This is a genomic window from Kitasatospora xanthocidica (assembly GCF_014656195.1).
GTDB lineage: Bacteria > Actinomycetota > Actinomycetes > Streptomycetales > Streptomycetaceae > Kitasatospora > Kitasatospora xanthocidica.
Genome location: NZ_BNBY01000005.1, coordinates 365,000 through 464,664, shown reverse-complemented (window position 1 = coordinate 464,664; position 99,665 = coordinate 365,000). Strand labels below are relative to the sequence as shown.

Genomic DNA, 99,665 nt, shown 5'->3' with positions numbered 1-99,665 from the left:
CGCCAAGAGCGCCCTCATCACCCTCGTCGAACACGCCCTCCTCGCCCGACTCCGCTGAACCCGAGCGAAGAGACCCGACAGACCGGGGACGAGCACACGTGAGGCCCACGGACCTTCCGGTCCATGGGCCTCACGTCCCGCTGCCCCGCTCCGGCTACTCGGTCGGGTCCAGCCCGGCCCGGATCAGGCCGTAGGTGTACGCGTCCTCCAGTGCCAGCCAGGAGGCGGCGACCACGTTGTCGGCGACGCCGACGGTGGACCAGGTGGCCGTGCCGTCGGTGGACTCGATCAGCACCCGGGTCTTGGAGCCGGTGCCGTGCTGGCCCTCCAGGATGCGGACCTTGTAGTCCACCAGCTCGAAGGTGGCCAGCGGCGGGTAGATGCCCTCCAGCGCGGTGCGCAGCGCCTGGTCCAGCGCGTTGACCGGGCCGTTGCCCTCGCCCACCGCGATCCGGCGCTCGCCCTTGGCCCGGAGCTTGACGGTCGCCTCGTTGCCGGAGATCCCGTTCGGGCCCTGCTCGCTGATGGTCCGCCAGGACTCCAGGGTGTAGAAGCGGTCCCGGCTGCCGCGCACCTCGTCGCGCAGCAGCAGCTCGAAGGAGGCGTCGGCGGACTCGTAGGTGTAGCCGAGGTTCTCCTGCTCCTTCACCTTGGCCACCACCCGGCCGGCCAGGTCCCGGTCGGTGGAGAGGTCGTAGCCGAGCTCCTTGCCCTTGAGCTCGACGGAGGCGCGGCCGGCCATGTCGGAGACCAGCATCCGCATGGTGTTGCCGACCCGCTCGGGGTCGATGTGCTGGTACAGGTCCGGGTCGACCTTGATGGCGGAGGCGTGCAGGCCCGCCTTGTGGGCGAAGGCCGAGTAGCCGACGTAGGGCTGGTGGGTGGAGGGGGTCAGGTTGACCAGCTCGGCGATCGCGTGCGAGATCCGGGTCATCTCGGCCAGCCGGCCGGCGGGCAGCACCCGGCGGTCGTACTTGATCTCCAGCGCGCCGACCACCGGGAACAGGTTGGCGTTGCCGACCCGCTCGCCGTAGCCGTTGGCGGTGCACTGGACGTGGGTGGCCCCGGCGTCCACCGCGGCCAGGGTGTTGGCGACCGCGCAGCCGGTGTCGTCCTGGGCGTGGATGCCGAGCCGGGCGCCCGTGCTCGCCAGGACCTCGGCGACGGTCTCCCGGACGCCGGCCGGCAGCATCCCGCCGTTGGTGTCGCAGAGCACCACCACGTCCGCCCCGGCCTCGTGCGCGGTGCGGACCACCGCCAGGGCGTACTCGCGGTTCGCCCGGTACCCGTCGAAGAAGTGCTCGCAGTCGATGAAGACCCGGCGGCCCTGGGCGCGCAGGAACTCGACGCTGTCCCGGATCATCTCCAGGTTCTCGTCCAGCGTGGTGCGCAGCGCCAGCTCCACGTGCCGGTCGTGCGCCTTGGCGACCAGGGTGACGACCGGGGCGCCGGAGCTGACCAGCGCGGCCAGCTGCGGGTCGTCCGCGGCCCGGCCGCCGGCCCGGCGGGTGGCGCCGAAGGCGACCAGCTGCGCGTTCGCCAGCTCCAGTTCGGCGGCGGCGCGGGCGAAGAACTCGGTGTCCCGCGGGTTGGCCCCGGGCCAGCCGCCCTCGATGAAGCCGACCCCGAACTCGTCCAGGTGCCGGGCGATGGCCAGCTTGTCCGCCACCGTCAGGTTGATGCCCTCCCGCTGGGCGCCGTCGCGCAGCGTGGTGTCGAACACGTGGAAACTGTCGTCGGTGCGGCTGACCTCGGTCATGACCCCTGGTTCTCCGTTCGGGGAGGTTCGTACTGCTCTGGCCGGTTTTCTCGTCCCGGCTCCACTGTCCAGGATCTCGCGCGCCGCTCCGGTGTCCCGAGCCCCTTGTGGGGGCCGTCGGCCGGTCCGGAGGTCGTGCTCGTCGGGGGCTGTGCCCGAAAGCAAAAAGACCCCTCGCGGGTGCGAGAGGTCTGCGCGCGGGTCTGGACGTCGTGGTCGCTCCGCGTCGGGTCCTGCGGAAGCGGTCACTGCGGACCGGCGCGCCTGCTGCCGATAATCAGCGAAAGCGAGGACACGCTGGCAGTCTGGCACAGCCGCCGGGATCCGGCCCGCCCGTCTCGCGATGCGGAACAGGGCAGGCCGGCGGCGGTCCTTCGGTCCGAATATCAGACGATCTTGTGCAGCCAGTTGTGGGTGTCGGGGGTCTGGCCGCCCTGGATCGACAGCAGCGCCTTGCGCAGCTCCATGGTGATCGGGCCGGGCTCGCCGGTGCCGACGGTCCAGTCGGCGGCGGCGGACTTGACCGAGCCGACCGGGGTGATGACGGCGGCGGTGCCGCAGGCGAAGACCTCGGTGAGGGTGCCGTCGGCGTTGGCCTGCTGCCACTCGTCGGTGGAGATCTTCCGCTCCTCGACGGCGTAGCCGAGGTCGGTGGCGAGCTGGAGCAGCGAGTCACGGGTGATGCCGGGCAGCAGGGCGCCGGACAGCTCCGGGGTGACGATCTTCGCGTCGGCGCCCTCGCCGAAGACGAAGTACAGGTTCATGCCGCCCATCTCCTCGACCCACCGGTGCTCGGCGGCGTCGAGCCAGACGACCTGGTCGCAGCCCTTCTCGGCGGCCTGGGCCTGGGCGACCAGCGAGGCGGCGTAGTTGCCGGCGCACTTGGCGGCGCCGGTGCCACCGGGAGCGGCCCGGACGTACTCCTTGGACAGCCAGACCGAGACCGGCTTGATGCCGCCCTGGAAGTAGGCGCCGGCCGGCGAGGCGATGATCATGAACAGGTAGGAGTTGGCGGGGCGGACCCCCAGGCCGACCTCGGTGGCGAACATGAACGGACGCAGGTAGAGGCTCTGCTCCGGCTCGTTCGGGACCCACTCCTGCTCCTGCTGGACCAGCAGCTCCACGGCCTCGACGAAGGTCTCGACCGGCAGCTCCGGCATCGCCAGGCGGCGGGCCGAGGCCTGGAAGCGGGCGGCGTTGGCCTCCGGGCGGAAGGTGGCGATGGAGCCGTCGGCCTGGCGGTAGGCCTTCAGGCCCTCGAAGATCGCCTGGCCGTAGTGCAGGGTCATGTTCGCCGGGTCGATCTCCAGCGGCGCGTACGGCGCCAGCTGGGCGTCGTGCCAGCCCACGCCCTCGGTCCAGCGGATGGTGACCATGTGGTCGGTGAAGATACGACCGAAGCCCGGGTTGGTCAGCCGGGCCTGGCGCTCCGCTGCGGGCAGCGGGTGCGCGGAGGGCTTGAGGTCGAACGTGATGGGCGCCGGGGTGGGCGTGCTCATGGCTGTTTCCTTCACCGTGGGGTTGGTCCGGGCCGCCACCGTCGAATGAACGTTTCGGCGATCGAACGCCGAAACGAACGCACGACGGCACGGCCCACTGTCGATACTCGCATCCAGAGGGCCGTGCCGAACAGCCGCCGGCTCCTTTGAGAGCTGCAAGCTGCGGTTATGCGGTCCGGCCCACCTGGCCGGAAACCTTGTCGCGATCCGGCCGACCGGCCGGATCCCGTTCTCGGATCCGGCCGACGGGCCGGACCTCCGCTCGGATCCGGCCCGCTACCCGGATACTCGGCCGGCGAGCGCGTCGCCGACCTGGGAGGTGCTGCGGGTGCCGGAGCGCTCGGCCAGGTCCGCCGCGACGGCGGCCTCGACCCGGGCGGCCTCGGCGGCGAAGCCCAGGTGCTCCAGCAGCATCGCGACCGACAGCACGGTGGCGGTCGGGTCGGCCTTGCCCTGGCCGGCGATGTCCGGTGCCGAGCCGTGGACCGGCTCGAACATGGACGGGAACTCGCCACCCGGGTTGATGTTGCCGCTCGCGGCCAGGCCGATCCCGCCGGTGACGGCGGCGGCCAGGTCGGTCAGGATGTCGCCGAAGAGGTTGTCGGTGACGATGACGTCGAAGCGCTCGGGCTGGGTGACGAAGAAGATCGTCGCCGCGTCGACGTGCAGGTAGTCGGTGGTGACCTCGGGGAACTCCCGGCCGACCTCGGCGAAGATCCGGGTCCACAGGTGCCCGGCGTGCACCAGCACGTTGTTCTTGTGCACCAGGGTGAGCTTCTTGCGCGGCCGCGCCTGGGCCCGCCGGTAGGCGTCGCGCACCACGCGCTCGATGCCGTACGCGGTGTTCAGGCTGACCTCGGTGGCCACCTCCTGCGGCGTCCCGGTGCGCAGCGTGCCGCCGTTGCCGACGTACGGGCCCTCGGTGCCCTCGCGGACGACCACGAAGTCGATCTCCGGCTGGCCGGCCAGCGGGGACTCCACCCCGGGGAACAGGCGCCCCGGACGCAGGTTGATGTGGTGGTCGAAGGCGAAGCGCAGCTTGAGCAGCAGCCCGCGCTCCAGCACCCCCGACGGCACGCTCGGGTCGCCGATGGCACCCAGCAGGATCGCGTCGTGCGACTTCAGCTCCGCCAGCACGTCGTCCGGCAGCGTCTCCCCCGTCCGGTGGTAGCGCCGGGCCCCGAGGTCGTACTCGGTGGTCTCCAGCTTCACGTCGGCGGGAAGCACGGCGCCCAGGACCTTGAGGCCTTCGGCCACCACTTCCTGGCCGATGCCGTCACCGGGAACAACTGCGAGACGAATGGTGCGAGACATGCTCGGACCCTACTCCGCCGTCCCAGGGGCTGACACCTCACGTCCACCATCCGGACAGCTCCTTACACGTCCGGGTGATGGCGCCGCCCGTCCCGACGGTGCGTCACCCCTTCGAAGGAGCGCGTGCGTCGGATCCCGCGCGGGGGGCGCGCTTAGGGTGGCGAGGTGCGGGGTCACTGGTGGAACGGGGCGTGTCGGTGAGGAGCGAGCGGCGACGGGAGGGGCTGGTCTGCGGGGGCGCGGCGGCGCTGGCCACGGGCGGGTACGCGCTGGCGGCGGGGCTGCGCGGACGGTGGCCGGCCGGGGCGGACGCGGTCGCGGTGCCCTACCACGCCCACCTGTGGGACCTGCTGCACGGGGACACCGCCGGGGACCTGCTGTTCAACTGGAACAGCGGGTACGGCGTCCCGTTCCTGGCGGACTTCTTCGCCTACCTGATGAACCCGTTCTCCTGGTTCGCCGCCCTCCTCCCCCGCGACCGCGGCGAACTCGCCGTCCTCCTGGTCACCCTCGCCACCATCGGCCTCGGCACCGCCCTGATGGCCCGCCTGCTCGGCCGGCTGCACGCCGGCCCGGGCCCGCTGCGGGCGCTCGCCGCCGTCGGGTACGGGCTGTGCGCCTGGGTGCTGGACGTCGGCGGGGCCGCGCCGATGTGGCTCTGGGGCCTGGTCTCGCTGCCGCTGCTCGGCCTCGCCACCGACTGGTGCCTGCACGAGCGGCGCTGGGTGGCCGGCACCCTGTGCGTCACCCTGGCCTGGGCCGGCAACCTGTACACCGCCGCCCTGGCCACCCTGGCGGCCGCGCTGCTGTTCGCCGTCCGGCTGCTCGCCTCCCCGATGCCGCAGCGCCGACGGGTCCGGGCCACCGGCCGGGCGGTCACCATGGTCACCGCCGGGGTGCTGCTCGCCGCCCCGGTGCTGTTCGTCGCGGTCCGGGCCGCCCGGGGCGCCCAGCCCGAGTCCCCGGTGCAGCCGCTCGGCCCGTCCGGCCTCGGCGGCCACCTCGCCCAGCTGCTGCCCGCCGCCCACGGCGGACGGGCGCTGCCGGACGTGGCGATCGGCGTGCTCGGGCTGCTGCTGGTCTGCGGGCTGCCGTTCAACCGGCGGGTGCGGCCGCGGGAGCGGGCGGCCTGGTGCGCGGCACTGGTGCTGGTGGTGCTCGGCTTCCTCTGGACCCCGACCGTCCTGGTCTGGCACGGCCTGGCGATCCCGGCCGGCGGGCCGTACCGGGTGGCCTTCGTGCTGAGCGGGCTGCTGGTGCTGGCCGGCTGGGTGTCGCTGTCGCACCGGCCGGACCCGCTCACCCTGCTGGGCGGCGTCGGCGCGGTCGCGGTGATCGCCGGCCTGGCGGCGGGCCGGCACTCGGTCCGCCCCGCCACCTGGGTGCTGCTGGGCGCCGGCGGCGCCGTCCTGCTCACCGCCCTCTGGGTGCTGGACCGTCGGCACCCGGACCGCCGGGCGAACGCGGTGGCCACCTGGGTGATCGGCGGCACGGTGCTCGGCAACGCCGTCTGGTCCGGGTACGCGGCGCTCGGCGCGACGCCCCCCGACGGGCTCTCCCCGGCCGCCGTACGGGCCGGGCACACGGCCGTCCGGACGGCCGACGACTGGCCGCGGGGCCGCAGCGACCCCGGCCCGCACGCCTTCACCACCAACGACCCGCTGCTGCTCGGCGGTCAGGGCGGCGGCTACTTCAGCGGCTACCTGCCGACCGTCGCCGCCCTGCTGCTGCACGACCTCGGCGCGGGCTGGACGGCCGGCGGGCGGCAGACCGCGAGCGTCACCGACCCGGTCGGGCAGGCGCTGTTCGCCGTCCGCGCCCACCTGGACGACGGCCCGCCGCCGTACGGGCTCGCCCAGGGCCGGGCCGCCGCACCACCGCTGGTCACCGTGCTGCCGCCGGGCGCCCGGACGGAGACCTCCTCGGTCTGGTCCCGCCAGGAGTCGCTGCTCGGCAGCCAGGTGTACGACGCCCCGCTGCCCGTCCCGGCCGGCGGACCGGCGCCCATCCTGCACGGCACCAGCGGCTGGTCGGTGCCGCCCGGCGACGAGGGCACCGTGTTCACCGCCGCCTGCACGCCCGGGTCGACGGCCTACTTCCACGGCGTCTGGTACCGGGGCACGGTCAGCGGCCTCGGCACCGGCTACCGCAGCGACGGCGAGCAGCCCACCACGGCCGTGGCGATCCACCGGCTGGGGACCGTCCCGGCGGACGGGGTGGTCCGGGTGACGCTGCGCTCCGACACCGTCAGCCAGGTCCCCGCCCGCCCGATCGGCTGCCTGCGGACCGACGCCCTGGACGCCGCCGTCGCCCGGCTCACCGCCACCGGCGCCACCCGGGTGGAGGCCGGCGGGCACACCGTCGCGGCCACCCTCCCGGCGGGCTCCACCGGCACCGCGCTGCTCTCCGTCCCCGCCGCGGAGGGCTGGACCTGTGCCGTCGACGGCGGCCGGTCCGCGGCGCCCACCCCGGTGCTGGGCATGATCGGCGTCCCCCTCGGCCCCGGCGCCTCCCGGATCTCCTGCTCCTTCCGCCCGCCCGGCCTCACCGAGGGCCTCACCGTCACCGCCGCCACCGCCGCCGTCCTCGCCCTGGTCACCGCCGCCGGCCACCTCACCCGCCGCCGCGCCCGACAGCGAACCGCCTGACGGAACGCCTAGGGCGGCCCGCCGACGATCGGTGGGCCGCCCCGGAGGTACGGGTGTCGGGTCAGGGCAGGGTGAGCACCTGGGCCCGGCGGCCGTCGGCGTTGAGGTGGTGCAGCAGCAGGAGCCTGCCGCCGGTGCCGGCCGTGCGGCGCACGTCGAGGACGGTGCCGGGGCCGAGGGGGGCCAGCACGGCCGGGGGGCCGTCGAGGCCGGCCCGGGCGGCGAGCGCGGGGTGCAGGACGTCCAGCGGGACGTCCGGGCGGGTGCCGCGCAGGCCGATGGCGGAGTAGGCCTCGGCCACCTCCGGGGTGCCGGCGGTCGCGGCGCCGGTCCAGACGCCGTAGCGGACGGTGCTGTGGCCGGGGCCGACGCCGGGCAGGGCGCTCAGCTTGACGGGCAGCAGGAGCACGTCGCTGTCCAGCAGCGCGGTGTCGGTGTCGCCCCAGCGGGCGTTGAGCGGCTGGACGTCGAGTTCGGCGCCGGTCCGGGCGTCGAGGGCCCGGGAGACCAGGACGTCGCTGCCGCGCAGCCGGTCGGCCTTGAGGATGACGTCGGTGCTGCCGTCCCCGTCGGTGTCCAGCACGGCCCGGACGCCGTACAGCCCGACCGGGGTGACCGCGGGGGCCCACAACTGCACGCCCACGTAGAGCAGTTCGGAGTCGACGGCGGCGCCGGCCGCGCGCAGGTTCGCGGACCGTTCGCCGGGGTGCTCGACGCAGACGTCCTGCGCGGCGCCGGCCTCCTCCCCCGCGTCCTCGGGCCGGATGCCCGCGCCCGGCCCGACGGCGGCGCCGCTGCCGGGCGGGCAGTCGGCCCAGCGGGCCGCCTCGCCGCCGAGGGCGAGGGCGGTGACCAGCCCGGGCGCCGCGCCGGGGGCGGCGCCGCCGCCGACCGTGACGAGGCTGCCGCCCCGCGGGGCACGGACGGCGGCCGTCGCCGCGAGGTCGCTGGTGGGCCGCGGGGCGGCGAGCACCGGGACCCGCAGCCGCGGCAGGGCGTCGTCGGCGACCGGCGTCAGCAGCACCCGGCCGGAGAGCTCTCCCCGGTAGCTGCGCGGGTGTCCGGCCTGGACGGTGGCGATGGTCGGGTCGGGCGCGCGGCCCAGCTCCCCGGGGACGGACAGCGTCACCCGCACCCGGGCGGTGCCGCCGGCCGGGACGTCGACCCGGTCCGGCGTCACCTCGAACGAGGCGCCGGGCAGTTCGGTGGCCGCCGCGTAGCCGGTGCGGTAGCTCACCGGGGCGTCCGAGTGGTTGCGGACCTCGATCTCCCGGCCGAGCGCGGTCGGCCCGCCGACCTCGACCGGCCCGAAGGAGACCCCGACGCCGCCCTCCTCGGCGCCCTGGCCCGCCGCGTAGGCGACGACGGGGGTGCGGACCGCCTGGTCGACCCGGACCCGCCCGGCGCCGGTGCGCTCGGGCCCGTAGACCGGTCCGCTGTGGTCGTCGCCGAGGTAGGTGTCCGTGGTGGTGTTCATCAGCGCGGCCTTGAGCTGCTCGACCGGCCAGTCCGGGTGCGCGGCGCGGACCAGCGCGGCGAGCCCGGCCACGTGCGGGGTGGCCATGGAGGTGCCGTTCTCGCGCTGGCCGCCGGTGCCGCTGCCGACCAGGGCGGACCAGATGGTCTCGCCGGGGGCCGCCAGGTCGGGCTTGAGCACGCCGGGCACGCCGGTGCCGCGCGAGGTGAAGTCGGTCAGGGTGTCGGCCCGGGCCGGCTGGTTCTGCGCGACGGAGCCGTGCAGCGGGTTGCCGGGGGCGGCGAGCCGGACCCTGGTCGGCCCGGCGGCCGCGGACTGCCGCAGGCGCTCGCCGTCGGCGCGGGCCAGCAGGGCGACGGGCACCCGGTCGTTGCCGGCGATCTCGGCGAGGTGGTCGCTGTCGGCGGCGTAGACCGCGCCGATCGCGCCCGCGTCGGCGACGTGGTCGGCGCGCGGGCCGGAGTTGCAGGGCCGGTCGGCGTCACTGGTCTTCCAGGCGAGCAGCGCGACCTTCCCGGCCAGCCGCTGCCGGTCGGCCTCGCCGAAGGCCGCGCAGCCGTCCGACTGGTCGGCGGGCAGGGCGAGTTCGCCGCTGACCTCGGCGGTGGCCCAGCCCTGGTAGCGCTCGCTCCAGTGCGCCGGGACGACCCCGGCCAGGGCGGCCGGTTCGAGCACGGTGATGCCGTCCACGTCGGCGTGCCCGTGGACGGAGGCGGCGACGGTGATCGCCCGGGCGGCGGTGCCGGGGCTGCCGCCGATACCGTACACGTCGCCCTCGTTGCCGGCGGCCGCGACCACGACGGTGCCCAGCGCGGCGAGCCGGTCGACGGCCAGCGCGTCGGTGTCGTCGGTGCTGCCGAAGCGGCTGCCGAGCGAGAGGTTGACGACGTCCAGCCGGTCGGCCAGGTCTCCGTCGCCGTCGGGGTCGGCGGCCAGGTCGAGGGCCTGGGCGAGCCGGTCGGTGGAGCCGTCGCAGCCGAACACCCGGATCGCGTACAGCTGGGCACCGGGGGCGGCGCCGGGGCCGATCCTGAACCCGGCCGGGTCCAGTCCGGGCCCGTACGGACCGGTGTACGGGCGGCCGTCGGCGGTGACGCCGTACCCGGCCGCGGTGCCGGCGACGTGGGTGCCGTGCCCGTTGCGGTCGCAGTCGAGCGGGTTGTCGCTGGGGTGCGGCACCGGCTGGTGGCGCGGGGAGGACGGGTCGGGGTCGTAGTCGTCGCCGACCAGGTCCTTGCCGCCGATCACCTTGGCGGTGGGGAACAGCGCGGCCGGCGCGGGCTTGCCGCGCTCGACCGAGCGGAACGCCTCCTCGGTGCCGGGGCCGCCGAAGTCGGCGTGGGTGTAGTCGATGCCGCTGTCGATGATGCCGATCCGCACGCCCTGCCCGGTGTTGCCGGCGGGCGCCGGGTCACCGGCCCAGACCTGCGGGGCGCCGGTCAGCGGGACGGAGTAGGCGTTGTCGCGCCGCTTGACGACGATCGGGTGGACGGCCCGGACGCCGGGCAGCGCCCGCAGCGCGGACAGCCGGCCGGCGGGCGCGCTGACCGCGAGGCCGGTGAGCAGGGTGCGGGTGCGGTAGAGCTCCCGGGTGTCGGGCGCCGCCCGGTGGACGGCGTCGGCGAGCCGGTCGAGCGCGTCTCCGGCCCGGGCCCGCTGGGCGGCCCCGGCCCGCGCGGACTCCCGGCGGACGGCCTCCGGGGAGCGCCGCTCGCGCCGGGCCCCGTCGGCGGCGCGCCGCCAGGCGGGGCCGGCCGCCTCGGTGGCGAGTTCGAGCAGGACGGAGGTGGTTCGGCCGCCCCGCGACGATCCCGCGCCGGGTGGTCCGGTCGGCGGTGGGCCGGCGGACGCCGGGGTCGCGGCGAGCAGGGCGCTGCTGGGAACGAACGCAGCGGCCAGCAGCGTCAGGGTGAGACCGATCCGGGCGAGCGGACGGCGGACAGGTGGCAGTCGCACGAGGGACCCTCTCCCCGGCAAGGGGGGATGATCCGCACACCGAGGAGGTCGCTGACACCCGCCCGCGCGGACGTCGATCACCCTTCCGGGGGCCCCAAATTAGGATGATCTCGCCACCGAGCACGAGCAACTTCGCTCGGACAGCCGCAAGTTGCACTCTACGGAGTGACGCGCCGTCAGCCCGCACGGCCTATTCGGACGACAATCGCGAGAACAGGACCGCTCAGTGGTGGCCGGTCACGCCACCGTTGTCCCGGCGGTCCAGCGAGCGCTGCAGGGCGGCGGCCGCGAAGGGGTTCCGCTCGGCGGCCCGACGGCGGCGCGGGGCGCGGACGGAGGTGGCGGCGGGGGCGGGGGTGGCGTGGCGGTCGGCGGTGGGAGACATACCGGGCTCCTTGGAAGCGGCGCGCTCGACGGCGCGGCATGGAACGGGAGAGGAGCACGCGAGGCAGGGGTCACCCGCCTGTGATGGCGCACGCGCACACGGGCCGCGCGCCCTGGCTACAGGGGCGGCACACCGTATGGCCCTTCCACGGTACGACCCCGCCCCGGCCGTGTCTGCACGAATACTTGGATTTCCTAGTATCTGAGACGGGAGTCACCCGGGAGAACGCAGCAGGGCCCGGACCACCGTTCGAACGGTGGTCCGGGCCCTGCCCGGGGCGAAGCACTCGCGCTGGGATCAGCCCAGGTCGACCGAGCGCGCGAAGCGGGCGCCGATCTCGGCGGCGATCACCGTCAGGACGTCCTGCGGGATCTGGCTGTCCACGGTGATGGAGGCCAGCGCGCCGCCGCCCTCGCGGGCGACCTGCATGCCGGCGATGTTGATGCCCGCGTCGCCGAGGTGGCGGCCGAGCACGCCGACCACGCCGGGGCGGTCCTCGTACTTGAAGAAGGCCATGTGGTCGGTGAGCGCCACGTCCACGTCGAAGGCGTCCACGCCGACGATCTTCTGGGTCTGCTTGGGGCCCGCCAGCGTGCCGGAGATGGCGATCTCCTCGCCGTCCGCGAGAGTGCCGCGCACGGTGATCACGTTGCGGTGCTCGGGGCTCTCGCTGGAGGTGGTCAGCCGGACCTCGACGCCGCGCTCCTGGGCGAACAGCGGGGCGTTGACGTAGGACACCGTCTCCGCCACGACGTCCTCGAACACGCCCTTCAGGGCCGACAGTTCGAGCACCTTCACGTCGTGCTGGGTGATCTCGCCGCGGACCTCGACGTCCAGTCGGACGGCCACCTCGCCGGCCAGCGCGGTGAAGATCCGGCCGAGCTTCTCGGCGAGCGGCAGGCCCGGGCGGACGTCCTCGGCGATCACGCCGCCCTGGACGTTCACGGCGTCCGGCACCAGCTCGCCGGCGAGCGCGAGGCGCACCGACCTGGCGACCGCGATGCCGGCCTTCTCCTGCGCCTCGTCGGTGGAGGCGCCCAGGTGCGGGGTGGCGACCACGTTGTCGAAGCCGAACAGCGGGGAGTCGGTGCACGGCTCCTTGGCGTACACGTCCAGGCCGGCGCCGGCCACCCGGCCCTCGCGCAGCGCGCTGGCGAGCGCCTCCTCGTCCACGATGCCGCCGCGGGCGGCGTTGACGATGCGTACGGTCGGCTTGACCTTGTGCAGCGCCTCGTCGCCGATCAGGCCGATGGTCTCGGGGGTCTTGGGGAGGTGGACGGTGATGAAGTCCGAGACCTCCAGCAGCTCCTCCAGGGTGACCAGCTTGACGCCCATCTGCGCGGCGCGGGCGGCCTGGATGTAGGGGTCGTACGCGACGATCTTCATCCCGAACGCGGACATCCGCTGGGCGACCAGGACGCCGATCCGGCCGAGGCCGACGACGCCGAGGGTCTTCTCGCTCAGCTCGACGCCGGTGTACTTGTTGCGCTTCCACTCGCCCTGCTTGAGCGCGGCGTTGGCCGGCGCGATGTTGCGGGCGACGGAGATCAGCAGGCCGCAGGCGAGTTCGGCGGCGGTGACGATGTTGGAGGTCGGCGCGTTGACGACCATCACGCCGGCCTTGGTGGCGGCGGCGACGTCCACGTTGTCCAGGCCGACGCCGGCCCGGGCGACCACCTTGAGCTTGCGGGCGACGGCCAGCGCCTCGGCGTCGACCTTGGTGGCGGAGCGGATCAGGATCGCGTCCACGTCGGCGATCGCGGTGAGCAGCTCGGTGCGGTCGGCGCCGTTGCAGTGGCGGATCTCGAAATCGGGGCCGAGGGCGTCCACGGTGGCGGGCGACAGCTCTTCGGCGATCAGAACGACGGCGGTCTTGGATGTCACAGTGCTCACGACAGTGTGTCCTTAACTCTGCTCTGCGGTTCCCCCGGCACGTAGGTGGCGTGGAAGGACGGGGGAAGGTGGCATGCCGCGTAGGTAGACGCACGACGCTGTGGGCCTGACGCGCACTCGGAGTGTATCGACGGGCTGGGTAGCAAGCTGCTCCCGTCCGGCGAAATCACCCGGACGAGAGCAGCCGACTTGTACAAGGGCGTTACAAAATCAAGCCTGCCGGAAGCGGGCGGTCGGGGAAGGCTCAGGCCTTCTCGTTGACCCAGCTCATCAGCGAGCGCAGCTTCTTGCCGGTGGTCTCCAGCAGGTGGTCCTCGTCGGCCTTCTTGTACTCGTTGTACTTGGGCAGGCCGGCCTTGTACTCGGCGATCCAGGTGTTGGCGAAGGTGCCGTCCTGGATCTCCTCGAGGACCTTCTTCATCTCGGCCTTGGTGTCGGCGGTGATGATCCGCGGGCCGGTGACGTAGTCGCCCCACTCGGCGGTCTCGGAGACCGACCAGCGCATCTTCTCCAGGCCGCCCTCGTACATCAGGTCGACGATCAGCTTCAGCTCGTGCAGGCACTCGAAGTAGGCGATCTCCGGCTGGTAGCCGGCCTCGACCAGGGTCTCGAACCCGGCCTTCACCAGGGCGGCGGTGCCACCGCAGAGGACGGCCTGCTCACCGAACAGGTCGGTCTCGGTCTCCTCGGTGAAGGTGGTCTTGATGACGCCGGCCTTGGTGGCGCCCAGGCCCTTGGCGTACGACAGCGCCAGGGCGAAGGCGTTGCCCGAGGCGTCCTGCTCGACGGCGACGATCGCCGGGACGCCGCGGCCCTCCTCGTACTGGCGGCGGACCAGGTGGCCCGGGCCCTTCGGGGCGACCATGCAGACGTCGACGTCCGCCGGGGGCTTGATGAAGCCGAAGCGGATGTTCAGGCCGTGGCCGAAGAACAGGGCGTCGCCGGCCTTCAGGTGCGGGGCGATGTCCGCCTCGTAGACGTCGGCCTGGATCGGGTCCGGGACCAGGATCATGATGACGTCGGCCTCGGCCGCGGCCTCGGCCGGGGTGACGACGCGCAGGCCGGCCTCCTCCGCCTTGGCACGGGACTTCGAGTCCGGCTTCAGGCCGACCCGGACGTCGGCGCCGGAGTCGCGCAGGGACAGCGCGTGGGCGTGGCCCTGGCTGCCGTAGCCGATGACCGCGACCTTGCGGCCCTGGATGATGGACAGGTCGGCGTCGTCTTCGTAGAACAGCTCGGCCACGGGGGCACATCTCCTTGCGTGATGGTTGCCGGGGTTCCTACGGTAGGCGCACCCGGCGGGGTCGGGGTCTTTGCTCTCAGAAGGTGAGACGGTCACCGTCTCGCACTGTTCACGCGCTGCGGTCGAGGGCGCGCAGCGAGCGGTCCGTGATCGAACGGGCGCCGCGGCCGATGGCGACCAGGCCGGACTGGACCAACTCCTTGATGCCGTAAGGCTCCAGCATCCGGAGCATGGCCTCCAGCTTGTCCGAGCTGCCGGTGGCCTCGATGGTCACCGCCTCGGGCGACACGTCGACGGTCTTGGCACGGAACAGCTGGACGATCTCGACGATCTGCGACCGGGTCTCGTTGTCGGCGCGGACCTTCACCAGGACCAGTTCCCGCTGGATCGCAGCGGCCTGGTCGAGCTCGACGATCTTTATCACGTTCACGAGCTTGTTGAGCTGCTTGGTGACCTGTTCCAGCGGGAGGTCCTCGACGTTGACCACGATCGTCATCCGGGAGACGTCCGGGTGCTCGGTCGGGCCGACGGCGAGGGAGTCGATGTTGAAGCCCCGACGGGAGAACAGCGAGGCGATGCGGGCGAGCACGCCGGGCTTGTTCTCGACCAGGACGGAGAGGGTGTGCTTGGACATGTGGTTCCTCAGTCGTTCTGGGTAGAGGTCGGGATCAGTCGGAGTCGTCGCCGAAGTCGGGGCGGACGCCCTTGGCGAACTGGATCTCGTCGTTGCTGGTGCCGGCCGCGACCATCGGCCAGACCATGGCGTCCTGGTGGACGATGAAGTCGATGACGACCGGGCGGTCGTCGATCTCCATCGCCTGCCGGATGACGTCGTCGAGGTCCTCGGGGCGCTCGCAGCGCAGGCCCACGCAGCCCATCGCCTCGGACAGCAGGACGAAGTCCGGGATCCGGGTGCCCTGGGCCGGCGGCTCGATGCCGTCGTGGCCCGGGCCGGCGTGCAGCACGGTGTTGGAGTAGCGCTGGTTGTAGAAGAGCGTCTGCCACTGCCGGACCATGCCCAGCGAGCCGTTGTTGATGACCGCGACCTTGATCGGGATGCCGTTCAGGGCGCAGGTGACCAGTTCCTGGTTGGTCATCTGGAAACAGCCGTCGCCGTCGATGGCCCAGACCTGGGCCTCCGGGCGGCCGGCCTTGGCGCCCATCGCCGCGGGGACGGCGTAGCCCATGGTCCCGGCGCCGCCGGAGTTGAGCCAGGTGCCCGGCTTCTCGAACCGGATGAACTGCGAGCTCCACATCTGGTGCTGGCCCACGCCCGCGGCGTAGATCGCCTCGGGGCCGACCAGCTGCCCGATCCGCTCGATGACCTGCTGCGGCGAGAGCTCGTCACCCGGGGCCGGCTCGTAGCCGATCGGGTAGGTCTTCTTCCACTCGTCGAGCTTCTCCCACCACTCGGTGTAGTCGCCCTTGTGGCCGGCGTCGAACTCCGCCTGGACGGCGACGATCAGGTCGGCGAGCACCTCGCGGGCGTCACCGACGATCGGGACGTCCGCCGGGCGGTTCTTGCCGATCTCGGCCGGGTCGATGTCGGCGTGGACGATCTTGGCGTACGGGGCGAAGCCGTCCAGCTTGCCGGTGACGCGGTCGTCGAAGCGGGCGCCGAGGGTGAACAGCAGGTCGGACTTCTGCAGGGCGGTGACGGCGGGGACGGAGCCGTGCATGCCGGGCATGCCCAGGTGCTGCGGGTGGCTGTCCGGGAAGGCGCCGAGCGCCATCAGGGTGGTGACCACCGGGGCGCCGGTCAGCTCGGCGAGGATCCGCAGCTCGGCGGTGGCCCGGGCCTTGATCACGCCGCCGCCGACGTACAGCACCGGGCGCTTCGCGCCGACCAGCATCTTCGCGGCCTCGCGGATCTGCTTGGCGTGCGGCTTGGTGACCGGGCGGTAGCCGGGCAGCGCGGCCTCGACCGGCCAGCGGAAGGTGGTGGTCGCCTGCAGCGCGTCCTTGGCGATGTCGACCAGGACCGGGCCGGGGCGGCCGGTGGCGGCGATGTGGAACGCCTCGGCGATCACCCGGGGGATCTCGGCCGGGTCGGTGACCAGGTAGTTGTGCTTGGTGATCGGCATCGTGATGCCGCAGATGTCCGCCTCCTGGAAGGCGTCGGTGCCGATCGCCTTGGAGGAGACCTGGCCGGTGATCGCGACGATCGGCACGGAGTCCATGTAGGCGTCGGCGATCGGGGTGACCAGGTTGGTCGCGCCCGGGCCGGAGGTGGCCATGCAGACGCCGACCTTGCCGGTGGCCTGCGCGTACCCGGTGGCGGCGTGGCCGGCGCCCTGCTCGTGCCGGACCAGGATGTGGCGCACCTTGGCGGAGTCCATCAGCGGGTCGTACGCGGGAAGGATGGCCCCGCCCGGAATGCCGAAGACGGTGTCCGCGCCCACGGCCTCCAGCGAGCGGATGAGCGACTGGGCGCCGGTCATGGTCTCGACGACGTGCTGGGGAGCGGGAGCGTTGGCGGCCGGGTTGTCCCCGCGGCGGGGGGATGCGGCGTGCTCGGTCATCTGCCTGTCTCTTCTCGGTTCTTGCCGACCCGGCTGCGGGCCCCTGCTGCGAGGGTGGGGTCCCGGTCCGGGTCGATCGCCGGCTCTGCCTCAATCGTCCCGCTCATTCCGACGAGTCGGACGTTTTCGGGCGGTCGAAGCCAGGGGTCTTGCGGGATGGAACAGCGTCAGTGCAACAAAAAACCCCTCGTGCCCAAGGGCATGCGAGGGGTGGCGCGTCGGTCTGTCACGAGCAGGGCGTGCGAGCCCTGTCAGCCGACGCGCCCGCCAAGTACGAGAATTCGGGTGCGCATGGCAACGACCTTCCTCCCGTCCAGGGTGGCGTGTCAAGCAGGTGGGATGACCGTCTCGCCATGCGGACCCCCTCCCGGACCAGCGGCGGCACGGTGTTCGGGCAGGTCAGAGCCACCGTGGTGATGTACGACACGTCCCGGCGCGGCGTCCGGGCGGCCACTCGTCCGGGTGTCCGCGGCGAGGTACGGCCGCCGGCCGGGGGGCGGGCCGAGCGGCTTCGGCAGCGGGTAACCGCGGCGGGCCAGCGCGCGGCGCAGCCGGGGCTCGTCCAGCGGCGGGGCGAAGGCCGAACCCTGGGCCTGCCCGCAGCAGAGCTCCTGCAGCACGGCGACCTGGCGGGGCAGGTCCACCCCCTCGGCGGCGGTGGCCATCCCGAGGTCGCGGCCGAGCCGCAGGGCGTGCCCGGCGAGCGTGCGGGCCAGCGGGGACTCCCCCAGGTCCCGGACCAGCGTCCGGTCCAGCTTCAGACCGTCCAGGGGCAGCCGGGCGAGGGCGCCGAGCGAACCGCCGCCGGCGCCGTAGCCGGCCAGCCAGGTGGAGACGCCGAGCCGGCGCAGCGCGGCCAGCCGGCGGCCGAGCTCGTCGGCGAGCGAGTCCGGCCCCATCCGGGCCACCTCGATCACCAGTTGGCCGGCCGGCAGCCCGCTGTCGCGCAGCACGGCGGCCACCGTCTCGTACAGGCCGGGCGAGCAGAGCCGCTCGGCGCTGAACCGGACGGCCACCGGGACGGGCTCCGGCCCGGGGTGGCCCCGGCCGAGCCGGCCCCGGCGGGCGACGGCCGCGACGACCGTCTCGCGGACCAGCCAGCGGGCGAACCGGGTGGCCGCGTCGCCGTGCTCGGCGGAGCGCAGGAACTCGGCCGGGGTGAGCAGCAGCCCGCCCGCCGAGCGCCAGCGGGCCTGCGCCTCGACACCGGTCACGGCGCCGGTGGCCAGGTCCACCAGGGGCTGGTGGAGCAGGGTGAAGCCGCCCTCCCGGACGGCGAGTCTCAGCCGTTCCTCCAGCTCGGTGCGGCGCTCCAGGTCGGCCCGCATCGCGGGGCTGTAGAGCACCACCCGGCCCTTGCCCTCGGACTTGGCCCGGTACATCGCCAGGTCGGCGTTGCGCATCAGTTCGTCGGCGGCGGCCCTGGGGTCGGCGGCGGGGCCGCGTTCGGGGGTGCCGAAGGCGATGCCGATGCTGGCGGCGACACCGAGTTCGGCGCCGCCGATCCAGTACGGCTCGGAGAGCGCCACCCGCAGCCGCTCGGCCAGCTCCTGGACCTGCAGGCGGCCGAGCGGGCCGCACACCAGCGCGGCGAACTCGTCGCCGCCGAAGCGGGCGACGGTGTCCCCGCAGCGGACGGCGCCCTGCAGCCGGCGGGCGGCCTGCACCAGCAGCTCGTCGCCGACCTGGTGCCCGGCCGAGTCGTTGACCGCCTTGAAGCCGTCCAGGTCGAGGAAGAGCACGGCGATCCCGGCGCCCGTCCCGCCCTGCTGGCCGCGGGCGCCGAGGGCGGCCCGCAGCCGCTGGGTGAACAGCGCCCGGTTGGGCAGGTCGGTGAGCGGGTCGTGGAACGCGTTGTGCTGCAACTGGGCCTGGAGCATGACGCGTTCGGTGACGTCCCGGCTGTTGAGCAGCAGCCCGTCGCGGTGCCGGCTCACCGTGGACTCCACGTGCAGCCACTCGCCGCCGCCGGAGCTGATCCGGCACTCCACCCGGGCCGAGGGCTCGACGGCGCCGCGGACCCGGTGGGCGGTGAGCCGGACCCGGGCGAGGTAGCGGCGGACCTCGGAGAGCACCCGGCCCACGTCCTCGGGGTGGACCAGGTCCAGCAGGTTGCCGCCGACCAGCTCCTCCGGGTCCCGCCCGTACACGCCGAGCGCGGCCGGGGAGACGTAGGAGAGCACGCCGTTCGCGCCGGCGATCATGATGACGTCGCTGGACCCCTGCACCAGGGAACGGAAGTGCGCCTCCTTGTGGGCGAGCTCCTGGGCCAGCGAGAGGTTGTCGAGCAGCATCACGCCCTGCCTCAGGATCAGTGCCAGCCCGACGGTGCACGCGGCCGCGGCCACCACGCGGTCCAGCTCGCGCCCGCCGAGGGCGTTGTAGAGGATGCCGGCGGTACAGACCGCGGCGGCCGCGTACGGGGTGAGCGCGCTGAAGGTGGTGGCCACCCGGCGGCGCGGCAGACCGCCGGCCGAGGGGTGCTCGCGCAGCGGGCGGCGCCAGCGCCGCGACCACGGCGCCCAGGCGAGCAACAGGCTGCCGGAGAACCAGCCGGCGTCCAGCAGTGAGCCGGAGTGGTAGCTGCTGCGCAGTTCCGGGGAGGTGAACAGGGCGTCGCACACCACGGTGACGGCGAGCGCCACCATCGCGGTGTGCACCGCCGCCCGGTTGCCGTCCCGGCCGCCGAAGCGCAGCCCGACCACCAGGCTGACCAGCAGGATGTCCAGCACCGGGTAGGCCAGGTTGAGGGCCAGCCGCAGCGGGGAACCGCTCTCCCCGGCCGCGATCCGGCCGAGCGCCAGGCTCCAGCTGAGGGTGAACAGCGAGCCCGCGATCAGCCAGCCGTCGAGCAGCAGGCAGAGCCAGCCGGCCGCGGAGCGCGGGCGCTGGGCGAGCACCATGAGGCCGGTGATGGCGAGCGGGGCGAACAGCAGGAAGGCGTACACGGCGAGCGAGTCCTGCGGCCGCTGGACGCGCAGCACCAGCTCGTACCAGCCCCAGGTGCCGTTGCCGAAGGCGACGGTGAGCGAGGAGAGGCCGAACAGCAGCCAGGCCGGGCGGGCGTGGCCGCCGACCGTGCAGCCGTACACCAGGCAGGACAGCGCGGCCGCGAGGGCCGCCGCCGCCAGGCCGAAGTCACCCATGAAGATGGACAGTTGGCCGGATCCCCAGCCGGTGGCGGCGCCCATGGCGTAGGCCAGGCAGAGCGCGCCCAGGACCAGTCCGGGCAGCGTGCGGCTCTCCCGGAGCCGGCGCAGCGGGCCGCGGCGGACGGGCGGCGCGGGCATGTCGACGGCGGACGTGTCGGCGGGCGGTGCGCCCGGGCGTCCGGCTCCGGGCAACACCGTATCGGTGGAGCTCACTCGGCCTCTCCCCCTCCGGCCCGGGGCCTCGCGCCCCGGCCACGGGCCACCGGCCGCGCACCTCTCGGCCGTACGCGGCGGCCTGGCGCCCCGTCAGGACGGCGGCCCAGGGGGTGGGCGGCCTGCGGGCCGCCGCACCGCACCGATGCTCCCGCAATCGACCCTACACCAATTCCGTCACTCAATGACACGCACACTCAACTTAGAGTAATGGCGGGAGGGTGGGCGAATGTCCCGGATTCCGACGGATCGGCCCGGTTGGCGGCGGCGCGCGGGCGGGGGCACACGCGGCGCGCACGGGAGCACGCGGCAGCGCCCCGCCGCGGGGCCCGTCCTCGGACTCCCGGCGGCGGGGCCCGGTCTCAACGGCCCGGTCTCAGCGGCCCGGCGCGACCTGGTCCTCCGGGAACAGCCGCAGCCGGTGCGCCAGCGCGGCCGCCTCGCCCCGGCCGCCGACCGCGAGCTTGCCCAGGATGTTGGAGACGTGCACGCTCGCGGTCTTCGGAGAGATGTACAGCTCCTCGGCGATCTGCCGGTTGGTCCAGCCGCGCGCGAGCAACCGGAGCACGTCCCGCTCACGGGGGGTGAGGTTGAAGGAGTCGGCGGCGGTCGTGGCCGGCGTCGGCTCCGCCCCCGGGCGCTCGGCGGGGGCGAGGTTCAGCCCGGCTCGCTCGGCGAGGCCGGTGATCTGCCCCGTCAGCACCCGGTCCCCCCGTACGGTCGCCAGTTCGGCCGCCTCGCGCAGCAGTTCGGCCCCGGCCTCGCGCCGCCCGTCCCGGACCTCGGCCTCGCCGGCCCGCAGCAGGGCGAGCACCAGCGGGTGCGGCAGGCCGGTCGGGCGCAGCGCCTCGACCGCCGTGGCCCACTGCGCGGCGGTGTCGGCGCCCTCGGCACGGGCCAGTTCGGCCTCCAGCAGCCGGGCCCAGCCGTGGTGCAGCGGCGCCCGGGGCCGCAGCCCGTCGGCCGCCCTCCGGATCGCGGCCAGCGCCCCGGCCCGGCCCGCCTCGGCCTCCGGCAGGCCCCTGGTGTCCGCCTCCACCCCGGCGGCCTCGGCCAGCAGCGGGTAGACGTCGGACTCGTGGCCGAGCCGCCCCTCCCCCGCCAGCGCGGCGAGCAGTTCGGCCCGGGCCTCCAGCGGCCGGCCGCCGAGGGCGGCGAGCCGCACGGCCAGCCGGCTGATCGGCAGGCTGTGCTGGACCTGGCCGACCCGGTTGGCCGCCCTGGCCTGCGCCAGCATGGTCGCCGCGGTGGGCAGGTCGCCCTGCAGCAGGGCGAGTTCGCCGCGCATCCGGTCCAGGAACTCGGCGTGGGTGCCGCTCAGACTGGTCAGCTCGCAGGCGGCGAGCACCTCGGCGGCCTCCGTCGCCCGCCCGAGGTCGGTCAGCGCCTCGACCAGGTTGCCGGTCAGGATGGTGCCGACGTTGCGCAGCAGGCCGTTGCCGTCCGCGAACTCCAGGCCCTCGCGGGCCAGCCGGACGGCCTCCTCGGCCCGGCCCAGCCCGCGCTGCATGCTGGACAGGTTGTTGAGGCCGCGCAGCAGCAGATCCGGCACGCCCAGCCGGCGGGCCCGCTCGACCGCCCCGGCGAGCTCGGCGAGCCCGCCCTCGGCGTCACCGTGCAGGTCGTAGCGCAGGCCGCCGAGGGTCATCCGGGCGTGCACCTCGACCGAGTGCGCGCCGACCTCCACGGCGATCCGGATCGCCCGCTCGGCGAGTTCGAGGTGCTCCGGCCCGGGCTGCTTGAGCATCGCCGAGCCGGCCCCGAGCGCGAGCACCTCGGCCTGCACGGCGGACGGCGGCAGCTGCTCCACCAGCCGCAGCGCGTGGCCGATCTCCGCCTCGTCGCCGGAGCGGCGCAGGCTGCCCAGCATCCGGGCCCGGTTGATCCTGAACCAGGCCGCGCGCACCGGGTGCACCGTCTCGTCGACCAGCCGCAGCCCGCGCTTGGCCAGGCTCAGGCCGCGCTCGCGGTCGCCGCTGCGCCGGGCCGCGACCACCGCCTCGGCCAGTACGTCCTCCAGCTGGATCCGGTCGCACTCCTCGTCGGCGGCGCTGTGGTCGCAGGAGCCGGGCGGGTAGGTCTCGGCCCAGTCGTACGGGCGCAGGGTGTGCGCCAGCACGTCCTCGGAGACCAGGTCCCACAGCTCCAGGGCCCGTTCCAGCATGCCCAGCTGCTCGGCGAAGGCGTTGCGCCGACGGGCCGCGCGGGCGGCGTCCAGGGCGGTCGGCAGGGCGCGGGCCGGGTCGTGCGCGTGGTACCAGTAGTTGGCCAGCCGGGCCGGCAGCGCGTCGGAGGAGACCAGCTGCGGCTGGGCCTCCACGGCGAGCGCGAACTTGCGGTTGATCCGGTGGCGTTCGCCGGGCAGCAGGTCGTCCGAGACCGCCTCGCGGACCAGCGCGTGCCGGAACCGGTAGCCCTCGCCCTCGCTGTCCGGGCGCAGGATGTTGGCGCCGACGGCCGACCGCAGCGCCTCGATCAGCGCCTCCTCGTCGTCGTCCAGGACGGCGGCCAGCAGGGCGTGTTCGACGTGCGAGCCGCCCTCGGCGGCGATCCGCACCACCCGCTGGGCCTCCTCGTCCAGGCCCTCGACCCGCACCAGCAGGATGTCCCGCAGCGAGTCGGTCAGCCCGGCGCCGCAGCCGTCCTCGAAGGCGGTGGCCAGTTCCTCGACGAAGAAGGGGTTGCCCTCCGAGCGGCGGTGGATCCGGTCCACCAGCTGGCGGTCGGGGGTGGCGGTGCCGAGGATGCCGGCCAGCTGGGCGGCCACCTCGCGGCGGACGAACCGCTCCAGCTCCAGGCGCTGGACGGTGCGCAGCCGTTCGAGCTCGGCGAGGAAGGGGCGCAGCGGGTGCCGGCGGTGCAGGTCGTCGCTGCGGTAGGTGGCGACCAGCAGGACCCGGGAGCGGTGCAGGGTGCGCACCAGGAAGGCGAGCAGCTCGCGGGTGGAGCGGTCGGACCAGTGCAGGTCCTCGACGGCGAGGACGAGGGTACGCTCCGCGCCGAGCCGTTCGAACAGCCTCGCGGTGTGCTCGAACAGCCGGGCCCGGCCGTACTCGTCGTTCGGTTCGCCGTCCGCCTCGCCGAACTCGGAGAGCAGTCGGGCGAGGTGGCCCTCGCTGCCGGCCGCTGCGGTCTCGAACTCGGTGCCCAGCGAGCGGTGCAGCCGGCGCAGCGCGGCGGCCAGCGGCGCGTACGGCAGGCCCTCGGCGCCGACCTCCAGACAGCCCCCGAGCGTGGTGACCGCGCCCCGGTCGGCGGCGCGCTGCAGGAACTCCTCCAGCAGCCGGGTCTTGCCGACGCCGGCCTCGCCGCCGATCAGTACGGCCTGCGGGCTGCCGGTGCCCGCCCGGCGCAGCGCGTCGGTCAGTTCGGTGATCTCGCTGCCACGGCCGACGAAGACGGGGCTGACCGATATCTGCTGCATGGAGGCGAGCATGCCATAGCCGGTGGGGACCGGCCGAGAGGATATCTCCCCCGGCGAACGCCCGGAGGGGGAGACGCTCACACGCAGCGTCTCCCCCTCCGGAACTCCGTCGGCACCGTCCTGGTGCCGTGCCGTCAGCATTCGGGCCGACGAACGGGGCGCCGCGAGAAGCGGGCGGCCACCGGGCGCTGCCGCAGCCGGCGGGCCTCCTTGGCCTCGCGCACCAGGCGCTCGTGCTCGGCCTGGGCCACGAGCTCGTGGGCCTGTTGCTGGAAGGTCTGGTACTCGATCATCTTCGGTTCCCCCTGCGGGTCTTCACTGCGTTTCGCTGACAGGTAAGAGCTTCCTCTCCCAGTGGGGGGTGCGGCATCGGGAGCGTGCCCGATCTTCCGGGGCCCGGATGCCTTAGATCGGGGCCCGGGAAAGGTTTAAGGCCCGGCCTCACCCCATTACGGAGGTGAGACCGGGCCTTAGGCCTTACTTAGAGGGACTTAGACGCCTTAGATGCCTTAGGAAGACAGGCCTAGCGGCCTAGGCGCCCCCGATCGGGAGCCCGCTCAGCCGGAGACGCCCAGCTTTTCGAAGATCAGGTCCTTCACGCGGGCGGCGTCCGCCTGGCCGCGGGTGGCCTTCATGACCGCGCCGACCAGCGCGCCCACGGCCTGGACCTTGCCGTCACGGATCTTGGCGGCGATCGCCTCGTTCTCAGCGATGGCCTTGTCCACCGCCTCGCCCAGCGCGGAGTCGTCCGAGACCACGGCCAGGCCGCGCTTCTCGACGATCTCGTCCGGCTCGCCCTCGCCGGCCAGCACGCCCTCGATGACCTGGCGGGCCAGCTTGTCGTTCAGCTTGCCCTCGGCGACCAGCGCGGCGACCCGGGCGACCTGCACCGGGGTGATCGGCTGCTCGCTCAGCTCGGTGCCGGTCTCGTTGGCGCGACGGGCCAGCTCGCCCAGCCACCACTTGCGGGCCTGGTCGGCCGGGGCACCGGCCGCGATGGTCTCCTGGATCAGCTCCACCGCACCGGCGTTCAGGACGGACTGCATGTCCTTGTCGGTGAGGCCCCACTCGGCCTGCAGCCGGGCGCGGCGCACCCGCGGCAGCTCGGGCAGGGCGGCGCGCAGCTCCTCGACCCACGCGCGGGCGGGGGCCACCGGCACCAGGTCCGGCTCGGGGAAGTAGCGGTAGTCCTCGGCGTTGTCCTTGATCCGGCCCGAGGTCGTGGTGCCGTTGTCCTCGTGGAAGTGGCGGGTCTCCTGGACGATGGTGCCGCCGTCGGTCAGCACCGTGGCGTGCCGCTGGATCTCGTACCGGGCGGCCCGCTCGACGCTGCGCAGCGAGTTGACGTTCTTGGTCTCCGAGCGGGTGCCGAAGGTCTCGGTGCCGTTCGGGCGCAGCGACAGGTTGACGTCGCAGCGCATCTGGCCCTTGTCCATCCGGGCCTCGGAGACGCCGAGCGAGCGGATGACCTCGCGCAGCTCGGCCACGTACGCCTTGGCGACCTCGGGGGCGCGCTCGCCGGCGCCCTCGATCGGCTTGGTGACGATCTCGATCAGCGGGATGCCGGCCCGGTTGTAGTCCAGCAGCGAGTGGGTGGCGCCGTGGATGCGGCCGGTCGCGCCACCGACGTGGCTGGACTTGCCGGTGTCCTCCTCCATGTGGGCGCGCTCGATCTCCACGCGGAAGGTCGAGCCGTCCTCCAGCTGCACGTCGAGGTAGCCGTTGAAGGCGATCGGCTCGTCGTACTGCGAGGTCTGGAAGTTCTTGGGCATGTCCGGGTAGAAGTAGTTCTTCCGCGCGAACCGGCACCACTCGGCGATGTCGCAGTTCAGCGCCAGGCCGATCTTGACGGCCGACTCCACGCCGATCGCGTTGACCACCGGCAGCGAGCCCGGCAGGCCCAGGCAGGTCGGGCAGGTCTGGCTGTTCGGCTCGGCACCCAGCTCGGTCGAGCAGCCGCAGAACATCTTGGTCTTGGTACCGAGCTCGACGTGGACCTCAAGGCCCATCACCGGGTCGTACGACGCCAGAGCGTCCTCGTAGGAGACCAGGGTCATGACGCTCACAGCGTCCCTTCTCAACTAAAGACTCGGGAGGTACGGGCCCGGCCGCCGCTCACGCGGGGCCGGGCCTGGGCACTCGGCTCGGCTCAGCCCAGCAGCACGTCGTCGGAGCCCAGCCGGCGCAGCTCGCGCACCAGCAGGGCGGTGCCGGTGACCAGCGCGGCCGCGCCGACCAGGGCGTTGACCAGCTTGAGGGTGTCGCTCTCCTCGCGGGCCTTGCGGACGTCCTTGACCACGGAGATCGCGCCGAAGGCGCTGGTGCCGATGGACAGCCACAGACCGGGCTTGGAGTGCTTGAAGCCCTTCAGCGAAGCGGACTGGGACTTCGCCTTCTCGATCTTGCTCACAGTGCCGGTGCCTCCTCCAGCAGGGTGTGCCCCCACTTGTCGTTGAGTGCGGCCTCGACGGCGCCGCCCACGCGGTACAGGCGGTCGTCCGCCATCGCGGGCGCGATGATCTGCAGGCCGACCGGGAGATTGTCCTCCGGAGCGAGGCCGACCGGCAGCGACATGGCCGCGTTGCCCGCCAGGTTCGACGGGATCGTGCACAGGTCGGCCAGGTACATCGCCATCGGGTCGTCGGCGCGCTCGCCGATCGGGAAGGCGGTGGTCGGCGTGGTCGGCGAGACCAGCACGTCCACGCCGGCGAAGGCGGTGTCGAAGTCCCGCGAGATGAGCGTGCGGACCTTCTGGGCCGAGCCGTAGTAGGCGTCGTAGTAGCCCGAGGACAGGGCGTAGGTGCCCAGGATGATGCGGCGCTTGACCTCGTCGCCGAAGCCGGCCTCGCGGGTCAGCGCGGTGACCTCCTCGGCCGAGCGGGTGCCGTCGTCGCCGACCCGCAGGCCGTAGCGCATCGCGTCGAAGCGGGCCAGGTTGGAGGAGCACTCGCTGGGCGCGATCAGGTAGTACGCCGGCAGCGCCAGGGTGAACGACGGGCAGGAGACCTCGACGACCTCGGCGCCCAGCTCGCGCAGCAGCTCCACCGACTCGTCGAAGCGCTGCATCACGCCGGCCTGGTAGCCCTCGCCGGCGAACTCCTTGACCACGCCGATCCGCATGCCGCGGACGTCGCGCATCCGCGCGGCCTCGACCACGGCCGGGACCGGCGCGTCGATCGAGGTGGAGTCCAGCGGGTCGTGCCCGGCGATGGCCTCGTGCAGCAGCGCCGCGTCCAGCACGGTGCGGGCGCACGGGCCGCCCTGGTCCAGGCTGCTGGAGAAGGCGACCAGGCCGTAGCGGGACACCGAGCCGTAGGTCGGCTTGACGCCGACGGTGCCGGTGACGGCGCCCGGCTGGCGGATCGAGCCGCCGGTGTCGGTGCCGATCGCCAGCGGGGCCTCGAAGGCGGCCAGCGCGGCGGCCGAACCGCCGCCGGAGCCGCCGGGGATGCGGGTGAGGTCCCACGGGTTGCCGGTCGGGCCGTAGGCGGAGTTCTCGGTGGAGGAGCCCATCGCGAACTCGTCCATGTTGGTCTTGCCCAGGATGACGACGCCGGCGTCCTTGAGACGGGTCGTCAGCGTGGCGTCGTAGGGCGGGATCCAGCCCTCGAGCATCTTGGAGCCGCAGGTGGTCGGGACGCCCTTGGTGGTGAAGACGTCCTTCAGCGCGAGCGGGACGCCGGCCAGCGGGCCCAGCTCCTCGCCCTTGGCGCGCTTCTCGTCGACGGCCCTGGCCGCGGCCAGCGCGCCGTCGGTGTCGACGTGCAGGAAGGCGTTGACCTTCTTGTCGACGGCGTCGATGCGGTCCAGGTGCGCCTGTGCGACCTCGACGGCCGACACCTCACCCTTGGCGATGGCGCCCGCGGTCTCCGCGGCGGTGTACTTGATCAGCTCGGTCATCTCGGTCAGTCCTCCCCGAGGATCTGCGGCACACGGAAACGCTGCTCCTCGGCGGCGGGGGCGCCGGACAGCGCCTGCTCCGGGGTGAGCGAGGGCCGCACCTCGTCCGCGCGCATGACGTTGGTCAGCGGCAGCGGGTGGGAGGTCGGCGGGACGTCCTGTCCGGCGACCTCGGAAACGCGGGCGACCGCGCCGATGATCACGTCGAGCTGCTCGGCGAAGTGGTCCAGCTCTTCGGGCTTCAGCTCAAGACGCGACAGCCGGGCGAGGTGGGCGACCTCCTCGCGCGTGATGCCAGGCATGCAGCGATCCTCAGGGTGAGTTCTGGTGAGACCCGGCGGTGCCTTGCGAGCGGTGCCGGGCCCGGGCAGGAGCAGCCTGGTTCGGCGCTCCGTCCTCATGGTCTTTGGACCCCATCCTATGGGGCCCGGCCCGGCCACCGGCCAACGAGTGAGCCGAGGTGCCCGTCACTGCCGGAGCGGGGTGTCCGTCCCGGTGTCCCCCGGATGCCCCCGGGTGTTCCCGGCGGCCCCGCCGCCGGGTGCCTCACTGCGGGCGGGAGGGGGCCCAACTCTGCGGCCCCGGCGCCTTGATCTCCAGCTGCGCGGCCTGCACCGCCTGGACCACGGGCGGCAGCACGGGGGGCAGGACCGGCGGCAGGACGGGCGGGAGCGTCGGCGGCAGCACCGGCGGGCCGGCCGGCTGGACCACCGGCTTGCCCCCCTGGACCGGCTGGAGGCCGGCCCGCCACCGGGGCGGCGCGCCCAGCCGCTCCACCGGCGGGGCGCCGGTGCGGTGCACCCGCAACCAGGCGGTGGCCTGCTCGGCCGGCAGCGCCGCCGACACCAGCCAGCCCTGGACGGCGTCCACGCCCATGCAGTGCAGCCGCTCCCAGGTCTCGTCGTCCTCGACGCCCTCGGCGACCACGGTCAGGCCCAGCGAGTGGGCGAGCTCCACCGAGCAGCGGACCACCGCCGCGTCGTGGTCGTCGGCGACCATCCGGGAGACGAAGGAGCGGTCGATCTTCAGCTCGCCGACCGGCAGGCTGCGCAGCCGCACCAGCGAGGAGTGTCCGGTGCCGAAGTCGTCCAGGGACATCCCGACGCCGTAGCCGCGCAGCTCCGCGAGGGTGTCGGCGGCCCGCCGGGAGTCGTCCAGCAGCAGCCGCTCGGTGATCTCCAGCTGGAGCGCGTGGGCCGGCACCTGGTGGCGCACGAGATGGCCGGCGACGCGCTGGGCGAAGCCGGGGTTGAGCACGTCCCGCGGCGAGACGTTGACCGCGACCTGCACCTGGAGGCCCTGGTCGCGCCAGTACGCGAGCTGGCCGACCGCCGCCTCCAGCACGTAGTCGGTGAGCCGGGGCATCAGCCCGCTGGACTCGGCGAGCCCGACGAACTCGTCCGGGGAGACCCGGCCCTGGCCGGGGCGGTCCCAGCGCAGCAGCGCCTCCAGGCCGACCACCCGGCCGTCGAAGGCCACCTTCGGCTGGTAGTGCAGCTGCACCTCGCCGGTCTCCAGGGCCCGCCGCAGGTCGCCGAGCAGCCCGATCCGGTACGGGGTGTCGGCGTCCTGGGTCTCGTCGTACTGGGCGACGCCGTGGCAGCCGCGCTGGGCGTGGCCCATCGCGACGTCGGCCCGGCGCAGCAGGGACTCGGCGTCCTGGGCGTGCTGCGGGTAGACGCAGACGCCGCCGGTGGCCTCCAGGACGAGCAGCAGCCCGTCCAGCCGGATCGGGGCGGCGAGTTCGGTGATCAGCGCCTTGGCGACCCGTTCCAGGCTGTCCGGGCAGTTGATGCCGGGCAGCAGGACGGCGAACTCGTCGCCGCCCATCCGGGCCACCATCGGGCGGCCGCGCCGGTAGTGCCGGGGCAGCCCGGCGAAGACGTCGTCGATGGACTCCCGGGTGGGGCTGCCGGCCGGGCCGCCGGAGCGCAGCGCGCGGTGCAGCCGGCGGGCGATGTGAACCAGCAGCCGGTCACCAGCCGTATGACCTAGTGTGTCGTTGAGTGATCGGAATCGATCGAGGTCAAGCAGGATGAGACCGACGCTGTAGCCCTGGTCGCACTCGGCGATCGCCTCCTGGGCGGCCAGCAGCAGGGCCTGACGGTTGGGCAGGTCCGTCAGCGGGTCGGTCAGCTGGTCGCGGGCGCGGTCCCGGGCGATCCGCCAGGCCGCCACCAGCACGGCCAGGGGCACCGCGAACAGCGGCAGCAGCTCGGGTTCGTACCGGTAGACCAGGACGGCCAGCGGGATGAGCGGCGCGGCTCCGGCCAGCAGCACGCCGAGCAGCAGGACCGCACCCGCCACCCCCTGCGGCGGGCGTGTGGGCGCACCGCCGGTCGTACGATCCATAAGCCCTGTCCTCCGTCGGGCCCGCCCCGTCAGGCCGCCTTACGGTGAGGCACCGTGCCGGTACCGACAGCTGCCGGGCATGGAGCGACCCCGAGGAGCACCGGCTCAGCCGGTGCCCCCACCCCTGCTGACACTCTGTTGCGCTCCAGGGTATGCCGGGGTCGACCCGGTGGGCAGACTTTCGGACAACCGGAAACGCGCCACCGCGCCCGGGTGTCGCACAGTGACACAATGCCCGCTTTCACCGTACGGCACCCGGTGACGCTGCATCAGGACGATAACAACCCGGTTCCGGCCACCCGCCGCTCGGGGCGGCCCCGGATCAGCCCTCGGCGGGCTCCTCCCGCGGCGGCGCGGCCTCCTCCGGCTCCGGAAGTCCCAGGTGGGCGCGGGCGGCGGCCGGCCCGTCGGCCAGCAGGACGGCGAAGCCCGCGTCGTCCAGGACCGGCAGTCCGAGCTGAACTGCCTTGTCGTACTTGGACCCTGGGTTGTCACCGGCGACCACGAAATGGGTCTTCTTCGAAACCGAACCGGTCACCTTCGCTCCGCGCGAGGTCAGCGCCTCCTTGGCACCGTCCCGGGTGTGGCCGGCCAGCGTGCCCGTCACCACCACGGTCAGACCCTCCAGCGGGCGCTCCGCCTCCTCCTCGTCCGCGAACTCCTCGGTGAAGCGGACACCGGCGGCACGCCACTTCTCCAGGATGTCGCGGTGCCACTGCTCCTGGTACCACTCCACCACCGACCGGGCGATGATCGGACCGACGCCCTCCACCGCGGCCAGCTCCTCCTCGGTGGCCGAGAAGATCCGGTCCAGGTCACGGAACTCCCGGGCCAGCTCCTGCGCCGCGACCGGGCCCACGTGCCGGATCGAGAGACCGTTGAGGAACCGCCACAGCGGACGGTCCTTCACCTTCTCCAGGTTCTCCAGCAGGACTCCGGCGGTCTTCTTGGGCTCGCCCTTCTGGTTGGCGAAGAAGGTGGCCTTCTTCTCCTTGCCGGTGCGGTCGTCCAGCTTCGGCATGCCGGTCTTCTGGTCCCGCACCAGCACCTCGATCGGCAGCAGCTGCTCCATCGTCAGCCCGAAGATGTCGCCCTCGTCCTTCACCGGCGCCTCGGCCGGCTCCAGCGGCTGGGTCAGCGCCGTCGCCGCGACGTAGCCCAGGCCCTCCACGTCCAGCGAGGACCGGCCGCCCAGGAAGGCGATCCGCTCCCGGATCTGGGCCGGGCAGAACTGCGCGTTGGGGCAGCGCAGATCGATGTCGCCCTCGGCCATCGGACGCAGCTCCGCCCCGCACTCGTGGCAGTGCGAGGGCATCACGAACGCCCGCTCGGTGCCGTCGCGCAGGTCCTCCACCGGGCCGAGGATCTCCGGGATGACGTCACCGGCCTTGCGCAGCACGATCGTGTCGCCGAGCAGCACGCCCTTCGCCTTGACGACGTCCTGGTTGTGCAGCGTCGCGTACTGCACCATCGAGCCGGCCACCTTCACCGGCTCGGCCAGCACCGCGTACGGGGTGGCCCGGCCGGTGCGGCCGATGCCGACCTTGATCTCGGCGAGCTTGCCGGTGACCTCCTCCGGCGGGTACTTCCAGGCGATCGCCCAGCGCGGGGACTTGGAGGTGGCGCCGAGCCGGCCCTGCAGGGCGATCTCGTCCACCTTGACGACCACGCCGTCGATCTCGTGCTCGACCGAGTGCCGCTGCTCGCCGAACTTCCCGATGAACGCCCGCACCTCGTCGAGGGTCTTCACCACCCGGTTGTGCCGGGCCGTCGGCAGCCCCCACCCGCGCAGCAGCTCGTAGGCGTGCGACTGGTTGTCGATGTCGAAGCCGACCCGGGCGCCGATGCCGTGCACCACCATGTGCAGCGGGCGCGAGGCGGTCACGTGCGGGTCCTTCTGGCGCAGCGAACCGGCCGCCGCGTTGCGGGGGTTCATGAACAGCCGGATCAGCGCCCGGGGCCGCTTGCCCTCCTTGGCGCGCTCCTCGTTCTCCGCGCGGCGGCGCTCGTTCTCCGCCACGAACGAGGCGTTGAGCGCCTCGAAGGCCTCGGTCGGGAAGTAGACCTCGCCGCGGATCTCCACCAGCTCGGGGACGTCCTCCCCCTTGAGCTGGTGCGGGATCTCCTTGATGGTGCGCACGTTGGCGGTGATGTCCTCGCCCACCCGGCCGTCGCCGCGCGTCGCCGCCTGCACCAACTGGCCGTTCTCGTAGGTGAGGTTGACGGCCAGGCCGTCCACCTTGAGCTCGCACAGGTAGTGGTAGTCGATGCCGTGCAGCTCGCCGGCGACCCGCTCGGCCCAGGCGGCGAGCTCCTCGTCGTCCATCGCGTTGTCGAGGCTGAGGAGGCGCTCGCGGTGCTCGACCTCGGCGAACAGCCCGGTGGCGGCGCCGCCGACCCGCTGCGTCGGGGAGTCGGGGGTGACCAGGACGGGGTGCTCGGCCTCGATCGCCTCCAGCTCGCGCATCAGGGCGTCGAACTCGGAGTCGCTGACGACCGGTGCGTCCTGCTCGTAGTACCGGACGCGGTGGTCGGTGATCTCCTGCGCCAGCTCCGCGTGCCGCCGGCGCACCTCCGCCGGGACGTCCTCCCAGCCCTCGACAGCCGTCACCGCAAGCCCTCCTACGTTCTCATTCCGGGTTGTCCACCAGGCTCTGCGCCGCCCGCGCCGCGAGCGACAGCGCCCCGCGCGCGTACGCCGGGGAGGCCCCGGCGAGCCCGCAGGTCGGCGTCACCAGCACGCGACGGCCCAGCAGCTCCGGGGCGAACCCGAGCCTGCGCCACAAGGTCCTGACACCCTGGACACTACCGGCCGGGTCCGACACCGCCTGGTCAGTGGAGGGGACGACACCAGCGAGGATCGCCGTGCCCGCCTCCACCGCCTCGCCCAGGTCGTCGTCCGAACGGTCGGTGAGGAGCGAGAAGTCCAGCGAGATGCCGGCCACCCCGGCCCGGCGCAGCAGCGGGATCGGCACGTCCGGCGCGCAGCTGTGCACCACGACGGGGGCGTCCAGGCCGCGGATCACCTCCCGCAGCACCTCCTCGGCGACCTGCCGGTCGACGGAGCGCAGCCGCTGGAAGCCGCTCGCGGTCTTCACCGAGCCGGCCAGCACGGCGGGCAGCGAGGGCTCGTCCAGCTGGAGGACTACCTCGGCGCCGGGGATCCGCTTGCGGACCTCGGCCAGGTGGCGGCGCAGGCCCTCGGTGAGCGAGCCGGCGATGTCCCGGCAGGCGCCGTGATCGGCGAGCGCCTTCTCGCCGTGCCGCAGTTCGACGCTCGCCGCCAGCGTCCACGGGCCGACGGCCTGGACCTTGAGCGCGCCCCGGTAGCCCTGGGTGAACTCCTCCAGGGCGTCCAGGTCCTCGCCGAGCCAGGAGTGGGCCCGCCGGGTGTCCCGGCCGGGGCGGTCGGTGAACCGCCAGCCGCTGGGCTCGGTCTGCGCGAACAGCTCGACCAGGAAGCCGGCGCCGCGGCCGATCATGTCGGCGCCCGGGCCGCGGGCCGGCAGCTCCGGCAGGAACGGCAGCTGCTCCAGCGCCCCGGTGGCGGTCCTGGCCGCCTCCCGGGCGTCGGTACCGGGCAGCGAGCCGACGCCGGTGGCGGCGCCGCGCAGGTCGGGGAAGGGGTGTGGAGTGCTCACCCGCCCGAGCCTAGTGCGCGGCGCCGGTGACCGGTTCCAGCGGCCCGGGTCAGGCAGCTCGGGTCAGCGGCCCGGACGGACGGTGATCTCGGTGATCTCCGCGTCCCGGGAGGCGTCCAGGGCGGCCAGCACCGCCTTGGCGACGGACTCCGGCTCGATCCAGCGGCCGGCGTCGTACTCCTTGCCCTCCTGCTGGTGCACCTTCACCTGCATCGCGGTCGCGGTGCGGCCCGGGTAGACCGAGGTGACCCGGACGCCGCCGGCGTGCTCCTCCTGGCGCAGCGAGTCGGCCAGCGCCTTCAGGCCGTGCTTGCTCGCCGCGTACGCCGACCACTCGGCGTGGGCGTTCAGGCCGGCGCCGGAGTTGACGAAGACCACGTGGCCCTTGGCCAGGCGGAGCGAGGGCAGCAGCAGCCGGGTCAGCTCCGCGGGGGCGACCAGGTTGACGTTCAGCGTCTCCTGCCAGGCCTTCACCGGCAGGTCCCCGACCGTACCCAGCTCGACCACCCCCGCCACGTGCAGCAGCGAGTCCAGCTCGCCGGGCAGCGCCTGGTGGCCGAAGGCCCAGGACAGCTTCGCCGGGTCGCCCAGGTCGCCGACGAGGGTGCGGGCACCGGGGAAACGTTCCCGCAGCTCGGCGGCGCGACGGGCGTCACGGGCCAGCAGCCAGAGGTCGTCCCCGCGCTCGGCGAGCTTCCCGGCCAGGACGGCGCCGATGCCGGAGCCGGCGCCGGTGATCAGATGTGCAGCCATGGGTCCGATCCTCTCAGGCCTTGAGCTGCGCGAACACCTCGGCGGGCGTGTCGGCGAAGGTGACCAGCTCGGTCAGCGGCCGCGGCAGGAAGCCCTCGGCGTCCATCCGCTCCAGCTGGGTCCGCAGGCCCGAGTAGAAGCCCTCGGTGTCCAGGAGGACCACCGGCTTCTCGAACATCCCGTGCTTCTTGAGCTCCAGCACCTCGGTGACCTCGTCCAGCGTGCCCAGCCCGCCCACCAGCACGACGATCGCGTCCGCGCGGGCCGCCAGCTCCGCCTTCCGCTCGGCCAGGTCGGCGGTCATCACCAGCTCGTCCGCGCCGACGTAGCCCTTGTGCTTCAGCATCTCGACCATCACGCCGACCAGCCGGCCGCCGGCCGCCTTCACCTCGTCGGCCAGCAGCCCCATCAGCCCGGCGTTCGACCCGCCCCAGACCAGGGTGTGCCCGCCCTCCCCGAGGAGCCGGGCGAACTCCGCGGCGGGGGCGGAGTAGCGGTCGTCGAGCGAGTACGCGGAGCAGAAGACAGTGATGTTCATAGTGCCCCCTGGTCTATCACGCCGCCCCGGACGAGCCCACCGGCATTACCCCCGGCCACCGCTGCCCGGCCACCGGGGATCAGTCCTTGTACGGAAGGAGCTTCGACAGGCTCAGCGTGAAGCCGAAGGGCTCCGGGATGCCGATCGCGTCGCCGAACTTCCGGTCGCTGCGGACGTGGTACCGGTCGTGGTCCGGCTCGGAGAACAGCGTCACCGTCTGCTGGCGCGGGTCCACGATCAGATAGAGCGGAATGCGCATCACGGCGTAGTCGTGCAGCTTGTCCATCCAGTCGTTGCCCGGATTGGACGGCGAGACGATCTCCACGGCGATCAGGGCTTCCGCGGCGGGAGCCTTGTTCCCCGCCGCCGAGAGCACCTCCACCGGCAGGTACGTCAGGTCCGGCTCGCGGCCCTTGGAGACGTCCGGGCTGACGATCTCGCTCCGCTCGCTGGGGAGGTAGCCGTCGGGGGCGTGCCGCTCGAACTGCCGGCGCACCTGGGCCACGTTGAGCTGATGGATGTTGGACGGCGACGCCTGCATGATCAGCGTGTCTCCGGACCATTCGATCCGGACGCCTTCCGGGGCGATCCGCTCCAGTTCCTCGATGAAGTCGCGGTGCTGCTCGTAGAAGGTCATGCCGTCCTCTCCGGAGGGTGTGCCTCGGGCATCGCTCTTCCGTCCACTATGACGCAACCCGGGTGAATGCCCGGCGGTAGGAGCGGGGTGGGACTCCGCGGCGGCGGACGAACTGTTCGCGCAGGACGGCCGCGCTGCCGTAGCCGACCCGGCGGGCGACCTCCTCGACCGGCAGGTCCGTCGTCTCCAGGAGCTCCTCGGCGCCGCTCAGCCGCAGCTCCCGCAGCCAGGCGTGCGGGGTGGTGCCGGTGGCCGCGGCGAAGCGGCGGGCGAAGGAGCGCTTGCTCATCATCGCCCGCCGGGCCAACTCCGCGACCGGCAGCGGCTCGTGGAGGTGCCCGCGGGCCCAGGCCAGCACCTCGGCCAGCCGCTCGTCCTCGCCGTCCTCGGGGACGGGCGCGGCCAGGTACTGGGCCTGGCCGCCGTCGCGGTGGGACGGCAGCACCATGTCCCGGGCGATGTGGTTGGCCAGGGCCGTCCCGTGCTCCCGCCTGATCAGGTGCAGGCAGAGGTCGAAGCCCGCGGCGGCGCCCGCGCCCGTGGTGATCCGCCCCTCGTCCAGGTAGAGCGCGTCGGGCTCGACCACGACCTCCGGGTACGTCCGGGCCAGCAGCTCGGCGAACCGCCAGTGCGTGGTGGCCCGGCGGCCGTCGAGCAGTCCGGCGGCGGCCAGCGCGAACGCGCCGACGCAGTGCGCCGCCACCAGCGCGCCCCGCCCGTGCGCGGCCGACAGCGCCTCCAGCACGGCGGGCGGGGGCGGCGTACGGAACCCGGCCCCCGGCAGGGCGAGCACCAGGTCGGCGGCGGCCAGCCGGTCCAGGCCGTGCTCGACCGCGATCGGTATGCCGAGGTCGGTCGGGACGCTGCCCGTCCGGTCCGTGCAGAGGGCGAAGTCGAAGCCCGGCGCGGCCTGCCCGTGCGGGCCGAACACCTCGGCGACGATGCCGACGGCCAACATGCCGACGCCGGGCGGGACGTAGGCGGCGACGGTGGTGAAGGGAGCCATCCGTGGATGGTGGCACATTTCCTGCGATCAGTGGCATCCGTGCCACTCGTCGGCGATCGGTCCAGCCGACAGGATCGAACCATGAACGACGCACCCCTCGGCCGCAGCGCCGAGTACCAGGTCCTGACCACCGGCTACGTCGGCTCCACCGGCCCCGGAGTCGCCGCCACCGTCTCCTACATCGCGGACGCCGGACGCCATGTGATCTTCGACCCCGGCATGGTCGCCGGCCACGACGACATCCTCGGCCCGCTCGCCGAGTTGGGCCTCGGCCCCGACGACATCACCGACGTCGTCCTCAGCCACCACCACCCCGACAACACGATGAACGTCGGCCTCTTCGGCAAGGCCCGGGTCCACGACCACAAGGTCGAGTACCAGGGCCACCACTGGACCAACCGCGACGCCGAGGGCTACGAACTCACCCCCTCGCTGAAGCTGATCCGCACCCCCGGCCACAGCCACGAGGACATCACCCTGCTCGCCGGGACGGAGTCGGGCGTCGTCGCCTTCGCCGGCGACCTGTGGTGGCACCGGCACGGCCCCGCCGACGACCCGGTCGCCCCCGACCGCGAGGTCCTGCGCGCCTCCCGCCGCCGGGTCCTGGCGGCGGCGGACGTCATCGTCCCCGGCCACGGCGCCCCGTTCACGGCCGAGGACAACCCGCCGCTCTGAAGCCGTCAGACCGTGACGGCCGGGCGCTCGGTCGTCGCGATGGTCGCGGAGCCGACGACGCGGGTGCCGTCGTAGAGCACGACGGCCTGACCGGGGGCGATGCCGCGGACCGGGGTGTCGAGCTGCACCCGGAGCTCGCCGTCGACCACCGAGGCGGTCACCGGGACCTCCTCGCCGTGGGCGCGGAGCTGGGCGGTGTAGCGGCCGTCGGCCAGGGGCTCGGTGCCGCACCAGCGGGGGCGGATGGCGGTGAGCCCGGTGACGTCGAGGCCCTCGACCGGGCCGACGGTCACGGTGTTGTTGACCGGGGAGATGTCCAGCACGTAGCGCGGCTTGCCGTCGGCGGCCGGGCGGCCGATCCGCAGGCCCTTGCGCTGGCCGATGGTGAAGCCGTACGCACCGTCGTGCTCGCCGAGCTTGGTGCCGTCGACGTCGAGGATGTCGCCGGTCGCGGTGCCGAGGTGCTTGGCGAGGAAGCCCTGGGTGTCGCCGTCCGCGATGAAGCAGATGTCGTGGCTGTCGGGCTTCTTCGCCACGGCCAGGCCCCGGCGCTCGGCCTCCTCGCGGATGGCTTCCTTGGTGGTGTCGCCGAGCGGGAAGAGGGAGTGGGCGAGCTGGTCGGCGTCGAGCACGCCCAGCACGTACGACTGGTCCTTGGCCGCGTCGACGGCCCGGTGCAGTTCGCGCGCGCCGTCCGGCAGGTCGACGATCCGGGCGTAGTGGCCGGTGCAGACGGCGTCGAAGCCGAGGGCGATCGCCTTGTCGAGCAGCGCGGCGAACTTGATCTTCTCGTTGCAGCGCAGGCAGGGGTTCGGGGTCCGCCCGGCGGCGTACTCGGCGACGAAGTCGTCGATGACGTCCTCGCGGAACCGCTCCGCCAGGTCCCAGACGTAGAACGGGATGCCGATCACGTCGGCGGCCCGCCAGGCGTCCCGGGAGTCCTCGATGGTGCAGCAGCCGCGGGCGCCGGTGCGGAAGGACTGCGGGTTGGCGGAGAGCGCCAGGTGGACGCCGGTCACCTCGTGGCCCGCTTCGACGGCGCGGGCGGCGGCGACGGCGGAGTCGACTCCGCCGGACATCGCCGCGAGCACGCGCAGTCGGCCGGTGGACGGTGTGGTCGGGGCACCCGGGAAGTCAGTCATGGTGACTACAAGAGTACGGGGCCGCCGGACATGCCCGGGCGGGGAAAACCTACCGCCGCACCGACGCCAGCCCGGCGTTGCGCGCCCGCTGGACGACCGGCCCGATGGCCTCGGCGAGCGCGGTGACGTCCTCCCGCACCGAGGTGTGCCCGAGCGAGAACCGCAGCGACGCGCGCGCCAGCAGCGGGTCGACGCCCATGGCGAGCAGCACGTGGCTGGGCTGCGGCACCCCGGCGGTGCAGGCCGAGCCGGTCGAGCACTCGATGCCGGCCGCGTCGAGCAGCATCAGCAGCGCGTCACCCTCGCAGCCGGGGAAGGAGAAGTGGGCGTTGGCGGGGAGCCGGCCTCCGGGCTTGGGGTCGCCGTTGAGCACGGCGTCGGGCACGGCGGCCAGCACCGCCGAGACCAGGGAGTCCCGCAGCGCGCCGAGCACCACCGCGTGCTCCTCGCGGTGGGCCACGGCCACCGCCGCGGCGGCCGCGAAGCCGGCGGCGCCGGGGGCGTCCAGGGTGCCGGAGCGCACGTCGCGTTCCTGGCCGCCGCCGTGGAGCAGCGGTACGGGCGTGGCGCCGCGGGAGAGCAGCAGGGCGCCGATGCCGAACGGGCCGCCGATCTTGTGGCCGGTGACGGTGAGCGCGGTGAGCCCGGACTCGGCGAAGGAGACCGGGAGCTGACCGAGCGCCTGCACCGCGTCGGCGTGCATCGGGATGCCGTACTCGGCGGCGACGGCGGCGAGTTCGCGCACCGGCTGGACGGTGCCGACCTCGTTGTTGGCCCACATCACGGTGACCAGGGCGACCGACGAGGGGTCGCGCTCGACGGCCGCGCGCAGCGCCTCGGGGTGCACCCGCCCGTACTCGTCCACCGGCAGGTACTCGACGGTGGCGCCCTCGTGCTCGGAGAGCCAGTGCACCGCGTCCAGGACGGCGTGGTGTTCGACGGGGCTGCTCAGCACCCGGGTGCGGGCCGGGTCGGCGTCGCGGCGGGCCCAGTAGAGGCCCTTGACCGCGAGGTTGTCGGACTCGGTGCCGCCGCCGGTGAACACGATCTCGCTGGGGCGGGCGCCGAGCGATTCGGCGAGCGACTCGCGGGACTCCTCGACCACCCGGCGGGCCCGGCGGCCGGCCGCGTGCAGGGCCGAGGCATTGCCGACCACCCCCAGGTGCGCCGTCATCGCGGCGATCGCCTCGGGCAGCATCGGCGTGGTCGCCGCATGGTCCAGGTATGGCATAACCATCCGATTGTAGAGGGCTTCCGGGCGCCGCACCCCGGGCCTGCGCATCGTTCCGGCCATCGCCCGGCCGGTGACACCGCGGCAGCACTGGTCTGTACCAATGCCGGACGGCGGTGTCCGGACCGATTTGTACCACTGTGCCGTCCAGCGGTTAGCCTGGCGGACGTTTCTCAGCCGGATCCACGGGGGCGTCATGTCGCAGTCGGTCGACCGCGCGCTGACCCTGCTCGACGCGCTCGGTGAGGCCCCGCTCTCGCTGGAGCAGGCCGCGAGCAGCCTCGGGGTGCACAAGTCCACCGCGCTGAGGCTGCTGCGCACCCTGGAGGAGCACGGCTTCGCCCGGCGCCAGCCCGACCTGCGCTACCGCCTCGGCGGCCGGGTGCTCTCGCTGGCCCACCGCGCGCTGGAGGACTTCGACGTCCGGCAGGTCGCCGCGCCGTACCTGGCCGCGCTCAACGCCCGCTGCGGCTACACCGTGCGCCTCGCCGTGCTGCACGACGGCGAGGTGCTCTACCTGGACGAGGTGGCCGGACCGTCGGCCGCCGAGCCGTCCCGGATCGGGCGCCGCGCCCCGGTGACGGGTACGGCGGTCGGCCGGGTGCTGCTCGCCGGGCTGCCCGCGGACGGCGCCGAGGAGCCCGAGCTGGCGGCGGTGCGCCGCCGGGGCTGGGCGGCCGAGTCGGCCGAGCACCGGGAGCCGGTGACCTGCGTGGCCGCACCGGTCGAGGGCAGCGGCGGACGGACGGTCGCGGCCTGCGCGCTGAGCGCCCCGGCCGGCGAGGTGCCGCCGGCCGAGCTGGCCCGGATGGTCCCGGAGCTGCTCTGCACGGCCGAGGCGATCTCGCTGGCGTACGGCGGCTCGCCTACTCCTCGCTGGTGCGAGAACCGTTGCGGTGCCAGGCCCGCGGGGCGCGCCAGCCGTACTTCAGGGCGAGCATCCGCAGGCCGAAGGCGGTGAGCGCGGCGGCGGTGCCGGTCAGGCCGGTGAGCCGGTCGGTGCCGATCAGCAGCGCGACCAGGGCGGCGCCGACCAGCGCCGGGACGGCGTAGATCTCCCGGTCCCAGCGCAGCAGCGAGGGGATCTCCCCGGCCAGGATGTCGCGGATCACGCCGCCGCCGGCCGCCGTCACCATGCCGAGCGCGATCGCGGCGACCGCGCCGAGCCCGTAGTCGTGCGCCTTGGCGGTGCCGGTGACGCAGAACAGCCCGAGCCCGAGGGCGTCCAGGGTCTGCACGGCGCGGTTGATCCGCTCGACCTCGGGGTGCAGGAAGAACACCACCAGGGCGGCGGCGAGCGGGGTCACGAAGTAGCCGAGGTTGGTGAAGGCGGCGACCGGGGTCGCCCCGATCACCAGGTCGCGCATCACCCCGCCGCCGAGGGCCGTGACCTCGGCCAGCACACAGATCCCGAAGATGTCCATGTTCTTGCGGACGGCGAGCAGGCCCCCGGAGAGGGCGAAGACGAAGATGCCGACGAGGTCCAGCGACTGCTGCACGTCGGAGGGGAAGATCTGCGAGGTCACCACACAACTATGACCTGTGCGGAACCCTCCCCTCCGCCTGCGGCCTCAGGCCTCCGACGTACCGGGCGCGTCCTCCGGCCCGTTCTCCGGCCCGTTCTCCGGGAAGTGACACGCCACCTGGTGCCCGGTCTTCAGCGCCACCAGCGGCGGCTCCTGGGTGGAGCAGACGTCCTGCGCCTTCCAGCAGCGGGTGCGGAAGCGGCAGCCGCTGGGCGGGTTGATCGGGGAGGGGACGTCGCCGGTGAGCAGGATCCGCTCGCGCCCGGCGCGCTGCCGGCGGCGCGGGTCGGGGACCGGCACGGCGGACATCAGCGCGTTGGTGTACGGGTGCATCGGGCTGCGGTAGAGCGAGTCCCGGTCGGCGATCTCCACGACCTTGCCGAGGTACATCACGGCGACCCGGTCCGAGACGTGCCGGACCACCGAGAGGTCGTGCGCGATGATCAGATAGGTCAGGCCGAGCTCCTTCTGGAGGTCGTCCAGCAGGTTGACCACCTGCGCCTGGATCGAGACGTCCAGGGCCGAGACCGGCTCGTCCGCGACGATCATCTTCGGCTTCAGGGCGAGCGCCCGGGCGATGCCGATGCGCTGGCGCTGGCCGCCGGAGAACTCGTGCGGGTAGCGGTTGTAGTGCTCGGGGCTGAGGCCGCACAGCTCCAGCAGCTCCTGGACGGCCTTCTTGAGCCCGCCCGCCGGGATCGCGTTCTGCAGCTTGAACGGCGCGCCGACGATGGTGCCGACGGTGTGCCGGGGGTTCAGCGAGGAGTACGGGTCCTGGAAGATCATCTGGATGTCGCGGCGCAGCGGCCGCATCGCCCCGGCGCTCAGGTGGGTGATGTCGGTGCCCTCGAACTCGATCTTCCCGCCGGTCGGCTCGTCGAGCCGGGTGACGAGCCGACCCATGGTCGACTTGCCGCAGCCGGACTCGCCGACGACGCCGAGCGTCTCGCCCGCGTTGACGGTGAAGTCGATGCCGTCGACGGCCCGGACCGCGCCGGTCTGGCGCCGCATCAGTCCGCCGCGGATCGGGAAGTGCCGGGTCAGGCCCGTCACCTTCAGCAGCGGCTCGCGGTCGGGGGCGGGGGCCGGCGACGGGATCGGCGCCGTCTGGGTGTCCGTCATCGGTTCTCTCCAGAAAGGTGGTACGAGGCCGGGCTCACAGCCGGGGCGCGATCTCTTCGGCGAAGATGCGGTGCCGCTCGTCGGCCGGCAGGTGGCAGGCCGCGAAGTGCCCGGGCGCGGCCTCGGCCAGCACCGGGAGCTCGCCGGTGGAGCGCCCGTCGGTCAGGGCGGCGTACGGGCAGCGCGGGTGGAAGGCGCAGCCCGTCGGCACGTTGATCAGGCTGGGCGGGGTGCCCTTGACCGGGACGAGCCGGTCCTGCAGCTCCCGGTCCAGGCGCGGCATCGAGCCCAGCAGGCCCCAGGTGTAGGGGTGTTCGGGCGCGTCGAAGAGGGTCTCGGCCGGCCCGCGCTCGACGCACTTGCCGCCGTACATGACCAGGATGTCGTCGGCCAGTTCGGCGACGACCCCGAGGTCGTGGGTGATGATGATGACGGCGGAGCCGAACTCGTCCTGGAGGTCGCGGATGAGGTCCAGGATCTGCGCCTGGACGGTGACGTCCAGGGCGGTGGTGGGCTCGTCGGCGATCAGCAGCGAGGGGTCGTTGACCAGGGCCATGGCGATCATCGCGCGCTGGCGCATGCCGCCGGAGAACTGGTGCGGGTAGTCGTCCACCCGGCGGTCCGGCTGCGGGATGCCGACCCGGTCGAGCATCTCGATCGCGCGGGTCCTGGCCTGCTTCTTGTTGGCCTCGGGGTGGTGCACCCGGTAGGCCTCGACGATCTGCTGCCCCACCGTGTAGTAGGGGTGCATCGCGGTCAGCGGGTCCTGGAAGATCATCGCCATCTGGCGGCCGCGCAGCTGGCGCACCCGGTCCGGGCCGGCGGTGATCAGGTCCTCGCCGTCGAGCCGGATCTCGCCGCTGATCCGGGCCCGCTTGGAGCGGTGCAGGCCCATGATGCCCAGCGAGGTGACGGACTTGCCGGAGCCGGACTCACCGACGATGCCGAGGGTGCGGCCCTTGTGCAGGTCGAAGCTGACCCCGTCGACCGAGCGGACCAGGCCGTCGTCGGTGTCGAAGTGGATCCGCAGGTCGCGCACGGACAGGAACGGGTCGCTGGACGGTGCCGATCCGGGAGCGGCGGCTGCCGTGGTCTTCTGGAGCTCGGTCACGAGAGCCTCACCCGGGGGTCGACGAGGGCGTACAGGAGGTCGACCACGAGGTTGCAGGCGACGATGAAGAAGGCGGCCAGCAGGGTGACGCCGAGGATCTTGGGCAGGTCGTTGTCGGAGATCGCCTGGACGGCGAACTGGCCGACGCCCTGGAGCGAGAACACCTGCTCGGTGATCAGCGCACCGCCGAGCAGCAGCCCGAGGTCCATGCCGAAGATGGTGACGATCGGGGTGAGCGCGGCGCGCAGTCCGTGCCGGGTGACGACCTTGCGCTCGACCAGGCCCTTGGCCCGGGCGGTGCGGATGTAGTCCTCGCTCATGGTCTCCAGCATCCCGGCGCGGGTGAGCCGGGCGTAGAGCGCGGAGTAGAGGAAGGCCAGCGAGATCCAGGGGAGGATCAGGTTGCGGGCCCACATCAGCGGGTTGTCGGTGAAGTCGACGTACTGCAGGTTGTCCAGGATCGGCCACTCGTAGCTGAACAGCGTGAGCAGCAGCGCACCGGTGAAGAAGACCGGCAGCGACACGCCGGCGAGGGCGACGCCCATGGAGATCCGGTCGAAGATCGACCGCGGCTTGAGGGCGGAGACGACGCCGGTGGCGACGCCGGAGACCAGCCACAGCACGGCCGCACCGGCGGCGAGCGAGACGGTGATCGGGATCCGCTTGGACAGCTCGGGCCAGACCTCCAGGTGGTTCTTGAAGGAGTAGCCGAAGCAGGGCACGTGGCAGGTGGCCGGTTCCGGCCCGAACTTGTACTCGGCGCCGCTGACCAGCCCCTTGAGGAAGTTCCAGTACTGGGCGTACAGCGGCTGGTCGAGGCCGAGGTTCTGCTTGACCGCCGCGATCGCCTCCGGGGAGGGGTTCTTCCCGATGTACTGGGCGGCCAGTTGGTCGGCCGTCTCGCCGGCGAAGCGCGGGAGCAGGAAGAAGATCGCGAAGGTGACCGCGCTGACGACCAGCAGCAGAATCACCGCAGCGAAGATCCTGCGGATGATGTAGGCAAACACAGTTGGGCGGCTCCGGCGGCCCGCCGCCGTCCGGGATCCTCCGGACGGCGGCGGGCGCCGCTGCCTTCACCTGCCTTCAGGGATGCGGAGCCAGGCTCTTACTTGGCGGAGCCGATGTTCAGGTAGTCGTACTCGCCCGAGAACGCCGGGGTGGAGGCCAGGTTGGTGGCGCTGTCCGGGCGGTACAGGAAGACCTTGAAGTAGGTCAGCGGGACGATGACGGCCTGCTCCATGACCTTCTTGTCGATGTCGCCGTAGATCTTCTCGCGGGCGGCCTTGTCCGGGTTGACGGCCGCGTCGTCGATCAGCTTGTTGACGGACGGGTCGTTCAGCTGGGACAGGTTGCTGTTGCCGGAGGCCTTGATCGCGCGGCCGTCGACGACCTGCTGCAGGAAGCCGTAGCCGGTCGGCCAGTCCGCGCCCCACTGCATCATCATCAGACCGATGTTGTGGTCCTGGGTGAACTGCGGCGCGCCGGCGCTGTCGGTCAGGTACTTGCCCTGCGGGTACTGCTGGATCTCGGCGTTGATGCCGACCTTCTTCAGCGCGGCCTGGATCGAGGTGGCGGCGGCGACCTCGGTGGCGCGCTCGGTGCGGGCCGACAGGACGGTGTTGATGCCGTCCTTGCCGCAGGCCTTCAGGGCGTCCTTGGCCTTGGCCTCGTCACCCTTGTTGTCCTTGGTCTCGTACAGGTTGAAGTCCTGGTGGCCCGGGATGTCCGGCGGGAGCACCGTGTTGGCGATCTGGCCGCGGATCGGGCCGCCCTCGGCGGTCTGCACCGAGACCTTGTCGATCGCGAACTGGACGGCCTTGCGGCACTCGACGTTGTCGAACGGCGCGACCTTGGAGTTGATCGCCAGGTAGACCAGACGGCCGCCGTAGGCGTTGTCGGTCTTGGCCTTCAGCTTCGGGTTCTGCAGGATCTGCGCCTGGGTCTGCGGGTCGACACCGCCACCCACCAGGTCGACCTGGGCGTTGCCGGCCAGCAGGTCCTTGTCGATGGTGGCCTGGTCGATGTTCATCTTGAGCTGGATCTTGTCCGGCAGCTGCTTCCGGATCGGGTCCGTGCTCTTGTCCCAGTTGGTGTTCGGGACCAGGGTGGCCTGCTTGCCGTCCTCGTAGGACTCGAACTTGAAGGAGCCCGAGGACACGATGTGCTTGACGTAGTCGGCACCGGTGTCCTTGGCCTGCGGGACCGGCGCGGTCTGCGGGGCGCTCACCAGGTAGTCGAAGTCCGCGAACGGGTGCTGCAGGTGGAAGACGATCGTGGTGTCGTCGGGGGTCTCGATCGACTTCAGATCACCTTCCTTGTCCTTGTACGGGCCCGCGTACGGCGTCGGGTTGTCCACCAGCAGGTCGTGGAAGTAGGTCGGGCCGTTGGAGTTCACGTCCGGCGCGAAGTTGGAGCGCTCGACGGCGTACTTGACGTCCTTCGAGGTGATCGGCGTGCCGTCGTCGTACTTCAGGCCCTTGCGGAGCTTGTACGTCCAGCTCAGACCGTCCGCGCTCGGCTGGCCCATCGACTCGGCGAGGTCGGGGACGAGCTTGTTGCCGTCCTCGCCGGCGGCCGGGTTGAAGGTGGTCAGCGGCCGGGCGTACAGGCGCGAGAAGTTGTAGATGTACGCGTAGTACGTGTTGCCCGGGTCGAGCGAGTCCGGGGTGCCCTTCATCTCGAAGGTGACCGTCCCGCCCTTCTTGTCCGAGGCGTTGACGATGTTCTTGGTGGCCGCGTCGGCACCGGCGCCCGCGGCGGAGGACGAGGAGGAGTCGCCGCTCTTCGACGAGCTGGAGCAACCGGTGACGACCAGGACCGCGGCGGCGGCCATTGCGGTCAGGGCGACGGTACGGGACCTACGCATGGGTGAGATCAACCCCTTGAGGATGTGGAGGAGGGAGGGTCTGACGCGGCGTCAGTTGCTCTTGGGATCGAGGGCGTCGCGCAGCCCGTCGCCGAGCAGGTTGAAGGCGAGCACGGTGATGAAGATCGCCAGACCGGGGACGACCATGTACTGGGGGTCCACCTGGTAGTACCGGATCGCGTCCTGGAGCATTCCGCCCCAGGAGGCCTGGGGCGGCTGGATGCCGACACCGAGGAAGCTCAGCCCGGCCTCGAAGAGGATGTTGGTCGGGATCAGCAGGGTCGAGTAGACCAGGATCGGACCGACCAGGTTGGGCAGCAGCTCCTTGAACAGGATGAACGGGCCGCGGGCGCCGAGGCTGCGGGCCGCGTGGACGAACTCCCGCTCACGCAGCGAGAGCGTCTGGCCGCGCACGATCCGGCCCATGTAGGGCCAGTTGAAGAAGCCGATCACGAAGATCAGCACCATCATGTGCAGCGGCAGGCCGTGCAGGCCGAACGCGCCGCCCTGCAGCGAGGTCGAGATCGCGATCGCGAACAGCAGCAGCGGGAAGGCGAGGAAGACGTCCATGACGCGGCTGATCAGCGTGTCCACCCAGCCGCCGTAGTAGCCGGCCATGATGCCGAGCACGGTGCCGATGGTGTTGGACAGCAGGGTCGCGCCGAAGGCGACCAGCAGGGAGACCCAGGAGCCCTCGATGACGCGGGTGAGCAGGTCACGGCCCTGCAGGGGGTCGACGCCGAGCGGGTGGTCCAGGCTCATGCCGCCCCAGTCGCCGAGCGGCAGACCGCCCAGGTTGGCGTCCAGGAGGTCCTGGTGGAGGGCGTCCGGGTCGAGTCCGAACAGCGACTCGATCGGCTTGGCCAGAACGGCGAGGAGGATCAGGAGGATCACCACGACGCCGCCGGCGACGGCGGCCTTGTCCCGCTTGAAGCGGGTCCAGGCGATTTGACCGAGGGAGCGGCCCTCGATCTTCTTGGCCGGGCCGTCGGGGGCTGCTGCCTCCGGTTCGTTCCCGGCGGTGGTCACGGATGCGGTCATGGTCAGTTGGTCCCCTCGCCGACGGTGGCCGGCCCACGGGTGCCGGTCGCCGGCTTCGGCGCTGCGGCTGCGGACGTGCGAAAGGTGCTAGCTGGAGCGGGTGTTCGCGGCAGTGCGTCGTGCACAGGCACTGCCGCCACGCGGGATGGGCTTCGCGTGGACGAGCAGGTCGGCGTACGCGCTCACCTTTGTGGGGCTCCGAATGCGCGGTGCGTTGCGCAGAACTCTCTGCCATGCGACTTGGCTTACGCCAGACCTGACAACCGACAGATGCCCAACTGTGATCTGCTGGCATGCACGTCGCCGATCTGCGGCATATCCCTCTTCACACGCCTGTAACAAGCATGTCAAGATGCGCTGATACCGGAATCGGAAATTCGTCCGGAAAGCATCGAAGCCGACGTGACGGGTGGTCAAGTCGGCTTCGCGGCGGTATTCCCGGCCGGGCGGTTCGGCGATCAGCGCCCGGGGTAGCCCGGCCACGGCTGCTGGGGCTGCTGCTGCCAGCCCGGCGCGGGCGGCTGGGTCCCGTAGCCGTACCCCGGCATCGGCTGCCCGGGCATCGACTGCCCCGGGTACGCCGGCGGCGGCACCGGCGGGTACGGACCGGTCGCCGGACGTCCGGCCTCCCGGTCGAAGAACGGCCGCGCGTTGGCGCGCATCCACAGCGCCACCGGGTCGTACTCGTCCGACATCGCCACCGTGGACACCGCCAGCCCCTCCGGGGCCACCGCGATCGCCCGCTGCATCAGCGCGCGCACCGCCTCCACCGCCGGCGGAGAGCTCTCGTACAGGTCCAGGCCGATCGCCAGGTACGGCTCCCCCACCGCCGGCTGCACCCAGGCCCGGCGCAGCGCCCGGACCGCGCGCACCTCGCCGGCCTGGCGCTCCAGCAGCGCGAAGAACTGCTGGGCGTTGAGCTGCGGCTCGCTCAGCTTCAGCGGCCCGGCCGGCAGCCGGTCCAGGCCCGCCGCGATCCGCCGCAGGTCCGCCCAGGGCACGCCGACGCCGCCGCCGGGCGCGTGCGGGTTGAGCCACAGGCCCCAGCGGGTGCGGTACAGCGAAGCGGCGATCTCCCGGCCCGAGATGACCTCGTGCGCCCGCGCCCAGCCGGAGGAGGCCAGCTGCTCGGGCGAGGTGACGGCCGGCGCGTAGCCGTGGCCGCTGATCTCCATGTTCCCGTACTGGGCGTCCGGGCTGCCCGGTGTACCGTGCCAGAGCAGCATCCAGACCCGGCCGTCCGCCAGCGCGTGCAGCAGCCGCTCGTACGCGTCCCAGCGCTCCGGCGCGACCTCGCGCAGGACCTGCTCCAACGCGCCCGGATCCGTGCCCGGGCGCCCGGCAGGTGCCTGGCCCCAGGGCCCCGGCACCCCTCCCGCTCCCGTTCCCGCACTCATGCGCCCACCTCGCCGCGCCTCTTTCCTCGAACCCGCCGGCCCGTCGGCCGTCTGCACGCACCCTATGGCGCGGCACCGGCCACCGCCACGGCGACGTGCCTACGAACGAACCCCGCTCACGCCCGCGTGTAGAAAGGCATGACCCGGGTGAGCAGCCACTCGACCACCGGGTCCTCGGCGAGGTCGAGCAGTACGAGGTGGACGCCGCCCGGCAGCGGCGCGGTTCCCAGCGCCCGGCCGAGCGCGTCGTTCACCGCGGCCGGGTCGGCCGGGGCCGCCGGATCCAGCTGGACGCCCACGAACATCACCGTCGGCTCGCCCTCGATGCTGGCCAGCGCCCTGCGGGCGGTCAGCACCCCGGGCAGGGCGTGGAGTTCGGCCCGGCAGGCGGCCAGGAAGTGCTCCGGGTCCTCGCCCGGCACCGGCTCCCGCAGCGCGACCCGGCCGCCGGTCGGCGCCGCCGGGTCCTCGACGCCCTCCAGGCGCTCCTCGCGCGGACCGCGGCGCAGCTCGGCCACGCCCTGCGGCGGCACCGGGATGCCCACCGCCGCCTCCGGGTTCACCGCGATGCCCACGCCCAGCGGCAGCCCGCGGGCGAACTCCCAGACCGGCGCGATCGCGAAGGCCATCCCCGGCGCCTGCTGCAGGAACACCTCCTGCGAGGAGAACACCGGCACGTACGGGTCGCCGGCCAGCTCGATGACCGGCAGGTCCAGCGACTGCCCCTGCGGGTCGGCCCCGGCGGGCAGCGGCACCCACACCTGGCTGCGGGCCAGCACCTCGATCACCCGCGGCGTCGCGCCCGGGTCGCCCAGGGCGGCGGTCAGCACCTGCTCCAGCTCGTTGGCCGGCCAGGAGCCGCCCGCCGGTGCCGACTCCGGACCGCCCCATCCCTGCTGCTGCTCCACCGGGTACCCCATGCGCCGCCGATCCGCCCTCTGCCGGTCGGCCGCCCTCTGCGCCGACGCGCAGCAGTCTAGGGGTTCGGCACCGTCTCCCCAGGGCTGATGTTCGGTACCCGTGCGGTAGGACCGGGCCGCCTCCGCCGTACGACCGGGCCGCCTCCGCCGTGTGACCGGGTCCCCTCTCCCTTCCTCGCCCGGGACGTGCCATGATGTGCGCGTCCGACGGCATGCGCCGCGGGCCCCACAACTCCATACCGGCCGCTCGAACCCGCGCGGGAGAGCCCGGAGTGCCGCGTTCGCGGCACAGCCGGCGCCGAAGGAGCAAGTCCTCCCCGGAATCTCTCAGGCCCCCCTACCGCACGGGTTAGGCACATCTGGAAAGCGGCGCACGGCCCTGTCGCGCGCCCACCCACGGTGCAAGCCGCCATGCTGTCCCCCAAGCTGGAAACAGCTGCGGGCCGGCGGGCGGTGAAGCTCTCAGGTTCGACGACAGATGGGGAGACCCACGCCGCCGCATGCCCGCGCGCAGGGTCGGTCCCCGAGCGGGTCCGGTCCGGTGCGTGCACCCCTGAGTGCCCCGACCGAGGAGTTCCTGGCCATGTCGTCCCTCCGCCTGACCGCGCTCGACGCGCTGCACCGCGCCCTCGGCGCGACCATGACCGACTTCGCCGGCTGGGACATGCCGCTGCGTTACGGCAGCGAGCGCGAGGAGCACCTCGCCGTCCGCACCAAGGCCGGTCTGTTCGACCTCTCCCACATGGGCGAGATCACCGTCACCGGCCCGCAGGCCGGCGAGATGCTGGACCACGCGCTGGTCGGCTTCGTCTCCGCGCTGGGTGTGCTGCGCGCCCGCTACACCATGATCTGCGCCGAGGACGGCGGCATCCTGGACGACCTGATCGTCTACCGCCTGCGCGAGGACGCCTTCCTGGTCGTCGCCAACGCCTCCAACGCCCAGCTGGTCCTCGACGAGCTGATCGCCCGTGCCAAGGGCTTCGACGCCGTCGTCACCGACGACCGCGACACCTACGCGCTGATCGCCGTCCAGGGCCCGGAGTCCACCGCGATCCTGGCCGACACCACCGACGCCGACCTGCCCGGCCTCAAGTACTACGCGGTCCTCCCGGCCCAGGTGGCCGGCCGCGAGGTGCTGCTGGCCCGCACCGGCTACACGGGCGAGGACGGCTTCGAGATCTTCTGCCGCCCGGCCGACGCCGAGCCGATCTGGCAGGCCCTGACGGCCGCCGGCGAGGGCCGCGGCCTGATCCCGTGCGGCCTGTCCTGCCGCGACACGCTGCGCCTGGAGGCGGGCATGCCGCTGTACGGGCACGAGCTGTCCACCGACCTCACCCCGTTCGACGCGGGCCTGGGCCGGGTCGTCCGCTTCGACAAGACCACCAACGAGGGCGCCTTCGTCGGCCGCAAGGCGCTGGAGCAGGCCGCCGCCGCGGCCGAGACCAACCCTCCGAAGGTGCTGGTCGGCCTGGTCTCCGAGGGCAAGCGGGTGCCGCGCGCCGAGTACACCGTGGTCTCCGCGGACGGCGCCCCGATCGGCCGGATCACCTCCGGCGCGCCGTCCCCGACGCTGGGGCAGCCGATCGCGATGGCGTACGTCGACGCGGCCCACGCCGCCCCCGGCACCACCGTCGCGGTGGACGTGCGCGGCAAGCACGAGCCGGTCACGGTCGTGGCGCTGCCCTTCTACAAGCGCGCCCGCTGACACCGCCCCGCTGACGCCCGCGAACGCCCGCTTTCCCGTACCCGCACGTCGAAGCCGTCCACGTGGCGGCCCGCTTCGCCGTACCCGCTTCCCATCCTGGAGAATGACGCCATGAGCAACCCCCAGCACCTGCAGTACACCAAGGAGCACGAGTGGCTGACCGCCGCCGACGCGGACGGTGTCTCCACGATCGGCGTCACCAAGCACGCCGCCGACGCGCTCGGTGACATCGTCTACGTGCAGCTGCCGGCCGTCGGCGACACCGTGACCGCGGGCGAGACCTGCGGCGAGCTGGAGTCCACCAAGTCGGTCAGCGACCTGTACTCCCCGGTGACCGGCGAGGTCACCGAGGTCAACCAGGACGTCCTGGACGACAACGGCCTGGTCAACAGCGCCCCCTTCGAGGGCGGCTGGCTGTTCAAGGTCCGCGTGGAGTCCACCGACGAGCTGCTCAGCGCCGACGAGTACGACGCGCTCACCCACAGCAGCTGATCCGCTCGTGACCGGGCGGGCCGCGCGCGCGTCGGCCCGCCCCACCGTGGCCCCCCTTTCCTCCTCCACCGGGAAGAACACACCATGACGGTTCTCAACCAGTCCCTGCACGCCCTCGACCCGGAGATCGCCGCCGCGGTCGACGCCGAGCTGCACCGCCAGCAGACCACGCTGGAGATGATCGCCTCCGAGAACTTCGCCCCGGTGGCGGTCATGGAGGCCCAGGGCTCGGTGCTCACCAACAAGTACGCGGAGGGCTACCCCGGCCGCCGCTACTACGGTGGCTGCGAGCACGTCGACGTGGTCGAGCAGATCGCGATCGACCGCGTGAAGGCCCTGTTCGGCGCCGAGCACGCCAACGTCCAGCCGCACTCGGGCGCGCAGGCCAACGCCGCCGCGATGTTCGCGCTGATCCAGCCGGGCGACACCATCCTGGGCCTGAGCCTGGCCCACGGCGGTCACCTGACCCACGGCATGAAGATCAACTTCTCCGGCAAGCTCTACAACGTGGCCGCGTACCACGTCGACGACAAGACCGGCCAGGTCGACATGGCCGAGGTCGAGCGCCTCGCCAAGGAGCACCAGCCGAAGCTGATCATCGCCGGCTGGTCCGCCTACCCGCGCCAGCTGGACTTCGCCGAGTTCCGCCGGATCGCCGACGAGGTCGGCGCGCTGCTCATGGTGGACATGGCGCACTTCGCCGGCCTGGTGGCCGCCGGGCTGCACCCCAACCCGGTGCCCTTCGCGGACGTGGTCACCACCACCACCCACAAGACCCTGGGCGGCCCGCGCGGCGGCGTCATCCTGTCCAAGGCCGAGTGGGCCAAGAAGATCAACTCCGCGGTCTTCCCCGGCCAGCAGGGCGGCCCGCTGGAGCACGTGATCGCCGGCAAGGCGGTCGCCTTCAAGGTCGCGGCGTCGGAGGAGTTCAAGGAGCGCCAGGAGCGCACCCTGGAGGGCGCGCGCATCCTCGCCGACCGCCTGCTGCAGGCCGACGTCGCCGAGGCCGGCGCGTCCGTCCTGTCCGGCGGCACCGACGTCCACCTGGTCCTGGTCGACCTGCGCAACAGCCAGCTCGACGGCCAGCAGGCCGAGGACCGTCTGCACGAGGTCGGCATCACCGTCAACCGCAACGCCATCCCGAACGACCCGCGCCCGCCGATGGTCACCTCGGGCCTGCGCATCGGCACCCCGGCCCTGGCCACCCGCGGCTTCCGGGCCGAGGACTTCCGCGAGGTCGCCGACATCATCGCCGAGGCGCTCAAGCCCGCCTTCGACGAGACCGTCGCCACCGCGCTGAAGGCCCGCGTCACCGCCCTCGCCGAGAAGTACCCGCTGTACCCGAACCTGGCCAACCAGGACTGATCAACGGTGAGCGGGTGACCCCCGGTGACCGGCCGGCCGGCATGTGACCGGCCGGTAAGTGACCGGGCTCACCCCTCCTCCGGACAGGGCACCCCGGGGCACCCCGCACACTTGACAGTGCAGGGTGCCCCGTCCTGTGCCCGCCCCCTGCCAGCAAGTCCTTCCACGAGACCAGACAAGGACGTCCTCCGTGGCCATCAGCGTCTTCGACCTCTTCTCCATCGGCATCGGCCCGTCGAGCTCCCACACCGTGGGCCCGATGCGCGCCGCCCGGATGTTCGCCCGCCGACTGCGGACCGAAGGCCTGCTGACCCAGGTGACCGGCGTGCGCGCCGAGCTGTACGGCTCGCTGGGCGCCACCGGCCACGGCCACGGCACGCCGAAGGCCGTCCTGCTGGGCCTGGAGAACAACTCGCCCCGCACCGTCGACGTCGACCGGGCCGACCAGGACGTCGAGCGGATCACCGCCGAGAAGCGGATCAACCTGCTCGGCGAGCACGTCATCGACTTCGACCCGGATACCCAGCTGGTGCTGCACCGCCGCCGCTCGCTGCCGTACCACGCCAACGGGATGACCCTCTGGGCCTTCGCGGCGGACGGCTCCACGCTGCTGGAGAAGACCTACTACTCGGTCGGCGGCGGCTTCGTCGTCGACGAGGACGCGATCGGCGCGGACCGGGTCAAGCCGGACGACACCGTGCTGAAGTACCCCTTCCGCACCGGTGACGAGCTGCTGCGGCTCAGCCGGGAGACCGGGCTCTCCATCTCCGGCCTGATGCTGGAGAACGAGAAGGCCTGGCGCAGCGAGGAGGAGATCCGCACCGGACTGCTGGAGATCTGGTCCGTGATGCAGGAGTGCGTGCGGGCCGGCATGAGCCGCGAGGGCATCCTGCCGGGCGGTCTCAAGGTCCGCCGCCGGGCCGCCGCGGCCGCCCGCGCGCTGCGCGCCGAGGGCATCGGGCCGGCCAACGCGATGGAGTGGGTGACCCTCTACGCGATGGCGGTCAACGAGGAGAACGCCTCCGGCCGCCGGGTGGTCACCGCGCCGACCAACGGCGCGGCGGGGATCATCCCGGCCACCCTGCACTACTACCTGAACTTCATCCCGGGCGCCGACGACGACGGCATCGTCCGCTTCCTGCTCGCGGCCGGCGCCATCGGCATGCTGTTCAAGGAGAACGCCTCCATCTCCGGCGCCGAGGTCGGCTGCCAGGGCGAGGTCGGCTCCGCCTGCTCGATGGCCGCGGGCGGCCTCGCCGAGGTCCTCGGCGGCACCCCCGAGCAGGTCGAGAACGCCGCCGAGATCGGCATCGAGCACAACCTCGGCCTCACCTGCGACCCGGTCGGCGGCCTGGTCCAGATCCCCTGCATCGAGCGCAACGGCATGGCGTCGGTCAAGGCCGTCACCGCGGCCCGGATGGCGCTGCGCGGCGACGGCCGGCACCACGTCTCGCTGGACAAGGCGATCAAGACGATGAAGGAGACCGGGGCCGACATGAAGATCAAGTACAAGGAGACCTCCCGCGGCGGCCTCGCCGTGAACGTCATCGAGTGCTGACCCCGCGCTGACGGCGCACGATCGGGCACCGGTCGTGCGCCGGTCCGGTGCGCCCGGGCCCCCGGGCGGAGCTCCCCTCCGCCCGGGGGCCTTCGCCATGTCGCTGCGCATTTTTACTGGCCGACGACCCGTCAGGAGGTCCATAATCTCGGCCAGTTGGTTCACGCCAGAGGGGGAGGCGGATGACCATCCGGACCGGGCCGGTGCGGCCCGACGAGCCACCCGTACCACCCGAGGGACCGCCTGCACCGCCCGAGGGACCGCCTGCGGTGCCGTCACCACCGCCGCCACCGCCACCGACCTCGCCGTACGCGACGTCCGAGGCGACCCGGCTGCTCTGCGCCGGGGTCTACCTCGACCCGGACTACCGGCGCCGCGTCATCACCGAACTGGTCGACCACGACGAGCGCTCTGTCCCGCCGTCGCTGGGCTTCGACCTCGTCACCGTCCTCGCGCACGCCCTCCGGGCCCGGACGATGGAGGTCCGCACCGGCCTGCTCCTCGCCGTGATCTGGATCGGCTTCCTCGTCACCGAGTACTGGCCGCTGATCCAGAACCCGCCGGACGGCGACTACTGGCGGAACTACGGCGAGGATCTGGCCGGCGGGTACTACAGCGGCGGCTCGTACGGCCGGGCGTCGGTGGCCGACACGGTGTTCGGCAACCTCTCCCACTTCCTGACGCCGTTCGCGGCGAACTTCGCCTTCCTGTACGCGCTGGTCAGCCTGCTGTCCTGGTACGCCAAGCCCGCCGAGGTCCGGGAGCACGCGCTGTACGCCCCGGCCACGCCCCCGCCCGCGCGGCCCAAGCCGGGCGAAGGCTCCCAGGAATCCGGCGTCCGCCGCGCCACCGGCGGGCTCCTCGCCACGGTCGCCGTGATCCTCCAAGTCCTCTACTGGGCCCTGGCGCTGCTCACCCTGAAGGACTCGGACGGGACGGGCGTGCTGTTCCCGCTGGCGCTCGCCGCGACGGTGGGCGGACACCGGCTGCTGGTCGCCCAGACCGTCCGCCGGGAGCTGACCCGCGAGGCGTTCCGGAGCCAGCCGGTCCGTCCACTCCCGGCCCGGGCGCGCTACCAGGCGCTGCATCGGGCCATCGCCGAGGAGCAGTACTCGCAGCTCGTGGTCTACGACCCGGCCGACCCCTTCCTCGGCTTCGGATTCCCGTTCAGCGTCTGGTCGTTCACCCTGGAGCTGAAGCCGCGCAAGACCGGCCCGGTGGCCCCCTCGGGCACCCTCACCGCCCGGACCGTCCTCGACCTGGTCGTCCCGCGCCTGGCCGCCCTGCGGCAGGCCGCCGCCGAGACCAGCCTGGACCGGCTGAAGGACCTGGAGATCGAGCACATCGTCTTCCTCCCGTACGGTCCGGCGCGCGCCGAGGTGGTGCGCACGCCCGAGGAGATCGGCCGGCACCTCGCCGAGGCGGTGGACGAGGGCGGCGAGCGGCGCCGGCACTTCCTGCGGGTCCGGGTCGGCGCCTGGGACGAACAGCTGGTGCTGACCGTCCAGTTGCGGGTGCACACCCAGGGGAACCTGCTGATGGTCGAGGTCGTCCCGTACGTGCTCGGACCGGTCCGCCGCGACTACGAGCTGCTCGCGGACGCGGTGGCCCAACAGGGCGCCCGGCCGGGACGTCGCGCACCGGCGATGTCCGCGTTCACCGCCGGGCCCGCCGCGCTCCGCTCACTGCTGCACCCGGGCGGCGGCCGGGTGCAGACCGTCACGGCCGAGGACGACCTGATGCCGGTGGCCGCCCGGCCCGTCCTCTCGCTGCGCGAGGCCGCCACCTCGGCGAGCGTCTCGATCTTCCAGGAGCTCGACGTCTCGCGGTACCTGAAGTCGATCGAGGAGCGGATCATCGAGGGCGTGCGGACCGCACTGGAACGGACGGGGTACGAGACCGACCGCTTCGAGCAGACCGTGGTCCAGGTGATGCAGGGCGGGATCCACATCGGCTCGATGAGCGGCGGCGCCGTCGCCACCAACGGGGGCACCGCGCAGTCGGGCACCCCGGCACCGCCGCCGTCCGGCGGCAAGTCGTCCTAAGTGCCTTGTCGGACAAGGAGTCGGAACTTTCGCATGAGCGAGGAGCAGAACGTGCGGCACGACGAGGAGAACACGCCCCCGGCCCCGGCGAGCGGCGGGGTGTCGATCGGCGCGATGACCGGCGGGGCCGTCGCCGCGGGCCCCGGCGCCCGCGCCGAGGACCGCTCCCAGCGGGCCGGGACACCCGAGCCGCTGCCGGACCTGAGCGGCCTGACGGTGCCCGCCGCCGGGCCCGGCGGGGTGTCCATCGGCGCGATGACGGGTGGAGCGGTCGCCGCCGGGGAGGACGCGACGGCCGTCGACGCCTCGGTGCGCCTCACCGCCCCGGCCCGCGAACTGCTCGCGGCGTTGGGCGCGTTGCGCGGCCAGCTGCCGATGTTCACCCGGGCCGAGGGCAACGGCGTGGCCGAGGTGGAACAGGAGCTGGACGCCGTCGGCACCGCCCTCGAACAGACCGGCACCGCCCCGCGCACCCGGCTGGAACGGCTCCGCGACCTCCTGCGGAGCTCGGCCACGGTAGTCTCCGGACTCGCCTCGGCGCTGGCGGTCGTGCAGGCGATCGAACAGTTCCTGGGCAGCTGAACGGGGATCGGGAACAACGGGGGGACGGCCATGTCGGGTACGTACTGGGACAAGAACAGCCAGCAGTGGGTGAGCCGGCCACCGGCGGGCGGCATGCCCCCGCCCCCGCCGGTGGCTCCCCCGGTCACGCCACCCCGGCCGGCCGCCCCGCCCGTCCCCCCGCCCCCTCCGGTCGCACCGCCGCTGATCACGCCGCCGCCGATCGCGCCGGGCGCGCCTCGGCCGGAGGGCCCGCCGTCCACCGGGAAGCGCCGACGGATCCTGGTCGCCGCCCTCGCCGGGGCGCTCCTCGGCGTGCTCGCGGGCGGCGGCGGGTACCTGCTGACCCGGCACGAGGACGGGGGAAAGCCGACCGGCGCGGCCACCCTGACGGGCGGGCCGACGGTGTCGGCGTCCGGTTCCCCCACCTCGCCGTCCCCCTCGTCGTCCCCCTCGGCCTCGGGGTCGCCCACCCCGACGCCGACGCCCACACCGACCCCCACCGGGCCGCACTACAACCTGACCCAGGACCCAAACGGCTTCACCCTGCTCGTCCCGGACGGCTGGCAGCGGGACACGGAGAAGGGCTCCGTGTTCTACCGGTCCCCGGACCAACGCAGCCTGATCCAGGTGTTCGCGATGGGCAACAGGTCCCCGTTCGAGGAGGCCTCCGGCACCGATGCCGCCATGGCGAGCGCGCCGGACACCTACCCGGGCTACCGTCGCATCCGCCTGGAGCGGACCGCCGACGGCAGCGCCGAGCTGGAGTACGCCTACAACAACACCAAGACCGGAACCGTCCGACAAGCGGTCGATCACGTCCTCGTCGGCCCGAACGGCACCGCCTACGCCGTCATCGTGGCCGGTCCCGAGGGCGACTGGCCCACCCCGCTCCAGGCCCTCCGGGAGGCGGAGCTGACCGGCTTCTGCTTCACCGCCCAGTGCCCGGCGGCCACCGGCTGACCCCCGTCCAACCGCTGACCACCGTCCACCCCCGCCCCGCCCCGCCCCCGTCTGCCGGCACCGGCCCGCCCCTCGGCGGCTCAGGCCGCGAACGGGCGGGCCCGCCGGGCGTCGCGCAGCGCCTGCGCCCACCAGGCGAGCTGGTCGAGCATGGTCTTGGCGGCGGCGTCGGCGGCCGGGTCGAGGGCCTTGCCGTCGGCGTCGAAGCACTGGGCGGCGCCGTGGAAGCTGACGGTGTTGCGGATCGTCGCCGCGTTCAGCTCGGCCATCACCACCCGCAGCTGCTCGACGGCCCGGAGGCCGCCGGAGAGGCCGCCGTAGGAGACGAAGGCGACCGGCTTGCCGTGCCACTGCCGGTTGTGCCAGTCGATGGCGTTCTTCAGCGGGGCCGGGAAGCTGTGGTTGTACTCGGGCGTGACGAACACGAAGGCGTCGGCGGCCTCCAGCCGGGGCGACACGGCGGCCAGCAGCGCGGCTTCGTCCGGCGGCAGTTCGCCACCGAAGGACGGGAAGGTGGTCGGCAGCGGGGTCGCCACCAGGTCGATCGGGTCGGCGGTCATGTCACCGCGGGCGTCGAGGTGGCCGAGCAGCCAGTCGGCGACGACCGGGCCGAAGCGGCCGTCGCGGGTGCTGCCGACGACGACGGCGACCTTCAGGTTCTGGTCCGTGGACATGGGGGTCCCCCTCCGGGATGTGATGGACGGCGCTGATGTGTACGGCGTATCTCTCGGATACAACGTACACATCGACGCGTACGCCGTCCACTGGCGATACGACGTACGCTCCAGATACGGCGTACACGCCGCAGTGGTACGGTGAGGAACACTCCAGTCGGAAGGAGCCCGCCCCCATGCCCGCTCAGCAGGCCCCCGCCGGGGACACCCCCGCGACCGGCGACGACAAGGCCCAGGTCTCGCTCTGGGAGCGCCTCGCCCGCCCCGCCCCCGCGCCGCGCACCACCCTGACCCCGCAGCGGATCGCCGAGGCCGCGGTCGCCATCGCCGACAGCGAGGGCCTGGACGCCGTCACCATGCGCCGCCTGGCCGGCGCGCTCGGCGTCGCCCCGATGGCCGCCTACCGGTACGTCTCCGGCAAGGACGAACTCATCGAGCTGATGGTCGACTTCGCGTACGGCCGGCTGCCGCTGGACGAACCGGCCGAGGGCTGGCGGGACGCCATGCGCTCGCTGGCCGTCCACCTGCGGGCGATGACCCTGGCCCACCCGTGGACGGTCCTGGCGGCCACCCCGTTCTCCCTCAGCCCCAACCAACTCGCCGTCCCCGAGCGGGCGTTCGCCGTCCTCGCCGAGCACGGGCTGGACGCCGACACCACCATGGCGGTCTTCCGCACCGTCACCGGCTACGTGCACGGGTCGGTCGCCGCCGAGGTGACCCTGGAGAACCTCCGGCGCGAGCGCGGCTGGTCCGACGGGGACGAGACCAGGGCCGGCCTCGCCCCCCGGATGAGCTGGCTGATGGGCACCGGCCGCTACCCGAGCTACCAGCGCTACCTGGACGAGGCCACCCGCAAGGACGACCCCGACTGGCAGTTCGAGACCGGCCTGGACTGCGTCCTCGACGGCATCGCCGCCCACTTCGGCATCTGAGCCGCACCTAGCGCAGGAAGTCGGCCGGTCCGACTTCCTGCGCGGCCATGGCTCTACCGCCGAGCAGGCAGGGCGAGGAAGGCCAGCCCGCCCGCCAGCACCGCGAGCCCGCACCAGGAGACGGCGGGCAGCCGCTCCCCCAGCGCCGCGACACCCAGCACGGCGGCGACGGCCGGCTCGGCGAGGGTCAGCGTGGTGGCCGTCTGGGCCGAGGTGTGCCGCAGGCCGTGGCCGAACAGCCGGTACGCGAGGTAGGTAGTGACCACCGCGAGGTGCAGCGCCACGGCCGCCCCGCGCACCGAGGCCAGCCACGCCGGGTCACCGGCGAGCAGCACCGGCAGGACGATCAGCGCGGCCCCGCCGAACATCGTCCCCATCACCCCGCCCGAGGGGCGCCCGGCCGCGATCAGCCGGCCGCCGATCAGCGAGTACACGGCGTACGAGAGCCCCGAGAGCGCCGCCAGCAGCACCCCCAGCGGGTCCACCGCCGTACCGTGCCCGGCGAGTTCGGGGCCGAGCACCAGCACGGCGCAGCCGAGCACGGCCGCCGCAGTCGCCCCGGCCCACCGCCCGCTCGGCCGCCCCTGCCGGGCGAGCCACCCGAGCAGGCCGGTGAATACCGGCGCGCTGCCCAGGGCGATCACCGTCGCCACCGCGACGCCCGTACGGTGCACCGCCGGGTAGAAGGTCACCGGGTACCCGGCCACCGCGAGCGCACCGGCCGCGAGCAGCCACCGCTCGCGCGCCCCACAGCCCCGGGGCAGGGTGCGGGCGGTGCGGTCGGTGAGGAACAGCAGCAGTCCGCCGAGCACCAGCCCGGCCGCCCCGATCCCGGCCGCCGGGGCGCCGCCGGGCGCCAGCGAACTCGCCGTTCCGGTGGTGCCCCAGAGGACGGCGGCGGTCAGGATCGGCACCGCGCCGCCCCGCGAGCGGCGGCGGCGGACGGCAGGGGCGGTCGGGCGGGCAGGCGAGGACAAACGATTCGGCACAGTCGTGTACTTCCGTCGTCGAAGACCGTCAGAGGAGAGGTTCCGAGAACGGGCGCACGCCATCGGCCCACGGCGGCCTCACAACGGCCGAGCCGGGGCGAAGGGGATCAAGCCACCTGCGCGCGCCCGATCAGGCGCTGAGCGGCGGCAGCACGACGTGCCAGTACAGCTTCACGGGCCCGATGCTACCCGGGCCGGGCGGATCGCTGCGTGGGAAGTCGGCCGGGCCGACTTCCCACGCGGCCCTTCAGCCGGAGACACCGAGCGTGATCGCCCGGACGCCGGGCAGCTCCACTCCGAGGTGCAGTTCAGCGATGCCTCATCCGCCGCGAAGTCCTCGTCCGGCAGGAACCGCCGGAGAACGTCATTCAGCGCGGCACCGTTGCCCGAGGGGGCCGGACCGATCACCGCGATGCGCCGGCCACCTCGGGTGACGATGATCGTCTCACCGTGCCCCGCCGAGTCCAGCACGGCGGCGAAGCTTCTCGAAGCCTCTGTTGCGGTCATCAGCCTCATGGAATCAGATCATCTGAGGCGGGCCTCGCCGGCGAGGGGAGGTCGAGTTCGCACCAGGTGGTCTTGCCGATGTAGCCCTCGCCGCGCGGGTGGGCGCCCCAGGAGGTGGCGAGGGCGGCGACGAGTTCGAGGCCCCGGCCGGACTCGTCGTCGGGGGCGGCATGGCGGAGGGCCGGGAGCTCGGAGCTCGCATCGGAGACCTCGATGCGGAGCACGGAGCGGGTGGGGAGCAGGACGCGGACACCGATCAGCCGGTCGCGCGGGCCGCGGGCGTGACGGCAGGCGTTGGTGACGAGTTCGCTGAGCAGGATCAGGGCGGTCTCGGTGGACTCGACGGGCACGTCCCACTCGAAGGCCTGCCGCAGGAGCCGGATCCGCGCGCGGCCGGCGCTGCGGGGGAGGCAGGGGAACATCCACTCGACGGCATCGGCGGGCTGAGTGATCATCAGAGTCCTTCGCTCGTAAGGGCCGAGTTCGGCCATTTCACCCTTCAAGAGTCGGGAGCCGGACATACCCTCAGCAGTCACACCGTTGGTACAGCGTGAGACTTGACCGCTGGATGACCAGGGACGATGAGGGGGTTCGGGATGACCACGCCGAAGCAGAACCCGATGGCCTGGAAGTACTGCGGCGATCAGATCAAGCGGTGGCGTGAGCAAGCCGGAGTCACGCGCGAGCAGCTGTGCCAGGCGGCGAGCTACGACTACGAGAGCGTGCGGTCGATGGAGGCGGGGAGGCGGAAGCCGTCGTTCAAGTTGCTCACCGTCGCCGACGAGTTGTGCGACGCAAGGGGGATGCTGCTCGCGGCGACCGACTTCCTGAAGCCTGAGAAGTTCTCCTCATACTCGCGCGGCTACACGGAAGCCGAGCGCGAAGCGATCGCCTTTCATGCATACTCCGCCCTGCTCATCCCAGGCCTGCTCCAAACCGAGGAGTACGCCCGCGAGACGATCAGCAACTCCTACCCGCCACTGGACGACGAGACGGTCTCGGCAAGAGTCTCGGGTCGATTGCAGAGGCAGGAGCGACTGCGGAAATCGCCGACAGTGCTCCATGGCTTCGTGATCCACGAAGCCGCACTCCGGGCGACAGTCGGCGACACGGGTCTCATGAAGCGGCAGCTCAATCACCTGTTGGAAACTGGCGAGTTGCGCAACGTTTCGATTCAGGTCCTGCCACTCGGCCGTGCAGCCTATGCCGCTCTCAACGGCCCCATGATCTTGCTCGAAACCCCCGACCATGAACAGCTTGCCTACGTCGAAGGGCAACACACGGGGATCCTCTACTCAGACCCTGAGCGAGTGAACCTTCTGGCACAGCGCCATGGCATGATCCGCACGCAGGCCCTCAGCATTGAGGAGTCGAGAGTTTTCATCAGAAGGACGGCGGAGGAGCTATGAAGTGGTTCAAGTCCAGTTACAGCACCACTGACGGCGGCGAGTGCATCGAGGTGGCCTCCTGCGCCTCCGCCGTCCATGTCCGGGACTCCAAGGACAAGGCCGGCCCGACGCTCACCTTCTCGCCCTCCGCCTGGTCCGCCTTCATCTCCTTCGCGGCCGAAGCTCAAGCGGCAACGGTCGAGCAGCCCCTTAGTTGAACGGGTGGGTAACCACCTTCCAACCACCCTCGCACGCAGCAGATATGACTTATCGTCACGACTTCGCCACAGCCGGTTCCTCCGTGTAGCGTGCGGACCAACGAAACAACCCCCGACCGGTGCTACCAACACCGAACGGGGGTCTGACCACCCCGATCGAAAGAGACTCGATCCTGTGGCTACCCACGACTCTACCGCCATGGCCACCCCCGGGTACGGCAAGCAGTCCGCCCCAGAGCAACGTCCCCGCTCCGCGAGCGACTTCACCCACCTCCCGGCGAGGGAGGCCTATCTCGCCTCGCTCATCGACCGTCTCCCCGACGGCGCCGCCATGGACGTCAAAACGCTCGCCGTCCTGCAGCCCCACTACGGCCAGATGGCCTGCCGCACGGTGCTCAACAACCTCTCCGCCGCAGGTCACCTGCGTCGCGTCCGGGAGCGCCTCAACTCCAAGGACTGCCGCTGGGTGTTCCGTACCTACTTCTCCCGGACGCCCCGCAGTGACGCCTGGTGGAACCACTTCCTCGCCACCGGTGAGACGTCAACAGAGAACGCGCCCGATCCCCCCAAGGAGCGAACGCTCAACCGGACCTCCCCCGCCTCGGCCGCCTACGCCGCCCTCGCCGGCCTCGGCCTCGCGGACGCCCGGCTGGCCCTCTCCGCCGCCGACTGCGCCGACCTCGAACCGCTTGCCGCCGAATGGCTGGCCCGGGGCGCCACCCCCGCCCTCTTCACCGCCGCGCTCACGGCGGGCCTGCCGACACCGGTCCACAGCCCGGTGGCCCTCACCCGCCGCCGTCTGATCGACAAGCTGCCCCCGGAACGCCCCGCACCGGCCGCCCAGGCCGCCCAGCCCGTCCGCGTCCCCGAGTGCACCGACTGCCGCACCCCGTGCCGCCCCCAGGCCCTCCTCGGCGGGCTCTGCCGCGCCTGCCGCTCTCCTGGTGGCGTCAGCCGGGCCGCACCGCCCGTTCGCCACCTCTCGCCCGCGGCCGTCCGCCGCCATGCCGCTCGGGTCCGCCAAGCGATGAGCGCGGGGAGCACAGCACCGCGATCATGAATATTCACAGGCAGCAGCGTTAACCTATGCAAAATCCAAAGGTGAACTAGGTTACAAACCTTGGATTCCCAGTCGCCCGGTTTGCCCACATGCTGAGATCCGTGCGATAGTCAAGGCATCGAACTTCGGCGGGCCCGACCTGGCACTGCCGACGCCCATCGCAGCGGCACGCACCCCCTTGGCCGCCGCGATGACTTGCAGGGGCCCCCTCCGCCGGACCACGGCGCATCCGGGGGCCCTGCGTGTTTTCCGGGCCGGACGGGCCGGACGCGGGCCGGACGACCCAGCCGGCTCAGTGCCGCTCGCGCACCTTGAGCTCGAACCAGACGCCCTTGCCCCGCGGCAGCAGGTCCGCGCCCCAGCGGTCGGAGAGGTCGTCGACGATCTTCAGCCCCCGCCCGCGCTCGTTCACCGGCCTGGGCTCGGCGAGGATCATGCAGGGCAGCGCCCGGGAGGAGTCCCGGACCTCGATCCGCAGCCAGCCCGGCTTGCGGCTGACGTGCAGGCCGATGGTGCGCCCCGCCGCGTGCCGTACCGCGTTGGACACCAGCTCGCTGGTGAGTAACTCCCCGGCCTCCAGGTACTGGTGGAGGTCCCAGGACTCCAGGACGGACAGCACCAGCCGCCGGGCCACCGGGCCGGACTCCGGCCGGGACGGCAGCCGGACCTCACTCGGCGAGGACTGGTCGCACAGCCTGCCCGAATACATCTCCTCCAGCTCCTCGGAGCTGAGCCGCTCCAGCGCCGAGAGCGCCCCCTGGACGTCGATCCAGGACGCCTCGGCGACCGTGCCGGCCCCGGGAACTGATGACTGATCTGCTTCGCCCCAACCCGCCATGCGGACCATCATTGCGGAACGCAAGCAGCCGCGTACGGACAATGAGCAAACGATCTCCCCCGAGTCGGCATATGCCGGATGCAAGGAGGGGGTCGCCCCGGGCCGACCTCCGTCAAGCCCGAGTTGACCCCCGGCCGTCCTACCAGGCGCTCCACGGGAGGGTCCAGCCGCTCAGCCCGTTCGAGGGGTCGAGCTTCTCCTTCTTGATGGAGTTCTTGACGATCACGACGTCCCCGACGATCGAACTGTCGTAGAACTTGCCCATCGAGGTGCCGGCGCCGCCGCCCTCGACGTCCTTGAGGCCGACGCAGCCGTGGCTGACGTTGTCGCCGCCGAAGATGCTGTTCCTGGCCCACCAGTTGCCGTGCACGTACGTGCCCGAGGTGGTGAGCCGCATCGAGTGCGGCACCTGGAGGTCGTAGGGCGCGCCGGTCATGCCGGGCAGGGTGCTGGACTGCATCCGCACCGTGCCCTCCTTGGACATGACGGTCATGGTGCCGTTCCAGGTGGGGTGGTCGTCCGAGCCGGAGGTGATGTCGATCTCGGAGCTCTGGCCGTCCCCGCTCACGACGGTCATCTTGTGCGTGGCGGCGTCAACCGTCGAGACCTGGGATCGCCCGATCGTGAAGGGCTCGTCCCGGTCCGAGCCGCCGTAGACGCCCGGAGCGATCTCCACGCTCTTCAGCCGGTAGTGCACGTTCACCTTGGTGCCCGGCTTCCAGTAGCCCTCGGGACGGAAGTCCACCCGGCGGTCGCCGAACCAGTGGCCCTTCACCACGGTGCCGTTGTCGGTCTCGAAGGTGATGCCCTTGGCGACCGCTTCCTTGTTCTTGACGTCCTTGGTGAACTCCACCGAGACGATCATGCCGACGCCGTACGTCGCGTTGTCGTCGACGTTGTCGGAGGCCTTGGCCTGGGCCTCCGGCGTCAGCGTGGTGAAGCTGCTGTCCGCCTCGGTGACCGCGCCGTCGGCGTCCGCCGCCATCGCGCTGACCTGGTAGGCGGTGCCCACCGAGAGGCCGGCCGTCGGCGTCCAGGAGGAGCCGTCGGCGGCGATGGTGCCGGGCACCTCCTTGCCGGTCTTGTCGCTCACCTTGACGGTGGTGAGCTTGCCGCCCGTCGCCCCGACCTTGAGCGCGCTCGGCGCCACGTCCACCGCGCCGGTCTTGGGCTCGATGTTCACCACGGCCTGCGACACCTTCGGCGCCGCGCTGGTGGGCGCCGCCGCCGACTGGGAGCCGGCCGGCGGCTGGGAGGTGGCCGCGCCGGCCCCCAGGTCGGCCTTGGCCGCGCTGCCGCCGCCCCCGCCGTCACCGCCACCGCAGGCGGCCGTCAGCACCATCGCTCCGCCGACCAGGCCGGCGGCCACCACTCTGCGTATCGACCTCACGTCGATTCCCTCCCTCTGAACTCCCCGGACTCCCCGTGGACCCGCGACGGACCTGCGAAGGACCGTCTGCGGACCTGACCGGGTATACGCGCCCGGCCACCGGAAAGGTTGCGCCATACGAGGGGCTCCATGCCCCGGAAACCCGAGCGGTCCGACCCCATCGGGTGAGGATCGGACCGCTCGGAGAGAACTCACCGGAGTGCCCGGACCAGCCGGGCCGACCTCCGGACAGGGCCTACCAGCTCGCCCAGTCCACGTTCCAGCCGCCGAGCCCGTTGGAGGGCGAGACGGTCTTCTCCTTGGAGTTCACGATCTTGATCGGGTCGCCGACCATCGAGTCGTTGAAGAACTTGCCCGCCACCGAGGTGTCGCTACCGCCCTTCACGTCCTGCATCGAGATGCAGCCGTGGCTGGCGTTGCTCTTGCCGAACGGGTTCGCCCAGTAGTTGCCGTGCACGAAGGTGCCGGAGGTGGTCAGCCGCATCGCGTGCGGCACGTCCTGGATGTCGTACTCGCCGCCGAGACCGACGGTCTGCGAGTTCATCCGGGTGACCTTCTCCTTGGACATGACCACCATGGTCCCGCCCCAGGACGGCGTGGCGTCCGCGCCCAGGGTGACCGGCACGGTGGTGCTCTGGCCGCCCCGCTCGATGGTCATCTGGTGCGACTTGGCGTCCGCGGTGGCGACCTGCGAGCGGCCGATGGTGAAGGGCTCGTCCTTCTCCACGTCGCCGTAGATGCCCGGGGCGACCTCGACGTTCTTCAGCCGGTACTTGATGGTCACCTTGGTGTCCGGCGCCCAGTACTGCTCCGGGCGGAAGTCCACCCGCTTGTCGCCGAACCAGTGGCCCTTCACGACGGTGTTGTTGCTGGTCTCGAAGGTGATGCCCTTGAGGACGGCGTCCTTGTTCTTGACCGCCTTGTTGAACTCCACCGAGACGATCATGCCGACGCCGTAGGTGGCGCCGTCGCTGATGTTGTCGTTGGTGGAGATCTTCTTGTCCGGCGTCAGGGTGGTGAACGAGGTGGTGGACGCGGCCACCAGGCCCTCGGCGTCCTTGGCCTGCGCGTTCACCTTGTACGCCATGCCGACGGTGAGCGCCGCCGCGGGCTTCCAGCCGGCACCGTCCGGGGTGATCGCACCCGTGACCGGCTTGCCGTCCTTGTCGGTCACCTCGACCGTGGTGAGCTTGCCGTTGGAGACGGAGACCGCCAGTCCGGTCGGCTGGACGTCCTGGGCACCGTCCTTCGGCTCGACGGCGATCACCGCGGCCGAGGGCTTCGGCGTCCCCGAACCGCCCGAACCACCCGCGCCGCCCGCACCGCCCGCGTCCGCCGAGGCCGGCGCGCTGGCCGCGTTGCCCCCGTCGGAGCCACCGGAGCCACCGCCCTTGTCGTCGTTGCAGGCCGCGGTGAGCAGCAGTACCCCACCCATGACCAGCGCCAACGCCCCCCTGCGCCCGTAGCGGCTGGTGGTGCGTATCGCGGCTCCGGCCGTCTTACCCGTCTTCACGGTTTCTCCCCTCCCGGTATCCACTCTGTTGACGCGCTGAGTGCCCCCGGGAGTTGCACCGGGCGCCGATCTTCCGCGGCCGGGCTGTGGACGCGTCGGAGCAGGATAACTGGGCCGTTCGAGTGACTTCACAGGGGAGTCGAACGGAACCGGGTGAAGCCGGGGTGAACCGGGCGTGAAGGCCGGGCAGAGGGCCGCGGCAGGGGGCCCGCGGCCGGGGCGGCGCGCCCGCGGCTCAGCGCAGCGCGCTCCCCTGCTCAGCTCAGCGCAGCGCGCTCCCGGCCACCCACTGCTCCCAGGGCAGGTTCCAGCCGTTCAGCCCGTTCTGCGGCGGCACGAAGTCCCCGGACGAGGCCTTCACCTCCACCACGTCCCCCGGGACGGTGTGCTCGAACAGCCAGCCCGCCGGGGAGTCCTTGCTCGCCCCGCCCTTGACGTCGGCCAGGCCGACGCAGCCGTGGCTGGTGTTGGCCGTGCCGAACACCCGCGGATCCGCCCAGTAGTTGCCGTGCAGGAAGGTGCCGGAGGTGGTCAGCCGCATCGCGTGCGGGACGTCCTTGATGTCGTACTCGTCGCCCATCCCGACGGTCTGCGAGTTCATCCTGGTCTCCCGGTACTTCTCCGACACCACCATCACCCCCCGGTAGGTGGAGTGGTCGCGGCTGCCGCCGGAGACCTTGAGCACCCGGACCACCTTGCCGCCCTGCCCCGCCCGGACGGTCAGGGTGTGCGCGTCCAGGTCCACGGTGGAGACCTGCGCCCGGCCGACGGTGAAGTGCAGGTCCCGGCTCTGGGTGCCGAACTCGCCCGGCGCGCCCTGCACGTCCTTCAGCCGCAGCGCCACCGTGACCTTGGTGCCGGCCGTCCAGTACTGCTGCGGCCGGAAGTCCAGCCGCTGGTTGCCGAACCAGTGCGCGGCCACCGGCACCGGCGGGTCCGCGGCGACCTGGACGGCCCGCTCCACCGCCGCCCGGTCCGCGATCGGACGGCTGAAGCGCAGCGACACGGGCATGCCGACGCCGACCGTCGAACCGTCCTCCGGGGTGAAGAAGGCGACGAAGGTGTGCGCCCGGGCCATGGTCGAGAACGCCGAGTGCTGGGCCGCCTTCTGGCCGGCGTCGTCCTCGGCCACCGCGTCCAGGGTGAACGCCGTGCCCAGCGGCAGCGGGCCGTCGGGCGCCCACCCGGCGCCGTCCGCGGCGATCGTGCCGGGCACCTCGGTGCCCTTGGCGTCCGCCAGCCGGACCGACACCAGCCGGCCCTGCGCCGCGCTCACCCGCACCACGCCCTCCGGCTGGACGTCCTGCGCGCCGTCGGCCGGCTGCGCGGTCACCACCGCCCGGGACGGCGCCGGCGGCGCGGCCGGCGCCCCGGACCCGACCGCGTCCCCGTCCGGGGCCGCCGGGGAGCCACCGCCGGCGCACCCCGTGAGGACCGCCAGACAGCAGGCCACCGCCGCCGCGCCCCGCGCCCACACCCGTCCTCGGCGCCGCATCCCGGGGCCTCCCACTGTTCGCGTCCGACGCCCGGAACAACGACCGCCGTCGACGGGGGGACACGCGCGCCGGCCCCGGAATCCCGTCATCCACGGGCGCCCCCCTGCCCGCCATCCGCCGGTAAGCCCCCGTTCAGCGGCTTCCGATCTGCGCAATCCGGGAAAGAGGAAGTGAACGGGGTCCGGGACACCCCGTCCAGGGAGGGTGCGGCCATGGCGTCAGGGCAGGAGCTGGAAGCCGGGGTACGGCCGGGCGTCGGTCCGCGCCCCGCCGAACGAACGCGCCCCGCCGAGCACCCCGCCGAACCACCGCGGCCCGGCAGCTGGCAGCCGCTCGGCGCCCGCTTCCGCGCCGGCCAACCCGGCGACCAGGGCACCAACTTCGCGCTCTGGGCGGCCGGCGCCGAGGCCGTCGACCTGTGCCTCTTCGACGAGGACGGCCGGGAGAGCCGGCACCGGCTCACCGAGCAGGACTTCCAGGTCTGGCACGGCTTCCTCCCCGGTGTGCGCCCCGGCGCCCGCTACGGCTTCCGGGTGCACGGCCGCTGGGACCCGTGGACGGGCGCCCGCTGGAACCCCGCCAAGCTGCTGCTGGACCCGTACGCCCGCGCCGTCGACGGCTGTTACACCTCCCACGACGCGGCCTGCGCCGCCGTCCGCAACTGGCCGGAGGCGGACGTCGCCGACACCGTCCGGGACAACCGCGACTCCGCCCCCTACGTGCCCAGAGCGGTGGTCGTCCACGACGACGACGACTGGTACGACGACCACCGCCCGAAGACCCCGTGGGCCGAGACGGTGCTCTACGAGCTGCACGTGCGCGGCTTCACCATGCGCCACCCCGACGTGCCGCCCCGGCTGCGCGGCACCTACGCCGGCCTCGCCCACCCCGCCGCCCTCGCCCACCTCACCGGCCTCGGCGTGACCGCCGTCGAGCTGCTGCCGGTCCACCAGCACGCCAGCGAGGACCACCTGCAGGCCCGCGGCCTGGTCAACTACTGGGGCTACAACACGGTCGGCTACTTCGCCCCGCACGCCGGCTACTCGGCGTCCGGCTCGCGCGGCGGCCAGGTCGGCGAGTTCAAGCGGATGGTCCGCGCCCTGCACGCCGCCGGGATCGAGGTGATCCTGGACGTGGTGTTCAACCACACCGCCGAGGGCGCCGAACTGGGCCCGATGCTGTCCCTGCGCGGCATCGACAACGCCGGCTACTACCGGCTCCCGCCGAACCGGCCGCGCGGCTACGCCGACTACACCGGCTGCGGCAACACCCTGGACACCCGCCGCCCGCAGGTGATCCGGCTGATCACCGACTCGCTGCGCTACTGGGTCGCCGAGATGGGCGTGGACGGCTTCCGCTTCGACCTCGCCGCGGCGCTCGCCCGCGGCGGCGGGGCCGGCGGCGACGGCGTCGACATGGAGCACCCCTTCCTCGCGGCCGTCGCCCAGGACCCGCTGCTCAGCCGGGTGAAGCTGATCGCCGAGCCCTGGGACGTCGGCCCGGGCGGCTACCAGGTGGGCGGCTTCCCCCCGCTGTGGGCCGAGTGGAACGACAGGTACCGCGACACCGTGCGGGACTTCTGGCGCGGCGCCCGTCCGGACGTCCGCGAGCTCGGCTACCGCCTCTCCGGCTCCTCCGACCTCTACCAGCGCGGCGGCCGCCGCCCGTACGCCTCGGTCAACTACGTGACCGCGCACGACGGTTTCACCCTCCGCGACCTGGTCTCCTACGACCGCAAGCACAACGGGGCGAACGGCGAGGCCGACCGGGACGGCACCGAGGACAACCGGTCCTGGAACCACGGCGTCGAGGGCGAGACGGCGGACCCGGAGGTGAACGCCCTGCGGCTGCGCCAGCTGCGCAACCTGACGGCCACCCTGCTGCTCTCGGCCGGCGTCCCGATGCTGACGGCCGGGGACGAGCTGGGCCGCACCCAGGGCGGCAACAACAACGCCTACTGCCAGGACAACGAGATCAGCTGGCTGGACTGGTCGCTGCTGGCGGAGCCCGGCTGGCGGGAACTGTGCGAGCTGACCGCCCGGCTGGTCCGGTTGCGCCGCTCCCACCCGGTGCTGCGGCAGCGGGCGTTCTTCTCGGGGCGGGCCGCCACGCCCGGCGGCCAGCCCGACCTGGCCTGGTTCACCCCGCTGGGCAAGGAGATGACGGAGGCCGACTGGTTCGCGCCGACCTCCTGCCTCGGGATGCTGCTGTCCGGCAGCGCGATGTCCGAACGGGACGACGCCGGGCGGCCGTTGCGGGACGACAGCTTCCTGCTGCTGCTCAACGCGGGCCACCTGGCCACGTCGTTCACCCTGCCCGGCGAGCCCTGGGCCGCACCGGAGGCGCCGTACGAGACGGTGGTCGACACGGCCGCCGCGGGCACGGGCGAGCCGTTCCCGCACGGCACCGTGGTGCTGGGCGGGCGCTCGCTGCACCTGCTGCGCGCACCCGCCCCCAACCCCTGAGGGCTCGCAAGAGGCGCCCGGCGCACTCCTCCCTGCACGAACCGCTGCGCACGCCCCGCCGTTCACCTCCGCACCGCCCGTCCGGGTGGCCGGTTCTCGCCGGGCCCCGCCGACAGGGGCGAAAAACCGGATGAGAAGTGACGGCTTCTCTGCCTACCCTCACCGCGATGGCCGAGAACCGACATGACACCGACAACCCGCCCACCGACGGGACCGAAAAGACCGACGAGACCGCCGGACCCGGCGCAGCCGCCGCACCGCGCCGCTCCACGGTCCGCTCCCTGCTGCGCCTGTGGCCGTACGCGCGCGCCGTCCGCGGCCGGCTGACCGTCTCGGTGACGGCCGCCACCCTCGGCATGCTGAGCACACTCGCCGTCCCGGTGATCCTCGGCCGGATCGTGGACGGCCCGCTCGCCACCCGCGACCTGGCCGCCCTCTGGCCGCTGGTCGGCCTGCTGCTGCTGGTGGGCCTGCTGGAGGCCGGTCTGTTCTACACCCGCCGGGTGGTGCTGGCCCGCCCGCTGGCCGGGCTGGAGACGGCGATGCGCGGCGACCTCTTCGCCAAGCTGCAGCGGCTCCCGGTCTCCTTCCACGACCGGTGGGGCTCCGGCCAGCTGCTCTCCCGGGCCACCGCCGACATGTACACCATGCGGCTGTTCCTGGCCTTCCCACTGGTCTTCCTGATCGTCAACTCGGTGATGTTCCTGGCCGGCACGGCGGTGATGTTCACCCAGGACTGGCGGCTCGCGCTGATCGCCCTGGCGCCCGTCGTCCCGCTGTTCGTGCTCACCCGGAGCTTCGAGCACGGCTACTCCGGCGCCTCCCGCCGCGCCCAGGACCAGAACGGCGACCTCGCCACCGTGGTCGAGGAGTCCGTGCTCGGCATCCGGATCCTCAAGGCCTTCGGCCGCCACCGCTCGATGGCCGAGCGCTTCCGCGCCCAGTCCCACGAGCTGCGCCGCACCGAGCTGCACAAGGCCCACCTGCTCGCCAACCTGTGGGCCGTCATCGTCGGCCTGCCGGAGATCGTCCTGGCCTGCGCCCTCGCCGTCGGCGCCTACCTGGTCGCCCACGACGAGCTGAGCGCCGGCTCCCTGGTCGCCTTCCTGTCCACCGCGCTCGCGCTGCGCTGGCCGGTCGAGTCGCTCGGCTGGCTGCTCGCCTACGCCAACGAGGCCGCCACCGCCACCGACCGCTTCTTCGAGGTGCTGGACGAGCCGGACACCCCGGACCCGGGCACCGCCACCGGGCTCGCCGCCCCGGACGGCATCCGCTTCACCGGCGTCCGCTTCCGCTACCCCGACGCCCCCGCGGACAGCCCCGACCTGCTGTCCGGCATCGACCTGCACGTCCGCAGCGGCGAGACGATGGCCCTGGTCGGCGCCACCGGCAGCGGCAAGACCACGCTCACCGCGCTGCTCCCCCGGCTGTACGAGGCCACCGCCGGCACCATCACGCTGGACGGCCGGGACATCCGCGACCTGCCCCGGCAGCGGCTGCGCGAGACCGTCGCGGTCGCCTTCGAGGAGCCCACCCTGTTCTCCGCCACCGTCCGGGAGAACGTCCTGATGGGCGCCCCGGGCGCGGGCGACGAGCAGCTGCGCTCCGCCCTCGCCACCGCCCAGGCGGACTTCGTGGCGAGGCTCCCCGAGGGCCCGGACACCGAGGTCGGCGAGCAGGGCCTGAGCCTGTCCGGCGGCCAGCGCCAGCGCCTCGCCCTGGCCCGCGCGGTGGTCGGCGACCCGGCCTTCCTGGTGCTGGACGACCCGCTCTCCGCCCTGGACGTGCACACCGAGGCCCTGGTCGAACGGGCGCTGCGCGAGGTCCTCGGCACCACCACCGCCCTGGTGGTCGCCCACCGCCCCAGCACCGTGCTGCTCGCCGACCGGGTCGCGGTGCTGGCGGACGGCCGGATCGAGGCCGTCGGCACCCACCAGGAGCTGCTGCGCGACTGCCCGCACTACCGCGAACTGATGTCCGGCGAGGCCGCCCTCGCGCCCGAAGGAAGTGCAGCCCCGTGACCACCACCGCCGAACCCGCGAAGGCCGCGGACAACGGACCCGCCGAACCCGCCGTACCCGTCACCGCCGTCGGGCCCGCCGGCAGCGAGCCGCCCCCGCCGCCGGCCGACGAGGAGGACATCCCCGTCCCGCCCGGCGCGCCCCGGGCGCTGCTGCGCTCGCTGCTCGGCCCGCACCGCGCCCGGATCGCCGTCGCGATGCTGGTGATCCTGGTCCAGCAGGCCGCGATGCAGGCCGGCCCGCTGCTGGTCGCGGTCGCGATGGACCGCGCCATCCCGGCGCTGCGCGACCACGACTCCGGCCCGCTGATCGCCGTCACCGCCGGGTACCTGTTCTGCGCCCTGCTCAGCCCGGTGCTGCAGTGGGTGTTCATCAAGGTCAGTGCCCGGGTCAACCAGGACATCCTGCTGGAGCTGCGCGGCCGGATCTTCCGGCACGCCCAGCGGCTGAGCCTGGACTTCCACGAGCGCTACACCTCGGGCCGGATCATCTCCCGGGCCACCAGCGACATCGACGCGCTGCGCGAGCTGCTCTCCGAGGGCCTCCAGGAGCTGCTGACGGTCTTCCTGTCGGTCTGCTACATCTCGGTGCTGCTGCTGGTGCTGGACTGGCGGCTCGGCCTGGTCTCGCTGGTGTCCGTGGTGCCGCTGGCGCTGATCGCCCGCTCCTTCCGCAGCCGCTCGCGCCGGGTCTACCGCCGCTCCCGCACCTCGGCCGCCTCGCTGATCGTCCGGTTCACCGAGACCATGAACGGCATCCGCCCGGTGCAGGCCTTCCGCCGCGAGAAGGCCAACGACGAGGCCTTCGCCGTGGTCAACCGGCAGTCCGCCACCGCGACCGCGGACGGCCTGCTGGAGATCGCCCGCTACGTCGGCCTCTCCCGGGTCACCGCCAACCTGTGGATCACCGGCGTGGTGCTGCTCGGCGCCTACCTGGTCGTCGAGGACTCGCTGGAGCTGGGCGTGCTCACCGCCTTCACGCTCTACCTGCGCCGGCTCTACGACCCGGTCGACCAGCTGGCGATGTTCCTGAACAGCTACCAGTCGGCCGCCGCCGCCCTGGAGAAGATCGCCGGCCTGCTCGCCCACGAGCCGACGGTCGCCGAACCGGCCGAGCCCAAGGAGCTGCCGGCTCTGGGGGACACCACCGTCAAGGGCCGGGAAGTCGCCTTCGAGGGCACCCGCTTCGCCTACCGCACCGGCAAGGAGGTGCTGCCGCCCTTCGACCTGCGCATCCCGGCCGGGCAGACGGTCGCGGTGGTCGGCGCCACCGGCGCGGGCAAGTCGACGGTCGCCAAGCTGCTGGCCCGCTTCTACGACCCGACCGACGGCCGGATCCGGCTGGACGGCGTGGACCTGCGCGAGCTGGCCACCCCCGAGCTGCGCCGCGGGGTGGTGATGGTGACCCAGGAGTCCTTCCTGTTCTCCGGCACCGTCGCCGAGAACATCGCGATCGGCCGCCCCGGCGCCACCCGCGAGGAGGTCGAGCAGGCCGCCCGCGACATCGGCGCGTACGAGTTCGTCGCCGCGCTGCCGGACGGCTTCGACACCGACGTGCGCAAGCGCGGCGGCCGGATCTCCGCCGGGCAGCGCCAGCTGGTGGCCTTCGCCCGCGCCCTGCTGGCCGACCCGGCGGTGCTGATCCTGGACGAGGCGACCAGTTCCCTGGACGTCCCGGGCGAGCAGGCCGTCCAGCGGGCGATGCGCACGGTGCTGGCCGGCCGCACGGCGGTGATCATCGCGCACCGGCTCTCCACCGTGGAGATCGCCGACCGCGTCCTGGTGATGGACCAGGGCCGGATCGTGGAGGACGGCTCCCCGCAGGAGCTGATCGACGGCTCCGGCCGCTTCGCCGACCTCCACCGGGCCTGGCGGGACAGCCTGGTCTAGGTCCTGGTCCTGTTTCACCCCCCATGAATGTGCCCGGTCCGGGTGCGCCGTTACGCACCCGGGCCGGGCCTACCCGGCAGAGCCGTTCAGGTCACCGTCACCGCGAAGTCGGCGTGGTGGTCGGGCGAGGGGTTCGGGTCCTCCTGCCCGGACACGTCCAGCGTCCCGCCGGTGAGCACCTGCCCGGCGACCGCCGCCGGGTCGATCACCACGGACGGGAAGACGTAGATCGTGTTGTGGTAGCGCGGCCCCTCCGAGAAGTGGCAGGCCAGCGTCCGCGGCCCGGTCGCCGTGCAGCCGATCGGCGTGGTGCCGGTCAGCGTGGTCCGCTCCGGCACGGTGATCAGGAAGTCGACCGGGTGCCGCGAGTACGACGGGCCGTTGTTGTACACCCACAGCGGCAGCTCGATGGTGGCTCCGGGCTTGCCCTCCAGGTCACCCGGCTGCGGCACCGGCTTGCCGCCGACGATCGCGGACGAGGCCCCGACCGTGAAGTGCGCCTTGGTGTCGCCGGTGACGAGGCTGTAGGGCGTGGTGTGGCCGGACTGGTCCGGGTCACCCGCGTAGAAGGCCTGGACGTCGCCGCTGATGGTCTCGCCCGAGTAGGTGATCGGCGCGACGTACAGCGCGAGCCGCTCGACGGAGGTCGCCCCCGGCGCCAGACCGGCCGGGATCAGGTAGGAGCTGCCGGTGCCGAAGTAGGTCAGGTCGACCGGCGGGTCGGCCGACTGCACCACACCCGGCGCCGGGAAGTGCACGACCACCTGGGTGGTGTCGCCGGTCGCCGCCGGGCCGTTGTTGGTGACCCGGACCTCCAGCGTCCCGGTCTCACCCGGGACCACCGGGCCCTCCGGCGGGCAGAGTTCGACGGAGAGCGCGGCGGCCGGCGGCGGCGCCGCGAGCGGGGTGGTGGCGGCCTGGGCCGGCCACGCGACGAGGACTGCGGAGAGCGCGGCGAGGACGGCCGCGCGGACGGTTCGCATCATGACCATCACGCTCCCCCCGGGCGACACGGGCGGCAAGCGGATGACTGCCGTCCGTGGTCGACGTACGGCAGTCATCCGGCGCGGCGTCAGCGCAGCAGCCCCGCGTCCATCCCGGCCGACTCGGCCGGCAGCGCGACCAGTCCCAGCTCGGCCGGGGAGGCCAGCCGCGGGTGCGCGGGCAGCACCCGGACGGTGTAGCCGAACGGGCCGGTCCGGCACAGCTCCAGCGAGCCCTCGTAGCGGGTGCGCCCGTCCAGGTCGGGCCCGCCGACCGGCTTGAGGGCGAGCAGGCAGGCGTCCGAGATGCCGTCCGACTCGTCCACCCGGCCGGAGACGACCTGGACCTCGACGTCGTCCGGCTCCAGCGCGCCGAGCGCGACCTGCACCCGCAGCGCCAGCGAGCTGCCCAGCTCCTGGGCCTCGGCCGGGCAGTCCGCCTCGACGTGCTCGACCCGGACGGCCGGCCAGGCCTCCCGGACCTTCGCCTTCCAGCCCGCCAGCTCCCGCGCGGGTGCGTAGTGCTCGCCCGCCAGCTCCCGCTGGGCCAGCGCCGCCGGGGCGTACAGCCGTTCGACGTACTCGCGGACCATCCGCCCGGCGAGCACCTTGGGCCCGAGGGTGACCAGGGTGTGCCGGACCATGGCGATCCACTGCTGCGGCAGCCCGTCCGCGTCCCGGTCGTAGAACCGGGCGGCGACCTGGTCCTCGATCAGGTCGTAGAGCGCGGCGGACTCGATGTCGTCGCGCCGTTCGGCCTCGCCGCTGTCCGGGTCGAGCACGCCGTCGCGCTCGTCGGCGGTGGGGATCGCCCAGCCGTTGCGGCCGTCGTACCACTCGTCCCACCAGCCGTCCAGGACGGACAGGTTGAGGCAGCCGTTGAGCGCGGCCTTCATCCCGGAGGTGCCGCAGGCCTCCAGCGGGCGCAGCGGGTTGTTGAGCCAGACGTCGCAGCCCGGGTAGAGGTGCTGGGCCATCGCCATGTCGTAGTCGGGCAGGAAGACGATCCGGTGCCGGACGGCCGGGTCGTCGGCGAAGGCGACCATCTGCCGGATCAGCCGCTTGCCGCCGTCGTCGGCCGGGTGGGCCTTGCCCGCGACCACGATCTGCACCGGCCGGGTGGGGTGGAGCAGCAGGGACCGCAGCCGGTCCTGGTCGCGGAGCATCAGGGTGAGCCGCTTGTACGAGGGCACCCGGCGGGCGAAGCCGATGGTGAGCACGTCCGGGTCGAGCACCGAGGAGACCCAGCCGAGTTCGGCCTGGCCGGCCCCGCGCTGGCGCCAGGAGGCGCGCAGCCGACGGCGGGCCTCCTCCACCAGCTGGGCGCGCAGGGTGCGGCGCAGCTCCCAGACCTCGCTGTTGCCGATCGACTCCAGGCCGGTCCAGCGGGTGGCCTCGCCGGTGGTCATCGCCTCCTCGGCGCGCTCGGCGCCGATCTCGGCGGCGCCGAGCCGGACGACCGCCGGGTCGATCCAGGTGGCGGCGTGGACGCCGTTGGTGACCGAGGTGATCGGCACCTCGGCGGGGTCGAAGCCGGGCCAGAGGCCGTTGAACATCGAGCGGCTGACCTCGCCGTGCAGGGTGGAGACCCCGTTGGCGCGCTGGGCCAGCCGCAGGCCCATGGCGGCCATGTTGAACAGCTTCGGGTCCCCGCCGGGCCAGGTCTCGGCACCGAGCGCGAGCACCTGGTCGACCGGGACGCCGGGCAGCGCGGCCTCGCCGCCGAAGTGGCGGGCGACCAGCTCGCGGTCGAAGCGGTCGATGCCGGCCGGGACGGGCGTGTGGGTGGTGAAGAGCGTGCCGGCCCGGACGGACTCCAGGGCGGCGGCGAAGTCCAGGGCGGCGGTGTCCGGGTCGGCCGGGCCCGCGGCGACCAGCTCGCGGATCCGTTCGACGCCGAGGAAGCCGGCGTGGCCCTCGTTGGTGTGGAAAACCTCGGGCGCGGGGTGCCCGGTGAGCCGGCAGTAGGCGCGCACCGCCCGGACGCCGCCGATGCCTAGCAGCATCTCCTGCAGCAGCCGGTGCTCGCTGCCGCCGCCGTACAGCCGGTCGGTGACGTCGCGTTCGGCGGGCGAGTTGGCCTCGATGTCGGAGTCGAGCAGCAGCAGCGGCACCCGGCCGACCTGGGCCTTCCAGATCCGGGCGGCCAGGGTGCGTCCGCCGGGCAGCGCGAGGTCGACCCGGCAGGGGGTGCCGTCGGCCTCCCGCAGCGGGCTGACCGCGAGCTCGTCCGGGTCGAGCAGCGGGTAGCGCTCCTGCTGCCAGCCGTCCCGGTCGAGGGACTGCCGGAAGTAGCCGTGCCGGTAGAAGAGCCCGACGCCGATGACCGGGACGCCGAGGTCGCTGGCGGCCTTGAGGTGGTCGCCGGCCAGGATGCCGAGCCCGCCGGAGTACTGGGGCAGCGCGGCGGCGATGCCGTACTCGGGCGAGAAGTAGGCGACGGCGGCCGGCAGCGCGCCGGCCTCGGTCTCCTGCCGGGTCTGGTACCAGCGCGGTCCGCTCAGGTAGTCGCGCAGGTCGTCGGCGAGGTCGCCGAGTCTGCGCAGGAACCGCCGGTCGGCGGCGAGCGCGGCGAGCCGGGCGGCCGGGACCTCCCCGAGCAGCCGCACCGGGTCCTCGCCGGTCGCGGCCCAGACCTCCGGGTCCACGGACCGGAACAGGTCCCTGGTCTCGGGGTGCCAGGACCAGCGCAGGTTGAGGGCCAGCTCGTGCAACGGCTGGAGTTGTTCGGGCAGGACGGTGCGGACGGTGAATCTGCGGATTGCCTTCACGGCGTGAAGCGTAGCCTCGGCGGTCGGTCCGACAGTGCGTCATGTGGGCTATTGGGCATCCGTTCGGCCTATTGATGAGATCGCATTCGGCGCATTGGTCTGCACAGGGGGCGCGCGCGGCGCACATTTCGGGGGCCCGCGCTACCAATACGTGAACTCCGCGGTACGGATCCATTTCCGATGGCGCACCCGCTCGGGAGAAGACTCGAAACTCCTGTCGTACCGCTGCAAAAACCGCGCCGCCGGTGCGAGGATGACCGAAGGTCGTTGATGCTGTGGGGAGTGCGGCGACGGGTGGCGTCCCCCTCGAAGCAGCACGTCCGAATCCTTTTCGCGTTGGCCGTTCCCGTTCTCCTTAGCCCATTCGGCGCTCACCGCGCACCGGCGCGTGTCCTCGGGCCCGGCCCGCTCGTTCACGGGTGGACCGGACCGCCCGGGGGGCGTGCCCCCGGAGGCGTGCGCCGGGACGCGCACGGGCTCCAGGGCGTCCCGCCGCCGACTCGGCGGGCGCCGGGCAGGTTGCCGGGGACAGCGACGCGGGCAGGCTCCGGTCGCACGTCCTCCCCACCCAGCAGTCCTCCCGGTACTCCCTGGCCCGACCCCGGCCCGCGGGAGCTGCCGTCGATCTCGGGCAGGAGTTTGGCATGCACGGCGACACGCGGGACCAGTCCACACCGGTGGCCGAAACGCTCGACCCAGCGGTCGCGGAATCCGCCGGACGGATGGATTCTGACACTCGGACAGATCCGGCGATGCCCGCGCCCCGGGCGTCCGGGGCGGTCCGTGCCGGATCCTCCGAAGCCCGGCCCTCCGCGGCGCCCCGACACCCCGGGGCCGAGGAGGACGGGACCGCGGCACCCCGCGGGCGCGCCACCAGCACGCGCCGCACCACCGCCCCGGCCACCACCCCGAAGGCCGGCACCGGGGCCGACCCCGCGCCGCGCCGGACGGCCGCCGCGAAGAAGGCGGCCGCCCCGAAGGCGTCCGCCGCGAAGGGCGGCGCCGGGACCGCCACCGGTCCGTCCACCAGGCCTGCTGCCAAGACCACCAAGACCACTGCCAAGAGCACCGCCAAGACCACTGCCAAGACCGCCGCCCGCAAGACAGAGAGCGACACCGTGATCGGCCGCATCCCCGTCCTGGACGTCAGCCCGCTCGTCGACGGCGGCCGCCGCCCGGCCAAGGCCGTCGTCGGCGAGACCTTCCTGGTCACCGCGACCGTCTTCCGCGAGGGCCACGACGCCGTCAACGCCAACGTGGTGCTGCGCGACCCGCGCGGCCGCGGCGGCCCGTGGACCCCGATGCGCGAGCTCGCCGAGGGCACCGACCGCTGGGGCGCGTACGTCACCCCGACCGCGCCCGGCCGCTGGTCGTACCTGGTGGAGGCGTGGAGCGACCCGATCGCCACCTGGCGCAGGACCGCCTCGGTGAAGCTGCCCGCCGGGATCGACACCGCGCTGGTCCTGGAGGAGGGCGCCCGGCTGTTCGAGCAGGCCGCGGCCGGCGTGCCGAAGAAGGAGGGCCGCGCCGACGTGCTGGCCGCCGCCGACGCGCTGCGCGACCCGGCCATGCCGCCGCTGTCCCGGCTGGCCGCCGCCCTCGCCCCCGAGGTGCTGGAGCTGCTGACCCGGTACCCGCTGCGCGAGCTGCTCAGCGCCTCCCGCCCGCTGCCGCTGCAGGTGGACCGCGAGCGCGCGCTGTTCGGCTCCTGGTACGAGTTCTTCCCGCGCTCGGAGGGCGCCGTGGTGGACCCGGCCGGTGTCGAGCCGCCGCGCCCGGGCACCCTGCGCACCGCCGCCGAGCGGCTGCCGGCGGTCGCCGCGATGGGCTTCGACGTGGTCTACCTGCCGCCGGTCCACCCGATCGGCCGAGCCTTCCGCAAGGGCCCGGACAACACCCTGACGGCCGGTCCGCACGACGTCGGCTCGCCCTGGGCGATCGGCTCCCCCGAGGGCGGCCACGACGCGGTCCACCCCGACCTCGGCACCATCGAGGACTTCGACCACTTCGTCACCGAGGCCCGGGACCTGCACCTGGAGGTGGCGCTCGACTTCGCCCTCCAGTGCTCCCCCGACCACCCCTGGGTGAACAAGCACCCGGAATGGTTCAGCCACCGCGCGGACGGCACCATCGCCTACGCCGAGAACCCGCCGAAGAAGTACCAGGACATCTTTCCGATCAACTTCGACCAGGACATGGACGGAATCGTCAAGGAAACCATCCGGATCCTGCGCTTCTGGATGTCCCACGGCGTGCGGATCTTCCGGGTCGACAACCCGCACACCAAACCGGTGGTGTTCTGGGAGAAGGTGCTCGGCGACATCGCCCGCACCGACCCGGATGTCGTGTTCCTGGCGGAGGCCTTCACCCGCCCGGCGATGATGCACACCCTGGCGAAGATCGGTTTCCACCAGTCGTACACGTACTTCACCTGGCGCACCACCAAGCCGGAACTCACCGAGTACCTCACCGAACTCACCGGTGACACGGCCGCCTACATGCGCCCCAACTTCTTCGCCAACACCCCGGACATCCTGCACGAGTACCTCCAGCAGGGCGGCCGCGCCGCCTTCGCCGTCCGCGCCGTGCTCGCCGCCACCCTCTCCCCCAGCTACGGCGTCTACGCCGGGTACGAGCTGTACGAGAACGAGCCGGCCCACCCGGGCTCCGAGGAGTACCTGCACTCGGAGAAGTACGAGCTGCGCCCCCGCGACTGGGCCCGCACCGACACCCTCGCCCCGCTGCTGACCGTGCTGAACCGGCTGCGCCGGCGCCACCCCGCCCTGCAGCAGCTGCGCGACCTGCGCTTCCACCCCACCGACAACGACCGGGTGCTCGCCTACTCCAAGACCGCGACCACCCCCGAGGGGCTCACCGACCAGGTCATCACCGTCGTGAACCTCGACCCGCACCACGTCCAGGAGGCCACCGTCACCCTCGAGGGCGACGGCCCGTTCGCGGTGCACGACGAGCTCACCGGCGCCGTCTACACCTGGGGCCGGCACAACTACGTCCGGCTCGATCCCTCAGCCGAGCCGGCTCACCTCCTCACGGTTCGGAGGAACCCAGCGTGACAGTGAACGAGCCCGTCCCCGACACCTTCCCCGAGACCTCGAAGAAGAACCTGGACCCCGAGTGGTTCAAGCGTGCGGTGTTCTACGAGGTGCTGGTGCGGTCCTTCCAGGACAGCAACGGCGACGGGGTCGGGGACCTCAAGGGGCTCACGGCCAAGCTCGACTACCTCCAGTGGCTCGGGATCGACTGCCTCTGGCTGCCCCCGTTCTTCGCCTCGCCGCTGCGCGACGGCGGGTACGACGTGTCCGACTACACCTCGGTGCTGCCGGAGTTCGGCGACCTCGCCGACTTCATGGAGTTCACCGACGCCGCGCACGCCCGGGGCATGCGGGTGATCATCGACTTCGTCATGAACCACACCAGCGACCAGCACCCGTGGTTCCAGGCCTCCCGGGCGGACCCGGACGGGCCGTACGGCGACTTCTACATGTGGGCCGACGACGACAAGCAGTACCCGGACGCCCGGATCATCTTCGTCGACACCGAGACCTCCAACTGGACCTACGACCCCGTCCGCAAGCAGTACTACTGGCACCGCTTCTTCTCGCACCAGCCCGACCTCAACTACGACAACCCCCGGGTCCAGGACGAGATGATCGCCGGGCTGCGGTTCTGGCTCGACCTCGGCATCGACGGCTTCCGGCTGGACGCGGTGCCGTACCTCTTCGCCCGCGAGGGCACCAACTGCGAGAACCTGCCCGAGACCCACGAGTTCCTCCAGCGGGTCCGCAAGGAGATCGACGCCGACTACCCCGACACCGTGCTGCTCGCCGAGGCCAACCAGTGGCCGGAGGACGTCGTCGACTACTTCGGCGACTTCACCTCGGGCGGCGACGAGTGCCACATGGCGTTCCACTTCCCGGTGATGCCGCGGATCTTCATGGCGGTGCGCCGCGAGTCCCGCTACCCGGTCTCCGAGATCCTCGCCAAGACCCCGCAGATCCCCAACGGCTGCCAGTGGGGCATCTTCCTGCGCAACCACGACGAGCTGACCCTGGAAATGGTCACCGACGAGGAGCGCGACTACATGTACGCGGAGTACGCCAAGGACCCCCGGATGCGCGCCAACGTGGGCATCCGCCGCCGGCTCGCCCCGCTGCTGGAGAACGACCGCAACCAGATCGAGCTGTTCACCGCCCTGCTGTTCTCCCTGCCCGGCTCGCCGGTGCTCTACTACGGGGACGAGATCGGCATGGGCGACAACATCTGGCTCGGCGACCGGGACGGCGTGCGCACGCCGATGCAGTGGACCCCGGACCGCAACGCGGGTTTCTCCTCCGCCGACCCGGGCAGGCTCAGTCTGCCGCCCATCATGGACCCGGTGTACGGCTACCAGGTGACCAACGTCGAGGCGCAGCAGAGCAGTTCGAGTTCGCTGCTGCACTGGACGCGTCGCATGATCGAGATCCGCAAGCTCAATCCGGCGTTCGGCCTCGGCAGCTACACCGAACTGCCGTCCAGCAACCCCGCCGTCCTGGCCTTCGTGCGCGAGTACGAGGGGGACCTGGTCATGTGCGTGAACAACTTCTCGCGGTTCGCGCAGCCGACCGAGCTGGACCTGCGGCAGTACGGCGGGCGGTACCCGGTCGAACTGATCGGCGGGGTGCGCTTCCCGTCGATCGGCGAGTGGCCCTACCTGCTCACCCTCGCCGGACACGGCTTCTACTGGTTCCAGCTCCGGCAGCCCCCGCGCCTGAGCGGGACCAGGCGATCGAAGTAACGATCCGCCGCACGCGCCACGACAGCACCACCAGACCCTCCGGGGGCGCCAGTTGGACCACAGCGCCCCCGGAGTTCTCTGCACCACCGCGTACGGAGAACAGCCCAACGGCCACCCACACGAAGGCGTGACACCCGAGCCGTGCTCGCGTGCCGCGACCGCCGCGCCGCCGAAATCCGGAAGACTGACGGACCCGGCCACGACCCGTCGGGCCGTCCGCGCGCTTCCGGGGAAAGGGAGTCATGTCCGAAACCTCCCGTTCTCAAGCCCATGTGCAGCACGACGCCCAGGCCGGCCCCACCGTGCCGACCGGCGCGCGGGGCTCCGGGGCCCGGAGAACCGCCCTGGGGGTCAGCGAGCTCATCCAGGCGGCGCTGCCGCTGATCGCCGCGTGGCTGCCCACCCAGCGCTGGTACGCCGGGAAGGGACGGCCCATCACCGGCCTCACCCCGGTGGTCGGCACCCCGCTGCAGGTCGGCGACCCGGCCCTGCTGCACCTGCTGCTGCGGGTCGAGCACGCCACCACGGCCGGCGCCCCGCACGGCGACATCTACCAGCTGCTGCTCGGCATCCGCTCCCAGGGCCCCGGCGACATCGGACCCGGCGCGGTGCTCGGCCGGCTCAGCCAGGGCCCGTACGACGGCGCGACCCTGTACGACGCGGTGCACGACCCCGAACTCACCGGACGGCTGCTCGAACACCTGGCCACCGGCGACCGCTTCGGCTCGCTCTCCTTCCGCCGCACCCCCGGCTCCGGGCTGCCCGCCAACCTCCCCGGCCGCGCCTCCACCGCCGAGCAGTCCAACAGCTCGGTCATCTACGGCACCTCCTACATCCTCAAGCTGTTCCGCCGCATCCACCCCGGCACCAACCCCGACCTCGAACTCTCGCTCGCCCTCTCCCGGGCCGGCTCCACCCGGATCCCCCGGGTCGCCGCCTGGTTCGAGAGCCGGATGGAACGCGCCGAACCCGCCACCCTCGGCCTGCTCCAGCGCTACCTGCCGGACGCCGAGGACGGCTGGGAACTCGCTCTCGACCAGGTCGGCCGGCTCAAGGGCGACCGCTCCCCCGGCAACTTCGCCATCGAAGCGCACCGGCTCGGCCGGGCCACCGCCGAGGTGCACCGGGTACTGGCCCGCTCGATGCCGGTCGCCCGGCTCGACCGCACCCAGACCGGACGGCTCGCCACCACCATGGCCGACCGGCTGGACAGCGCCGTCGCCGCCGTCCCCGGACTGCTCCGCTTCCGGTCCGCCCTGCGCACCGCCTTCCAACAGCTCGCCGACGCCCACCCGGACGGCCTCCCGGTCCAGCGCATCCACGGCGACCTGCACCTCGGGCAGGCCATGCGGACCCCGCACGGATGGGTGCTGCTGGACTTCGAGGGCGAGCCGGCCAAATCGGTCAACGAGCGCCGGGAACCGCAGCCCGCCCTGCGCGACGTCGCCGCGATGCTCCGCTCCTTCGACTACGCGGCCGCCCACCTGCTGGCCGGCGGCCCGGTCGACCCGGAACTGGCCCACCTCGCCGCCGCCTGGGCCCAGCGCAACCGCACCGCCTTCTGCGCCGGCTACACCGCCGGAGGCGGCGCCGACCCGGCCGCCTCGCCGGAGCTGATGAGGGCACTGGAGATCGACAAGGCGGTCTACGAGGTGGTCTACGAGGCCCGGCACCGGCCGAGCTGGCTGCCGATCCCGCTGGCCGCGATCAACCGGCTCGCCCTCTCCGTCTGATCCCGCCCCGCCCCGCCCGTCCGCCCGTCCGCCACGAGTTCGCCCATCCCGCCGCAGGAGGACCACGCCGTGACGCCGCTCGACCCGACCGGCCGCCCCACCCGACCCGTCCCGGCCACCTTCCTGGCCGGGTCCTCCGCACCCCGAGCCGAACGGCCCGACCACCTGGAGGCGAGCGAGCGAGTCACCACCCCGCCCCGAGCCGAACGGCCCGAACGGCTGGAAGCGGGTGAGGAAGTCGCACCTCCCGTCACAGCCCTCCGCCTGCCCGAGGCGCCGCTGCCGCCGTCCGAGGTGGACCGGCTGGTGAGCGGGCAGCACCACGACCCGCACGGGGTGCTCGGCGCGCACCCGGTGCACGGCGGCACGGCGATCCGGGTGCTGCGCCCGTTCGCCGAGCGGGTGGTCGTCGAGACCGCCCACGGCCCGGCCGAACTCACCCACCAGCAGAGCGGGTTGTTCACCGGCCTGGTGGCCGGCGACGAACCGTCCGACTACACCCTGCTGGTGACCTACGCCGACGGCCGGCCGCTGCGCCAGCGGGACGGCTACCGCACCCCGCCCACCCTCGGCGAACTCGACCTGCACCTGATCTCCGAGGGCCGGCACGAGCAGCTGTGGCAGGCGCTCGGCTCGCACGTGCGCACCGTCGACGGCGTGGCCGGCACCGCGTTCGCCGTCTGGGCGCCGAACGCCGTCGGAGTCCGGCTGATCGGCGACTTCAACCACTGGAACGGCACCGGGCACCCGATGCGCTCGCTCGGCTCCTCCGGGATCTGGGAGCTGTTCGTCCCCGGCCTGGCCGAGGGCACCACGTACAAGTACGAGGTGCACACCCGGCAGGGCTGGGTGCTCGACAAGGCCGACCCGCTGGCCCGGGCCGCCCAGTGCCCGCCCGGCACCGCCTCGGTGGTCACCTCCTCCGACTACCGGTGGCAGGACGACGAGTGGATGGCCCGCCGGGCCCGCACCCCGCACCACCGGGCGCCGATGTCGGTCTACGAGCTGCACCTGCCCTCCTGGCGCCCCGACCTCACCACCTACCGCGCCATCGCCGAGGAACTGCCGCACTACCTCAAGGAGTTGAACTTCACCCACGTGGAGTTCATGCCGGTGATGGAGCACCCCTTCGGCGGCTCCTGGGGCTACCAGGTGTCCGGCTACTACGCCCCCACCGCCCGGCTGGGCGGCCCGGACGACTTCCGGCACCTGGTGGACACCCTGCACCGGCACGGCATCGGCGTGATCGTCGACTGGGTGCCCGCGCACTTCCCCAAGGACGACTTCGCGCTCGCCCGCTTCGACGGCGAGCCGCTGTACGAGCCCGCCGACCCGCTGCGCGCCGAGCACCCCGACTGGGGGACGCTGGAGTTCGACTACGGCCGCAAGGAGGTGCGCAACTTCCTGGTGGCCAACGCGGTCTACTGGTGCGAGGAGTTCCACATCGACGGCCTGCGGGTGGACGCCGTCGCCTCGATGCTCTACCTGGACTACTCCCGCGAGGGCGGCGCCTGGACGCCCAACCAGCACGGCGGCCGGGAGAACCTGGACGCGGCCGCCTTCCTGCAGGAGATGAACGCCACCGTCTACCGGCGCTGCCCGGGCGTGATCACCATCGCCGAGGAGTCCACCGCCTGGGACGGCGTCACCCGCCCCACCGACGCCGGCGGCCTCGGCTTCGGGCTGAAGTGGAACATGGGCTGGATGCACGACTCGCTGGTCTACATGTCCAAGGAGCCGGTGCACCGCAAGTACCACCACAACGAGATCACCTTCTCGATGGTGTACGCCTACTCCGAGAACTACGTCCTGCCGATCTCGCACGACGAGGTCGTCCACGGCAAGCAGGCCCTGGTCTCCAAGATGCCCGGCGACTGGTGGCAGCAGCGCGCCAACCACCGCGCCTACCTGGGCTTCATGTGGTCCCACCCGGGCAAGCAACTGCTCTACATGGGCCAGGAGTTCGCCCAGGGCGCGGAGTGGGACCACGAGCAGGGCCCGCAGTGGTGGGTGCTCGACGAGCAGTGGCCGGCCCACCAGGACCACCTGGGAGTGCGCCGGCTGGTCCGCGACCTCAACCGGCGCTACCTCGACACCCCGGCCCTGTGGGAGCTGGACACCACCCCGGACGGCTTCCGGTGGCTCGACGGCGGCGCGGCCGAGGACAACCTGCTCTCCTTCGTCCGCTACGCGGCCGACGGCACCCCGCTGGTCGCGGTCTGCAACTTCTCCCCGGTCGTCCGCCACGGCCGCCGGGTCGGCCTGCCCCGCCTGGCCGGCCGCGACCAGCTGTGGGAGGAACTGCTGAACACCGACGCCGAGGAGTACGGCGGCGGCGGCATCGGCAACTCGCACCCGGTCAAGGCCGACCCGGTGGAGTGGGACGGCCAGCCCCGCTCGGCCGAACTGATCCTCCCCCCGCTCGCCACCCTCTGGCTCCGCCCGGCCCGCTGAGGACCCCGAGTGCCCGCCCGCCGCCACGGGCGGGCACTCACCTGGGGGCCGTGACGGGGAACCCGAGCTCTTCCGCGGCCCTGCCGAGCTCGCGGTCGTAGGTGACGAAGTCGGTGAGTTCGGCACGGAAGGGCTCCGCGCTGGCCAGATGGAGCGCGTCCAGCGACCCCAGCCTCGGAGTGCGGTAGGCGAGGGCCCTGGCCAGCACCGCGCTGCTGAGGTCGACCCGGTAGGCACCCCGGAGCGCTTGGTCGACGTGGTACGGGACCAGCTGGTGCGAAAGGCCCGCGCGGAGCAGCGTACGGGTGATCTCCAGCCGGGCCAGCTCGCTGGTGATCAGTTCGGTGCCGTCCGGGAGTGCCTGCCTCCAGGCGCGCAGCGCGGCCGTCTCCGGCTCCGGCTTGATGAACTTGAGCAGCGCGCACGAGTCGAGGTAGATCAACGGTCGCGCTCCCGGTTCCGCTCTTCGATCAGAAGGTCCGACAGGCTGCCGACGTCCGGCAGCAGGTCGAGGGCGAGGTCGGGCATGCCCTGCTCGGCGGGCGGAGTGACCTCGCCGGCCGCGACCATGCGTTCGAGGGTGGTGTCCGGGGCCGCTTCCGGCACCAGTCTCAGCACGGGCCGCCCGCGGTCGGTCACGACGATCGTCGCGCCGGCCCGGACCCGCGCGACCGCCTTCGACGGGTTCTGGTTCAGTTCACGCAGTCCCATGGTCTCCATACCCTCCAATGTAACTACATCATGTAGGTACATCAAGGCGGAGCGTCGACGCAAATCCCGAGTCCAGGCCGTTCGTCCCTTGCCCGCCGTGGGCGGCTCTGCTCGCGGACGGGCGTTCGTGGTGCGAAGGTATGGTCGGGATGACCACCCACCGAGACGACGGGACGGAGACATCCGCGTGGCGCGCAGCGTGTACGTGACCGGGATCGACCGGGGGGACGGCCGGCAGGCGGTCGAACTCGGGGTCATGGAACTGCTCACCCGCCAGGTGGACCGGGTCGGGGTCTTCCGCCCGCTGGTGCACGCCTCGGCACCCGGGCGGCCGGGGTCGGACCACGTGGTCGAGCTGCTGCGCGGCCGCTACCGGATCGACCTGCCGAGCGCCGACCTGTACGGCCTCACCTACGAGGAGGCCGCCGCCCTGCAGGCCGCCCGGGGACAGGACGAACTGGTCTCCGTGCTGGTCGACCGGTTCCACGCGGTGGAACGGCGCTGCCAGGCGGTGCTGGTGCTCGGCACCGACTTCGCCGACACCAACATCCCGGACGAGCTCGCCTTCAACGCCCGGCTGGCCAACGAGTTCGGCGCCGCCGTGCTGCCGGTGGTCGGCGGGCACGCGGCGGACCCGGACGCCGTGACCGCGGAGGTGCGCAACGCCCACCGGGCGTACACCGACCTCGGCTGCGAGACCCTGGCGATGATCGCCAACCGGGTCGCGCCGGGCGGCAAGCAGCGGATCCAGCGCACGCTCACCGAGAAGCTGCCGATCCCCGCCTACGTCATCCCGGAGGAGCCGGCGCTGGCCGCGCCGACCGTCGCCCAGCTGGTCGAGGCGACCGGCGCCGAGGTGCTGCTCGGGGACGCGGCCGGACTGGCCCGGGACGTGCGCGGCTACGTCTTCGGCGGCGCCATGCTGCCGACCTTCCTGGACGCGCTGACCGAGGGCGCGCTGGTCGTCACCCCCGGGGACCGCGCCGACCTGGTGATCGGCTCGCTGGCCGCGCACGCCGCCGGCGCCCCGCCGATCGCCGGCATCCTGCTGACGCTCGGCCAGCACCCCGGCCCGAACGTGATGGCACTGGCCGCCCGGCTCGCCCCCGGCACCCCGGTCGCGGTCGTCCCCGAGGGCAGCTGGCCCACCGCCGCGGCCCTGACCCACCTGGAGGGCAAGCTCACCGCGGCCAGCGCCCGGAAGGCCGAGATCGCCCTCGGCCTGTTCGAACTACACGTCGACACCGTCGAGTTGACCAACCGGATCGAGGTCGGCCGGTCCGAGCGGGTGACCCCGATGATGTTCGAGCACGAGCTGCTGGAGCGCGCCCGGGCCGGCCGCCGGCACGTCGTGCTGCCCGAGGGCACCGAGGAGCGGGTGCTGCGCGCGGCCGAGATCCTGCTGCGCCGCAACATCTGCGACCTCACCCTGCTCGGCGAGCCGGACGCGGTGCGCCGCAAGGCCGCGGGCCTCGGCATCGACCTCCCGCGAGAGGACCCGGGCACCGACCGCGCCCAGGTCCGGATCGTCGACCCGGCCACCAGCCCGCTGCGCCGCCAGTTCGCCGAGCTGTACGCGCGGCTGCGGGCCCACAAGGGGATGACCGTCGAGCTGGCCCTGGACGTCGTCACCGACGTCTCGTACTTCGGCACCCTGATGGTCCAGGAGGGCATCGCGGACGGCATGGTGTCCGGCGCGGTGCACTCCACCGCGGCCACCATCCGGCCCGCCTTCGAGGTGATCAAGACCTCGCCGGGCGCCTCGATCGTCTCCTCGGTCTTCTTCATGTGCCTGGCCGACAAGGTCCTGGTGTACGGCGACTGCGCGGTCAACCCCGACCCGGACGCCCAGCAACTGGCCGACATCGCCATCCAGGCCGCCGCCACCGCCGCCCAGTTCGGGGTGGAGCCGCGGGTCGCGATGCTCTCGTACTCGACCGGCACCTCCGGCTCCGGCGCGGACGTCGACAAGGTCCGCAAGGCCACCGAGCTCGTCCGCGAGCTGCGCCCGGACATCCTGGTCGAGGGCCCGATCCAGTACGACGCGGCGGTGGACGAGCGCGTCGCGGCCACCAAGCTGCCGGGCTCGGCGGTGGCCGGGCGGGCCACCGTGCTGATCTTCCCGGACCTCAACACCGGCAACAACACCTACAAGGCCGTCCAGCGCTCGGCCGGCGCGGTCGCGGTCGGCCCGGTGCTGCAGGGGCTGCGCAAGCCCGTCAACGACCTCTCGCGCGGGGCGCTGGTACAGGACATCGTCAACACCGTCGCGATCACCGCCATCCAGTCCCAGTCCCAGTCCCAGTCCCAGGACCGCAAGGAGCTTCAGGCATGAGTGGAGGAACGCGCGTCCTGGTGCTGAACGCCGGCTCCTCGTCGGTGAAGTACCAGCTGATCGACATGCTGGACGGCGCCCGGCTGGCCTCCGGGCTGGTGGAGCGGATCGGCGAGACCGGCGGCCGGCTGGTGCACACCCCGGGGACGGGCGAGCGGCGCGAGGCGTCGCAGGGCTTCCCCGACCACTCCGCCGCGCTGAAGGCCGTCGCCGAGGAACTGGCCGCCGACGGCCTCGGGCTGGACTCCCCCGAGCTGGCCGCGATCGGCCACCGGGTGGTGCACGGCGGCCAGCGGTTCACCGAGCCGACCGTGATCACCGACGAGGTGCTGCGGGAGATCCGCCGGCTGATCCCGGTCGCCCCGCTGCACAACCCGGCCAACATCACCGGCATCGAGGTGGCCCGGGCGCTGCGCCCCGACCTCCCCCAGGTGGCCGTCTTCGACACCGCCTTCCACGCCTCGATGCCCGAGTCCGCCGCCCGGTACGCGATCGACAAGGCCGTCGCCGACGAGCACCGGGTGCGCCGCTACGGCTTCCACGGCACCTCGCACCAGTACGTCTCGCGGGCCACCGCCCGGCTGCTCGGCAAGGACCCGGCCGAGGTCAACGTGATCGTGCTGCACCTGGGCAACGGCGCCTCCGCCTCGGCGGTCGCCGGGGGCCGCTGCGTGGACACCTCGATGGGCCTGACCCCGCTGGAGGGCCTGGTCATGGGCACCCGCTCGGGCGACATCGACGCCGGCGTGGTGTTCCACCTGCACCGGGTCGGCGGGCTGTCCGTCGACGAGATCGACGACCTGCTCAACCGCCGCAGCGGCCTGCGCGGGCTGTGCGGCGAGAACGACATGCGCGAGATCATGCGGCGCGCCGACGAGGGCGACGCGGACGCCGCGCTCGCCTTCGACGCGTACGTCCACCGGCTGCGCAAGTACATCGGCGGCTACTACGCGGTGCTCGGCCGGGTGGACGCGATCGCGTTCACCGCGGGGGTCGGGGAGAACGCGGCGCCGGTGCGCGCGGCGGCCACCGCGGGGCTGGAGGAGCTGGGCATCGCCGTGGACCCGGAGCTGAACTCGGTGCGTTCCGGCGAGGCCCGGATCATCTCGCCCGCGTTCGCCCGGGTGGCGGTCGCGGTGGTGCCCACCGACGAGGAACTGGAGATCGCCCGGCAGGCCTTCGCCCTGGTGCACCGGGAGGGTGAACAGTCCGAGGACTGACACGGAATTGTCTCGCTCTTCGGGACAAATCGTCGGCGATTCCTCCCCATCCGTGCCGAATGCACCGATAACACGAACGGATAGACTGATCCATATGCGCCGAGCGAAAATTGTCTGCACCCTGGGTCCCGCGACGGACTCCTACGAACAGCTGAAGGCCATCGTCGAGGCGGGCATGAACGTCGCCCGACTGAACATGAGCCACGGCAACCACGCGGACCACGAGGAGCGGTACCGGAAGGTCCGCCAGGTCTCGGAGGACACCGGCAAGGCCATCGGCGTCCTGGCCGACCTCCAGGGTCCGAAGATCCGTCTGGCGACCTTCGCCAACGGCCCGGTGACCGTCGACAACGGCGACGAGTTCACCATCACCACCGAAGACGTCCCCGGTGACCAGTACATCTGCGGCACCACCTACAAGGGCCTGCCCGGCGACGTGAAGCCCGGCGACCCGATCCTGATCAACGACGGCGTCATCGCCCTGGAGGTCGTCAGCGTCGACGGCCCGCGGGTGAAGACCGTGGTGGTCGAGGGCGGCGTGCTCTCGAACAACAAGGGCATCAACCTGCCCGGCGCGGCCGTGAACGTGCCCGCCCTGTCCGAGAAGGACAAGGACGACCTGCGCTTCTCGCTGCGCCTGGGCGTCGACATGGTCGCCCTGTCCTTCGTCCGCAACGCGGACGACATCAAGGACGTCCACGAGGTCATGGACGAGGTCGGCATCCGCGTGCCGGTCATCGCCAAGATCGAGAAGCCGCAGGCCGTCGAGGCCATGGAGGAGATCGTCCTCGCCTTCGACGCCATCATGGTCGCCCGCGGCGACCTCGCCGTCGAGTACCCGCTGGAGCGGGTGCCGCTGGTCCAGAAGCAGCTGGTCACCCTGGCCCGCCGCAACGCCAAGCCGGTCATCGTCGCCACCCAGATGATGGAGTCGATGATCCACGCCTCGCGCCCGACCCGCGCCGAGGTCTCCGACGTCGCCAACGCCATCCTGGACGGCGCCGACGCGGTGATGCTCTCCGCCGAGTCCAGCGTCGGCAAGTACCCGATCGAGACCGTCCGCACCATGAGCCGGATCTGCGAGAAGGCCGAGGAGGAGCTGGTCTCCCAGGGCCTGCAGCCGCTCAACCCGGGCCGCAAGCCGCGCACCCAGGGCGGCTCGGTCGCCCGCGCCGCGTGCGAGCTGGGCGACTTCCTCGACGGCAAGGCGCTGGTCGCCTTCACCAAGTCCGGTGACACCGCCCGCCGGCTGTCCCGCTACCGGTCGCCGATCCCGGTGATCGCGTTCACCCCGGACAGCGCGACCCGCAACCAGCTCTCGCTGAGCTGGGGCGTCGAGGCGTACGTGACCGAGCAGGTGGCCACCACCGACGCCATGGTCGCCCAGGTCGACCGTGAGCTGCTGCGGATGGGCCGCCTCGCCGAGGGCGAGACCGTCATCGTCACCGCCGGTGTCCCGGTCGGCATCCCCGGCACCACCAACATGGTGCAGGTGCACCACCTCGGCACCCGGGGCGAGTGACCCCAGGCTCCGCAAGAACGCCCGTGGGGCGGTCCTCCGAGTCCGGAGGGCCGCCCCACGGGCGTCTCTTCCCCACGTGTCACCGTGGGGTGCGTCGGCTGCTGGTCGCTTACCCGTCGCTTACTTGCCGCTTGCTTGACGGTCGCTCACTTGCCGCTCACTTGTCGCTGTACGGCGCGTCGTCGTTGAACAGGTGCATCCCCGGGATGTGCAGGGTGCCGCCGAACTGGCCGGCCTGCTTGGCGGTGACGCCGGTCAGCTCCAGGTCCAGCGGGATCGGGATGGCACCGATCAGGTCGTACAGCCAGCGCGGCAGGGTGTCCGGAGTGAGGGTGACCTCGCCCAGGTCGATCGGGATCGGCAGGCCGAGCACCTTGGAGAGGTGGCCGGACAGCCGCTCCACGTACATGGTGACCTGGCCGTTGCGCATGGTCGAGGTGGAGCCCTTGGCGCCCTGGACGTGGAAGGTCACACCGTTGCCCTGCAGGGTCGACATGTCGAGGTTGTCGATGTCGACGCTGTCGACCACGAACTTCAGCACCCGCTTGCTGCCGGTCGGCGTCTTCACGTCGTAGACGCCGTGGAAGGCCGCGCCGTGCAGGGCCAGCCGACTGGTCACCAGCGTCCAGTTCTGCTCCGGGACGACATGCCCGGGGGCGGCCGCACCGGCGGTCAGACTCCGGGCGTCCACAGCGCAGTTGGGGTTCGCGGTGGGCGAGGCGGTGGGCGAGGCGGACGGCGAGCCGGAGGCGCCCGCGGTGGGCGAGGCGGTACCGGAGGCACCCGCGGTGGGCGTCGCCTTGGCACTCGCCTTCCCGCTCGCCTTCCCGCTCGGCGTCGCGGCGGGCGAGGGCGCCCCGCCGGAGGGCTGGGCCGCCGCTTCCTGGGCGGCGGCCGGAGCCTGCGGCTGGGCGGGCACGGGCTGGGCCGGGGCGCCGGTGCGCGGGGCCGGTGCGGCCGGGGTGGCGGCCGGCGGCGCCGGGGTGGTGCCGGGCTTGGGCGGCTGGGTCGGGCTCGCCGTCGGGCTCGGTGAACTGCTCGGGTTCAGCAGGTGGTTGATGCCGCCGACGATGTCGTCGATCAGCCCGGCCTGAGTCGCCAGGCCGGTACCGCCGGCGGCGCCCTGGGCCGCGCCCGGGGCCGCCGCGTCACCGGTGGTCACGGCCGCGCGGGCGGCCGGCGGCTGGGTGGCGGGCGTCGCGGCGGGCGGCGGCTTGACCGGCGAGGTCGGCTGCTGGGTGGGCGTCGCGGTGGGCGCCTGGGTCGGGGCCTGGGTGGGGACCGTGGTCGGCACCGAGCTCGGGCCGGTCGACGGCCCGGCGCCGGTCCCCGCGGTGGGCGCGGTGCTCGGCGCGGTGGACGGACCCGGCGGCGGCTCGGGCAGCTCGCTCTTGGGCACGGGTGTCTCGATCGGGGCCACGTCCGGCACCGCGACCGGTGCGTTGCCGCACGGCTTGCCCGCCGCGGGCTCGGCAAGCGCCGGGTTGGGCGTGTAGGCGGCGGCCATCAGCAGCGCGGTCGGCACCGCGGCCATCGCGAGCGCCCGGCCTCTCAGCCGGACCCGTACGGACGTGCGCGGGGCCGCGTGCCGGCCGGGGCGCCGTGCGGGGACGGCGGCGCCGTCGGCTTGCTCGGCCGGCCCGGTCACCGCGCCCCCTCCGGATCGGTGGCGCCGGACTGCTTCGGCAGGGCGGTTCCGGCGGCGGGCTCGGCGGCGGGCGCGGCAGCCGGCTCCTGCGGCTCGCCCTGGGCGGGCAGCGTGGCGGTGGGCGCCTCGGTGGCCGGTTCCGCGACGGCGCCCGGCTCGGCAGCGACTGACTCGGTGGCAGCCGGCTCGGTGGCGCGCGGCGCGGTGGCGACGCTCTCCGCCACGGCGTTCGCCGCCGTGGCGTCGGCCGCGCCCTTGGCCCGGCGGCGACGGCCGGCCTTGGCCGTCGGCTCGGCCTTGGGCTCCGGCAGCGGCGCCCAGGAGACCATCAGGCCGCCGCCGATCAGACCGGGCAGCAGCGCCAGCCCGAAGCCCGCCAGATTGGAGACCGGGATCGAGACCAGCGTCAGCAGGATGGTGGCGATGCCGCCGAAGACCCGTACGGCGGGCTGGAACCAGGCGGTCAGACCGAGGATGATCATCAGCACGCCGATGATCAGCGACCCGGCGCCGGCCGTGGTCGACATCGCGATGGTCAGGCCGCCGAACGTCAGGTGCGCGTACGGGAAGTAGAGGATCGGGACGCCGGCGATCATGGCCAGCAGACCGCCCCAGAAGGGCCTGGTGCGGCGGAAATCACGGAAGTGGCGCCAGAGCCAACCGATCGGGTTCTGGTGGCCGGTCCGGGGTTCGACCGTTGCGCTGGACATGGTGCGGCTCCTCGATGTCGCTACGAGGGGAAGAGAATGGGGGTGGGCCGGGAACGGCGGTGGTCCGCCGCCCCCGGCCCCGGGTGGACCCGTGGTCCGGGTGCGCCGACCGGCGTGCCGTCAGGCGCGCCGGCCGGACCTCCCGGTCAGACGAGGCTCAGAAGCACTCGTTGCCCGGGCCGTCGCCGCTCTTGAGCGCGAGGTTCAGGCCGTTCAGCTTGAACGTTCCGGCCGAGGTGGCCCGGGCGACCTGCTGGACACCGCTCAGGTCGGCCTTCTTGGCGGCCTGGGCGAAACCGGTCGGACCGGAGGGCAGGCCGGCGCCGCCGCCCGCCTTGGTGACGCCCGGGTGCGGGGTCCAGCCCTGGGTGGCCGAGCCGGAGAGGGTGGAGGCGTCCTGACCGATGTTGATGTCGGTGAAGGTCGCGTCCGCCTTCAGCTGCTCCAGGTCGATCAGCAGGTTGTCGGCCTGGACGGGCTTGCCCGCCTCGGTGCCGGCGTGCAGCTGCAGGGTGATCTTGCCCAGACCGAAGCCGGTCAGGTCGGTCACCACGGACTGGCACAGGTTGGTGATGTCGGCGTGGTCGAATGCCGAGACCGCGACCGGGTGCGGCTTGCCGTTCGCCTCGATGTCGACCGAGCCGAACTGGGCGAAGTTGGTGCCGTGCAGCTGGTCGGTGCTGACCTTGAACTGCTGGCCGGAAATGCTGAACGAGGCGGCGAGCGCGCTGTTGGCGATCGAGACGCCGACCATCGCGGTGGCCGCGACGCTCGGCACCATCACCAGGGCGAAGCGCTTCCAGCGGGTCTTGCCGTAGGCCTTGGACATGCGAGTCCTCCTTCTAGGACGTACATCTCCGGCTCCCCGGCGGCGCGTCCAGCACCGGTGGGGGCCTGGGATGGGAGAGAGCTACGTCCTCGGTAGCGGAGAGCGCCTTGGGCGTCGTCGGACGCGGGAGCGGCCCGCGTACAGCGGCCCTCCCGGCCAAGCACCGGCCGACCTTGTGGGACGGCGGGCAGGACCGACGACATCGGCGATCACCCCCGAGCGACAACCAGCGACCGCGCAGGGCCGCGCGGCCGGTCGAAGGACAGGAACCGCCGTGGGACCGCGGATACCCCCCTGCCCTCCCTACCGCCGACCGGAGCCGGCGGATCACCCGGTGGGGATCCCGCGCTCCGCGTGGCCGACGGACTGTCGGAGGGTGTGGAGTCTGGGACCGGGCGACGCTGATGCTGCTTGAATCCCGGGCGAAGCACAAGAGGTGCCTTACTGACGGGTAATGCAACATCCGGTGGCGTCGATCATGGAAATGGCGCGATCTGTACCCTGCGTGACGCCTTGAAGGAAAGGTGACGACGAAATCCGCCGGAAACACCGACGAAACACCCGTGGGTGGTCACGGAAGGTGACCACCCACGGGTGAAATCAAGATTTGGTAAACCTCTGTCCGGTTGACCGGATTGTCGCCAAATCACCTGGTGACACCGCAGGTCATCCGCCGTGCCGACCGGGGCCCCGGACCGGCCCGGAACCGGGCCCGAACCCATGCCCGAACCGCCCCGGAAACCGGCCCCGGACGGGGAGCCGAACCAGGCTCAGAACAGCACGCGCGCCAGCGCCGTACGGGCCGCGACGACCCGCGGGTCCTCCGTCCCGATCACCTCGAACAGCTCCAGCAGGCGCACCCGGGCGGCGTCCCGGTCCTCGCCGGCCGTCCGTCCGACGGTGTCCACCAGGCGCCCGAAGGCGTCCTCGACGTGACCGCCGACCAGGTCCAGGTCGGCCGCCTGCAGCTGGACCTCGACGTTCTTCGGGTCGGACGCGGCCGCCGCCCGGACGGCCTGCAGGTCCAGGCCCTCGATCCGCTGCAGCAGCTCGGCCTGGGCCAGGCCCAGCTTGGCCTCGGTGTTGCCCGGCTGCTCGGTCAGCACGTTCCGGTACGCCCGGATGGCACCGCCCAGGTCGCCGGAGTCCAGCGCGTCGTGCGCGGCGGTCAGCGCCGGGTCCTCGGGGCGCTGCGGGGCGGCCGCCCCGGCCTCGCCCGGGGCCGCGGCCGCGCCGCCGCCCACGCCGAAGCGCTGCTCGGCGACCAGGATCAGCTGGTCGAGGATCTTGCGGATGTTGGCGGCGCTCTCCGCGCCCTGGAACAGCGGCACCAGCTGGCCGGCCACCACGGCCATCACGGCGGGGATGCCCTGGATGCCGAACTGCTCGGCGAGCAGCTGGTTGGAGTCCACGTCGATCTTGGCGAGCACGAAGCGGCCGGCGTACTCCTCGGCCAGACCCTCCAGGACCGGGCTGAGCTGCTTGCAGGGGCCGCACCACTCGGCCCAGAAGTCGATGACGACCGGCACCTCGGTGGAGCGCTGGACGACCTCGGCCTCGAAGGTGTCCTCGGTGACGTCGATGACGAGCTGGGAGGCGGACTGGGCGGGGGCGACGCCCGACGCTTCGGCGGCGGCCGCCTGACGGGCCCGCTCGGCCCGGGCCTGCTCGGCCTTCTGGGCGGCCTCGCCGGCCGCCTTCACTGCGGCGAGGTCCACCGCACCGCGCAGGGCGGAGCTGTTGAGACGCGAATTCCGTGGCTGCATGGCACCATCCTCCCCCGTCCGCGCTGCTCGCGGGCACCATCCTCGGGAAAGTCGCGCCACGCGGTCCGCGCGGAGCGGGTTCCCGGGCGCGGTGCCGCTCCCCCGGTAGCCTTGACCGTTCGGCGCGGATCCCCACCCGCGCCCGCGCCGCTCCCGTCCCACGGGTCGCGGCGCCTGGTTGTCACTGCTTTCGCTACGAGTCGTAGCGTAACTGGAGCCGGTGCCCCGGCCGCAAGCCCATCCGGCGGTTCCGGGACGTGACCTGCCCCACTTTCCCGGGTGGCCCGGCTGCCCGAACCGGCCAACAGTCGCTACCGTTACCAGCCCCGCCCAAGTTACTTACCAGTAAAGCGCAAGGAGGCCCGGTGCCGGCCGCCCAGCCCCCCGCGAGCCCGGAGAGCACGCTCCCGCCGTGCGCGGCCCCGGCGAGCACCGTCCCGGCCGGCACCGCCCCGGACGCCGCCGGCCCGGCCCCGGAAGCCGCCGGCGCCACCCGGGCCAAGGGCCGCCCGCGCAGCGCCGCCGCCGACCACGCCATCCTCGACGCCACCCGCGAGGCCCTCGCCGAACTCGGCTGGGGCGGACTGACCATGGGCCACGTGGCGAGCCGGGCCGGGGTCGCCAAGACCACCCTCTACCGCCGCTGGCCGTCCAAGAACGAGCTCGTCGTCGACGCCGTCGCCACCCTCTTCGACGAACTGGAGATGCCCGACCTCGGCAGCCTGCGGGCCGACATCGAGGCCGTGGTGACCCAGTTCGCCGACCTGCTGGCCCGC

73 protein-coding genes, 1 pseudogene and 1 riboswitch (1 of these 75 cut by a window edge) are annotated in these 99,665 nt (G+C 72.8%); of the genes and pseudogenes, 25 read left to right on the top strand and 49 right to left on the bottom strand.

What is annotated here, in order from left to right; genetic code table 11:
- Nucleotides 1-154: 154 nt before the first annotated feature.
- From cimA to IE332_RS12345, 3 genes are all read right to left on the bottom strand, one after another.
- Nucleotides 155-1,759 (bottom strand): citramalate synthase, encoded by a 1,605-nt coding sequence (gene cimA / locus IE332_RS12355; protein ID WP_189915826.1) that lies wholly within the window; start codon nucleotides 1,757-1,759, stop codon nucleotides 155-157.
- A 386-nt stretch (nucleotides 1,760-2,145) separates the two neighbouring features.
- Entirely contained in the window at nucleotides 2,146-3,258 is a 1,113-nt protein-coding gene (locus IE332_RS12350; RefSeq protein ID WP_189915825.1) for a branched-chain amino acid aminotransferase, read from the bottom strand.
- A gap of 276 nt (nucleotides 3,259-3,534) precedes the next feature.
- Entirely contained in the window at nucleotides 3,535-4,572 is a 1,038-nt protein-coding gene (locus tag IE332_RS12345; protein ID WP_189915824.1) for a 3-isopropylmalate dehydrogenase, read from the bottom strand.
- Between the two features lie 191 nt (nucleotides 4,573-4,763).
- On the opposite strand from IE332_RS12345, the gene IE332_RS12340 reads away from it, so the two are divergent.
- Nucleotides 4,764-7,220, top strand: a complete 2,457-nt coding sequence (locus IE332_RS12340; RefSeq protein ID WP_189915823.1) for a YfhO family protein — start codon at nucleotides 4,764-4,766, stop codon at nucleotides 7,218-7,220.
- A 61-nt stretch (nucleotides 7,221-7,281) separates the two neighbouring features.
- Here the strand turns inward: IE332_RS12340 and IE332_RS41855 are convergent, their stop codons facing one another.
- The 20 genes and pseudogenes from IE332_RS41855 to IE332_RS12240 form a co-directional block, all read right to left on the bottom strand.
- Nucleotides 7,282-10,653, bottom strand: a complete 3,372-nt coding sequence (locus IE332_RS41855) for a S8 family serine peptidase (protein ID WP_189915822.1) — start codon at nucleotides 10,651-10,653, stop codon at nucleotides 7,282-7,284.
- Between the two features lie 223 nt (nucleotides 10,654-10,876).
- Nucleotides 10,877-11,038: a hypothetical protein gene (locus tag IE332_RS12330; protein ID WP_189915821.1), complete on the bottom strand. Its 162-nt coding sequence runs from the start codon at nucleotides 11,036-11,038 to the stop codon at nucleotides 10,877-10,879.
- Between the two features lie 297 nt (nucleotides 11,039-11,335).
- Entirely contained in the window at nucleotides 11,336-12,922 is a 1,587-nt protein-coding gene (gene serA / locus IE332_RS12325; protein WP_373313710.1) for a phosphoglycerate dehydrogenase, read from the bottom strand.
- Nucleotides 12,923-13,175: 253 nt separating this feature from the next.
- Nucleotides 13,176-14,174, bottom strand: a complete 999-nt coding sequence (ilvC, locus tag IE332_RS12320; protein ID WP_189915819.1) for a ketol-acid reductoisomerase — start codon at nucleotides 14,172-14,174, stop codon at nucleotides 13,176-13,178.
- Between the two features lie 109 nt (nucleotides 14,175-14,283).
- Nucleotides 14,284-14,808: an acetolactate synthase small subunit gene (gene ilvN, locus IE332_RS12315; protein WP_030057405.1), complete on the bottom strand. Its 525-nt coding sequence runs from the start codon at nucleotides 14,806-14,808 to the stop codon at nucleotides 14,284-14,286.
- A 34-nt stretch (nucleotides 14,809-14,842) separates the two neighbouring features.
- On the bottom strand, nucleotides 14,843-16,696 hold the full coding sequence (locus IE332_RS12310) for an acetolactate synthase large subunit (protein ID WP_189915818.1): 1,854 nt from the start codon (nucleotides 16,694-16,696) through the stop codon (nucleotides 14,843-14,845).
- A 326-nt stretch (nucleotides 16,697-17,022) separates the two neighbouring features.
- Entirely contained in the window at nucleotides 17,023-19,986 is a 2,964-nt protein-coding gene (locus tag IE332_RS12305; protein WP_189915871.1) for a putative bifunctional diguanylate cyclase/phosphodiesterase, read from the bottom strand.
- A gap of 451 nt (nucleotides 19,987-20,437) precedes the next feature.
- The gene (locus IE332_RS42210; protein WP_308437556.1) at nucleotides 20,438-23,485 is read right to left on the bottom strand and encodes a helix-turn-helix transcriptional regulator; all 3,048 of its coding nucleotides are present in this window, start codon (nucleotides 23,483-23,485) and stop codon (nucleotides 20,438-20,440) included.
- Nucleotides 23,486-23,619: 134 nt separating this feature from the next.
- Nucleotides 23,620-23,778: a hypothetical protein gene (locus tag IE332_RS12295; RefSeq protein WP_189915816.1), complete on the bottom strand. Its 159-nt coding sequence runs from the start codon at nucleotides 23,776-23,778 to the stop codon at nucleotides 23,620-23,622.
- A gap of 264 nt (nucleotides 23,779-24,042) precedes the next feature.
- Entirely contained in the window at nucleotides 24,043-25,551 is a 1,509-nt protein-coding gene (gene gatB / locus IE332_RS12290; protein ID WP_189915815.1) for an Asp-tRNA(Asn)/Glu-tRNA(Gln) amidotransferase subunit GatB, read from the bottom strand.
- Between the two features lie 83 nt (nucleotides 25,552-25,634).
- Entirely contained in the window at nucleotides 25,635-25,895 is a 261-nt protein-coding gene (locus IE332_RS12285; RefSeq protein WP_229928540.1) for a hypothetical protein, read from the bottom strand.
- The gene (gene gatA, locus IE332_RS12280; RefSeq protein WP_189915814.1) at nucleotides 25,892-27,385 is read right to left on the bottom strand and encodes an Asp-tRNA(Asn)/Glu-tRNA(Gln) amidotransferase subunit GatA; all 1,494 of its coding nucleotides are present in this window, start codon (nucleotides 27,383-27,385) and stop codon (nucleotides 25,892-25,894) included. The genes IE332_RS12285 and gatA overlap by 4 nt, the downstream gene beginning before the upstream one ends.
- A 5-nt stretch (nucleotides 27,386-27,390) precedes the next feature.
- Complete coding sequence (gene gatC, locus IE332_RS12275) at nucleotides 27,391-27,687, bottom strand: Asp-tRNA(Asn)/Glu-tRNA(Gln) amidotransferase subunit GatC (RefSeq protein ID WP_030057414.1); 297 nt, start codon at nucleotides 27,685-27,687, stop codon at nucleotides 27,391-27,393.
- Between the two features lie 244 nt (nucleotides 27,688-27,931).
- A pseudogene (locus tag IE332_RS12270) lies at nucleotides 27,932-29,674 on the bottom strand (putative bifunctional diguanylate cyclase/phosphodiesterase); the annotation flags it as partial.
- 385 nt (nucleotides 29,675-30,059) lie between these two features.
- The gene (ligA, locus tag IE332_RS12265) at nucleotides 30,060-32,348 is read right to left on the bottom strand and encodes an NAD-dependent DNA ligase LigA (RefSeq protein WP_189915812.1); all 2,289 of its coding nucleotides are present in this window, start codon (nucleotides 32,346-32,348) and stop codon (nucleotides 30,060-30,062) included.
- Between the two features lie 19 nt (nucleotides 32,349-32,367).
- Nucleotides 32,368-33,378: a methionine synthase gene (locus IE332_RS12260; protein WP_229928539.1), complete on the bottom strand. Its 1,011-nt coding sequence runs from the start codon at nucleotides 33,376-33,378 to the stop codon at nucleotides 32,368-32,370.
- Between the two features lie 63 nt (nucleotides 33,379-33,441).
- Nucleotides 33,442-34,131: an SDR family oxidoreductase gene (locus tag IE332_RS12255; protein ID WP_189915811.1), complete on the bottom strand. Its 690-nt coding sequence runs from the start codon at nucleotides 34,129-34,131 to the stop codon at nucleotides 33,442-33,444.
- Nucleotides 34,132-34,144: 13 nt separating this feature from the next.
- On the bottom strand, nucleotides 34,145-34,669 hold the full coding sequence (locus IE332_RS12250) for an LOG family protein (protein ID WP_189915810.1): 525 nt from the start codon (nucleotides 34,667-34,669) through the stop codon (nucleotides 34,145-34,147).
- A gap of 79 nt (nucleotides 34,670-34,748) precedes the next feature.
- Nucleotides 34,749-35,306: a Uma2 family endonuclease gene (locus IE332_RS12245; protein WP_189915809.1), complete on the bottom strand. Its 558-nt coding sequence runs from the start codon at nucleotides 35,304-35,306 to the stop codon at nucleotides 34,749-34,751.
- Between the two features lie 46 nt (nucleotides 35,307-35,352).
- On the bottom strand, nucleotides 35,353-36,312 hold the full coding sequence (locus IE332_RS12240; protein ID WP_229928538.1) for a GlxA family transcriptional regulator: 960 nt from the start codon (nucleotides 36,310-36,312) through the stop codon (nucleotides 35,353-35,355).
- 81 nt (nucleotides 36,313-36,393) lie between these two features.
- Here IE332_RS12240 and IE332_RS12235 point away from each other — a divergent pair, with 81 nt between their 5' ends.
- Entirely contained in the window at nucleotides 36,394-36,987 is a 594-nt protein-coding gene (locus IE332_RS12235; RefSeq protein WP_189915808.1) for an MBL fold metallo-hydrolase, read from the top strand.
- A gap of 5 nt (nucleotides 36,988-36,992) precedes the next feature.
- Here IE332_RS12235 and mnmA read toward each other — a convergent pair whose 3' ends face one another.
- Nucleotides 36,993-38,129 carry a tRNA 2-thiouridine(34) synthase MnmA gene (mnmA, locus tag IE332_RS12230; protein WP_189915807.1) on the bottom strand — a complete coding sequence of 379 codons (1,137 nt, stop codon included), beginning with the start codon at nucleotides 38,127-38,129 and terminating at the stop codon, nucleotides 36,993-36,995.
- Between the two features lie 49 nt (nucleotides 38,130-38,178).
- Nucleotides 38,179-39,360 (bottom strand): cysteine desulfurase family protein, encoded by a 1,182-nt coding sequence (locus IE332_RS12225; protein WP_189915806.1) that lies wholly within the window; start codon nucleotides 39,358-39,360, stop codon nucleotides 38,179-38,181.
- Between the two features lie 196 nt (nucleotides 39,361-39,556).
- On the opposite strand from IE332_RS12225, the gene IE332_RS12220 reads away from it, so the two are divergent.
- On the top strand, nucleotides 39,557-40,321 hold the full coding sequence (locus tag IE332_RS12220; RefSeq protein ID WP_189915805.1) for an IclR family transcriptional regulator: 765 nt from the start codon (nucleotides 39,557-39,559) through the stop codon (nucleotides 40,319-40,321).
- Here IE332_RS12220 and IE332_RS12215 read toward each other — a convergent pair.
- The 8 genes from IE332_RS12215 to IE332_RS12180 all read right to left on the bottom strand — a co-directional run bounded on the left by IE332_RS12215 (nucleotide 40,227) and on the right by IE332_RS12180 (nucleotide 49,343).
- Nucleotides 40,227-40,886 carry a trimeric intracellular cation channel family protein gene (locus IE332_RS12215; RefSeq protein ID WP_189915804.1) on the bottom strand — a complete coding sequence of 220 codons (660 nt, stop codon included), beginning with the start codon at nucleotides 40,884-40,886 and terminating at the stop codon, nucleotides 40,227-40,229. The two genes, IE332_RS12220 and IE332_RS12215, sit on opposite strands and share 95 nt — an antisense overlap.
- A gap of 45 nt (nucleotides 40,887-40,931) precedes the next feature.
- Nucleotides 40,932-42,008, bottom strand: a complete 1,077-nt coding sequence (locus IE332_RS12210; RefSeq protein ID WP_189915803.1) for an ABC transporter ATP-binding protein — start codon at nucleotides 42,006-42,008, stop codon at nucleotides 40,932-40,934.
- A 34-nt stretch (nucleotides 42,009-42,042) separates the two neighbouring features.
- Nucleotides 42,043-43,119 carry an ABC transporter ATP-binding protein gene (locus tag IE332_RS12205; protein WP_189915802.1) on the bottom strand — a complete coding sequence of 359 codons (1,077 nt, stop codon included), beginning with the start codon at nucleotides 43,117-43,119 and terminating at the stop codon, nucleotides 42,043-42,045.
- Nucleotides 43,116-44,126 carry an ABC transporter permease gene (locus IE332_RS12200; protein WP_189915801.1) on the bottom strand — a complete coding sequence of 337 codons (1,011 nt, stop codon included), beginning with the start codon at nucleotides 44,124-44,126 and terminating at the stop codon, nucleotides 43,116-43,118. Before IE332_RS12200 ends, IE332_RS12205 begins: the two co-directional genes overlap by 4 nt.
- 98 nt (nucleotides 44,127-44,224) lie before the next feature.
- Nucleotides 44,225-45,985 (bottom strand): ABC transporter substrate-binding protein, encoded by a 1,761-nt coding sequence (locus IE332_RS12195; protein WP_189915800.1) that lies wholly within the window; start codon nucleotides 45,983-45,985, stop codon nucleotides 44,225-44,227.
- Between the two features lie 51 nt (nucleotides 45,986-46,036).
- On the bottom strand, nucleotides 46,037-47,026 hold the full coding sequence (locus IE332_RS12190) for an ABC transporter permease (protein WP_189915799.1): 990 nt from the start codon (nucleotides 47,024-47,026) through the stop codon (nucleotides 46,037-46,039).
- Nucleotides 47,027-47,484: 458 nt separating this feature from the next.
- Complete coding sequence (locus tag IE332_RS12185) at nucleotides 47,485-48,423, bottom strand: enhanced serine sensitivity protein SseB C-terminal domain-containing protein (protein ID WP_189915798.1); 939 nt, start codon at nucleotides 48,421-48,423, stop codon at nucleotides 47,485-47,487.
- A 116-nt stretch (nucleotides 48,424-48,539) separates the two neighbouring features.
- Nucleotides 48,540-49,343 carry an enhanced serine sensitivity protein SseB C-terminal domain-containing protein gene (locus IE332_RS12180; protein ID WP_189915797.1) on the bottom strand — a complete coding sequence of 268 codons (804 nt, stop codon included), beginning with the start codon at nucleotides 49,341-49,343 and terminating at the stop codon, nucleotides 48,540-48,542.
- 248 nt (nucleotides 49,344-49,591) lie between these two features.
- Nucleotides 49,592-49,696: riboswitch (glycine riboswitch) on the top strand.
- Between the two features lie 230 nt (nucleotides 49,697-49,926).
- Here IE332_RS12180 and gcvT point away from each other — a divergent pair.
- The 7 genes from gcvT (at nucleotide 49,927) to IE332_RS12145 (ending at nucleotide 58,032) form a co-directional block, all read left to right on the top strand.
- The gene (gene gcvT / locus IE332_RS12175; RefSeq protein ID WP_189915796.1) at nucleotides 49,927-51,048 is read left to right on the top strand and encodes a glycine cleavage system aminomethyltransferase GcvT; all 1,122 of its coding nucleotides are present in this window, start codon (nucleotides 49,927-49,929) and stop codon (nucleotides 51,046-51,048) included.
- 111 nt (nucleotides 51,049-51,159) lie between these two features.
- Entirely contained in the window at nucleotides 51,160-51,540 is a 381-nt protein-coding gene (gene gcvH, locus IE332_RS12170; protein ID WP_189915795.1) for a glycine cleavage system protein GcvH, read from the top strand.
- A gap of 84 nt (nucleotides 51,541-51,624) precedes the next feature.
- The gene (gene glyA / locus IE332_RS12165; protein ID WP_189915794.1) at nucleotides 51,625-52,905 is read left to right on the top strand and encodes a serine hydroxymethyltransferase; all 1,281 of its coding nucleotides are present in this window, start codon (nucleotides 51,625-51,627) and stop codon (nucleotides 52,903-52,905) included.
- A 190-nt stretch (nucleotides 52,906-53,095) separates the two neighbouring features.
- On the top strand, nucleotides 53,096-54,463 hold the full coding sequence (locus IE332_RS12160) for an L-serine ammonia-lyase (RefSeq protein ID WP_189915793.1): 1,368 nt from the start codon (nucleotides 53,096-53,098) through the stop codon (nucleotides 54,461-54,463).
- Between the two features lie 269 nt (nucleotides 54,464-54,732).
- Nucleotides 54,733-56,508 carry an AbeC-like domain-containing protein gene (locus IE332_RS12155; protein ID WP_189915792.1) on the top strand — a complete coding sequence of 592 codons (1,776 nt, stop codon included), beginning with the start codon at nucleotides 54,733-54,735 and terminating at the stop codon, nucleotides 56,506-56,508.
- 33 nt (nucleotides 56,509-56,541) lie between these two features.
- A complete protein-coding gene (locus tag IE332_RS12150; RefSeq protein ID WP_189915791.1) occupies nucleotides 56,542-57,090 on the top strand; it encodes a hypothetical protein in 549 nt (182 codons plus the stop codon).
- 30 nt (nucleotides 57,091-57,120) lie between these two features.
- Nucleotides 57,121-58,032, top strand: coding sequence for a serine/threonine kinase C-terminal domain-containing protein (locus IE332_RS12145; protein ID WP_189915790.1), 912 nt, complete (start codon nucleotides 57,121-57,123; stop codon nucleotides 58,030-58,032).
- 80 nt (nucleotides 58,033-58,112) lie between these two features.
- Here IE332_RS12145 and IE332_RS12140 read toward each other — a convergent pair whose 3' ends face one another.
- A complete protein-coding gene (locus IE332_RS12140) occupies nucleotides 58,113-58,706 on the bottom strand; it encodes an NADPH-dependent FMN reductase (RefSeq protein WP_189915789.1) in 594 nt (197 codons plus the stop codon).
- Nucleotides 58,707-58,882: 176 nt separating this feature from the next.
- Here IE332_RS12140 and IE332_RS12135 point away from each other — a divergent pair, with 176 nt between their 5' ends.
- Nucleotides 58,883-59,638 carry a TetR/AcrR family transcriptional regulator gene (locus IE332_RS12135; RefSeq protein WP_189915788.1) on the top strand — a complete coding sequence of 252 codons (756 nt, stop codon included), beginning with the start codon at nucleotides 58,883-58,885 and terminating at the stop codon, nucleotides 59,636-59,638.
- Nucleotides 59,639-59,691: 53 nt separating this feature from the next.
- On the opposite strand, the gene IE332_RS12130 is transcribed toward IE332_RS12135, so the two are convergent.
- The 3 genes from IE332_RS12130 to IE332_RS12120 all read right to left on the bottom strand — a co-directional run bounded on the left by IE332_RS12130 (nucleotide 59,692) and on the right by IE332_RS12120 (nucleotide 61,589).
- Complete coding sequence (locus tag IE332_RS12130; protein ID WP_229928536.1) at nucleotides 59,692-60,552, bottom strand: EamA family transporter; 861 nt, start codon at nucleotides 60,550-60,552, stop codon at nucleotides 59,692-59,694.
- Between the two features lie 246 nt (nucleotides 60,553-60,798).
- Nucleotides 60,799-61,134, bottom strand: a complete 336-nt coding sequence (locus IE332_RS12125) for a type II toxin-antitoxin system Phd/YefM family antitoxin (RefSeq protein ID WP_229928535.1) — start codon at nucleotides 61,132-61,134, stop codon at nucleotides 60,799-60,801.
- Between the two features lie 5 nt (nucleotides 61,135-61,139).
- Nucleotides 61,140-61,589 carry an ATP-binding protein gene (locus IE332_RS12120; RefSeq protein ID WP_229928534.1) on the bottom strand — a complete coding sequence of 150 codons (450 nt, stop codon included), beginning with the start codon at nucleotides 61,587-61,589 and terminating at the stop codon, nucleotides 61,140-61,142.
- A gap of 141 nt (nucleotides 61,590-61,730) precedes the next feature.
- On the opposite strand from IE332_RS12120, the gene IE332_RS12115 reads away from it, so the two are divergent.
- The 3 genes from IE332_RS12115 (at nucleotide 61,731) to IE332_RS12105 (ending at nucleotide 63,800) form a co-directional block, all read left to right on the top strand.
- A complete protein-coding gene (locus IE332_RS12115) occupies nucleotides 61,731-62,543 on the top strand; it encodes a helix-turn-helix domain-containing protein (RefSeq protein WP_189915785.1) in 813 nt (270 codons plus the stop codon).
- Complete coding sequence (locus IE332_RS12110) at nucleotides 62,540-62,740, top strand: DUF397 domain-containing protein (RefSeq protein ID WP_189915784.1); 201 nt, start codon at nucleotides 62,540-62,542, stop codon at nucleotides 62,738-62,740. Before IE332_RS12115 ends, IE332_RS12110 begins: the two co-directional genes overlap by 4 nt.
- 199 nt (nucleotides 62,741-62,939) lie before the next feature.
- On the top strand, nucleotides 62,940-63,800 hold the full coding sequence (locus IE332_RS12105; protein WP_189915783.1) for a hypothetical protein: 861 nt from the start codon (nucleotides 62,940-62,942) through the stop codon (nucleotides 63,798-63,800).
- Nucleotides 63,801-64,092: 292 nt separating this feature from the next.
- Here IE332_RS12105 and IE332_RS12100 read toward each other — a convergent pair whose 3' ends face one another.
- The 4 genes from IE332_RS12100 to IE332_RS12085 all read right to left on the bottom strand — a co-directional run bounded on the left by IE332_RS12100 (nucleotide 64,093) and on the right by IE332_RS12085 (nucleotide 69,036).
- Nucleotides 64,093-64,638, bottom strand: coding sequence for an ATP-binding protein (locus IE332_RS12100; protein ID WP_229928533.1), 546 nt, complete (start codon nucleotides 64,636-64,638; stop codon nucleotides 64,093-64,095).
- Nucleotides 64,639-64,777: 139 nt separating this feature from the next.
- A complete protein-coding gene (locus IE332_RS12095) occupies nucleotides 64,778-66,028 on the bottom strand; it encodes a L,D-transpeptidase (RefSeq protein ID WP_229928532.1) in 1,251 nt (416 codons plus the stop codon).
- A 235-nt stretch (nucleotides 66,029-66,263) separates the two neighbouring features.
- A complete protein-coding gene (locus IE332_RS12090; protein ID WP_229928531.1) occupies nucleotides 66,264-67,541 on the bottom strand; it encodes a L,D-transpeptidase in 1,278 nt (425 codons plus the stop codon).
- A 262-nt stretch (nucleotides 67,542-67,803) separates the two neighbouring features.
- Nucleotides 67,804-69,036, bottom strand: a complete 1,233-nt coding sequence (locus IE332_RS12085; protein WP_189915781.1) for a L,D-transpeptidase — start codon at nucleotides 69,034-69,036, stop codon at nucleotides 67,804-67,806.
- 213 nt (nucleotides 69,037-69,249) lie between these two features.
- On the opposite strand from IE332_RS12085, the gene glgX reads away from it, so the two are divergent.
- The 3 genes from glgX to IE332_RS12070 all read left to right on the top strand — a co-directional run bounded on the left by glgX (nucleotide 69,250) and on the right by IE332_RS12070 (nucleotide 75,412).
- Nucleotides 69,250-71,502 (top strand): glycogen debranching protein GlgX, encoded by a 2,253-nt coding sequence (gene glgX / locus IE332_RS12080; protein ID WP_189915780.1) that lies wholly within the window; start codon nucleotides 69,250-69,252, stop codon nucleotides 71,500-71,502.
- Between the two features lie 167 nt (nucleotides 71,503-71,669).
- A complete protein-coding gene (locus tag IE332_RS12075; RefSeq protein ID WP_189915779.1) occupies nucleotides 71,670-73,523 on the top strand; it encodes an ABC transporter ATP-binding protein in 1,854 nt (617 codons plus the stop codon).
- Nucleotides 73,520-75,412 carry an ABC transporter ATP-binding protein gene (locus IE332_RS12070; protein WP_189915778.1) on the top strand — a complete coding sequence of 631 codons (1,893 nt, stop codon included), beginning with the start codon at nucleotides 73,520-73,522 and terminating at the stop codon, nucleotides 75,410-75,412. Before IE332_RS12075 ends, IE332_RS12070 begins: the two co-directional genes overlap by 4 nt.
- Nucleotides 75,413-75,498: 86 nt before the next feature.
- On the opposite strand, the gene IE332_RS12065 is transcribed toward IE332_RS12070, so the two are convergent.
- Together IE332_RS12065 and glgP are read right to left on the bottom strand one after the other, a co-directional pair.
- On the bottom strand, nucleotides 75,499-76,398 hold the full coding sequence (locus IE332_RS12065) for a hypothetical protein (protein WP_189915777.1): 900 nt from the start codon (nucleotides 76,396-76,398) through the stop codon (nucleotides 75,499-75,501).
- 86 nt (nucleotides 76,399-76,484) lie between these two features.
- Nucleotides 76,485-79,166 (bottom strand): alpha-glucan family phosphorylase, encoded by a 2,682-nt coding sequence (gene glgP / locus IE332_RS12060; protein WP_189915776.1) that lies wholly within the window; start codon nucleotides 79,164-79,166, stop codon nucleotides 76,485-76,487.
- A 1,118-nt stretch (nucleotides 79,167-80,284) separates the two neighbouring features.
- Here glgP and IE332_RS12055 point away from each other — a divergent pair.
- The 4 genes from IE332_RS12055 (at nucleotide 80,285) to glgB (ending at nucleotide 88,148) form a co-directional block, all read left to right on the top strand.
- Nucleotides 80,285-82,240 carry an alpha-1,4-glucan--maltose-1-phosphate maltosyltransferase gene (locus IE332_RS12055; RefSeq protein WP_189915864.1) on the top strand — a complete coding sequence of 652 codons (1,956 nt, stop codon included), beginning with the start codon at nucleotides 80,285-80,287 and terminating at the stop codon, nucleotides 82,238-82,240.
- Nucleotides 82,237-83,961, top strand: coding sequence for a maltose alpha-D-glucosyltransferase (gene treS, locus IE332_RS12050; RefSeq protein ID WP_189915775.1), 1,725 nt, complete (start codon nucleotides 82,237-82,239; stop codon nucleotides 83,959-83,961). Before IE332_RS12055 ends, treS begins: the two co-directional genes overlap by 4 nt.
- A gap of 242 nt (nucleotides 83,962-84,203) precedes the next feature.
- On the top strand, nucleotides 84,204-85,694 hold the full coding sequence (locus tag IE332_RS12045) for a maltokinase N-terminal cap-like domain-containing protein (RefSeq protein WP_189915774.1): 1,491 nt from the start codon (nucleotides 84,204-84,206) through the stop codon (nucleotides 85,692-85,694).
- Nucleotides 85,695-85,763: 69 nt separating this feature from the next.
- Complete coding sequence (gene glgB / locus IE332_RS12040) at nucleotides 85,764-88,148, top strand: 1,4-alpha-glucan branching protein GlgB (RefSeq protein ID WP_229928529.1); 2,385 nt, start codon at nucleotides 85,764-85,766, stop codon at nucleotides 88,146-88,148.
- A 37-nt stretch (nucleotides 88,149-88,185) separates the two neighbouring features.
- Here the strand turns inward: glgB and IE332_RS12035 are convergent, their stop codons facing one another.
- On the bottom strand, nucleotides 88,186-88,590 hold the full coding sequence (locus IE332_RS12035; RefSeq protein WP_189915773.1) for a type II toxin-antitoxin system VapC family toxin: 405 nt from the start codon (nucleotides 88,588-88,590) through the stop codon (nucleotides 88,186-88,188).
- The gene (locus tag IE332_RS12030) at nucleotides 88,587-88,868 is read right to left on the bottom strand and encodes a type II toxin-antitoxin system Phd/YefM family antitoxin (protein ID WP_189915772.1); all 282 of its coding nucleotides are present in this window, start codon (nucleotides 88,866-88,868) and stop codon (nucleotides 88,587-88,589) included. Before IE332_RS12030 ends, IE332_RS12035 begins: the two co-directional genes overlap by 4 nt.
- Nucleotides 88,869-89,046: 178 nt before the next feature.
- Here IE332_RS12030 and pta point away from each other — a divergent pair, with 178 nt between their 5' ends.
- From pta to pyk, 3 genes are all read left to right on the top strand, one after another.
- The gene (gene pta / locus IE332_RS12025) at nucleotides 89,047-91,194 is read left to right on the top strand and encodes a phosphate acetyltransferase (protein WP_189915771.1); all 2,148 of its coding nucleotides are present in this window, start codon (nucleotides 89,047-89,049) and stop codon (nucleotides 91,192-91,194) included.
- Entirely contained in the window at nucleotides 91,191-92,414 is a 1,224-nt protein-coding gene (locus tag IE332_RS12020; RefSeq protein WP_189915770.1) for an acetate kinase, read from the top strand. The genes pta and IE332_RS12020 overlap by 4 nt, the downstream gene beginning before the upstream one ends.
- Before the next feature lie 94 nt (nucleotides 92,415-92,508).
- Nucleotides 92,509-93,936 (top strand): pyruvate kinase, encoded by a 1,428-nt coding sequence (gene pyk, locus IE332_RS12015; RefSeq protein ID WP_189915769.1) that lies wholly within the window; start codon nucleotides 92,509-92,511, stop codon nucleotides 93,934-93,936.
- A gap of 157 nt (nucleotides 93,937-94,093) precedes the next feature.
- Here the strand turns inward: pyk and IE332_RS12010 are convergent, their stop codons facing one another.
- The 4 genes from IE332_RS12010 to IE332_RS11995 form a co-directional block, all read right to left on the bottom strand.
- Nucleotides 94,094-95,584, bottom strand: a complete 1,491-nt coding sequence (locus tag IE332_RS12010; protein WP_189915768.1) for a hypothetical protein — start codon at nucleotides 95,582-95,584, stop codon at nucleotides 94,094-94,096.
- Nucleotides 95,581-96,294, bottom strand: coding sequence for a DUF6114 domain-containing protein (locus tag IE332_RS12005; RefSeq protein ID WP_229928528.1), 714 nt, complete (start codon nucleotides 96,292-96,294; stop codon nucleotides 95,581-95,583). Before IE332_RS12005 ends, IE332_RS12010 begins: the two co-directional genes overlap by 4 nt.
- 157 nt (nucleotides 96,295-96,451) lie before the next feature.
- Entirely contained in the window at nucleotides 96,452-97,123 is a 672-nt protein-coding gene (locus tag IE332_RS12000) for a DUF6230 family protein (protein ID WP_189915767.1), read from the bottom strand.
- A gap of 770 nt (nucleotides 97,124-97,893) precedes the next feature.
- Nucleotides 97,894-98,889 (bottom strand): tetratricopeptide repeat protein, encoded by a 996-nt coding sequence (locus IE332_RS11995; protein WP_189915766.1) that lies wholly within the window; start codon nucleotides 98,887-98,889, stop codon nucleotides 97,894-97,896.
- 365 nt (nucleotides 98,890-99,254) lie between these two features.
- Between IE332_RS11995 and IE332_RS11990 the strand changes: the two genes are divergently transcribed.
- On the top strand, nucleotides 99,255-99,665 hold the 5' portion of the coding sequence (locus IE332_RS11990) for a TetR/AcrR family transcriptional regulator (protein ID WP_189915765.1). Its footprint extends 312 nt past the window's final position; only the first 411 of its 723 coding nucleotides appear in the window; it begins with the start codon at nucleotides 99,255-99,257; the stop codon falls past the right edge of the window.

Excerpts from the sequence above, each read along its gene's own strand:
- IE332_RS12220 (WP_189915805.1), top strand. The coding sequence starts at position 39,557 with ATGTCGCAGTCGGTCGACCGCGCGCTGACCCTGCTCGACGCGCTCGGT.
- IE332_RS12190 (WP_189915799.1), bottom strand. The coding sequence starts at position 47,026 with ATGACCGCATCCGTGACCACCGCCGGGAACGAACCGGAGGCAGCAGCC.
- IE332_RS12020 (WP_189915770.1), top strand. The coding sequence starts at position 91,191 with ATGAGTGGAGGAACGCGCGTCCTGGTGCTGAACGCCGGCTCCTCGTCG.
- glyA (WP_189915794.1), top strand. The coding sequence starts at position 51,625 with ATGACGGTTCTCAACCAGTCCCTGCACGCCCTCGACCCGGAGATCGCC.
- IE332_RS12100 (WP_229928533.1), bottom strand. The coding sequence starts at position 64,638 with ATGGCGGGTTGGGGCGAAGCAGATCAGTCATCAGTTCCCGGGGCCGGC.
- IE332_RS11995 (WP_189915766.1), bottom strand. The coding sequence starts at position 98,889 with ATGCAGCCACGGAATTCGCGTCTCAACAGCTCCGCCCTGCGCGGTGCG.
- IE332_RS12350 (WP_189915825.1), bottom strand. The coding sequence starts at position 3,258 with ATGAGCACGCCCACCCCGGCGCCCATCACGTTCGACCTCAAGCCCTCC.
- IE332_RS12045 (WP_189915774.1), top strand. The coding sequence starts at position 84,204 with ATGTCCGAAACCTCCCGTTCTCAAGCCCATGTGCAGCACGACGCCCAG.
- ilvN (WP_030057405.1), bottom strand. The coding sequence starts at position 14,808 with ATGTCCAAGCACACCCTCTCCGTCCTGGTCGAGAACAAGCCCGGCGTG.
- cimA (WP_189915826.1), bottom strand. The coding sequence starts at position 1,759 with ATGACCGAGGTCAGCCGCACCGACGACAGTTTCCACGTGTTCGACACC.
- IE332_RS12115 (WP_189915785.1), top strand. The coding sequence starts at position 61,731 with ATGACCACGCCGAAGCAGAACCCGATGGCCTGGAAGTACTGCGGCGAT.
- IE332_RS12330 (WP_189915821.1), bottom strand. The coding sequence starts at position 11,038 with ATGTCTCCCACCGCCGACCGCCACGCCACCCCCGCCCCCGCCGCCACC.
- IE332_RS12225 (WP_189915806.1), bottom strand. The coding sequence starts at position 39,360 with ATGCCATACCTGGACCATGCGGCGACCACGCCGATGCTGCCCGAGGCG.
- IE332_RS12235 (WP_189915808.1), top strand. The coding sequence starts at position 36,394 with ATGAACGACGCACCCCTCGGCCGCAGCGCCGAGTACCAGGTCCTGACC.
- IE332_RS12150 (WP_189915791.1), top strand. The coding sequence starts at position 56,542 with ATGAGCGAGGAGCAGAACGTGCGGCACGACGAGGAGAACACGCCCCCG.
- IE332_RS12145 (WP_189915790.1), top strand. The coding sequence starts at position 57,121 with ATGTCGGGTACGTACTGGGACAAGAACAGCCAGCAGTGGGTGAGCCGG.
- IE332_RS42210 (WP_308437556.1), bottom strand. The coding sequence starts at position 23,485 with ATGCAGCAGATATCGGTCAGCCCCGTCTTCGTCGGCCGTGGCAGCGAG.
- IE332_RS12305 (WP_189915871.1), bottom strand. The coding sequence starts at position 19,986 with ATGCCCGCGCCGCCCGTCCGCCGCGGCCCGCTGCGCCGGCTCCGGGAG.
- IE332_RS12120 (WP_229928534.1), bottom strand. The coding sequence starts at position 61,589 with ATGATCACTCAGCCCGCCGATGCCGTCGAGTGGATGTTCCCCTGCCTC.
- mnmA (WP_189915807.1), bottom strand. The coding sequence starts at position 38,129 with ATGACTGACTTCCCGGGTGCCCCGACCACACCGTCCACCGGCCGACTG.
- IE332_RS12295 (WP_189915816.1), bottom strand. The coding sequence starts at position 23,778 with ATGATCGAGTACCAGACCTTCCAGCAACAGGCCCACGAGCTCGTGGCC.
- IE332_RS12310 (WP_189915818.1), bottom strand. The coding sequence starts at position 16,696 with ATGACCGAGCACGCCGCATCCCCCCGCCGCGGGGACAACCCGGCCGCC.
- IE332_RS12180 (WP_189915797.1), bottom strand. The coding sequence starts at position 49,343 with ATGGGGTACCCGGTGGAGCAGCAGCAGGGATGGGGCGGTCCGGAGTCG.
- IE332_RS12105 (WP_189915783.1), top strand. The coding sequence starts at position 62,940 with ATGGCCACCCCCGGGTACGGCAAGCAGTCCGCCCCAGAGCAACGTCCC.
- gcvT (WP_189915796.1), top strand. The coding sequence starts at position 49,927 with ATGTCGTCCCTCCGCCTGACCGCGCTCGACGCGCTGCACCGCGCCCTC.
- gcvH (WP_189915795.1), top strand. The coding sequence starts at position 51,160 with ATGAGCAACCCCCAGCACCTGCAGTACACCAAGGAGCACGAGTGGCTG.
- IE332_RS12195 (WP_189915800.1), bottom strand. The coding sequence starts at position 45,985 with ATGCGTAGGTCCCGTACCGTCGCCCTGACCGCAATGGCCGCCGCCGCG.
- IE332_RS12065 (WP_189915777.1), bottom strand. The coding sequence starts at position 76,398 with ATGATGCGAACCGTCCGCGCGGCCGTCCTCGCCGCGCTCTCCGCAGTC.
- IE332_RS12030 (WP_189915772.1), bottom strand. The coding sequence starts at position 88,868 with ATGGAGACCATGGGACTGCGTGAACTGAACCAGAACCCGTCGAAGGCG.
- IE332_RS12005 (WP_229928528.1), bottom strand. The coding sequence starts at position 96,294 with ATGTCCAGCGCAACGGTCGAACCCCGGACCGGCCACCAGAACCCGATC.
- IE332_RS12345 (WP_189915824.1), bottom strand. The coding sequence starts at position 4,572 with ATGTCTCGCACCATTCGTCTCGCAGTTGTTCCCGGTGACGGCATCGGC.
- IE332_RS12185 (WP_189915798.1), bottom strand. The coding sequence starts at position 48,423 with ATGAGTGCGGGAACGGGAGCGGGAGGGGTGCCGGGGCCCTGGGGCCAG.
- IE332_RS12000 (WP_189915767.1), bottom strand. The coding sequence starts at position 97,123 with ATGTCCAAGGCCTACGGCAAGACCCGCTGGAAGCGCTTCGCCCTGGTG.
- IE332_RS12250 (WP_189915810.1), bottom strand. The coding sequence starts at position 34,669 with ATGAACATCACTGTCTTCTGCTCCGCGTACTCGCTCGACGACCGCTAC.
- IE332_RS12255 (WP_189915811.1), bottom strand. The coding sequence starts at position 34,131 with ATGGCTGCACATCTGATCACCGGCGCCGGCTCCGGCATCGGCGCCGTC.
- IE332_RS12140 (WP_189915789.1), bottom strand. The coding sequence starts at position 58,706 with ATGTCCACGGACCAGAACCTGAAGGTCGCCGTCGTCGTCGGCAGCACC.
- IE332_RS12110 (WP_189915784.1), top strand. The coding sequence starts at position 62,540 with ATGAAGTGGTTCAAGTCCAGTTACAGCACCACTGACGGCGGCGAGTGC.
- glgX (WP_189915780.1), top strand. The coding sequence starts at position 69,250 with ATGGCGTCAGGGCAGGAGCTGGAAGCCGGGGTACGGCCGGGCGTCGGT.
- pyk (WP_189915769.1), top strand. The coding sequence starts at position 92,509 with ATGCGCCGAGCGAAAATTGTCTGCACCCTGGGTCCCGCGACGGACTCC.
- gatA (WP_189915814.1), bottom strand. The coding sequence starts at position 27,385 with ATGACCGAGCTGATCAAGTACACCGCCGCGGAGACCGCGGGCGCCATC.
- IE332_RS12245 (WP_189915809.1), bottom strand. The coding sequence starts at position 35,306 with ATGACCTTCTACGAGCAGCACCGCGACTTCATCGAGGAACTGGAGCGG.
- IE332_RS12135 (WP_189915788.1), top strand. The coding sequence starts at position 58,883 with ATGCCCGCTCAGCAGGCCCCCGCCGGGGACACCCCCGCGACCGGCGAC.
- IE332_RS12075 (WP_189915779.1), top strand. The coding sequence starts at position 71,670 with ATGGCCGAGAACCGACATGACACCGACAACCCGCCCACCGACGGGACC.
- IE332_RS12125 (WP_229928535.1), bottom strand. The coding sequence starts at position 61,134 with ATGACCGCAACAGAGGCTTCGAGAAGCTTCGCCGCCGTGCTGGACTCG.
- IE332_RS12085 (WP_189915781.1), bottom strand. The coding sequence starts at position 69,036 with ATGCGGCGCCGAGGACGGGTGTGGGCGCGGGGCGCGGCGGCGGTGGCC.
- IE332_RS12240 (WP_229928538.1), bottom strand. The coding sequence starts at position 36,312 with ATGGCTCCCTTCACCACCGTCGCCGCCTACGTCCCGCCCGGCGTCGGC.
- IE332_RS12210 (WP_189915803.1), bottom strand. The coding sequence starts at position 42,008 with ATGACGGACACCCAGACGGCGCCGATCCCGTCGCCGGCCCCCGCCCCC.
- gatC (WP_030057414.1), bottom strand. The coding sequence starts at position 27,687 with ATGCCTGGCATCACGCGCGAGGAGGTCGCCCACCTCGCCCGGCTGTCG.